Here is a 113,302-nt window from a genome sequence, read left to right on the forward strand (position 1 = left end):
CGACAGCGCCAGCAAGCCGCCCTGGCGCGTGCGGTGCACGGCCAGCAGGCGCACGCCGTCGCGCAGCAGCGCGCCCTGGCCCGGCGCGATCTGCGCCACCGACTCCACCTGGCCCTGGCGCGCCCAGTCGGCATATTGGGCCATGGTATTGGCCTGCTCCAGCACCAGCTCGCCCAGGCCGTGCAGCGGCGTGCGCGCCGGTTCGTACAGGCCGGCCCAGGGATTGGGGCGCTCCATGATCAGGTCCGTCACCAGCATGGCGCCGGCCGTGCAATGCGTCATGCCGTTGCCGGAATCGCCGGTGATGATGAAGACATTCTTGCCGTCCATCGGATTATGGCCCAGATACGGCAGACCGTCGGCCGGCTCCATCACCGTGCCCGACCAGCGCCACACCACTTCGCGCACCATCGGAAAGCGCAGCCGCGCCCAGGCTTCGATGGCGTCGTAGCGCGCTTCGCCGCGCGCGTCCTGGCCCACCTTGTGGTCCTGGCCGCCGACGATCAGCACGTCGTAAGCCGTGTCGGTGGCGTCGCCCGCCAGGCGCACATAGTAGTAAGGGTCGCCGGTATCCCACAGCAGCATGGAGGGCAGCTGCTGGCGCGCCACGCGCAGTCCCAGCACATGGCTGCGGTAGGCGGCCAGCTTGGTATGCATCACCAGCCGGTCGTTGAACGGCGTATTGGTCGCCACCACCACGGCGCGCGCGCCGATCTCGCCCTGTGCCGTGGCCACGCTTTGCCACACGCTGTCGCCGCGGATGTCATGCGCGCGGGTGGCGCCGTGTATGCGCCCGCCCAGGCGCAGGATGGCGTCGGCCAGGCCGTTCAGATAGCGCAGCGGATGGAATTGCGCCTGGGCCGCAAAGCGCAGGCAGGGGCCGGTATCCCACTGGCGCAGGCCGGGCACGCGCGGCAGCAGCTCCACGTCCAGGTCCAGCTGGCGCGCCGCCTGGCATTCGCGCTCGATCAGCGGCAGGTGCGCGGCGGCGGCGGCCACCAGATAGCCATCCAGACGCTGCCAGGCGCAGGCGATCTGTTCTCGCTGCACGATGGCCTCCACCAGGGCGATGGCGTTGCGGTAGCTGTGCGCCACCTGCTGCGCGGCGTGGCCACCGAAACGGCGCTGGATTTCGCAATAGCGCTCGTCGGGCGGAAAGAAATGGGCCGTGGTGCGGCCGGTCTCGCCCGCGCCCACATCCTCGGCGTCGATGACGATGACCTGCTTGCCCTCCCGGAGCAGCAGATAGGCTGCCGTCAGCCCGGCAATGCCGGCGCCAATCACGCAAACGTCGGTCTGGGCCTGGCCCGCCAGCGGCGGAAACGGCGGCGCGGGCGCGGTGGCGGTCCACAGCGAGGTGCTCGATCCTATGCCTTGCATGACAGTCTCCCTTGCGAGTGTAGGGATAGGCAGCCGTCTCCAGCGCAACCTACCATTCGTATATTGCGATAGGTAAGTTAATTCGTTTTCTTCAACCATGGAGGTTTTATGGCTGCACCTGTACTCATTATCGGCGGTTCCGGCGTTGTTGGCGCACGCGCGGCGCGCACCCTGCACCAGTTGCATCCCAAGCTGCCCATCGTGCTCGGCGCCCGCGATCGGGACAAGGCCGGCGCCGTGGCGCGCGGGATCGATCCCGCCACGGTCAGCGCCGCGCGTATCGATTTGAGCCGTCCCGACCTGGGCCTGCCCGCCGACGCGGCCTTCAGCGCCGTCGCCGTCTTCCTCAAGGACGATACCTTGAATTCGCTGAAATACGCGCAAGCCCATGGCCTGCCTTATATGAGCGTCTCCAGCGGCACCTTCGAGCTGGGACCGGAAGTGGCGCACTATATCCACCATCCCCAGGCCAGCGCCATCCTGCTGGGCAGCCAGTGGCTGGCCGGCGCGGCCACCCTGCCCATCCTGCATTTCGTGCGCGAATTCGCGCGCGTCGATGCCATCCGCATCGGCGTGCTGCTCGACGAGCAGGATATGGGCGGTCCCGCCGCCTATGCCGACTACGAGCGCATTATCGGCAAATCGCCGCATACGCTGGTGCTCAGCGGCGGCAAGTACCGCTGGATCGCCAGCGGCGACAACGGCAGCACCCTGGTCAGCGTGGACGGCGTGCCCCTGCCCGCCCAGCCTTACGCGCCCTTCGACGTCATCAGCCTCGGCGCGGCCACCGGCGCGCGCGATGTGCGGCTCGATATCGCGCTGGGCGAATCGGCCAGCCGCCGCCGCGGCGCCGCCTTCTCCACCGAAATCATCGTCGAGCTGAGCGGGCGCGATGCCGACGGCACGGCGCGCCAGGTGCGGCATGAGCTGGTGCACCCCGCGGGCCAGGCGGCGCTGACGGCGCTGGGCGTGGCGCTCGGCATCGAACGGCTGCTGGGACTGGATGGCCGCGCAGCGCCCGGCCCCGGCCTGTACTTCCCCGAGACCCTGATCGCGCCAGGCTATATGCTCGAACGCCTGCGCGAAAGCGGCGCCCTGCTGGAGCGCCTGGAACTGGCGCCAGCCTGAGTCGGCAAGTACTAAGGACCGCTTTTGGCCGGTGCATACCACTTGAAACCAGGCCAAAACTGGTCCGCACAATTTAACAGATTTGTTATTTTCTTATGCGCGAATTACTGCATTGCAGCAGATTTTCTCATAGGGAGGGCGGGAAAAATCCACTTTTCGAATTGCAAAATTAATATTATTAGCATTTCGAAACTGGTATTACAGTGGATGAATTTAATGAAACCACTTGACTACCACTTTGTGCCACCGCATTCTCGTCCCTGCTTTTCCACGCGTAGGGGTTTACTTACAATCAGGAGACAATAATGCGACACGCTATAAGGGCGAACAGCCTGGTCATTGGCATCATCGGCAGCATGCTTGCTGCCTGCGGCGGCGGCGGCGGCGGAACGGACGCCGGCATCTCGGGAAAAACGCAAGCGGCGCCCATGGCGGCGGCCGCCTGCGCGGCATGGAGTTCCAGCCAGGTCTACACCGCAGGCGACTGCGTGACCTACGGCGGCAAAACCTATAAAGCCAAGTGGTGGACCCAGAACAATGTTCCGGGCGCCGACCAGTGGGGTCCATGGCAGTTGCAGACCGACACGCCAACGCCAACTCCAACGCCGACGCCGACTCCCACGCCAACCCCAACGCCGACGCCCACGCCGACACCCACCCCTACTCCAACCCCAACACCCACCCCGACGCCGACGCCAACGCCGCCCGGCCGCGAAATCGGTTCCTACTTTGCACAGTGGGGCGTCTACGGCCGCGCCTACGAGGTGGCCGACATCCACACCACCAAGACCCCGGTCAACGGCGTGCAGACCAGCATCGCCGACCAGCTCACCTTCATCAACTACGCCTTCGGCAACGTCTACGCCAAGAACGGCGGCTATGAATGCGATATGGTCACCAAGACCGAGACCGGCAACCAGTCGCCACCACCGGCCGACGCCGGCACCGGCGGCGATGCCTGGGCCGACTACCAGCGCCAGCCGGCGCGTACCGTCAACGGCCAGACCGTGCCGTGGGACGCCAAGCTGTCGGGCAACTTCCTGCAGCTGAAACTGCTCAAGCAAGCGCACCCGAACCTGAAAGTGTTCATCTCGCTGGGCGGCTGGACCTGGTCGAAATACTTCTCGGCCGCGGCCAAGACCGACGCGCTGCGCAAGCAGCTGGCCAAATCCTGCGTCAAGCAATTCATCGCCGGCGACCTGCCGGTGCAGGATGGACGCGGCGGCCCCGGCACCGGCAAGGGTGTGTTTGACGGCATCGACATCGACTGGGAATACCCGGGCGGCGGCGGCCAGCCGTACAACACGGTGGACGCGGTGAACGACAAGCACAACTTCACGCTGCTGATGCAGGCCTTCCGTGAAGAACTGGACGCGCAAGGCACCAAGGATGGCAAGCGCTACCTGCTGACCGCCGCCGTCGGCGCCGGCGTGGACAAGATCAACAACACCGAACCGGCCCTGTACCAGCAGTACATGGACTGGGTCAACTTGATGACCTACGACTTCCACGGCGCCTGGGAAAACACCACCAACTTCCACTCGCCGCTGTACCACGACCCAGCCGATCCATCGACCGGCAATGTCGCCAAGTACAACACCCACGACGGCATCACCGCCCTGGTGGCCGCCGGCATGCCGAAGAACAAGATCCTGCTCGGCGTACCGTTCTACGGACGCGGCTGGAAGAACGTGCCGGCCGGCCCCAACGGCAACGGCCTGTACCAGACGGCAGGCGGCGGCGCCAACGGCGCCTGGGAAACCGGCATCGAGGATTACAAGGTTCTCGTAGGCAAGGCCGGCACCCGCACCTACCACCCCGTCACCAAGCAACTCTTCCTCTACACCACCACGGGTGAATGGTGGAGCTACGACGACGCCACCGTGATCGGCACGAAGATGCAATACATGCGCGATCAAGGCCTGCGCGGCGCCTTCTCCTGGGAGCTGGACGGCGACGCCAGCGGCGCCCTGACCAGCGAAGTCTGGAAAGGCCGCTAAGCCCACCGCCGAGCCCGTGTCCACCGTGGTGCCAGGCACCATGCGGACACGAGCTCGGCCTTAGCTGCCCTGTCCTAAAGATGAGACCGTGTCCAATGGGTGCCTGGCACCAATCGGACACGAGCTCGACCATTCGAGGAGGGAGTATGAAACGTCGTGCGACGGTGCATCAGTTGCGCAATATCGGAGACGATTGGCGGCGCTGGATCGGGGAGAATCTGATCCTGGGTACGCACCCGGAGGCGCTGGCCGGCATCCTGCAGCAAAACGGCATCTCAGCCATCGAGGCCGCCCATGAGATCGAGGCGGCGCTGCGCAGCCCCTATCTGCAAGGTTCGCAACGCCTGCGCAACCGGCTCGCCAAACGCGATTGGGTGATCGGCATCCAGGCGCAATTGAACCGGCTGGCGCCCATCCATATTCCGCGCCGCGAGAAGCTGTCGCGCGAAGACTTCCTGCAGCAGCACTATGCGCTGAACCGTCCCGTCATCATCACCGGCATGCTGGACGATTGCCCCGCGCGCAGCAAATGGACGCTGGATTTCTTCGCCAGCCAGTTCGGCGAACGCAGCGTCGAAGTGCAGTTCGGCCGCAACGCCGACCAGGACTATGAAATGAACAGCATCGCCCACAAGCGCCAGATTCCATTCGGCGAGTTCGTGGAGCTGGTGCGCAGCAGCGGCCATACCAACGATTTCTACATGACGGCCAATAACGATTCGCGCAACCGCCACGCGCTGCGCGAGCTGTGGGCCGACGTGCCGGCCCTGCCCGAGTACTTGAAGCCGGCCGGCGAGCAGCAGGGCTTTTTCTGGTTCGGCCCGGCCGGCACCATCACCCCCTTCCACCATGACCTGACCAATAACTTCATGGTGCAGATCATGGGCCGTAAGCGCGTGCGCCTGATCGCGCCCTGCGACACGCCGCGCTTGTACAACCAGCGCCACTGCTTTACCCCGGTCGATGGCCGCGCCATCGATGTGCAGCGCTATCCGGACATGGCGGGTGTTCCGGTACTGGACTGCGTTCTGGAACCAGGCGAGATCCTGTTCCTGCCGGTGGGCTGGTGGCATTTCGTCGAGGGTCTGGATATTTCCGTGACCATCGCCGCGACCCACTTCTTGTGGGACAACGATTTCTATAGCAATTACCCGCCTAATCACGATTTCTAAAAAACGGAGACAGAATGAAAACCTACAGCACCTTACTCATGGTCTTGCTGGGCGGCGCCCTGGCGGCATGCGGCGGTGGCGGCGGCGGCGACAATAGCGCCAGCGCGCCCACCGGCACGCGCCTGGCCGCCGCCCCTGCGCCCGCTCCGGCCGCCGCCTGCGCCGAGTGGAGCGCCAGCCAGGTCTACACGGCAGGCGCCTGCGTCACGTATCAAGGCAAGACCTATACCGCCAAATGGTGGACCCAGAACAATGCGCCGGGCGCCGACCAGTGGGGCCCATGGCAGTTGCAAACCACGCCGACGCCAACACCAACGCCAACCCCGACGCCCACACCCACGCCGACTCCAACGCCGACTCCAACCCCGACGCCCACCCCAACTCCCACCCCCACGCCAACACCGACGCCCACGCCTGTGGCCTGCCGTCCCGACGGCCTGGTTTCCGGCGTCACCAATGTGCCATATTGCGGCGTCTACGATGCCGATGGCCGCGAGAAGCTGGCCAATGGCCTGCAGCGCCGCATCGTCGGCTACTTCACCAGCTGGCGCACCGGCAAGAACGGCGCGCCGTCCTACCTGGTGACCGACATCCCGTGGGAAAAGCTGACCCACATCAATTACGCCTTCGCCGGCGTGGACAAGAGCACCTTCAAGGTCAAGCTGGGCAGCGGGCCGGATAACCCCGATACCGGCGTCACCTGGCCCGACATTCCGGCCGCCGCCATGGACCCCAGCTTGCCGTACAAGGGCCACTTCAATCTGTTCAGCCAGTACAAGAAACGCTATCCGGGCGTGAAGCTGATGCTCTCGGTGGGCGGCTGGGCCGACAGCGGCGGCTTCTATCCGGCCACCACCAATGCCGACGGCAGCATCAACACGGCCGGCATCAACACCCTGGCCGATTCGATGGTGGCCTTCCTGCGCCAGTATCCCTTCTTCGACGGCATCGACATCGACTACGAGCACCCGACCACGAACAACGAGGCCGGCAACCCGCTCGACTTCGGCCTGTCGAAACCGCGCCTGGCCGGCTTGATGAAGAGCTATAACCAGCTGCTCAAAGTGGTGCGCGACAAGCTCGACACCGCCGCCGTGGCCGACAACCGCTACTATCTGCTGACCATCGCCGGTTCCGCTTCGGGCTGGGTGCTGCGCGGCGAGGAAAACCTGTCCGGCCTGAAGCACCTGGACTACGCCAGCCTGATGTCGTATGACCTGCATGGCGGCTGGAACCAGTTCGTCGGCCCCAACGCCGCCCTGTTCGACGACGGCAACGACGGCGAACTGCGCGCCGCCAACGCCTACTCCTACGGCGGCATCGGCTACCTGAACGTGGACTGGGCTTACCGCTACTACCGCGGCGCGCTGCAGGCAGGCCGCATCAATATCGGCGTGCCTTACTACACCCGCGGCTGGCGCGACGTGAACGGCGGCAGCAACGGCCTGTGGGGCACCACCGCCCTGGTCAACGACACCGTGGTCTGCGCCGGCACCAAGTCCTGCGGCACGGGCGCCATCGGCATCGACAATGTCTGGCATGACCTCGACACCAACGGCAAGCCCCTGCCTGGCGGCGGCAACCCGCTGTGGCATGCGCTGAACCTGCAGAACGCCATCGTGCCGGACTACCTGGATGCCTACGGCGTCACCGAGAAAACCCTGACCGGCACCTACCAGGCGAACTACAACGCCACCCTGGTGGCGCCGTGGCTGTGGAACGCCACGCGCAAGGTCTTCATCTCGACCGAAACCACGCAGTCCATCGCCACCAAGGCCAAGTACATCGTCGACAACAATATCGGCGGCATCATGATCTGGGAACTGGCGGGCGACTACGATTGGCATCCGTCGAAAAACGGCGGCAAGGGCGAGTACTTCATGGGCTACACCCTGACCACCAATGTGTTCAACGCCTTCAAGGCGGCCGGCCCGTATGGCCACAAGCGCGCCGAAAGCCCGATTCCGGCCACCAGCGCCAAGGTCAGCATTGCGCTGGGCAGCTGGGCCTTGGGCGACAGCAACTACCCGATCAACCCGGTGATGACGGTGACGAACAACAGCGCCACCGCCATCCCCGGCGGCTCGGTGGTGGAGTTCGACTATCCGGTGTCGGCGCCGGCCAATATGAGCGACCAGTCGGGCTATGGACTGAAGGTGATCAAGGCCGGCTACACGGGGCCGAACAATATCGGCGGCTTCAAGGCCAACTTCAACCGCGCCCAGTTCACCATCCCGGCCTGGCAGTCGATCGCGCCGGGCGCCTCGGTGGCGCTGACCTTGAACTACCAGCTGCCGATTTCCGGTCCGCTGTCCTACACCATCACGGTGGGCGGCGTGCGCTATGCGCTGAGCAGCGAGTATCCGGAACTGCCGGTGGCCTTGCCATAAACCGCGTTTGAAAATCCGCGCACCGTGGCCCAGACCACGGGCGCGCCAGGCGGAGCACCGGGGCGATCAGCCCTGGCGCTCCGCTTCTTCCATCAAGGAGACAAACATGAAATCCCCCTTCCCGCTTGCGGCGCTGGGCCGCGCCCATCCTGCCGCTCTCGCCTCCGCCGTGCTGCCGGCCTTGCTGCTGGCCGCCTGCGGCGGCTCTTCCTCCGACAATCCCGCCGGCGCCCAGCAGCACCAGGGCTTGCGCATGGCCGCCGCGTCGGCCGCCGCATCCTGTCCGGCCTGGAACAGCGGCCAGGTCTACACCGCCGGCATGTGCGCCATCTACCAGGGCAAGCAATACGAAGCCAAATGGTGGAACCAGGGCAGCACGCCGAACCAGGCCGATACTTACGGCCCATGGAAATACGTCGCCGACGCGCCCGATCCGGACCCCGGTCCCGGCCCCGGCCCAGGACCGGGCGGCGTGCCGACCAAGGCCCAGGCCGAGGCCAAGGAAGTGGCGCTGACCGACAACGACTTCTTCCGCAAGGTGAAGGCTTCCATCCGCACCCTGGACAATGCCGGTGTGGATGCCGTGACGCCGGGCGCGGCCTCCAATCCGCTCAATGTGAAGCGGGTCGAACGCCTGCTGCCGGAAGCCAAATGGGAGTTCTACTTCTCCATCCGCGAAACCAGCTACACCTACCGCCGCTTCCTGCAGGCCATCGCCAAATTCCCCGCCATCTGCGACGACTACAGCGACGGCCGCAATGCCGACGCCATCTGCCGCCACAGCCTGGCCACCATGTTCGCCCACTTCGCCCAGGAGACCGGCGACCATAACGCCAGCATTCCGCTGCCGCAGTGGCGCCAGGGCCTGAAATATCTGCGCGAACTGGGATGCGAGGAAAACGGCCCGGGCTGCGGCTACAACACCGAATGCGCCGATCCGGTCTTCAACACCGTCTGGACCTGCGGCCGCAATGCCGATGGCAGCTACAAGAAATACTTCGGGCGCGGCGCCAAGCAGCTGTCCTACAACTACAACTACGGCCCCTTCTCGCAAGCGATGTACAAGGGCGACCAGTCGGTACTGCTGAAAGACCCGGACCTGGTGGCGTCGACCTGGCTGAATCTGGCCTCGGCCACCTTCTTCTTCGTCTTCCCGCAGCCGCCCAAACCCTCGATGCTGCATGTGCTGGATGGCACCTGGGTGCCGAACCAAGCCGACCGCACGGCCGGCGCGGGCAATAACTTCGCCACCACCATCATGATTATCAACGCCGAGTGCGGACAAGGCACGGAGAAGCCGGCGGCGCAGAACCGCATCGACTACTACAAGCAGTTCGCGGCGGACCTGGGCTGGAATATCGGCAGCGAACAGCTCTCCTGCGCCAGCATGCAGCGCTTCGGGCCATCGAGTTCGGCGGCCTACAACATCTATTGGGAGAAGAACTGGAGTTCGGGCGGCGATTACCAGTGCCAGCTGGTGAGCTACCAGACGCCGTATAGCGCCCTTATCGCGGGCAACTACGTGAAGTGCGTGGAGAAGAACTGGAATGTCGTGCTGAAGTAAGCCCCTGCGGACAGGCGGGCCATTCCACCCGCCTGTCCGCCCAGCTAAAGGCCGCCCCTGACTAGGGACGCGCACGCCTTCATCGCTGATGGGCGGCCCTATCTGCTTTCGAGCCGCGAGCCACGCACGCTCACGCGGGCATACTGGCCGGCGCGACCAGCGCGCGGCAGCGTCAGCCAGTCGGCGGGAATGCCGCTGTTCAACACGTCTAGCAGCCAGGGCAACCGCTGTTTCATCTGGTCCACCTCGGCGCGAAGGCGGCGGGCGGGCAACAAAGCCAGCCATTCATAACCGAAGTTGCAATCGTAATTGCGGTTTCCACCCTTGCACAGGCTGAAGGCGATATCGCCCTCGACCACATTGGCTTCAAGGCGGGGAATGGCTTCCGGGCCGGCTTCGCCGTAACGGTAGCAAGTCTCGGGCAACATCGCAAAGGTCAAACCCAGTAAAGGCTTGCGCCGCAAAGGGAATTCGATTTCCACCGTGGGCCAGAGCGGGCCGCTGCGCCGCTGCAAGGCAATGGTGGTGGCCGAAACACTACGGCTCAGGTTGGCGGCATAGTCGGCATGACGCCGCAAACCGGCCGCTTCCAGTTCGGGCACCACTTCGTTCAGCACCAATTGGACGAGGTGGGCCAAATGGCCTGTCTGGCGGCCACGCCAACGTTCGAATCGCTCTATCTGGCTGCCCGCCATCTGCTGCCTCCTTTTCCGACTTATCCGTTCGAGTATAGCGCGTCGGCATGCGAAACTATTTTGGATATGCCGCGCCCGCCGGAAATATGCACTCAAATTCTTGAAAGACGATGGGCATATCTGGCTGAGGATCGCGACCAATATTCAGAAGCTCATGATGGTAATAGTCCCATGCGCCTTATGCCACCCGAAAGACCACAATGACGGCGATGTTGTATATATACTTGTCGGCATGATTACCCGACAACTCTTATTTCTCTTTAGTGCACTTGGCGCCATCAATGGCATATTCTTGGCCGTCTACTTTTTCACGCGCCGGCCACGACGCCGGGCGGACATCATGCTTGGCGCCCTGCTGCTCGCGGTCGGTGTCCGTACTGCGAAGTCAACCTTCTTTTATTTCGATCCTTCAATTGCGATCGGTTTTCGGCAGTTTGGCTTATCTGCCTGCCTGCTGATCGGGCCGCTGACTTATCTGTATATAAGCTACCACCTAGCCGACCTCCAGCAGCGTTCGGAGGACGGCCGGTGGCGACTCCATCTGGGCCTGTGGTCCCTGGTGATCGGGATTGGCATCCTGTTCCCCTATGCTGATTATCGCGCCATCTGGGATTACTCCAGTTATGCAATCCACATGGTCTGGTTTGCCTACCTGGCGGCTTCGGCTCAGGCCTTGTGGCACGCGCGTCATCACCTGGCCGAGCCGGCTACACTTATCACGACGCGAACCTTGTTGCCGCTAAGCGTGTTCGCTGGCAGCTTCCTGATTCTCGCCGCCTACGTCAGCACGCCCCTGACCTCCTATATTGTCGGGGCACTGTCATTTACCTTCTTCATGCATATTGCGGTCCTCGTCTTCCTGTTGCGCAAAGAGTCGCCGGTAACGAAGGAAAAGTACCAGAACCGCCGCTTGAGTGAGGAAGACGCGGAAACGATCCTCTCTATGCTCGATAAACAAATGAACGAGCAGTCATTGCATTCGAATCCCAACCTCACGCTGGCCCAACTGGCGAAACGTACCGGAAATGTGCCAGCCGAAGTGTCCCAGGTTCTGAACGACAAGTTGAAGAAAAGCTTCAACTTGTACGTCAACGAGTTCCGTATCGCCAACGCGAAAACGCTGCTGCTTGCAGAACCCCAGCTGAACCTGGAAACCATCGCGGAGCGCTGCGGCTTCAATTCCAGTTCTACTTTCTTTGCCGTCTTCAAGAAGATCGCCGGGCAGACGCCGGCCAGCTATCGCACTTCAACCTTGCACTCGACCTGACAATATCGGTCCAGATCCCTCCGGAATCGCGTTTCCGGAGTCCGAATTCGCAGTATGCCAGTGTTTTTCTCCCTGCCATGATGGACGATGTGGTCGTACCGATCAATTTCTGTATCTGTCGAAGGTATCAATGCTGTAGACAACATAGGAGTAGCCGAATGCAAGTGGAAAGCCGAGTCACAATCTCTGCGCCGCCCGAGAAAATATTCGAGATTTACGCGGACGTCCCTAACTGGAAAACGTGGGACCCAGATACCAAAGAGTCGTCGATAGACGGGCCATTCCAGACGGGGAGCAAAGGCAGGATCACTCCACCGAAAGGAATCACTGTCCCAATGAATTTCATATCGGTGGTTCCCAACAAGTCGTTCACTGTCGAGTCGCAGATTCCACTCTTCCGTATGGTGTTTGAGCACGAACTCAACGCCACTGCCTCAGGAACCGAAGTCGTCCATAGAGTTACCTTTTCCGGTGCATTGTCCTTTCTGCTGGGGCGTATCGTCGGCAATCCCTTACGGACGGGGCTTCCAATCACCTTGGCATCGCTCAAGCGACTGGCGGAGAGTGGCAGGGTTGCTTGTCGCGCGCCGCTATCGTAAAGATATTTCCCCCGCGGCCACATGCACAGATACGCTACTTTAACCATCCAGGGAGGACCCAAGTGAAAAAATTCTTATTGCTGATTGGTTTGTTGTACTCACACGCGCTTTTCGCTCAGGAGGCGCCCAATGCTTCCACCTTCCATCGCCTGCTTTTCTTGAACGAAAAAACGAACTGATGGTCGTCAAGGTCAAGAACTCGAATCGCTGGGTAACTCCGGGCTGGTATCAGGACGATCGTTTGAGTATCACCGAGGGACTTGACGAACTGGCTGCCAGCTATGGCGTGAAAATCACCACGCCGACGCTTCGGGGAGTCTTTACGCTGAAGGGCGGCCAGATATCGACCAGACTCATCTACACTACAAGAATCAAGAGCGGTGAGTTGAAAGCTCCCGACATCATAGAAGAGATCAAGTGGCTGCCCATACCGAAAGCGGTAGAAACCATTACCTTTCCCCATATCCGGGTCCAGATTACCCAGCTCACCAATTACCCGGACGTCGTCTGGGGCGGCGCGCAGACCATGTATCTGGAGAACGGCGTGTACGGTTCCAAGATCGTGGAGGATTTTTATCCCTTGTCCGGCGCCCGGAAATGATTTCGCCATCCGTTTGAAGGTTCCAGTCCGCCGAAAAACAGCTTACTAGGCAAGCTGCAAGGGAAAACCGCCCTCGCCCATCCTTTGCAGCGCCTCTTTCACTTCCGTCGTCCAGCCAGCGGCTTCAATTGCAATCAACACCGAGCCATCGACGCTCAAGAACTTCCTACCCCTCTCATTGAGCCGGATGCAAAGCTCTCCGCCATCCCAGGCCAAGGACGCAATGCCGCCATAGCCTGAACGGGATTGGTCCTCGATCTCGATATGGGCCGTGTCCATGCCCAGCTCTTCGTCCTGCTCGTCCGGCTCCAGGGTTTTCTGCAGCAGCACATACCTGTGCGGCCCCGTGCCATCATCCAGGAAGCCGATGGTCAGGCTGTATTCGTCTTCCTCGATACTGATTTTTTGGCGGCGATCTTGTAATCCATCTGTGCTTTCCTTTCCACTTAGGACTTGAACGCCCGGTTCATGCCAAACACCACGCCGGACAGGCAGGCGGCCAGAATCGCCAGCACGGTCCAGGCGAAGGCGCCGGAGCCGGCGCGGTCGAGCAGGACGCCGCCCACCACGCCGCCAATGGCGACGGCGGTGTTCCAGCCGGTGGTGTACATGGATTGGGCCACGTCGATGCCGTCGCCGGCGAAGCGCGCCAGCGCCGTCTGCGTGATGGTCGCGAAGCCGCCCACCGCCACGCCCCAAATAGCCGCGGCCAGATACACCACCCAAGGCGTCGCGGCCCACAAGCCAAGCAGCAGCGTGGCCAGCGCAAATATCGCGATATTGATCACGCCCAGCCGGCGTACATGGCGGTCGACCAGCAGGCCGACGCACCACAGACCGGCGATGGAACCCAGGCCGAAGACGAACAGCACCAGGTCGACCTTGGCCGACAGGCCCGCCGGCTGCAACAGCGGTTCGATATAGATATAGAAAATATTGTGCGCGACCACAAAGCTGAAGACCACGAACAGCACCGCGCGGATGCCGCGCTTGAGGAAAACGCTGCCCAGCGTCTGGCGCCGTTCGCGGCTCTGGCCCGGGTAATCGGGCACGATGGCCAGCACCCAGGCCGCCAGCAGCAGCGCCAGTCCGCTCATCAGACCGAAGGCGCCCTGCCAGCCGATCAGGCGGCCCAGGACGGCGCCCAGCGGCACGCCCAGCACCAGGGCGATGGTGCCGCCGGCGCCGGTCAGCGCGATGGCTCGTCCGGCCATGTGCGAGGGCGAGATGCGCACCGCGTACCCCGCCAGCAACGACCAGACGATGCCACCGAAGACGCCGGCGCAGAAGCGGGCCACCAGCGACACGGTGTAGTTGTCCGACAGCGCGGTCACGAGATTGACCGCCGCAAAGCCGCAGATGGCGCTCAGCAGCAGCGGACGGCGGCGCAGGCCCTGGGTCAGCAGGGTCATCGGAATGGCGGCGGCAAAGGCGCCCACGGCATAGGCGGTGATGAATTGTCCGGCCAGGCTTTCGGACACCTTCAGGCCCGTCGCAATGGAAGAAAGCAGGCCGGCGGGGAGAATTTCGGTCAGCAGCGTGATGAAGGCGGCCATGGCCAGGGCCAGCAAGCCGCTGACAGGCAGGCGATCGGCATCCTGCCGCAGGATGGTGGTAGTTGCGTGATTCATAAAACAATATCCTTAGTACAACGATTGCCGCGCCATCAGAGGTGCGGGTGCGCCATAGTAACAGCTCCCGCACAAGTGAATAATCCGCTACAGTGAATAACACTTATGACTCTGGCGTCATCGGCCGGCTCTTCTGTTCATACGATATGGCTGGTGGGCTGCGCGTCCTTTGGTATGACGGTGATGGTGAACTGGGAGTTTGCCGCCAATGCGGCTCACTCAAACACCGCGGGGGTATAGCGCACATAGCCCTGTTCGTAGATGAACTGCCAATCCGCGTAGTGCGCGCGGCCGGCGAAGCGTTCGTGGCGGTCGGCGAAGCGGGCCTGCTTGAGGGGGCGCTGCGGTGAGCGGCTGTACACGCCCATGATGGCGCCGGACGGCGTGCGCACCAGCCCCCAGTCAGGCTTGCCGCTCAGCGGGTCCGCGTACAGGCGGCGCAGATGGCGCTGGGGCACGGCATGGCGGCTGTCCCACAGTAGTTGCTCCAGGCTGGCGGGAAACTGCTTCAGCTCACCCGGCGTGCTTTCGTAGTAGCGGCCGATGGCGGCGCGCAGCTGGTCGCCGGCGAACAGCAGCTCCTGCTCTTTCTCGCGCCGGCTCTCCAGCGTCCACATCGCCGCGCCCGCACCCATGGCGATGCTGACCATGGCCACCGTGAACAGGATGGCGAGGTAGGTAAAACCCTGCTGGCGCACTCGCATCACCAATCCCGGTAAGCGCTGCCGTCGCTGCTGCGCGCCGACGAGCCGCTGCGCACGTCCGCCACCACGCCCTGCTCGCGGCTGGCGGCCGGCACGATGCTCCAGCTGCTACCGCTGCCGGTCAACGGGTCGTCGGGGATCTTGCGCAGATAACGCCGGTCGACTAGTTCCTGCAGGGTTTCAGGATAGACGCCCATATCGGAGTAGTAGCGGTCCAGCGTGGTGCGGATCACATTCAGGTTCTCGCGCAGCACCGATTCCTTGGTCTTTTCCATGCTGCGGAAATAGCGCGGCGCGGCCAGCGACAGCAGGGTGCCGATGATGGCCATGACCACCAGCAGTTCCAGAATGGTGAAGCCGCGCGCGCGCCGCATCTCACCACTCCCGGTACGGCTGGCCATTGATGCCCTTGCCCGGCGCCAGCGAATAGATATCGAAGACATCCTTGCCGGGCTGGGGATTCTGCTGGCTCGACGCATAGCTGCGCAAGCCCCAGCTGCGCAAAGGCGGCAGATCGGGCCGCAGCGGATCGCGCGGAATGCGGCGCAGGAAGCGGATCATGCCGCCCTTGGGGTCTTTGACATCGCGCGCGCCCAGCAAATCTTCCAGCGTGGGCGGATAGCCGGACTCCCCCACCGAGCGCGCGATATGGCCGCTGTCGCTGGCCTGCTTGTAGTCGTCGATGGCCGCGCGCAAGGTGCGCAGGGTTTCGCGCAGTTCGCGCTCGCGCGACTTCTGCACCAGCAGCTCGGCCGTTGGAATCGCCACCGTCGCCAGCACGCTGACCATGGCCACCGTCACCAGCAGCTCGATGATGGTGAAGCCGCTGGTGCGCCTCACTGCGCCACCCGCACGGTATAAGGCGTAGCCGGCTGGCTGCCGCCGGCATTGACGATCTTCAGCTCCGTGCCGCTGTTCGCGGCCAGCGCCTTCATGCGCAGGGTCAGCACATTGCCATCCAGGCTGGCGCCGGGCAGTTTGCGCTTGCTCAGATCGATCTTGACGCGCTTGCTACCGTTATCGAACACCACACCGGCGTCCGCGCCGCCCTCCCCCGCCGCCAGCTCGCCCTGCTGCACCTCGCTCACCTCCAGCACGGCCGGGTCATACAGAATCTGCATCGGCTGCACCTGGGCATTTTCCGGCGCCCGCATGCGCAGCGAAAGTTGGAATTCCTGCCCCACATTGACCTGGTTCGGGCCGCCCCAGACCAGTTGCAATGGCTGTTCCGGCACGCCGGCCGGCGGCGCAAGTTCGGCGTTCTGCAGCGGCTTGGCATCCTTGCCTTGCTTGTCGCTGGAAAGGCGCAAAGGCCGCGTGTTCAAGCCATTTTCCGTGCCGGACCAAAATTCCAGCGGCTGCGATTCCGGCCGCTGCGCGCCGCGCACGATGCGCGGCGTGATCGACAACACAATCTCGGTCTTGGTATGACTGTCCTGCGGTGCGGAGAACAGGCGCCCCAGTAAAGGCAGCTGGCTCAGTCCCGGCACGCCGGTAGCGGACTTGCGGTCCTGATCGCTGATGAGGCCAGCCAACACCTGGGTTTCGCCATCCTTCAGGCGCAGAAAGGTATTCGCGTTGCGCGTACCAACCTGGTAGGCCGTAGTGCCGTTCGGCGTTTCCACCCGGCCCGAGACCGAACTGACTTCCAGGTTCAGGCGCAGCGACACCTCGCCCGAAGCGTGGATCAGCGGTTCCACGCCCACTTTCAGTCCCACGTCCAGATACTGCACATTCTCGGCCACGAAGCCGGTGGCGGTGGAGGTGGTGGTGACAATCGGCAGTTTGTCGCCGATCATCACTGATGCCTTTTCGCGGTTATGCACGCGGATGCGGGGATTGGCCAGCAGATTGCTCGATCCCGTGTCCTGGCGCGCGGACAGCGATGGGTTGCTGAAATTGACGCCGACACGGCGCGAATCCATGGTGCGCAGGTCGTGCAAGGTCAGATTCGCGCCGCTGGGAATCGGCACCACCGTCAGCTGGTTGGGCCATTGGATGCCGAGTTTGAGCAGGTCGTCGCGCTGCACGTCGATCACCTCGATTTCCAGCATCACCTCCGGTTCGGCCAGGTCATGCAGGGCCACCAGCTTTTCCGCCAACCGCACGGCCTCTGGCGTGTCGCGCACGGTCAGCAGGTTGAGGCGCTCGTCGATCACAATATCCTTCATGCGCAGCAGGGTTTTCAGCACAGTCTGCATCTGCGTCGCGGTGGCGTCCTGCAGGTAGAAGGCGCGCACCACCAGCTCCTGGTAATCGCGCCGCTTCTCCGGCGTGTCGGGATAGACCTGCACGGTGGTGCTGTTCAGGATCTTGCGCCGCAACTGGCTGTTGCGCAGGATCAGGTCGACCGCTTCGTCGATGCCGGCATTGCGCAGAAAGACCGTGGTGCGCAGATCGGCCGGCACATCCTTGTCGAAGATGAAGTTGATGCCGCTGGTGCGCGACAAGGCTTCCAGCGCCATGCGCACGCTGGCGTCGCGAAATTCCAGGTTGATCGGTTTGGCGTAGCCTTCGCGCAGACTGGCTTCCTGCAATTGCTCGCGCAGCAGCGGCGTCTCGATCTCGCGCTTCAAATTGCGCGCGCCGGCATGGCTACTGTCTTCGGCCAGGATCGCATTCAGCAGCGGCAAGGCGCGTTCGCCTTCGCCGGCGCTGGCGGCGCGGCGCGCGGCCGTCAGCAGTTCCTCATGCTGGCGTTCGCGGCGCAAGCGCGCCAGGCCTTCGCCCGCCTGGGTATTGGCCGGATCGATGGCCAGTACCTTGCGAAAGCCTTCCTCGGCGGCTTCCGCATTGCCTTGCGCCGCCTGGGCGCGGGCCGCCAGCAGCAGCTGATTGACGGCCGCCATCTGCTGTACCAGAAAATCCTTGCGATAGCTGGCATGACCGGGATCGGCCTGCGCCGCCTTGTTCAGCTGGGCCAAACCCTCCTCGGTCCGGCCCTGGGCCAGCGCCGCCATGCCGTCCTGGTGCAAGGCGCGGGCGCCGCAACCGGCCAGGCCCGCCACCGCCGCACATATTGTCCACATCCACAATCGCTTCATCGGCTTCCCGTGATTATCAGAGTTTGTTTGCTGGACAGCGGCAGGTAGCTGATGTGCAGCGCATCCTCGCCGACCTGGTCCAGCCGGTACTGCGCATCGATGCTGTCGCCGGCGCGCACCGAAAACATTTCGCTACCCCGGCGCAGATGAATCAGCATCGCGCCCGCCTCGCCCACCACCTCGGTGCGCCCCAGATATTCAAAAGGCAGGGCCGGCGCTTGCGGCGGCGCGGCGGCCTGCATTACCGGCGGCGGCGGTGGCGGCGCCACAGGCGCATCCCAATCGGCGGCGGCAAACAAATTGAAAATGGGAGCAAGGGCATCCGCCGGCCCGGCCTGGGAATTGACGCTTTCCGGCAGCTCCCCTTCCTCGCGCTTGGGCAAGGCGGCGCGCGGCGCCAACCTGGCTTCGGCAAGTTCAGGAACGTCGTCCTGCCGCCGCTGCAGATGGGTCCAGGCGGAAGCGGCCAGCACGAGCGCCAGCGCGCCATACAGCAACAGGCTGCGCAAGGGCGGGCGCTTCATTCCGGCTTCCTGAAGTAGGCGGCGAATTCCAGCTGGGCTTCGACCTGCGCCTCTTCCTTGCTATTGCGGGTGAAACTGACGCGTTCCAGCACGAGATTCGGTGCTTCCCCCAGCACCTGGCGGATGAAAGCGCGCAAGGCTGGGTAAGCGCCTTTCACGGGCAAGCTGATACTGTAGCGCTGCACGCCCTGCCCGCCGCCGGCCTGCAACTGATAGCTGCCCTTGTTGAGCTGCAGGCCGCCCGCTTCCGACGCCGCCTGCATCCGTTCCAGCGTCCCGTTCACGCTGGCCGACGACACCAAGGGCAGGCTCGCGCGCAGCCGTGCCGCCATCAGCGGCTCCGCGCGCGGCCCAGCCGCTGCCTGCTCCGCGCGCAAGGCAGCCACGCTTTGCGTCCGGGCCAGGCTGGCGGCGCGTTCCGTTTCAAGCCGCTGCACTCCCGGCCGAGTGAGACCGAAATGCAGCAAGCCAGCCAGCAGCAAGCCCAGCACGCCAGCGGCAGCGGCCGGGTTCAGGCCGATCAGCCAGTAGTGCACGCGCCATTTCAGTCCTGTCATGGCGCGCCTCCAGCTGCCTGCGGCTGCCGCGCCAGATTGCGCCAGCTGGCGCCGATGGAGAAGCGCAGCGAATGGCGTGGATTCTGGGCATTCACCTCGTGCGAAGCCAGGTAGGCGCCCGCCAGTCCATCGGCCTCTCCCATGCGGCGCGCATAGCCATGCATGGCCGCCGCGTCCAGTGCCTCACCCGATAGAACCAGCTCCCGGCTCTCGCCATCCAGCGACAGGTTGAGCAAGGCCACCTGCGGCGCCGGCACGCTTTCCAGCACGCCGAACAAGGCCTCCCACGGTGCTTCAAGACTCGCCTGGAGGCGCGCCGCTTCCTTCTGGCGCGCCTTGGCATTCTCGTCCACCGAAGCTGCCTGGCGTGGCTGGCCAAGCTGGCGTTCGGCCAATTCCAGCTGCTCTTGTTCCCACTCGGCCTGCCCGCTGCTGTAGGCGGCATAGGCCAGGCCTGCGGCCAGCAAGGCAGCCGCTCCCAGTCCGGCCAGCAAATAGGCGGGTACGTTGCGCCGCATGGGCTGATGCGCAAAATCGATGCCGATTCTTTTCATGCGCCGCTCCCTGCCAGCGCCATGGCCTGGCTCAGGCACGCGCCGCTCGCCGCCAGCCCCCCGTCCGGGCGCATCGGCATCAATGCCTGTCCCAGTTGCGCCAGATCGGGCCGGTGAATTGCGGCGTGCAGCCATACCGGCAAATCGGGAGCTAATCCATGCTGGATTTTTTCACGGTGGATCGCGTCGGCCAGCGTCTGCGGCGTCGGTTCGCACAGGCTGGCGCGTATGCTGCGCCAGCCCTGGCGGCCGAAACCGGCCAGCACCAGCTCTTCGCCCGCCTGCACCGCCAGCACGCCCTCCTGACCATCGACGCGGCCGCGCCAGCGGTTCCAGCAAGCGATGAAGTAGGGCTGCAGCGAGAGCAGACGGCAACCGTTTTGCGCGCACAGCGCGCGCGCGCCCTGCGCAAGCGCAGCCGGCATGGCGCAGGCAAGACGCGATTGGCCGTGGCGTTGCGCTTCGGCCTGCATCTGCCATTCCGCCATTTCGCCATACAGCTCGCCAAAGCGGGCTCCCAACAGAGCGGCATCTTCGGCGGCGCGCAAGGGAATGGCGCTGGGCGGCAGCAAGGCATAGCGCGCATGGCTGTCGGCCAGAATCAGGCGGATGCGCCGGCCGCGCACATCATTCGCACACAGCCAGCGCTCCAGCAATTCCAGCGCGGCAGTGAAGGTAGCCGCGGTGTCGGCATCGCCATGCAAGGTCTCCAGCAGTTGAGGCGCGCCACGCCGCAGCCGCAGGCCGCCGACCTGGGCCCGTCCCAGCACGACGGTCAAGGACTCACTCGGAAAACGTAACACGGTTCACCTCTTCCAGTGTGGTCATGCCGGCGCGCGCCGCATCGAGCGCGGCATCGCGTAGAAAGCGCGTTCCGCCTTTCAGCGCGACCTCCTTGATGGCGCGGATCGGCGCGCGCGCAATGATCAGCTCGCGCAGTTCGTCGTTCATGCGCAGGAATTCGCCAATGGCCTTGCGTCCCTTGTAACCGGTGCCGCGGCAGTGGGCGCAGCCACGGCCGCGCGCCAGCGTGGCGCCGGCTTCCAGCTTGCCCGCCAGACCGCACTCTTCCAGCTCCTGCCGCGAAGGCTCATACGGCGCGCTGCATGCTAGGCAGACCATGCGCATCAGGCGTTGCGCCAGCACGCCATTCAGCGCCGATACGAAACTGTAAATATCCACGCCCATATGCAGGAAACGGCCCAGCACATCGAAGACATTATTGGCGTGCACGCTGGTGAAAACCTGGTGCCCGGTCAAGGCTGACTGGATGGCGATGCGCGCCGTTTCGGGGTCGCGGATTTCGCCGACCAGTATCTTGTCCGGATCGTGGCGCAAAATGGAGCGCAGGCCAAGCGCGAAGCTCAAGCCCTTCTTCTCGTTGACGGGAATTTGCAGGATGCCCGGCAGTTGGTACTCGACCGGATCTTCGATGGTCACGATCTTGTCCTGCCCGCTGTTGATCTCGGTCAGCGCGGCATACAAGGTGGTGGTCTTGCCGCTGCCGGTCGGCCCCGTCACCAGGGTCATGCCATACGGTTCGCGCGCCAGCTGGCGCACCCGCGCCAGGATCGGCGCATCGAAACCCAGGTGGTCGAGGCGCAGGCCCACCATCTGGTCGGCCAGCGCCTCCTTGTCCAGGATGCGCACCACCACGTCCTCGCCGAACAGGCTGGGCATGATGGAGACGCGAAAATCGATCTGCTTGCCCTTGACCTGCAGCTTGAAGCGCCCATCCTGCGGGATGCGGCGCTCGGAGATATCCAGCTCGGACATCACTTTCAGGCGCGACACCACCTGATCGGCCATTTCCAGCCCCGCCACGAACAAGACCTGCGACAGCACGCCGTCGATGCGGTACTTCAGCGCCAGCCCCTTTGCCCCGACCTCGAAGTGCATATCGCTGGCGCCCAGCTTGAGCGCATCGAAGACCGATGAATTGACCAGCTTGACCACCGGGCTGGCGTCCTGCGAAATCGAGGCCAGTGAGAGGTCGCCGCCCGCGCTGGCTACCTGCAGCTCGCCACCGAAGGAAAAACTGCCGTCGATGGCGCGCAGCTTTTCCTCGGCCATGGTGAAGAAAGCGCCCAGATCGCCGGGGTGGGCCAGACACCAGTGCACCGCCCGCCGCACCCTGGCTTCAACCCAGGTCTGCAAGGCGCTGTCGAAAGGATCGGCCGTCACGCACAACAGGCGTTCGCCATCCCAGCCCGCCAGGCATTTGCGCTGCACCGCATCGGCATACGGCAACAGCGCAAAATCAGTGCGCAAGGCGCGCAAGCCGTCCAGGTCCAGGGTTCGCATGCGGAAGGCCGCCCCCAGCTCGGCCAGGCTTTGCGCCGGCGCCAGCCCAAGGCGCTCTTCCAGCAAGGTCCACAGCGTTTGTCCGCTGTCCTGGCGCTCGCGATGCAATTCCGCCAGCATGGCGGGCGTCAGTATGTCGCTTGGGCGGCTCAGGCTAGTCATTGGATGCTGTTCGCCAGTTCGAAGATGGGCAGATACATCAGGATCACGATGCCGCCGATCAGCAGGCCGATAAAGGTCATCAGCGCCGGCTCGAACAGGCGCGAAAACCAGTCCACTTCACGCGCGATTTCCTCGTCGTAAAAGGCGGCGATTCTCTCCATGGTCCCGCCCAGATCGCCGCCGCGCTCGCCCACGATCAGCAGGCGCAGCCCCACCTCGGTCGCCAGTCCATGGCGGCCAAACGCATCGGACAGCCCGCCTCCCTCGCGGATCGCCTGGCGCGCCGCATCCAGGCCGGCACGCAAGGCCGGCTGCTGCAGCAGTTCGCCCGTCATATCGAGCGCCGTCACCAGCGGCACGCCCCCCTTGACCAGCATGGCGACGGTACGCGTAAAGCGCGCCAGCTGATAGGTGCGTATCTGTTCGCCCAAGCGGGGCAAACGCCATAGGGTTCTTTGCGCCGCAGCCGTCACGGCCGGCCGCGTGCAGACATAGACCAGCAGCGCCAGCGTAGCTACCGCTCCCGCCAGCAAGGCCGAACCATGTTCCGTCACCAGCTGGCCCCAGCGCATCAGAAGACGCGACAGGGCCGGCACCTTGTCCTCGCCCAGGTCGGCGTAGACGCGGCCAAAACGCGGCACCACATACGAAAGCAGGAACACGATCACCAGCCCGCCCACAGCAAGCAGCAAGGCGGGATAAATCGAAGCCGAAACGATCTTGTCGCGCACGGCGTTAAGCTGGCGGTAATAAGCCAGGTAGCGGCGCAGCGCCTCCGGCAGCTCGCCGGTCTGCTCGCTGGCGCGCACGGTGGCGACAAACAGCGTGGAAAAGGCATGCGGCATGCTCGCCAAGGCAGCGGAAAACGTCTGCCCCTCGCCCAGCAGCAGCAGGATGCGCTGCAGGCTTTGGCGGCTGTCCGCATCGCGCGCGCGCCTGGCCAGCACCGACAAGGCTTCGATCAGGCCCATGCCCGCATCGAGCAAAGCGAGCAACTCCTGGCCGAACAGCTGGATGCGCAGGCGGCCCCGCGGCGGACGCCGCAGACTCAAGCCGGGACGGCGCAGCGACAGCACCGCATAGCCCTGCTCTCCGGCTTGGCGGCGGGCCTCGGCTTCATCCGGCGCGGCGTACTGCAGATGGCGCACGCCTTCGCGCGGATGGTAGACCTTCAGCTCGAACTGCATGGGCGTGGCACCGTCAATTCAGGATGTCGGCGGCGTCGCCGCTGCCGCCCGGTTTGCCGTCGCGGCCATAGGATTGCAGATCGTAGTCGCTGCGCTGACCCGGGTGGCGGTATACATAGGCATGCCCCCAGGGATCGGGCGGCGCCGGTTTTGAAAGATACGGGCCACTCCAGTTGGCCGCTCCGGACGGTTTGGCCGACAGCGCCGCCAGTCCCTGTTCGGTGCTCGGGTACTCGCCCACGTCCAGGCGATAGGCAATCAGGGCTTTTTGCAGGGAGTCGAGTTGGGCCTTGGCCGCCTTGCTCTCCGACTTGCCGACCGCACTGAAATAATTCGGCGCCACATAACCGACCAGCAGGCCGATGATGACCATGACCACCAGCAGCTCCAGCAAGGTGAAGCCACGCTGGAGCCGCACTGCTCTCACATGAAATCGCTCACGCATCGGAATTGCTTTTTAGACAAAGATAATCCGAGTCTGGAGCAAGGCTGTTTTTTTGCCAACTATCAGTTTTAGCAGTAGCGCAGGGCGGCTTTTATGGGCGAATCAGAATAGGCCAGCCGTCCGAATTCAGGGCTTGGCGTGCGGCTTGGGGTCCTGGTCCACTTTGCGCAGAAAGTCGAAAACGGTTCTGGTGAAAACGGCGGCCGGCGCGAATTCCACCTTATCCCAGGTATCCGTCGTCTTGTGGTAGTCGGGAATGCCCTCGGCCTTGCCGAAGACGCGGTTATTGATGCCGATCTTGCCGAAAGGGCCGGCATCGTAGGAGAAACTGCCTTCGTTCTCCGGCGGGTACTCGTGCGAATACTCGTCGTCATCGTCGTTGACGCCGTTGTAGACCTGCTTGAACCAGGTCTCGGCATAGCGGTCGCGCTGGGCCTGGGAATAGCTGCTCCAGCGCTCGAAACCCCGGCCGATCATATCGATGGAAATCATCAGCACGATATTCTTGTTGGGGAAACCAGGCAGAGGATGGGCGACGTGGTGCATGGAGCCCATCTCCCCCTGCTCTTCCGCGCCATAGGCGACGAACATCAGCGTGCGTTTGTTGCTCCCCTTATCGTGGGCAAACATGCGCGCCAGTTCCAGGGTCGCCGCCAGGCCGGACAGGTCGTCATTGGCGCCCGGGTAGTGGGCGCCGCCCGGCGTGCGGCCCAGATGGTCGCGGTGGGCGCTGACGATGATGATTTCGCGCCCCAGCAGCGGATCGTTGCCGGGAAGGATGCCGATCACATTGCTGGTCGCCATGCGCTTGCCCAGCAGCGGATTGGCCGGATTGCCGTGGCTTTCGCCATCCGGCTGGGAGATGGTGGTGTAAAAACGCTGCAGATAGCCGTCGCTGCCGACCGGCTGCAATCCTATTTCCTGGAACTCCTTGACGAGGATATCGCGCGAGCGGCTATCGCCCGCCGTGCCGGGCAGGCGGCCCTCGTATTCCTCATCGGCCAGCTCTTCGACCAGGTCGCTCATTCTTCGCACGTCCACGGCGGGCGGCGGCTCGTCACGGCGCCTGTCGGCAGCGCTCACATTCAAGGCCAATCCGGAAAGCAGGCCAGCCGCCAGCAGGCCTAGCGCCCCTTGTGGTATCGAAAATTTCATAGAACCCTTTCGTCTTTCACATATGCTGAAAATTATCCAATTGACATCCGAAGACGAACGGTGGGAGGATGAAGGCGGCGCGCCTGCGGAGCGCATCCGCTGCTTCATCCACTGCTTCATCCACATTCTGATCGCCAACCGCGCCAAGATCCTGCGGCACGGCTGCCCGCTAGGCACGTTGAGCGGCGACCTAGCCAAGCTGGACCACTTGTCGCTAGCGGAACTGCAGGCGCGTGTCGCCGACGCCCCCTTTGTGGCATTCAAGGTGGTGGAGGCGGAGATCCTGGAAATATCGCCATCCAGAGCCGACGAGCGCCTTGCCTTCCTGCTGGCCTGAGCCAGCCTCGGCGCCGGGCGCCGCTAGGCGCTCTGGTACAGCCGCCACAGATACGCCAGCAGCAGCACCGCGCCCAAGGCGGCCAGACGCACGATCCAGCCCTGGCGCTGCACGCGGCGCACCTGCTGGCGGCTTTCCACGCGCGCCGCTTCGATCAGCGGCAGATCGTCGGGATGGGCATAGGTCAGGTCGGGCGTGCGGTAGGTTTCCAGTTCGTCGCCGCGCACGCGCGCTTCCAGTTTGTTGGCCAACTCCAGCATCAGCGCCAGAAAGGCCTTGCCCGGATTCTTGGCCCACAACTCGCCGTCCTGCAGGATCATGATTTCGCTGGCACGGCCTTGCAGCGGCCGGTACAGCCGCAGCTCGCCGCCTTCCTGGTGTTCCGCCGCCAGCTTGCCGTCCATGCCCGCCACGGCGGCGTGGATCTCCTCGCGTGAGAGCGGATGCAGTTGTCCATCAATGGTGCGCAGTATGGTGACGTGGTAGCCCATTTTGATTCGCTGTGAAACGATTGAACGATGTCGGCGATTGTAATCAGATTAATATCAGGCTGCAAACGTTCATTACTGTATTACCAATATTCATCTTGCTGCGCTACCAGCCACCGATTGGAGCAAGATCAGATGGGATTGATCAGCTTCAAGTCCATGGCGCGGCTGATCGCATGGCGCGTGCCATACACCTTGAATTTGGACGCCACCTTCTTCAGGTGGAAGTAGACCGTGTGCTGCGAAATGCCGAGGATCTGGCCGATTTCCTGGCTGGTCTTGCCGCTTGCGCTCCACTGCAGGCATTGCCGCTCGCGCGCGGTCAGGCGCGGCACTTCGGCCGGCCAGCTGGCGCGCCAGACGCGGCAAGCCGCCTCGTGCAGGTAGGAGCCCAGCAGGAACAGGTCGGCGGTGGCGCCCTTGTCGGCATCCTGGTGGAAATAGAAGTCGATGCGGCTCCAGCCCAGGTCGCTGCGCGCCGCCATGCTCAGGCCGGATACGATGCCGGCGCCTCGCAGCGACTGGTATACCGGCGCGCCATCCCCGCCGGCGCACAGCGTGGCGGTATCCCATTCCAGCGGAATGCCGGAGGCACCGATGTGGCGGCTGACGGGATCGGCCTCGTCACCGAATTCGGCCATGATATGCGGCGGCAACGAGCCGATCGCTTGGCGCTGGCCAGCCACACTCATCCTGAGCATGAAGCTGCTGGCCGGGAAATGCTGCAATAAGTCCTGCGCAGCGGTCGCCAGGTCGGGCCATTGCTGCGCCCGTAAAAGCAAGGCCAGTTGCGAGCGCGAAGGCCGCAGGTGCATGTCGGTGCCCAGGATAGCTCCCCTTTCTGTATGCAGGTGTCGGAAAACTTCGATTAATTGTAAACATGACAATGCTGTATCACCAAACATTATTTCCACATTGCAAACAACTAGTCACTCTCTATAGCACGATCGTGCGGACATTGCACTGCACCAAAATTATCTTTTCGGTAATTTTGCACCGAAGAGCTTGCTGCATGCCAGTGTTTTTACCCTACGAATTCTGATAGTTCTTTCGGCCTAAATCTTTGTGTCTAAGAAAGAAAAATTGCTGAATTCGTAAATAAATGTTGCGATCGCAAATGCGAATCAGTATCATTTACTTTTTATTCAAAGTAGAAAACGGGTAGAAACTGATGTTTAATAAGAAAATTCTGGCAGTCGCTCTGGCAAGTATTGGCATGCAATCGGCATACGCGGCCGATGCGGCCGGCGTCAACGATATCGACACCGTGCTGGTCACCGCCTCGCTGCAAAAGCACACGGTCGCCTCCGCGCCCGCCTTCGCCACGGTACTGACCACCGAAGACATTGAGAAATCCCCGGTCAACAGCCTGGCCGATCTGCTGCGCGAAACCGTGGGCGTGGCCAATGTCACCGACGACAGCGGCCGCGACCAGATCTCCATCCGCGGCCTGGATGGCAAATACACGCTGATGCTGGTCAACGGCAAGCGCGTCTCCTCCACCGGCGCCCTGTGGCGCGGCAGCGATTTCGACTTCAACGCCATCCCGCTGAGCAGCATCAAGCGCGTGGAAATCGTGCGCGGCCCGATGGCCGCCCTGTACGGTTCCGACGCCATCGGCGGCGTGGTCAACATCATCACCAAAACCCCGACCAAGGATTGGAAAGGCAGCGTCACCGGCGAATACCGCCAGATCGCTTCCGGCGAAAAAGGCAATCAGCACAAACTGAGCGCGAACGTCTCGGGCGCCATCAACGACGCGCTGAGCCTGTCGCTGAACGGCGAGATCTACGACCGCGACCCATGGTTCGCGCCAGGCGCCAACCCGTCGCTCCAGTCGCCCGCGCTGGAAGAAAAGAAATCGCATAACTTCGTCGGCAGCGCCACCTGGAAACTGGCGGAGAACCAGAGCCTGGACTTCGACCTGGCCTATGCCAACGACAAGCGTCCTTACGGCGTCTATTACTACTACTTCGACCCGGCCAGCAAATACGAGGCGCGCGATCTGCGCGCGCAGGAAGCCAAGCGCACCACCTTCGGCGTGACCCATAAGGGCAGCTGGGACTGGGGCAGCACGCACGCTTACCTGAGCCGCGAAACCACCAAGATCGAGGACTTCAACACCCGCTACAACGCGCCCCAACAGCGCAACCTGAAGGAAGAGAACACCTACGCCAAGTTCTACGCCAACGTCAGCCTGGGCATCAATGCGCTGGCCGCCGGCGTCGACCTGCGCCGCCAGGAAATCAAGGATGCGGTCAGCTTCGTCAAGACCGGCAAGGCCAAGATCGACAGCTCGGCCCTGTTCTTGGAAGATGAAATCACCCTGAGCGACAGCCTGCGCCTGACCCTGTCCGGCCGCGCCGACCATAACGACAGCTTCGGCAACCACTTCTCGCCGAAGGGCTACCTGACCTACGCGCTGGACAAGGACATCACCATCAAGGGTGGCGTGAGCAAGGCCTTCAAGGCACCGGAAGCCTACCAGACCAATGCCGAATACGGCATCATCAGCTGCGGCGGCAACTGCATGTTGTACGGTAATCCAGCGCTGGAACCGGAAACCAGCACTAACTATGAAGGCGGCATCGAGATCCGCAAGAAAACCTGGGGCGCCAGCGCCGTGGTGTTCAAGAACGATGTCGACGACATGATCCTGGCCGCCTACGATCCGGTCGTCAAAATGCGCCGTTGGACCAATATCAACAAAGCCAAGACCAGCGGCCTGGAACTGCAAGGCGATGTGCAGCTGCATCCGCAATTCTCGGTCAGCGCCAACTACACCCACCTGAACGCCGACGCGGTCGACAACACGGGCAAGAAAACCCAGATCGACAGCCGCCCGAAAAACACGGCCCACGTCAGCTTCGATTGGAAACCGCTGCCTTGGCTGACCAGCTCCCTGTCCAGCAACTACATCGGCAAACAGTTCTATGAGCAGCACGAGCTGCCGAGCTACACCCGCACCGACCTGGCGCTGTCGGCCAAGGTGGACAAGGTGGTGCTGCGCTTTGGCGTGAAAAACCTGGGCAATGTGAACCTGGACAAGAAGGATAAAAACTTCCAAAGCAATGAACTGGGCCGCAACTACTACGCCAGCGCGACTTATAACTTCTAAGTCCCGCAGCTAGCGGTTTTTCGACCGATGCGCTCATGCCCTCTTGCGGGGCATGGGCGCTTACCGTTTCTACTATGGCTATCCTCTTTTACGTATTGACGCTGCTGGGCTGCGCCCTGCTCTATCTGAGCCACCGCCACCAGGCCTGGCTGCGCGCGCCGCTGCGCGCCCTGCCGGCCCGCCTGGGCGGCGCGGCCCTGCTCTTGCTGGCCCTGCCCTGCGGCCTGCATTTCCTCGGTGCCGCCACCACGGTCTTCGTCTGGCTGGTGCTGCAGATGCTGGCCTTCGGCCTGTTCCCGTTTATCGCCCTGCTGCTGAGGAGGACCGAAGCATGAGCGGCAAAAGCAAAAACCCGATCCGCGCCGACTGGTGGAGCAAGACGCTGGCCGGCTGCATCCTCGGTTGGACCCTGGCGCTGGCCGTGGCGGGCATCTTCGCCTGGGCCGGTCCCGGCGGTGCCGATGCGCCGAATAAGACCCAGTTCGTGATGTGGATGATCGCGCCCGTGTGGATGCTGGTCTTCAGTCTGAGCTATCTGTTCCGCAGCGGCGCGCGCGCCCTGCTCTGGCTGGGCGCGGCCAATGCGCTGGCCTATGCCCTTCTTTTCTCTCTGCGTGGAGTACCGGCCTTCTCATGAAAATCCGCAGCGATATCCTCCGTATTTATCAAAGCCTGCATACCTGGGCCGGCCTCGGCGCCGGCATGCTGCTGTTCATCGGCTTCTTCGCCGGCGCGCTCACCATGTTCAAGGAACCGCTGGACCGCTGGGCCAGCAGTCCCCCCACAGTACACAGCAGCCAGTCCGCCGCCACCGACGAAGCCAGCCTGGATAAGCTGGTGGCCCAGGTGCTGGACCAGTATCCCGCCGCGCGCAGCGAATTCACCCTGCATCTGGAACGCAACGAATACGCCAGCTCGCCCATCAGTTGGAGCGCCGGCGAAGGCGGGCGCGAACTCGATCTGTCGGCGCGGCGCTGGGACGCGGCGCTCGACGCGTCCGGCCAGATGCAGGTGCGGCAAGCCTTGCCGACGCAACTGGCGCAGCTGATCGACATGCTGCACCGGACCGGTGGCATTCCCGGCTCGGTGGGCGGCGAATACCTCGGCATTTATCTGATGGGCGTGGCCGCCGTGCTGTACTTCCTGGCCCTGGTGTCCGGCCTGATCCTGCTCTTGCCCACGCTGGTCAAGGACTTCTTCGCCCTGCGCGCGGGCAAGAACCGCAAGCGCTTCTGGCTCGACGCCCACAATATCGTCGGCATCACCAGCCTGCCCTTCCATATCGTGATCAGCGTGACGGTGATCGTGTTCGCCTTCCACGACCAGTTCTACGACAGCCTGGCGCATGTGGTGTACGAAGGCCGCCCGATGTTCGGCGCGGCGCCCGGCAAAAAACCCGTGGTGCGCCCGCTGACTGAGATGCTGCCGCCCACCACGCTGCTGCGCAAGGTGCGCGACACGGCGCCCGACGCCGAGGTGACGGAAGTCCTGTTCATGGGCCTGGACAGTCCGCGTCCCATGGTGCGCGCGGCGGTGGCCGACGCCCGCCATCTGGTGGCAGGTCCGACAACCGGCTTCGTGATGATCGATCCCTACACCGGCAAGACCGATACCGATATGCTGCCCGGTAAAGAAGATTTTTGGAGCAGCCTGGTCACGCCCTTCTTTGCCCTCCACTTCGGCAACTACGGCGGCAATCTGACGCGCTGGATCTACTTCGCGCTCGGCCTGGGCGGCGCCTTCCTCTTCTATACCGGCAATCTGCTGTGGGTGGAAAAACGGCGCAAGAATCAGTTGCGCGGCGGCGCCCTGCCGCAGCAAACGCGCGCCACCGCGCTGATGGCCAGCGCCACCCTCGGCGTCTGCCTCGGCAGCGTGGCCGGCAGCGCCTTCGCCATTGCCGCCGCCAAGTGGCTGCATGCCTGGGTGGCCAACGCGAACTCGGCTTGCGTGACGGTGTATTACACGGTCTTCCTGGCCAGCGTGGCCTGGGCCTTCTGGCGCGGTGCGGCGCTCGCTGCGCCGCAGTTGCTGCTTGTGTGCGCGCTGGCCGCTTTCGCCATTCCGCTCGCCACGCTGGCGGGCTGGCTGCTGCCGCAGGCCGGCCTGTGGACGCATGCCAGCGGCGCCGCGCTCGGCGTCGACCTGAGCGGCCTGGCGCTGGGCCTGGTGCTGCTGTATGGCGCCAGGCTGAGCGCGCGCCGCCTGCGCCATGGTCCGGCCGACAGCGTCTGGTCGGCGCCGCCGCACGCACACGCGGAGGAATTGCACAAGCTGGCACGACAAGAGTAGGATTTGACCTGGATCAAAGTTATTGTCGGCCCATCGGATCAGACTGATGCTCATCAGGAACTTACTTTGTCATCAAGGAGGGTTTTATGAGCATCAATCAAGGACTGGTCGACCGCTGCGTGCATATTCTGATGATTGCGGGACTGCTGATAGCGACCGGCATGGTGTATTTCGGCATCGCCGGCTGGATTGTGCTGATTCCGGCGCTGGCGGGCCTGACCGGCCTAGGCCGCGCGCTGCTGCCGTCCGCCGCACAGGCCCGGCGCTACGGCTGAACCCCGCGCCAAACAGGAGGAAGATCATGTTCAAGACTATCGTATTGCATGTAGACGCCTCGCCCCACTTCAATGCGCGCATGGCCCTGGCCGCGCGCATGGCGCAGGACTTCGAGGCCCACCTGGTCGGCTGCGCCGTCACCGGCCTGTCGCTGCGCGATTTCGTATTCCTGGCCTGCTCCAACCGCAGTGCCGTGCCCAGCGGCGAGTATGAACAAATGCGCGAAGCGCCGCGCATCCATCTGCAGCAATTCACCCAGCAAGCTGAAAGCCTGGGCGTCGATTCCTACGAATCGCGCATGGTCGACGAGGACGCGGTGCAAGCCTTGCAGCTGCAGGCGCGCTACGCCGACCTGCTGGTGGTGGGACGAGGCGATCCCGATTCGCGCGGCCTGCGCGGCACGGCCAGGCTGCCCGAGGAGCTGGCCCTGCACAGCACCCGCCCGGTGCTGGTGGTGCCGGACGGTTACCACCGCGAAGGCGGCATCGGCAAGATCACCATCGGCTGGAACGCCAGCATGGAAGCCACGCGCGCCGTGCAGACCGCCTTGCCGCTGCTGCGCCGCGCATCCAAGGTGCAAGTGGCCGTCATCAATCCCGACGAAATGCCGGACCGCCATGGCGAACAGCCGGGCGCGGACCTGGCCCTGTATCTGGCGCGGCATGGCGTGCAGATCGACGTGGTGCAGATCGAAACCGCGCAGACCACGGCCGGCGCCCTGCTCGACCTGGCGCGCAGCAGCGGTTCCGACCTGCTGGTGGCCGGCGCACGCGGCCATAGCCGCTACCGCGAATGGGCTTTGGGCGGCGTCACCCGCGACCTGCTCGACCAGGCCACACTACCGCTGCTGCTGGCCCACTGAGGCCGTCATGACGCGGCGCTCGCTCTCGGCCAGTTTCAGCCTGCAGCGCCAGGGCAGCGGCTGGCAGGGAGGGCGGCAGCACAGCTATCCGGAAAGCGGCAACGACAACGCCGCCGCAGCCGACCTGCTGCTGAATGCCGCGCTGGCGCGCTGGACCGCCTCGGTATCGCCTGCCGCCATGGCCGTGGCCTATGCCGACTGGCTATGCCATCTGGCGCTGTCGCCGTCCAAACAGCAGCACTTGCTGCTGCAGGCGGCCGACAGCGGCCAGCGCTGGCTGCATTATGTGGAGCAGGCGCTGCGCCCCGGCCTGCCAGGCGAGCCGCAACCGGCCATCGAACCCCTGGCCCAGGATCGGCGCTTCGAGGAGGCGGCCTGGCAGCGCTGGCCTTTCAACGCCATCTCGCAAGGCTTTCTGTTGCAGCAGCAATGGTGGCACCGCGCCACCAGCGGCGTGCGCGGCGTGTCGCGCCACCATGGCGAGGTGGTGACGTTCACCGTGCGCCAGATGCTGGACTGGCTGGCGCCCTCCAACTTCATCGCCACCAATCCCGTGGTGCTGGACGCCGTGCTGCAAAGCGGCGGCGCCTGCCTGCTGAACGGCGCGCAAAAAGCCGCGGCCGATATCTGGCGCGGCATTGTCGGCACCAACGCCGGCGCCAATGCGGATGCGCCGCCGGCTTATGCGCCGGGCCGCAATCTGGCGCTCACGCCGGGAACGGTGGTGCTGCGCAACCATCTGATCGAGTTGATACGCTATGCGCCCGCCACACCCAAGGTTCACGCGGCGCCGCTGCTGATCGTGCCGGCCTGGATCATGAAGTACTACATCCTCGACCTGTCGCCGCACAACTCGCTGGTGCGCTACCTGGTCGAGCAGGGACATACGGTTTATATCATTTCATGGCGCAATCCCGATGCCGAGGACCGCGAGCTGTCGATGGAGGATTATCGCCAGCAGGGCGTGATGGCGGCGCTGGATGCGATCACGGCGCAAAGCGGCGCGCGCCGCATCAACGCCGCCGGCTACTGCCTGGGCGGCACGCTGCTGGCGATTGCCGCGGCGGCCATGGCGCGCGACGGCGACACCCGCTTGGCCAGCGTGACCCTGCTGGCGGCCCAGGTGGACTTTACCGAGCCGGGCGAGCTGTCGCTGTTCGTCGACGAGAGCGAAGTCAGCTTCCTGGAAGCGGGCATGTGGGAGCGCGGCTACCTGGACACGCGCCAGATGGCGGGCGCCTTCCAGCTGCTGCGCTCCAACGATTTGATCTGGTCGCGCCGTCTGCGCGAGTACCTGCTCAACCTGCCCACCATCGACAGCGATCTGATGGCCTGGAACGCCGACGCCACGCGCATGCCCTACCGCATGCACAGCGAATACCTGCGCAACCTCTTCCTGCGCAACGACCTGGCCAATGGCCGCTACCAGGCCGGCGGCCGGGCCGTGGCACTGACCGATATCGAAACGCCCTTCTTCGCCGTCGGCACCTTGAGCGACCATGTAGCACCGTGGCGTTCGGTGTACAAGCTGCTGTTGCTGGCCGATGCCGACGTCACCTTCCTGCTCACCTCGGGCGGCCATAACGCGGGCGTGGTGTCGCCGCCCGGCGAAACGGGACGGGTCTACCAGATCGCCACCCACTACGAGGACACGGCGTATATCGATCCGGACAGCTGGCATGCCTGCGTCGAGCAGCACGATGGCTCGTGGTGGCCCGCCTGGGCCGAATGGCTGGCGCGCCAGGCCGGCCCGCTGGGCGATCCGCCGCCGCCCGGACCGATGCTGGGCGAAGCGCCCGGTACTTATATCTTCCAGCGTTAGCACCGGGGACAGACCCCATTTTCTCAAAATGGGGTCTGTCCCCGGTTTTCAGGCATCCTCCACCGTCACCAGCGCGCTTTGCGTCTCGGCGTAGTCGAGCGCGTAGCGCAGTTCTCCCGGCGTTTCGGCATACAGCGTGAGCAAAGGCTGTCCCGGCGTCAGCACGGTTCCCAGTGGCGCGTGGAAGCGCAGTCCCGCAGCGGCCGCGCGCGGCGCGCCCGCCAGCTTGGCCAGCGTGGACAGCTTGCGGTTGTCGATGGCCACCACCCGGCCGCCGTGGCGCGCCGTCAGCACCTGCGAGCAGCACGCTTGCGGCAGCTCGCGCATGCCGCCCTGCGCCGCGCAGATGCCCTGGAACTTACGCCAGGCCGCCCCGCTCTCCAGCGTTTGCAGCGCCAGGGCTTCACCCTGGCCTTGCGCCGCCTTGCCGCCCAGTTCCAGCAGCAGGCCCGCCAGGGTCAAGGCGCGCTGGCGCAGATCCTGCGGCGCATCGTCCTGCCCGCGCAGCACGGCCAGCACGTCGAGCGCCTCCTGCGCCGGGCCGATGCCGCTGCCGACCGGCTGGCTGCCGTCGCTCAGCACGCAGCGCACATGCAGGCCAAGCGCCTGGCCGCAGGCTTCCAGCCGGTTTGCCAGTTGGCGCGCCGCCTGTTCCGAGCGCACCTTGGCCGTGCGGCCCCAGGGAATATCGATCAGCACATGGGTGGCGCCTGCCGCCACCTTCTTCGACAGTACGGAAGCAACCAGCAGGCCATCGCTGTCCAGCTCCAGCGCGCGTTCGACGCGAATCAGGATATCGTCGGCCGGACTCAAGGCCACGCCGCCGCCCCAGGCGATGCAGCCGCCTTCGCGCCGCACCACCTGGCGCATCTGCTCCACTTCCAGGCTGACGGGCGCCAGCACTTCCATCGTATCGGCCGTGCCGGCCGGCGAGGTGATGGCGCGCGAGGACGTCTTGGGCATGATCAGACCGCAGGCGGCCACGATGGGCACCACCAGCAGCGTGGTGCGGTTGCCCGGCAGGCCGCCGACGCAATGCTTGTCCACCACCACCTCGGCCGGCCATTGCATGCGCTGGCCCACTGCCACCATGGCGCGCGTCAGGGCGATGGTTTCGGCCAGGTCGAGGTGGCTGCCGGAGCAGGCGGTGATCAGGGTGGCGAGGTGGATGTCGGAATAGCGGCCGGCCACGATATCCTGCGCCACGGCCAGCAAGGCCGCATCGTCGAAGGGTCGGCCTTGCAGCTTGGCGCGCACGGCGGCGAACGATTGCAGCGGCGCGGCATGGCGCAACTGCACCGGTGTGCCGTCGCGCACGCCGAGCGCCCGCCAGCTGGCGTCCGACAGGCCCGCCTCGTCGAGTTCCAGCAACTCGCTGTCGGCCACATTCAGCGTGGCCGTCACCGTCAGCGCGCCGCATATCAGTTCGATGCGCGACTGCGCCTCGAATCCTTCGGCGCGGCACACCGGACTATCGCGCCGCAGATACACCACCAGATGCTGGTAGGTGTCGATGCCGAGGCGGCGCGCGCGCAGCACGGAGCCGGCGGCATGGACGGCGTTGGCGGCAGGCGGCTGGTGAATACTCAATTGACTCTCCTATGGTGCTGATAATCCGCAAAGCCTACGCAGGCAGTGTGAACATGAAATTGATTCACGTCAAAATAAATGACATATTTCTTTTGGAACACGGCTGTGTATAATTGCCAAATCAGCAATCACTAGAAGAGAGATGTCCTTGAGCCAACCATGCGGCGCACTGTGCGCCATTCTGCTTGCCGCCTTTTGCTTCAACGCCCATGCCGCGCCGGCCGCCGCCGCCAACCCGGCCGGCATCGTCGCCAGCGCCACCGCCGTGGCCCGCATCGACAGCTACCTGACGCAGAATTTCGCGGCCGACCAGCCAGGCATCACGGTCATCGCCGTCAAAAACGGTCTGCCCGTGCTGCACAAGGCTTATGGGCTGGCCAATCTGGAGCAGAAAACGCCGCTGGCGCCTGCCATGAGCTTGCGCGTCGGCTCCGTCACCAAGCAATTCACGGCGGCGGCCATCATGCTGTTGGCGGAACAGGGCAAGCTCAAAGTCGGCGACAGTATCACCTCCCACCTGCAAGACTATCCGGAGCAGGGCAAAACCATCACCATCGAGCATCTGCTGACCCACACTTCCGGCATTCCAAACTATACGGCCTTGCCGGGCTTTGGCGAGATCGTGCAAAAGACGATGAGCGTCAATGAGATGATCGCCTTCTTCAAGGACAAGCCGCTACAGTTCGCGCCGGGCGAACGCTTCAGCTACAGCAATTCCGGCTACTTCCTGCTGGGCGCCATCATCGAAAAAGTGTCCGGCCAAAAGTACGCCGATTACATGCGCCAGCACATCTTCGCGCCGCTTCAGCTCAACAGCACTTTTTACGACAGCGACGAATGCCGCGCCCAGCCCTGCGTGGCGGGCTATTCGAAGCGCAGCTGGGGTGGTTTTGAAGGAACACAGGTCATCAGCATGACGCTGCCCTATGCGGCGGGCGCCCTGCGCTCAAGCGTGGACGACCTGGCGCGCTGGAACGCCGCCATCGTGGAAGGCAAGCTGCTGAAACCGGAAACCTGGCGCCGCATGCGCACCGCCTACACGCTGAACAACGGCAAGGCGGCCAACTATGGCTACGGCTGGTTTGTCGGAACATTCAAGGACCAGCCTATGTACGAACATGGCGGCGACATTCCCGGCTTCTCGGCCAGAACGCAATATCTGCCGGAGAGCGGCATCTATGTGGCCGTCATTACCAACCGCGACGGCGGCCAGCCGGATATGAAAACCGTCACCCAAAAAATCAGCACCCTGCTGCTGGATTGACGATGGTACAGGCGCTCAGCTTCCGCGAATACGAACCAAGGGGCATGCTGCGGCCGGCCTTCGGCCTCGGCCTGGTTCTGCTCATTCATATGGGTTTGCTGGCCGTGCTGAAAGAGCCCGGCCGGCCGCAAGACACGGTTGACGAAGACCGCCCGCCGCCGATGCTCTGGCTGGCGCCCATCAAGCCGCCCAAGCCAGCGCCGCGCACCGCGCCGGAAAAGAAAGCGCCGGAGTATGCTCCGCCGCCGCGCGCAAGCCGGCCGTCCGCAAAGCCGATACCGGTGCCGCCCGTCCCCACCGCGATCGCGCAGCCGGAAGCGATTACGCCGCCCGCCCCCGTCGAGGCAAGCCGCGATGCGCCTACATTCGATGTGAACGCTGCCCTAAAATCGGCGCGCGTCATCGCCACCAAACGGGCCGGCAAGGATGATATTCCGCTCGATCAGTTCAAGGACCGGCCAGTCAATGAGATCAGCACGGAAAGCAGGCTGGGTAAGGAAATCGCCAAATCGGCGCGCCCCGGCTGTGTGGATATGATCCGTGGCGCCGGTACTTTGGCGCCGCTGGTCGCTGCCTACGTCACCCTCACCGATAAGAAGGACTCCGGCTGCAAATGGTAGGCGGCTTCAGTTCAGCCGCTTGACCATCACGCAGCGCTGAGCCGGGTCGTGGCCGCAGGTGGCCTCGTAGGCGACCTTGGCGACATAGCTCTCGCCCAGTTCCGCTGGCGCCACCTCGGCATAGCCCAGGCGCGCATAGTAAGGCGCATTCCACGCCAGATGACGGTAGGTGGTCAGGGTCAGTGCATCGACGCCCAACTGGCGCGCATAGGCTTCCACCGCAGCCATCAGGCGCGTGCCGATGCCGTGACGCTGGCTTGGCCGCGCCACCGACAGTTCCACGATAAAGAGGTGGCTGTCCATCACCTGCGCGGCAAGAAAGCCGCTCACCCCGCGCTCGCCGTCCGCCACCCACAAGCGCCCTTGCGCCAGGCAGCCCTGCAGGAAGCTGGCGGGCGTCGGTTCGCTATCGGCGATCCATTCCAATCCCGGCGCGGCAAGAAAAGCGCCTGCGGCGCTGCGCTCCACATCGGCCAGCAAAGGAATATCGGCGGCCAGCGCCGGACGGATCAGAATGGACATGCGACAACCCCGCAAATGAAAGTGCGCCGAGTGTAGCACGCCCTATTTTTGCTTGCAGGGCGCCCGCCATCCATTCAGGCGATGCGCTTGAACAGCTGCGGATAGTCGGTGACGAAACCGTCGGCATCGACCTTGAGCATGGCCTCAAAATGACTGGACACGCCTTCGTAGCGGTAGCGGTCAGGCGCGCCGGCCATGGTGTAGGCCTGTTCCGCCTTTTCAACGCTCATGCCGGGAATGCGGATAAACGCGACATCGATCAGTTGGCGTTGGCGCAGACCTTCGCCCAGGCGGCGGATGGGAATGGTGTTGGTGAAGCAGCTGGCCGAGATATCGACGTCAATGCAGCCGTCCAGCGCCGGCAAAGGCTGGCCATCCACATCGAACCAGCGGCCCGCGCCGTCGGCGCTCAGCAGCAGACGCGCGCCATCCGGGCTGGCCAGGCGCACCTGGCGCACCGTCCAGTCGCGCGCCAGTTCGATTTCGTAGAACAGGCCATAACTCGATGCGTAGCGGCTGCCGATCACCATGCCGGCCGCCAGCATGCCCTGCTCCGTTTCGCGCAATTCCAGATGTTCCAGGCCCACGCCCTGCTCGGGAACCCAGCGGCAAACCTTGTTCATGACATCCCTCCAAAGACTGGGATTGTAGCCGCGTCCGCGTTTTCCCGCAGGACGCGGCTACGCGATCAAGGCGCGGCAAGCAACTGGCGGATCGCCTGCTCGGTTTCCTCATAATTGCCTTCGCCGACGTGCTTCATGCGGATGCGGCCCTGGCGGTCGATCAGGTAGACGCTGGGCCAATACTGCGTGCCGTAGGCGCGCCAGGTGGCGTAGCGGTTGTCCTGCGCCACCGGATAGCGCAGCTTGAAGCGTTGGATCGCCGCCGCCACATTGCGCGGCTCGCGTTCGAAGGCGAATTCCGGAGTGTGCACACCGACCACCACCAGTCCCTGGTCCTTATAGCGCTCATACCATTTGCTCACATGCGGCAGCGTGCGGATGCAGTTGATGCAGTCATGGGTCCAGAAATCGACCAGCACCACCTTGCCGCGCAGGGAAGCCATGCTCAGCGCGGGTCCGTTGTGCCATTGCTGGATTTGGCTGAACTCCGGCGCGGGGCCGTAATCGGAGAGCGCCGCCATATCCGTTGCGGCAAAGGCTCCACGCGAAGGGAACCACAGGAACAGAAACAAGAGCAGGAAAACGCCGGTCAGCGCGGCCATCAAACGGGTCAGAAAACGTGTCATGGCGTTCTCCTTATTGCGCGGCCAGGCCGCGGCGGCGCCAGACCTGAATCACGCCCTTGGCGGGATCGTCTTCATAAATCCTGACCTGAAGCCGGCCCTGGCCTTGCGCCACAAGCTGGCTGTTATAGGTCTTGTTGCTGCTGCGGTTATAGATGCGGCCTTGCCAGCCGCCGCTGGTCATCGGCAGCAGATCGAAGAGGATTTTCTTGCCGACCGGCGAAGGCGCGTTCGGGTCCACCGGCACCTTTTCGCCGCCAAGACCAATCATCGCGTTGTTCGCCAATACCTGGGTGACGATGCCGCAATAGCTTTCACCGCAGGCGGCGATTTCCACTTCCAGGTTGCCGTTTTCCGTCACCCAGCGGCCGGTTTCCGGCGCTTCATCGCCTGCGGCGTGGGCATAGGCGCCACTCGCCAGCAGAACGGTGACGGCAAGGCTCAGTTTCAGCGTCTGTTTCATCTGGTACTCCTTCTTGGGATGGATCGCAGCGGGGCGCTGCGGTTCCTCCATTACAAAGGAGCGATGTATCCGGCATATATCCGCGATGCTGCGTATTGTCGGCCTTGCGTATCGGATGCCGCGCCATACACACTGCGATACAAAATCCTGTCTAGGCGGCCGGCAGCAGAACGCGCGCAGCCAGCCCGCCGCCCTCGCGCTGCACCAGGCTTAAACTGCCGCCCAGCGCCAGCGTCAGTTGCTGGACGATGGCCAGTCCAAGGCCGGTGCCGCCGGTATCTCGGTTGCGTGAACTCTCGACGCGGTAAAACGGCTGTAGCACGGCCTCGCGTTCTCCGGCGGGAATGCCGGGGCCACGGTCCAGCACCGAGATCGAATAGCGTCCGTCCGCTTCGTGCGCCAAAACGATTTCCACCTCCTTGCCGAATTTGAGGGCGTTGTCGGCCAGATTGGTGACGATGCGACGCAGCGCATGCGGCCGCGTGAGCAGCACCAACTTCAATTCCCCGCTCAGGCGCACCGCCTGGCCAGCATCGATGTAGTCGTATACCAGGCTGCCCAGCAAGGCATCGAGATCGGTACGGCAGGGAGTCTCATTCAAGCCATGGGCATTGCGCGCGTAGGCGATGCCCTCCGCCACCAGCATCTGCATCGCCTGCAGGTCGCTCAGCATCTTGTCGCGCTGGGTGGCGTCATCCAGCAGCTCGGCGCGCAGGCGCATGCGCGTGATCGGGGTCTGCAGATCGTGCGATACCGCCGCCAGAATCTGCATGCGCTCGGACAGAAAGCCATCGATGCGCGCACGCATGGCGTTGAAGGCCTTGGCGGCCCGTGCCACCTCCAGCGGACCATCCTCCGGCAGCACCTGGGCGGCTCCTTGCGGTTCGGTGAGGTCGGCGGCCTGCGCCAACTGGGCCAGCGGCCGGGTCGCCAGCCGCACCGCCAGCCACAGGAAGGCGATCAGCACTGCCAGCTGGATCGCGATTACCGGCAGCAGCCAGTCCGGCAGCGGCATGAAGGATGGCGTGAGGATGACGGTCAGCGGCGTGCCGTCGGACAGCTTCAGATGCAGGTCCAGGCGCTTGCCACCTTCCGGCGCGGCCGTAATGACGACGGGATAGCTGGCTGCCAAGGCGCCGCGCAGCGACTGCCTCACCTCGTCCACCAGCGGTATCTCCAGTGGCGCGCCCATGGCCACATCCCCCAGCTGATAGCGGTAATTGCGCCGCTCCAGATTTTTCAGCCAGCCGGCGCGCTCGTCCACCGGCAGGCGCTCCAGGATGGCAACGGTGCTGGCGACATCCTTACCCAGCGAATACAGCATCATGCTTTTACCGGATTGCATGCGCTGCAGCAGGAAGACGCCGAAGGATAGCGCCTGCGCCAGCATCAGGCCAAGCACCAGGATCAGCATCAGGCGGCCGAACATGGAGCGCGGCCAGCGCGGGGCGCGCGCCTTGCTCACGCCGTGTCCCCGTCCGACAATCGCACGGGAACGCTGAACACATAACCCTCGCTGCGCACGGTCTTGATATAGCGCGGCTCACGCGCATCCTCCATCAGCCGCTGGCGCAAACGGCTTACCAGCAGGTCGATGGAGCGGTCGAAGATATCGGCCTCGCGGCCCTGCGTCAGGTTCAGCAGCTGGTCACGCGTCAGCACACGCTGTGGGTGGTCCAGGAAGACGCGCAGCAGACGGTATTCGGCGCCGCTCAGCGCGACCATGGTGCCGCTGGCGTCGAGCAGATGCCGCGCGGCAGTGTCGAGCAGCCAGTCGCCGAAAGCGATCTGATTATTGTTTTCTTCCCTCTGCATATTCGGCGGCAGCATGCGCGTGCGGCGCAGCACGGCGCGGATGCGCGCCATCAGCTCGCGCGTGGCGAAGGGCTTGGTCAGATAATCGTCGGCGCCCATTTCCAGGCCCACCACACGGTCGGTTTCATCGGCCAGCGCGGTCAGCATCAGGATCGGCACGGCCTTGTGGCGGCTGGCGCGCAGTTCCCGGCATAGGGTCAGGCCGTCTTCGCCCGGCAGCATCAGGTCGAGCACGATCAGGTCGAAGGCCGCCACTTCCAGCGCGGCGCGCATTTGCTTGCCGTTGGCCGCCACGCCGACCTGGAAGCCGTTCTTGCGCAGGTATTCGGCCAGCAGCTCGCGGATCTCGCGGTCGTCATCGACGATAAGGATGTTGTCATTTTGTTCCATACCCGCTTTATAGCCGATATTTGTAGGCTTGGCAGCGGCTTTTGTATCCCAGTGTATCCGGGGCGGCTTTTGATACAGAAGATTGCACGCGCGGAGGGCGGCAACATATGGCCGATACACGGCAAGGTTGAAATCATGGCTCAGGCAAATTCAAGAAAGGAGCCATCCAATGAAAGATCTCGTCCAATTCTCCCAACCGAAAAGCGGGGTGGCGCCATGAGCGAAATCCTGCTTGCCCTGGCGGCCGGGGTGCTGACCATCGCCGCGCCCTGCATCCTGCCCATGCTGCCGTTCCTGCTGGGCAGTTCGATCGGCGCCACCGGCCGCGCTAGACCAGTGTTCATCGTGCTGGGCTTCGTGCTGGCCTTTTCCTCCTGCGCCCTGCTGTTTGGGCTGTTCGCAGAGTCGCTGGCCCTGTCGCAGCAAAGCTTGCGCGACGCGGCGATTGTCCTGCTGCTGATATTCGGCCTGCTGATGCTGTGGAAACGGCCTTTCGAGTGGCTGGGACAAAAGCTGTCCAGCGTCGTCAACCTCGCCAACGATATCGGCAACCGCGCGCAGGCCGGCAATCTGGGTGGCCTGGTGCTGGGCGTGACGCTGGGCGTGGTCTGGACGCCTTGCGCCGGGCCGGTGCTCGGCTCCATCCTGACACTGCTCGCCACCGCGCATGACCTGGGCCGCGCCGCCCTGCTGCTGCTCTGCTATTCCCTGGGCGCCGGTCTGCCCATGCTGGCCATCGCCTACGGCGGCCAGCAGCTCAGCACCAAGGTACGCCAGGTGGCGCGCTACTCGGCGCGCATGCAGCAGGCCTTCGGCGTGCTGACCATGCTGACCGCCGTGGCCATGTACTATCAATACGATACGCTGATTACCGTGTGGCTGACGGCGTAAGCTGAATATCCGGCGGGAATCGCATGCGCTCCCGCCGGATACTTCACTGCGCCACGCGCACCACGGCCTTGCCGAAGTTCTTCCCCTCCAGCAGGCCAATCAAGCCGGCCGGCGCGGCTTCCAGGCCATCCACCACGTCCTCGCGCAGCTTGACCTTGCCCTCGGCCACCCAGCCACCCATCTCGCGCAGGAATTGCGCATAGCCTTCCGCATAGTGATCGAGGATGATGAAGCCCTGCACGCGGATGCGCTTGTACAGCAGCGCCGCCATCAAGGCCGGCAAACGATCGGGACCGGATGCCGCCGCCTTGTCGTTGTAGTGCGAGATGAAGCCGCATACCGGCACGCGCGCGTTCTCGTTCAGCAGCGGCAGCACCGCATCGAACACCGCTCCGCCCACGCTCTCGAAATAGACGTCGATGCCGTCCGGGCAAGCAATGGCCAGCTTCGCGGCGAACTGCGGATCGTAGCGGTCGATGCAGGCGTCGAAGCCCAGTTCCTCCACCACATAGCGGCACTTGTCGGCGCCGCCGGCAATGCCCACCACACGCGCGCCTTTCAGCCTGGCGATCTGCCCTACCACCGCACCCACCGCGCCGCTGGCCGCCCCCACCATTACCGTCTCCCCCGGTTTGGGCTGGCCGATATTCAGCAGGCCATGCCAGGCAGTGAAGCCCGGCATGCCCATCACGCCCAGCGCATGCGAGGGCTGCGCCAGTTCGCCCAGCACCATCAATCCCTCGCCGTCCGACAGCGAGTATTCCTGCCAACCGGAAGCGCCCAGCACCAGTTCACCTTCACGAAAATCGGGATGACGGGAAGCTGCCACCCGGCTCACCGTGCCGCCCACCATCACCTCGCCCAGCGCCAGCGGTTCGGCATAAGTGGAGCCCTCGTTCATGCGGCCGCGCATATAAGGGTCGAGCGAGAGATACAGGGTGCGCAGCAATACCTGGCCTTCGGCCGGCGCGGGCATGGCCTGCTCTTCCAGACGGAAGTCCTGGGGCACAGGCGCTCCTTGCGGACGAGCGGCGAGGACGATGCGGCGGTTGCTGCTGGCATGGCGGGACATGGCGGTTCTCCTGGCAAGATTGATGGATGAAAAATTAGACCAGTCGTCTAGATCAACAGAACTTTATCACCCAATTAGACCAGTCGTCTAGAATATTTACGTTCTCCATTCGGCGGCGTGACAATCCACGCATTTTCTTGAACGCTTTTTAATTAAGCTTATACGCACGTCCACTTGAAAGTAAGCGCAGCTGCTTTTCCTGGTTTTCCCTACAACCACCGTAGCGAATTGAAGGAGCTAGCATGAGCGACACCAGCAAAAACTGCACGATCACCAACAACACCTCGGTTGGCGCCCTGATCGTCGATGCCTATAACACCTCATCCACCAATCCCAAGCAAGTCTACGCGCAAACGCTGAGGGTGCTGCCGCTGGCCGCCGGCGGCGATATCCTGGCGGGACTGGCCAGCGGCACCGTGGTGCTGAACGACTATACCCAGGCCGGCGGCGAAACGGTCTACAACACCCTGTATGAGCTGATCATCGCGCGGGCCACCGACCTGTTCCCGCTCATGAATACCTCGGTCATGCAAAACTTCGCCACGCCGCCCGCCTATCCGCCGGTGAGCGTACCGGCCACGGGTCTGACAAACATGCAGTCGGCGCAGTCGTTTTACAAGACCATCATGGCCTTCCCAACATCCACGCTGTCGCAACAATTCCAGCAGGCGATGACGGCGGCGCTGAAAAGCTCGACGTCCACCGGTAGCATCGACAGCCAGATGAATGCCTTCTTCGCCAGCACCAAAGAGTACCAGTCGGTGACTTTCAATATGTATATGGCCGTCAGCACCTATATGGCCACCTTCGCCAATGCCTGGGCCAACTACAGCGATAGCTATACCTACTACATTTATAGCAGCGGCACGGCCGCCAGCGGCTCGGACACGGCCAACCCGGTCTATCAGGGCAGCCTGGTCTTCACCCGCAAGCCGAATGTGACGGAAGCCAGCCCCACCGACAATAACGGCGGCTACACCATCAACTTCGTGGACACCAATAACAAATCCACGGCCATGTTCTTCAACCAGGGACAGTTCGTCTCCAGCCTGAGCCTCGACGTGCCGCCCATCTGCCTGCAAGGCACTTTTGTGCTGAAAAGCCAGCTCAGTAACAAGGCCAGCGACAATCAGCTGATCCCCATCCTCTCCGGCACCATCAACGGCGCCAAGGTCATGGGCACGGACACCAAACAGGACACCTCGGACGGTCCCGGCAGCCTGTATGCCTTCTTCCATCCCAAAACCTTCAGCGGCTGGGTCACACTGTTCCTCAGCGTGTTCGGCGCGCTGATGGCGCTGGAATGGATCGGCACCAAGTTGTCCGCCATGGGCAAGGGCTTGCTCAAACTCTTCCAGCGCAACGAAGGCCAGCCGCCGCAGCAAAGCGAACTTGATGAGCTGCGCGGCCAGATCGACGACTTGCAAAGCCAGATCGCCGCCAACCAGCAGGAACTGCTCGATCGCTTTGGTCAACAGCTGGACCTGCCGCCATCGGTGGAGGATGCGCTGAGCGGTCTGAAGGCCGATTTCACCAACACCCTGAATTTGCAGAGCGCCGACGTGCAGCTGGACATCCTGGAACAGCAGGTCTCCCAGCTGGAACAGTTGGCCGAATATGGCGTGACGCCGGAAATGCAAGGCATTGCCAACGACATTCGCAGCAATATCAATGCCTTGCATGACGCGGACACGCCGGCCGATCTGCAAACCGCGCTGGATCAGGTCAAGCAAAGCATCCCTGATGTGAATACGCGCCTGGGCAATGTGGTGCAGGATCTAGGCACGGAAATCAGCCAGGAAACCCGCGCCGCCATCGACGAATCGAACCAGGCCATCCAGGACGCCCAGGAGCTCAGCGACAAGATCGACGACGCCATCGACGATATCAACGACGGCGAAATTCCCGATATCGACTTCTGAACCACAGCGCCAGACCGCCGGCGTTACCGCGCCGGCGGCGGACCGCGCCCTAACCCGGCGCGGCATCCCTGTTTTTCCCTATTTTCCAGCGAGAGCCGATCATGAGCGCTGCCGATTCCGGTAACACCGTCGCCATCACCAACCAGCTGAACCTGACGCTAACGGTATACAACACCACCTCGGCCAGCCCGCCCACCGATCCGCCATCCACCGAACAAAGCGCTTACTATCCCGTCTATACCAAGATCGCCACCATCGCCGCCAACGCCACGCAAAACGTGGACGTGCCGGATGCGCTGGCGCGGCTGGTGATCTGCCGCGGCGACAACGATTTTCCCATCACCGTCTATGTGCCGCCCATCATGGGCGGCGGCGCGCTGACCGTCGCCGGCGGCGACCTGACGGCCTGCCAGACGGCATGGAAGTTCTACCAGACCTATGTCAGCCAGCCCTATGCGCCGCTGGCCCTGCAGTTCACCGAGCTGCTGCTGGACGACGGCAATCTGCTGACGCTGAATGAGCAGATCGGCAGCTTCCTCAGCCAGAACGGCTATGCCGGCTGCGACTACTTCCATTTCTCCATCGTGGCCTACTGGGCCACCAACTCGCTGTGGGCCTGGCCCGGCAGCTACTACTGCTACCAACCGGACAACAATCCTTCGGAATTCGTGCTGCCGACCATACCGGTGGGCCAGCTGGTGATCGCCAACGGCGCCGCCAGCTATACCCCGACGGGCGGCGCGGCCGTCCCGCTGGCCTTCGCCAACAGCGTGCTCAGTTCCGGCGGCGCCACCAGCGGCAGCGGCATCCTGCTCACGGCCGTGCTGCGCAACCTGACCTGGGAAGGCAAGCCATCCGAGAACGCGATGTGCTTCACCGGCAAGAATGCGGGCGCCAGCTTCATCGCCCAGCCCTACGCCGATCCGCCCATACCCTGGTGGGCCGTGGCGTATGACATGGCGTATACCGGCTTCCTCGGCGTGCAGATCGCGATGACGGTCGATATGGCCGCGCATGTGCTGTCCGGAATCAAGAACGGCATCCAGTACCTGGCGGGCAAGGCCAGCGACTTTATCTCTTCGGTGCGCAGCAAATTCGAGGGCATGGGCGAGGACGCCGATCCCGTCGCCAGCCTTGGCGATCCGGTGGAAGCGATCAATGTGGACGTCGATGTGGATGTCGATGTGGATATCGACACCGATACGGATACCGACGAAGACACCGACGTGGACGTGGATATCGACGTGGACATCGATGTGGACGACGACGTCTTCGCCATCATCGATGTGGACGTGGATGTGGACGTGGACATCGACGTCGACAATGTGGTTGACACGGTGGACGTGACCGATGTCGATACCGACGTCGATATCGACACCGACGTCAACGTGGAACCGGGAACCATCACCAGCCTGTTGCAAAAAATGGGCAACTGGATCATGACCAAGGGCTTGCCGGCGCTGGTGGAGAACCTGACCATCATGGCGGCCTTCCAGGGCGCGCAAACCCTGCTCAATGTGTGGAAGAACGCGGCCCAGAAAGACTTGGCCAATCTCTCGCCGCAGCAAAGCACCGGCCTGGGCCTGCTGATCAATTACCTGTTGAACGAAAAGAACAGCGTGTCCACGCGCTGGACCACCGTAGCCGACTACGTGCAGCAGGCCGCACCCAGCGCCATCAACCAGCAAACCCTGCTGACTTCCGTGCTGATGACGAAAAATGCCGACGCCGATAATGCGCTGGCGGCCTGGCGCTGGTCCAGCAGCGACGAGTCGGACGCGGTGCGCGCCATGGGCAAGTACACGGCGGCCGACCAGCAATACCAGGCCTATCAGGCGTTGGCGGCTTATACCTACAAGGGCCAGGTGCTGCCGGTGAAGGTGGCTTGCGGCGTGGCGATGAAATACACCGCCCTGCTCTCCTGATATCGCCCACCATCACCACGGAAAGGAAAACGCCATGCCGGATTCCGTCAACAAGCAAGACCCAGCGCCGCGCCAGCAGGCCGAAGCGTCCTGGCAGGAGCTGGCGCGCGCCATCGCCGCAGCCGACAATGTCAGCGAAAAAGGACCGGACCATCCCCTGCCGCCGGAACAAGTAGGCGAACTGACCATCATCGGCTCCGGCATCGAAACGGTCGGCTTCTCGCTTGGCGACCAGGAGCTGATACGCGGCGCCGATCATGTTTTCTACTGCGTGGCCGATCCCGCCACCGTGGTCTGGATCAGGGACTTGCGGCCCGACGCGCATGACCTGTACGTGCTGTACGACGACAACAAGGTGCGCTATGTGACCTATATGCAGATGGCGGAGGCCATGCTCCACCACGTGCGCCAGGCGAAGAAGGTGGTGGCGATCTATTACGGGCATCCGGGTGTCTTCGTGCTCTCCACCCACCGCGCCATCCTGATCGCCCGCCGCGAAGGACACCGCGCCACCATGCGCGCCGGCGTCAGCGCGCTGGATTGCCTGTGCGCCGACCTGGGCGTCGACCCCAGCCATCCCGGCCTGCAGACCCACGAGGCCTCGGACATGCTGATCCGCCTGCGCAAGCCGGACACCAGCCTGCACCTGGTGCTGTGGCAGGTCGGCCTGATCGGCGAAATGGGCTTCCGCCGCAAGGGCTATGTGAACAGCAATTTCGCGATACTCATCGACTATCTGCAAGCGGTGTACGGCAAGGACTATCCCGTCACCCATTATGTGGCTTCGCGCTATCCAACCATCCCGCCGCTGATCGAAACCTATCCCCTCTCCCGCCTGCGCGAGCCGGACATCCAGCTGCGCGTGACCGGCATCTCCACTTTCTATCTGGCGCCGCGCGACGCGGTGGAGGCCGACCACGATATGCTGCAGCGCCTTGGCCTGCTGCAGCCGGGCGAAACGGTCAAGCCGGCGGGCAGTCCGCTGCGCGATATCGGCCGCTACGGACCGCGCGAAATGAAGGCGTTCAAGGCCTTCAAGAACTTCCGCATCCCGCGCGACTACCGCTGGCAGGAGGACACCGGCGCCAGCCGCTTCCTGCTGCGGCTCAAGCAGGATCTCGACTTCCAGGACTTGTACCGCCGGGCGCCCGGCCAGGCCGTCGCCGCCGAAGCCTTCTCCGGCCTGAGCGAGCGCGAACAGTATCTGCTGGCGACGCGCGACCCGGGCGGCATCCAGATCGCGGCCAAGGGCGCCGCCTTGCGCTCGGACGCCAACCAGGGCTTCCTGCATGCGCTGCTGAACCAGCGTCCACTGGCGCGCCAGGTATTGCAGCTGGCGCAGTCCAAAACCCAGGGCGCCCGCGACAAGCTGGTGCAACTGGCCGGCAAGCACGGTCTGCCGCCGGATATGGAGAATATGCGCAGCGATATCGACCTGCTGCTGCGCGAACATCTGGGCGCATGGACCGGCGTGTATTGCGGCGACGCGGGCCAGTTGATCGTCCTGATCGGCAACGCGGGCGGACCGCGTCACAGCGGCTTGTTCGTCAACGGCGTGCAGATACGGCCCTTCAAATTTCAGCGCGGCGTGCTGCAATGGCAGGCGCAGCGCGGCAACCGTAGCAACGGCCTGCTGCGCTTCGACGTGGACCAGAACGGCAAGCGGCGTCTGATCGGCTGCAATATCTGGCCCGCCGGGCAGGATATGCCGAAGAATGCCGCTTTCTGCGCGCGCGAACCCGAGCTGCAAAGACCGCACCCCAGCCAGCGCGTGGGCCGCTACCGGCAGGCCAGCAGCGGCGGCACGCTGGAACTGGCCGTCGCCAGCGATCCGCAGCGCGGACGCTATCTGGCGGCACGTCTCAACGGCCAAGTGCTGCCCGGCGCGCTCAAGGCCGACGGCAACAGCCTGACGGTGGGTGACAGCCGCTTCGAATTCGGCGCACCCGGCAGCGGCGCGGACGGCCTGTGGCTGCCGCAAGCCGGCCAGCTCGACCTGTTCGGCGGCCGCTATACGGTGCGCGTGGCCGGCAAGGGACAGACCGTGTCCCACACCCTGCTCCTGGGCCGGGGCGAGGCATCCCTCGACGGCGCCGTCCTCACACCAGCAGTGACGGGGCTGACAGCCTTCACCTGGTCGGATGGCCCGGAGCAAGCGCGCAGCGGCAGCCTGCAGGTACAGATCGATCCTGTGACCTTGCTTTCCCTGCTCTTCGGCACCCTGCAAACGGCGGCCGGCGAGCAGCAGCAATGTTATGGCATGGTGGCGGCCGGCCCCAACGCTGTCGCCGAGCGGCCCGAAACCGATTTCGGCCTGCCCTTGCCCGCCTGGCAATCGCTGGTGGCCCTGTGCGCCAACGCCAGCCGCACGGGCGGCCTGCTGCTTTGGCACAAATGGGAGAAGGCGCAGTTCGCTGCCAAGGTCATGAATGTGGCCCTACGGCGGCTGCTGCCCTAGGCCGGCCGCATGCTGCTGCTCGACTACGATGTCCGGCGCTACGCCTTCGCCAAGGTGGTGGCGCGCCAGGTCTACCGCGTGCCGGCGCTGGAGCGGCTGCACGTGTACTGGCTGGCGCAGAAGACCCGGCGCGGCGCGGAACCCTGTCTGACGCATGCGGACAATCTGCTGCTGCGCCAACGCATGCAGGGTTTGCCGGACGACGACCTGTTCTACGTGATCTATAACGCTTTCGTCAAAGAGGTGATCGGCGCCGCCTTCCAACGCCGTCTGTCGTATTCGATGCATCCGAAGATGCGCGTGCACCTGGCCGGCACGCCATCGGTCAGCAGTTGGCACCGCGACGCCGATGTGACCGGACGCGTGGACCAGATCAATGTCTGGCTGCCGTTCACCGACACCTTCGACAGCAACACGCTCTGGGTGGAAAGCGATTACGGCAAGGGCGACTACCGGCCCATCCCGGTGCGCTACGGCCAGGCTCTGGTTTTCGACGGCGGCTACCTGTCCCACGGCACCGTCGCCAACGACACGCGGCAGACCCGCGTGAGTATCGACTTCCGCTTCGCCCCGCGCGGAGACAGCCTGCCGCCCAAGGCAAAAGCCATCCTGGGACGGCGCCCGGCTGATTTGAACAGAGGGCAAACAATGGAGACCTCAGGATATGAGCACTGATATCAAAACCATGGCAATTGCCGGCGCCAAGACTTTCGCCGGCGTCTGGAACTTCAGCGACTTCTGGAAACGCTCGAACACCTTCCACAGTTATCTGCGCTTTGTCGATGCCGCCGAAAAGCGCTGGGGCAGGACCGATCCGGCCCTGCGGCCGATGCAGGATCTGCGAACGGTGCTGATCGGCGAGAACGCCCGCTTCTTCCAACCCTATATCGGCGGCGACCAGGTATGGGCCGACGACTACGGCTGGTGTGGCCTGGCCAGCGTGGAAGCCAGCATTTATCTGCAATCCATCGGCGACGGAGCGGGCGCGCAAGTATATGCCGACATCGCCCGCGCATGCTGGGATCAGATGATGGAAACCGGCTACGACAACAGCAATGACGCAACGCCGGTCCCGCATGGTTGCGGCAACATCTCGCCGGACCGCAAGCGCAACGGCGGCGGTTACGGCACGCGCAATACCGTCACCAATGTCAATCTGCTGCTCCTGTCCTATCGCCTGCACAAGCTCCATGGTCCCGGGCGCTACCTCGACTTCGCGCTAAGCCAGGCCGCCTGGTTTGGCCAATGGTTCACGCTCGATTATCCATCGCTCGACAACGGCCCCTATCTGCGCACGCTGCCGGCAATGCAAAGCCTGATCCACGAACGGCCCATGGCCGAGCAAACCTATGTGCGCACCGAGTATCCGAATTGGGAACGGGGCTGGGTCTGGACCGGCGACCAGGGACTGCTGCTGATGGGCCTTGCGACCATCCTTCAGGAGGGTACCCCGCCGCCCGGCTTCAGCCTGCGGCTATACCAGGACAGCTTCGTCAAACTGGCAGCTGGCGTGGAAAGCCTGCTGTTCGGCGGATCGGACAAGGTGCTGCGCGAGCCGCCCTTCAATTCCAGCTTCGGCTTCTCCTATGCCGGCGACTATATCGGCGGGCGCGGCGTCCTGCTGCGCTATGCTTCCGAGCCGCTGGTATCGCAAACGCTTGGCCGCGCCCTGTCCCCGCAAGGCATCAAGGCCACGGCGAAGGCTGTCTGGGACAGCCGCGACGCGCGCGACGTATTCGGCAGCCTATGGAACCCGGCCGGCGACCAGGCCTTCAACGCGGGCTTTGTCAAGGCATGGGGCAATGGCGAACCGTCCATCACGGGCTGGCAAGGCACGGCTTTCGACGGCGTCCTGCAGGCCTGCGGCCTGGATGCGCTGACGGCCGCAATCCGCCTGGATACCAAAGCCTAGAAGCTATTTGGGTGGTTTAAGCAGTTGCCGCGTCCCCGTCATGGCGCTTTCCAGCGGGGCGCGGCTGCGCGTGACCTTGGCCAGCAGGCTGGCGCCCAGCCACAGCTGGTACAGGGTGTTGGCCAGTTGCGCGGCATCCTTCACATGGGCCAGCGAACCGTCGGCGCGGCCCTCGGCGATACAGTGGGTCAAGCGCTGGATCACGCCTTGCGTCCCCTGCTCCAGCGTCATGCGCATGCTCTCCGACAGATCGCTGACTTCGGCGCTCAGCTTGACCGCCAGGCATTTCGCCGCCGGGTCTTCACCGCCCTGCGCATCGAGCCAGTACTGCCAGAAGCCCATCAGCCTTTGCTGCGCCTTACCCGGCCGCGCCAGCAAGTCGTCGAGAAAAGCCAGATAGCCGCCGAAGTACCAATCGAGCAGGGCCTGTCCAAAGCCTTCCTTGGAATCGAAGTAATGGTAGAAAGAGCCTTTGGGAATCCCGGCCGTCGCCAGCAGCTCGGTCAGGCCCACCGCCGTATAGCCCTTGTTCAGCAGCAATGGCTTGGCGACTGAAAGGATATGCTGACGGAGATCGGTAATTTGCGTGCTCATGCCCGCATCTTAGAACAAACTAGACCAGTCGTCTACTTTCCTCGTCCGCCCTGAATCGCATGGCAACAACGCGCCCGGCTTTTGCGCTAGCATGATGACCTATGCAGCCTGCTTGCGCGGGCCGAATTTTTGCCAAGTCATGCTTCTCTGGAGGAAAGATGATTGTCGAGTATATCCGCTACAAGCTGCATCACACGGAAACGGCTTCCGCCGAGGAAGCGGCGGAAGCCTTCGAGGCGGCCTATCGCAGCGCCTGCACCTCGCTGGATATTTCGCCGCACTGCCTGTCTTACGAGCTGTCGCGCTGCGTTGAGGAAGCCGACCATTATGTGCTGCGGATTGAATGGGATTCCGCCGAGGGGCACCTGAGCGGATTTCGCCGCGCGCCGGAATTCGCTCCGTTTCTTACGGCGATCCGTCCCTATATCAATCAGATCGAAGAGATGCGCCACTATGCGCCGGTACGCATCGGCAGCGGCGCGCACACGAAAGATGGGACGCCGGCATAATTACAGTATAAATCATTTACATGGAGATCCGGATGCGTACGAGTGAGGATGTTTGCCTGCGCGGCAGCTGCCTTTGCGGCGGCATTGCCTATCGGGCAGAAAAGCCGGTGCAGCATGCGAGCCATTGCTACTGCATCATGTGCCAGAAGCAGCATGGCGCGGCGGCCGGTTCGTATGCGAACGTGGCCAGCGCGGGCTTCACCTACGAGCGCGGCGCGGAGCTGGTAACGGAATATGCTTCGTCCGAGCATGGCCGGCGCGGTTTCTGCCGCGTCTGCGGTTCGACTTTGTTCTGGCGCAGCACCCAGTCGCCAGACCGCATCGCCGTCACGCTGGGGACGCTGGATCAGGAATTTGACGGGCCGGTGAATCGCGAGCTGCATACGGATACCAAACCGGGCTGGCTACCACTCCGCCTGCCGGAATAAATATGGGGCTATGCGCCCTCCTCAACTCATGGCGCGGATCAAGCGGCTGCCCCCGATATCCAGAGCACGGCCGCAGCATCATCCGCCGCCTTGACCATTAAGCCCCCCTTGGCGGCGCTGGCCGCTTCGGTGGCGCGCAGTTCGGACAGCATGGCATCGAGGCCACGCGTGGTGCAGGCTTCGACCAGTTGTGCGGGCGAATACAGCTCATAAGGGTCGGACAGACGATAGAAGCCATCGGTCATGCTCAACAATGCGGTTCCAGTCTCTACCCGCAGCACGGATTTGCGCGCGGCGAATGGGCCTTGGGGCTGCAGGCACAGGATGGATGGTTCCAGCGCGATGTTCTGTTCTTCGCGGCGGCGCCTCAGCAAGGGCGTCAGCAATGCGCGGCGTTCAGCGGGGTCGCTCACGCCCTTTGCCAGCATGGCGCCGATTTCGCGCTGCAGCACGCCTTCCTGGGGATTGATCCAGGGGTCGAGGTCGCGTACCTGCCCGTCCGCGCCACGCAGCAGCGTTTTGCAGTCGCCCAAACAGTAGAGGTGCAACTCATCCAAGCCGGCGTGGTGGAAAACACGGGTCCAGCTCAGGGCAGCGATTGGGTGGGCGTAGCGCGGTATCTCGGTATTTTCGGTATGGGCCAGCCAAGCGGCGCGGGTAGCGTCCATGGCCCGCCTTACGAGCGTGTCTTGCGTGGCGTCTGGACCAAGGACTTTATGCAGCTCGGCTGCGAACCGGCGCGCGAACCAGGCGACGTCGCCTTCCTCGGTGTCGATGTAATCGCGTTCGGCGAGCGAGGTGGCGCCGTCGATGACCAGGATGTCGGTGACGCTGTCATGCTCGTGGACTGCGATCAGATCTTCGTTGCGGTGTTTTCCTGCACCTTCACATATTGCGGTCCACGGCATTGGCTTTCCCGGCTATTGAAATGGGATGATGATAATCGCTTCCCTAGGTTTGCGGTTTATTTGCTTTCTCCTTGGCGCAGCGCGCGGCCAGGACGGAGCGGGCAGTCACGTCGGGAATGGATTTGATTGCGTCTTCGCTGCAGTTGGTGGTGCTGACTTCGATTTGGTCGGGCGGCGTGCCCGTTTTAAAGCGAACAATGACCAGGACGACGCTGATGGCGCAGAGGAGGAGGAAGGGTTTGGATTTCATTTTTAGTTCTTTTATCTTATGTGCAGCGGCTCCGGCTTGATCTGGCACATCGCGTCAGCCGGCCGGTGACCGCCCAAGTTCCTGGGCAAGGCCAATGAGAATGCCTTCGGGACCGCGAATATAGCAGAGCCGGTATGCATCCTGGTACTGGGCCACGCTGCCGACGAGCGTTGCGCCGCGTTTGCTGAGCCGGGCCAGCGTATCGTCGATGTCTTCCACGGTGAACATCACGCGTAGGTATCCGAGGGCGTTGACCGGTGCGTTGCGGTGGTCGGCAGCCACGGGCGGCGCGAGGAAGCGGGATAATTCGAGGCGGCTGTGGCCGTCCGGTGTCCGCATCATGGCAATCTCGACACGCATGCCGTGCAGGCCGGTAACGCCGTCTGCCCAGTCGCCTTCGATGGGCGCGCGGCCTTCGAGCGTCAGGCCGAGTTCACTGAAAAATTCGATGGCGGCGTCGAGGTCTTCTACCACGATGCCAACGTTGTCCATGCGTTTGAGTGTCATGATGCCTCCTTGGTGGCGACGTTCGCTTCGGGCCATTTTATGCTGTTCTTTTTTCGTCCGCTTGGGCAAGGAGGTTCCTGGCAATCCATATTTCGTCACAGAGCGAATTGTTCTCGCACTTGGCGGGCTAGCATGCGGGTTTTCCGATCGGAGTCCACATGAACAAATTCATTCCTGCAGTGGTGTTGGCTATGGCAAGCGCGGTGTCGGCGCATGCCGAGGTGCTGACGACCGGCAGCCACGTGCCAGGGCTGCAACTGCGCCTGCGCCATACGACAGCCGGCGCTACGCGCGGGCTGCCGGTGCTCTTCCTGCACGGCTCATCCTTCCCATCAGCGCTGGCCTTCGATTTCCCAATGGACGGCGTGTCGTGGATGGACTCTCTTGCCGCGCGTGGACACAATGTGTATGCCTTGGACTTCCTGGGTTACGGGCTGTCCGACCGCTATCCGCCCGCACAACAGCCGCAAGGCCGGGCGCTTGATGTGGTGCAGGATGTCGACCGTGCGGTAGAGCTGGTGCTGGCACGCTCCGGTGCGCGGCAGGTAGCGCTCGTTGCGCATTCGTGGGGCGGTTCGGTGGGCGCCTTGTATGCGGAGCGGCATCCTGAGAAGGTCGGCAAGCTGGTGCTGTTCGCGGCAATCACGGCGCGCAATCAATCCACGCCGCGCGCGCAAGTGGCGCCTTATCAGGAACTGACGCCGGCGCAGCGCATTGCCGGCATGGATGGACTGCGGCCCGCAGGCGAGGCATCGCAATTGCATGCGGATGTGCATAAACGTTGGGGGGCCGATTGGCTGGCGTCCGATCGTCGGGCGGATAATGCTGCCGTGGTCCGCTTCCCATCCGGTCCATCAGCCGACGCCGATGATCTGAGCCACGGGCGGCCCTATTACGATCCTGCCCGCATCAAGGCGCCAACCCTGCTCGTGCGCGGCGAATGGGATACCTGGCCGAGCGATGCCGACTACAAGCTGCTGCGCGGCCGGATGACGGGGGCGGCGGAGCGCGAATATGCCGTCATTCCGCGCGGTACGCATGTGATGCATCTGGAACTGGCGCATGGTGCGCTGTGGCAGGCGGTGGAACGCTTTCTGGAGCGGTGATGGCGAGCCGGCGTGACTTGGCGGCGTCTTTTTTATATGGTGGGTACGGCGCGCGCCCTCGGCGCGCGGGGCTGGCGCGTTGCGCCAGCAAACGGACGATTCGAATAGCCTCGCCCCCTTTAGGGGGCTCCGTCTTCGAATCCCACCGCCTCCGTCCGGACAAAACGAAAAAGCCTCCCGCAGGGGAGGCTTTTTCGTTTTGTTCCTGGCGGAGACGGTGGGATTCGAACCCACGATACAGGTTTTGCCCGTATGCTTCCTTAGCAGGGAAGTGCCTTCGGCCACTCGGCCACGTCTCCTAGCTGATTTCTCAACTATCATCCTTTGCTTCACATTTCTGCGTCACATCAGACGAGCGCTATAGTAAAGATCCGGATCACTTTGGTCAAGGCTATCAGCGCTTTTTTTTCAGAAATATTTATTCTTTATCCAGTTCGAACGCTTTGTGCAGCGCGCGCACGGCCAATTCCATGTATTTCTCGTCGATCAGGACGGAAATCTTGATCTCGGAAGTGGAGATCATCATGATGTTGATGCCTTCTTCGGACAGGGTGCGGAACATCTGCGAGGCCACGCCAACGTGGCTGCGCATGCCGACACCGACCACGGAGATCTTCGAGACCTTGGCGTCGCCCAGGATGCTGGCGTAGCCGATCTCGGCCTGCTGGCCAGCCAGCACGTCGAGCGCCTTCTGGTAGTCGTTGCGCGAGACGGTGAAGGTGAAGTCGGTTTTACCGTCCACGGACTGATTCTGTATGATCATGTCCACTTCGATATTGGCGTCAGCCACCGGGCCCAGGATGTGGAAGGCGACGCCTGGACGGTCCGGCACGCCCAGCACGGTGATTTTGGCTTCGTCGCGGTTGAAGGCGATGCCGGAGATGACTGCTTGTTCCATGTGTGTGTCTTCCTCAAACGAGATCAGGGTGCCGGAATTGGCTTCGGTGTCGAGATCCATCATCGGATCGGTCAGCGACGACAGCACGCGCGTCGGCACGCGGTAGTTGCCGGCAAATTCGACGGAGCGCGTCTGCAGCACTTTGGAACCGAGCGAGGCCAGTTCCAGCATTTCTTCGAAGGTGATCGCTTTCAGGCGGCGCGCTTCGGACACGACGCGCGGGTCGGTGGTGTAGACGCCATCGACGTCGGTGTAGATCAGGCATTCGTCGGCTTTGAGCGCGGCGGCGATCGCCACGGCCGAGGTGTCGGAGCCGCCACGGCCCAGGGTGGCGATATTGTCGTTCTCGTCCACGCCCTGGAAGCCGGTGATGACGACGATGCGGCCCTGCTCCAGGTCTTTGCGCACGCGCTCGTCGTCGATCGACTGGATGCGGGCTTTGGTGAAGGCGGAATCGGTCTTAATCGCTACTTGCCAGCCGGCGTAGGACACCGCGTCCTTGCCCAGCGCGTGCAGCGCAATGGACAGCAGACCTACCGATACCTGTTCGCCGGTGGACGCAATCATGTCCAGTTCGCGCGGATCGGGCGGGTTGTGAATTTCCTTGGCCAGGGCGATCAGTCGGTTGGTTTCGCCGGACATGGCCGACGGCACCACCACGATCTGGTGTCCCGCATCGTGCCATTTGGCGACCCGACGCGCGACGTTCTTGATGCGGTCCGTCGAGCCCATCGACGTACCGCCGTACTTGTGAACGATTAATGCCATAACTTGTGTTTTCCGCTTAGATGAAGTAAAGGGAGCCCCTTACTGTACATGCTGCAGTGCGAAAGAACAAGTCAAAAAAGTAATGATCTCATACAGTCTTGGCATAAGATCATTCCAAAAAGCATTAGTCTGAAATTTTATTCGGCCATCCAGCGGAAGACGACTCTTTTGTTGGCTCCACCCCCTATCTTGTGGCAATCCATGCCGATTCCCGCAGCAAACAAGAGTTGGCCAGGGATGTAGACAACTGGCAGCCTTGTACGCTCCCATGCCGGGATACTTAGTGATTGATAGTGATGTTTGAGGTCGCGCGTAGGCCGGTTCGGGGCAGGTTTCAGCCGCTCGCCGCCGCGACGGAACTCAATGGTGAGCAACTGCTTTTGCAGCCATTCCGCGTCCAGGCCCTCTTCCGCCTCGTCGAAGTGCAGCACTCCGCCGTAGGCCGGGAAAGCCAGCGCGGCTTCGCCAATCCAGCGGAAGTGCTGGCCGGGCTTGTCGTCGAACCGGTCTTCGCGCGTGCCTTCCAGCTCGCGCAGCTTGGGCACCAAATACAATCGGTCGCGGTGGCGCCGCACATGGCAATCGGGATGGGTGACGAGCAATTGGGCATCTTCGCGCGCTTCCAGCAGCTGCGCCAGCATTTCCGCCAGCCAGGCGGTCGACGGCATGCCCAGCTTACGCACGCGGAACCACTGGCGCAGCATATTGCCGGCGCGGTCGGCGCTCAGCGCGCGCAGGCGGGCCAGGTCAATGCTGTCGGCGTCGAGGCAGGCTTGCAGATCCTGCTCGGCCAGTTCGCTCAGCATGCGCTGGGCCGATTGCGCGTGCTGGGCGCTGCGCGACAGGCGGGCCTGGAAGCCGGAGAAAGTTGTCGCCAGCGCGGGCATGACCTGATGGCGCAGCGCATTGCGGGCGTAGCGCGGGTCATCGTTGGATTCGTCGTTGACGTAGGCGATGCCCTGCCCTGCCACATAGACTTCGAGCTGGCTGCGCGCGGTCTGCAGCAGCGGGCGCGCCAGCAGTAGCTCCGCATTACCCAGCAGATCGGGCGCGTGGTTGCAGGCGTCCATGCCGGACAGGCCTGCCGGGCCGGAGCCGCGCAGCAATTGCAGCAACACGGTTTCGGCCTGGTCGTCGAGGTGGTGGGCGGTCAGCAGCAGGCGCACATCGTGTTCGCGGCACAAGGCGCCCAGGGCGGCGTAGCGGCTCTTGCGCGCCGCCGCTTCGGTGCCGGATTTGGCCACGTCCTGCAATTGCACGCGGCGCGCGGCGAAGCTTACGCCCAGCGCGGCACAGGCCTGCTCGCAATGGGCCAGCCAAGCGTCGGCGTTCGGACTCAGGCCGTGGTGGACGTGGAAGGCGTGCAGTGCCACGCCCCGCTGGCGCGCCCAGTCCTGCGCCAGATGCAGCAGCGCCGACGAATCGAGGCCGCCGCTCAGGGCGATGGCGACGCCCTGCCCCGCCGTGTCCGCCGGCAGCGCGGCCATGGCCTGCGCAAACATATCGGGCAAGGCGCCGCTGTGCTGCTTCTTCAATCTGAACTCCTGAAATGCAAAAAACCGGGGGCGGGCCCCGGTTTGAAAGGATGGATGCCGCCGCCAGCTTATTCGGCAGCAGGGGTTTGCTTGAATTTGCCGTAGCTCATCAGCTTTTCGTGACGGGAAGCCAGCAGATCCTTGGTCTTCACGCCTTGGAACTGGCGCAGCGAATCGGCCAGGGCGCGCTTGAGCAGAATTGCCATCTGTTTTGGGTCACGGTGCGCGCCGCCCAGCGGCTCGTTGACGATCTTGTCGATCAGGCCCATGGCTTTCAGGCGGTGGGCGGTCAGGCCTAGCGCTTCGGCCGCGTCGGAGGCGCGCTCGGAAGTCTTCCACAGGATCGAGGCGCAGCCTTCCGGCGAGATCACCGAATAGGTCGAGTATTGCAGCATCAGCACCGCGTCGCCCACGGCAATCGCCAGCGCGCCGCCGGAGCCGCCTTCGCCGATGATGGTGGCGATCAGCGGCACTTTCAGCTCGGCCATCACGTACAGATTGTGGCCGATGGCTTCGGACTGGCCGCGCTCTTCGGCGTCGATGCCGGGGAAGGCGCCCGGGGTGTCAACGAAGGTGAAGATGGGCAGGTTGAATTTTTCGGCCAGCTTCATCAGGCGCATGGCCTTGCGGTAGCCTTCCGGACGCGGCATGCCGAAGTTACGCAAGGCGCGCTCTTTGGTGTCGCGGCCTTTCTGGTGGCCGATCACCATGCAGGGCTGGCCGTTGAAACGGGCCAGGCCGCCGATGATGGACTGGTCGTCCGCATAGGTGCGGTCGCCGTGCAGTTCGTGGAAGTCGGTGAAGATTTCGTTCACATAGTCCATCGTGTATGGACGCTGCGGGTGGCGCGCGATCTGGGACACTTGCCACGGCGTGAGCTTGGCGTACACGTCTTTGGTCAGCTGCTGGCTCTTCTTGGCCAGACGTTCGATCTCTTCGGAGATGTCGACGGCGGAGTCGTCTTGCACGAAACGCAGCTCTTCAATCTTGGAATCCAGTTCCGCAATCGGTTGCTCAAAATTGAGGAAAGTCGTTTTAATCATTGTACCTCCGAGAGTATTACTGGCCGCTTGCTGGTTTCGACGCGGCACGAATTGGACTATTTTACCGGAACCGGGTCGAGACTACGCCATAAATACCAAGTGGCGACGGTGCGATACGGTTCCCAGTTGGCCGAGACTTCGCGCGCGTCGCTGCGCGAAACGGGCTCGCCCGAGAAATAATTCTGGCTGATACCTTGGATCAGACCGGGATCGTCCAAGGGCAACACATTGGGCCGGAGCAGGTTAAATATCAAAAACATCTCCGCTGTCCAGCGCGTAATGCCGCGGATTTGAACCAGCTCGGCAATCACAGCTTCGTCGTCCATTTCATGCCATTGGCTGGCGTGGACTTTTTTGGCCTTGAAATTATCGGCCAGGTCGAGGATGTATTCGGTCTTGCGCTTGGACAGGCCGCACTCGCCCAGTTGCTCGGCGCCGGCTTTCAATACCTGGGCCGGGGTGCATTTGGGACACAGGGCCAGCAGCTTTTTCCAGGCCACGTCGGCCGCTTTGGCCGTGACCTGCTGTTTGACGATGGAACGGGCCAAGGTGATGAACGGGTCGTCGTGGCCGACCAGATGCAGGTCGCCAAACTGTGGAATGAGCTTTTTCATGATGCGGTCCCGCTTCATGAGCTCGATCTTCGCCTCTTCCCAGTACGGCGGCAAAGCCACCTGCCGGGATGCGGCGCCCGTTGTCTCCTTGGCCTGAACCATTATGCGCGGCGCCAGTTGGTGCTGCCGTCAGGTTTGTCTTCGAGGATGATGCCGGCCGCCAGCAGGTCGGCGCGGATCTTGTCCGACAGCGCGAAATCGCGCACCTTCTTGGCGGCGGCGCGCTGCGCGATGGCGGCGGCGATGGCGTCTTCGCCCATCGCCTCGCCCACCGCCGCTTGCAGGAATTCCTGCGGCGCGCGTTCCAGCAGGCCGATCACGCCGGCCAGACCTTTGAGCTGGCGCGCCACGACAGGCGATTTGGTCTTGTTCAATTCCGTCACCAGGTCGAACAGCACGGCGACAGCGATCGGGGTGTTGAAGTCGTCGTCCATGGCTTCGGCGAAGCGCTGGGCGTGGGCTTCCTTCCAGTCCAGCGGCTGGCCGTCGCCGTCCACGCCGTCCAGCGCCGTGTAAAGGCGGGTCAGCGCGCCGCGCGCGTCGTCCAGATGCACATCCGAGTAATTCAGCGGGCTGCGGTAGTGGGCGCGCAGGATGAAGAAGCGCACCACTTCGGCGTCATAGGACTTCAGCACATCGCGGATGGTGAAGAAATTGCCCAGGGATTTGGACATCTTCTCGCCGTCGACGCGCACGAAGCCGTTGTGCAGCCAGTAGTTGGCCAGGGCGTGGCCACTGGCGCCTTCCGACTGGGCGATCTCGTTTTCATGGTGCGGGAACTGCAGGTCGGCGCCGCCGCCATGGATGTCGAACTGTTCGCCCAGCAGGGAGCAGGACATGGCCGAGCACTCGATATGCCAACCCGGGCGGCCGCTGCCCCATTTCGAATCCCACTTCACTTCCGCCGGTTCGGATTCCTTGGAAGCCTTCCACAGCACGAAGTCGAGCGGGTCGCGCTTGCCGGTGTTGACGTCCACACGCTCGCCGGCGCGCAGATCGTCCAGCGACTTGCCCGACAGGCGGCCGTAGCCGGGGAAATTGCGCACGGCGTAATTGACGTCGCCGTCTTCGGCTTTATACGCCAAGCCTTTTTCTTCCAGGCGCTCGATCAGGGCCAGCATCTGCGGCACGTATTCGGTGGCGCGCGGAACGAGGGTCGGCTCCAGGATGCCCAGGGCACCGGTGTCGTCGTCCATGAACTTGGTGAAGCGCGCCGTCAGCTGGCCGATGGTCTCGCCGTTTTCCACGGCGCGCTTGATGATCTTGTCGTCGATGTCCGTGATATTGCGGACATACGTCACGTCATAGCCCGATGCCTTCAGCCAGCGATACACCACGTCGAACGCCATCATCATGCGCGCATGGCCGATGTGGCAGTAATCGTAGATCGTCATGCCGCAAACGTACATGCGGACCTTGCCCGCTTCCATTGGTTTAAACGTTTGCTTTTCGCGCGCCAGCGTGTTGTAAATCTTTAAATTGCTCATCGGACCCTGCGTGATATCGGGCGCAGCTCAGGCAATACGAAAACCGGGCGCCGGCACATACTGCACCGCACCTGGTTTCATCGTTATTACCTTGGAAACTGACAGACCCTCGGTATAGTTCTTCTTTGTTAGAATGGTACGTCAACGCCAAGTATAGCATTGATAAAAACCCCGGAGCTGTTTTACCAGAACTTCAAAAGGAAGCCAAGAATGCAATTGACAAATGCGCGCAGCCTGCCGATTTTTACCAAGAGCCTGGTCCTGAGCGCCGCTCTTGGCCTGGGCGGGACCGCGCTGGCCGCCGAACCGGCCGCCATGCCGCAAGTGTCGCTGCGCACCAATGTGGGCGAAATCGTGCTGGAGCTGGACAAGGCAAAGGCGCCGAAAACGGTGGCCAATTTCCTCGCCTATGTAAAGAGCGGCCACTATAAAGGCACCATCTTCCATCGCGTGATCGACGGCTTCATGATCCAGGGCGGCGGCTATACGGCCGACCTGAAAAGCAAACCGACCAAGCCGCCCGTCAAGAGCGAGTCGAACAATGGCTTGAAAAACGATGCCTACACCGTCGCCATGGCCCGTACCGGCGACCCGAATTCGGCCACCGCACAGTTTTTCATCAATGTCGTCAATAACGATGGCCTGAATTACCCGGCGCCGGACGGCGTCGGCTATACCGTCTTCGGCAAGGTCGTCGCCGGCCAGGAGGTGGTGGACAAGATCAAGGGCGTGCTGGTGGACGACAAGCCGAACTTCCAGAATATCCCCGTGATTCCGGTGGTCGTGACCGCCGCCACGATACTGAAAACGCCAATCCAGCCGAAACAGTAAAATAGCGCTTTACCATGGCTTGCTGTATGATCGCGGCCCTCAGAGAACACTCATCACAACGTCAGGACTAACATGACTACCATCACCATCACCACCAATAAAGGCGTTATCGTCGCCGAGCTGGACGCTGAAAAAGCGCCGAAAACCGTTGCCAACTTCCTGCACTACGTCGGCACCGGCCACTTCAGCAACACCATCTTCCACCGCGTGATCGACGGTTTCATGATCCAGGGCGGCGGCTTCGAGCCAGGCATGAAGCAAAAGCCAACCGAGCAGACCGTTGAGAACGAAGCCAACAACGGCCTGAAAAACGAGCCATACACCCTGGCCATGGCCCGCACCTCGGCGCCGCACTCCGCATCGGCCCAGTTCTTCATCAACGTGAAGAACAACTCCTTCCTGGACTACCCAGGCCAGGACGGCTGGGGCTACGCCGTATTCGGCAAAGTCACCCAAGGCACCGAAGTGGTGGACGAGATCCGCAAAGCAAAAACCACCCGCAGCGGCATGTTCGCCGACGTGCCGGCGGAAGACATCATCATCGAGAAAATCGAAGCCGCGTAATTTCTTCGTGATTCTCCTCATCTCCGATCTGCACCTGCAGCCGGCCCAACCCGCGATCACGGAAGCGTTTCACCGCTTCCTGCGGGACCAGGCGCCGGCCGCCAGACAGCTCTACCTGCTCGGCGACCTGTTCGAGTACTGGGCCGGCGACGACGACTTGCAAGAGCCGTTTCACCAGCAGATCGTAGATGCCCTGCGCCGCGTCAGCGACGCGGGCACAGAAGTGTTCTGGATCGCGGGCAACCGCGATTTCCTCGTCGGCAGCGCCTTTGCCGCAGCGGCTGGCCTGACCCTGCTGCCCGAGACCTGGGTCATCGACACCGCCGGCCAGCGCATCGTGCTGGTACATGGCGACGCCCAGTGCACCGACGACATCAAATACATGGAATTCCGCGCCCAGGTGCGCCAGCCCGCTTGGCAGCAGCAATTCCTGGCCATGCCGCTGGCCCAGCGCAAAGCCATCATCGCCGGCCTGCGCGAGAACAGCCGCAAGGAACAGGGCGCCAAAACCTACGAAATCATGGATGTGACGCCGCAGGCGATCCGCGAGGTGTTCGAACAGACCGGCGCCAGCGTGATGATCCACGGCCACACCCACCGCCCTGCCCTGCACCAACTTGAAGGCGGCTTGCGCCGCTACGTGCTGCCCGATTGGGAACCGGCTTCCAACCCGCCGCGCGGCGGCTGGATCGCCATCGCCGACGACGGCGCCATCACGCGCCATGCGCTGGACGGCTCAATCCTGCATTAAGCTCAGGCGCCCAGATAGGGACCGCAAGAATCGGCCAGCGGCCGGGATGTTTGCATTGCCTGCCTGACCGCGCGTTCCTCCCTGCCGCCAAGCCGGCGCCTGCCAATCCGACAAAAGGCGCCGCCAGGATCGCTATGCGCGCAGAAGAGGCCAAACAGCTGGCCACCCACCTCTTCAACGATCAACTGCATATAGGCCTCGGCAGCCGTGCTTGCGGCGATATACGTGAGTCCATCCACCGTCGCCATGCCGCACCAGATCACTTCTTCCAGGGTCAGAAAAACATGCGGCGGATCGGTTTGCGTATCCAGAACCGTCGGCAATTGCCAACTCGCCTCATCTTCGCGCAGCGCTTTCAGCACCGGGAAAAGCGCCTCGCAGGAGACGATTTCCACGTCATGCCGACAATCGGCCTCATCGCGCACTACACGCAGCACCTTGGCGGAAACCAAAAAAGTCTGCCGCAGTTCGGAAGGCCGCTCGCTCCAGCCGTTTTCCGCGGAAAACGGCGGCTGCCATAGAAGGCGCAGCACGTCGCCGGTCTGGCCACCATCCGCCAGGGCGAAAGCGAGCGATAGCTGCTGCCCAGGCGCCGGCAAAATCGCTTTGAGGCTGACCGTCTCCGCCGCGTAATCAACCCCGTCAACCCGGGGCCAAGTTTCAAGATAGTGAATTTTCATTGGCGATGGCTGGCTGCTAGAATCGGCGTCTCGTCATCTGCTGGAGGATTACCATGAATCTGACTGCTGCTGAAATCAAGGCCTTCGTGCCAACGCGTGATCTTGACCTGTCCGTGCGCTTTTACGAGGCGCTGGGCTTCGAAGCCGCCTCCCGGATGGAAGATCTGGCCTATATGCGCCACGGCGAAACCAGCTTCCTGCTGCAGCTGTTCGACGACGCCCGCTTCTCCAGCAATTTCATGATGCATTTCCTGGTGGAGAACGTGGACGACTGGCACGCCTTTGTGCAGGGCGAAGGGATCGCGGAACATTTTGACGTGCAGGTCGGGCCGCTGGTCGATCAGCCCTGGCGCATGCGCGACTTCAAGCTGCTCGACCCGTTCGGCGTGCTCTGGATCATCGCGCAGAACACCTAGGCGCCGGCCAGCTTAGCGTTTCAGCTTGTCGTAGGCGGCGTTCATGCGGCGGATCAGTGGCATATTCATATCGCGGGTGTGGCGGTTCCAATGATCCATGATGTGCTGCAGCTCGGCTTGCAGACGGTTGGCCAGCGCGGTCTCGCCTTCGTTGGCGGCCCAGATCGCGTATTCGGCGCGCGCGTCAAAACTACCGAAGCGGGTGACGGCGGCATCGAACTCGGCGCGCGCCTCGTCCTTGCGGCCGCTTTCGGACAAGGCCTGCGCCAGCGTCAGGCTCACTTGCTCGGCACGGAAGTGGACGTCGCTGCGGCGAATCTGCTCCAGATGACTGATGGCTTGCGCCGCATGGCCGCTGGCCAGATTGGCGCGCGCCGCGCCGAGACGGATATCGAGGTCGCTCGAAAAGGCGCCTTGCAGGCAGGTCTCATACACGCTGGCCGCTTCTTGCGCCTGCCCTGCTTCCAGCAAGGCCGAGGCCAGGCGCATCTGGTTCTGCGCCGTTGGCGTGAAATCAAAGGCGGCGCGCGCCTCGCGCAGTTCGCGCGTCGGATCGAGCGACCTGGCGGCCGCCGTCACCATCTTGCGCGCGCCATGCTCCAGGCGCGAGTTCGGCATATAGATGCCAAAGAAATAGACGATGCTGCCCAGCAGAGGGAAGGAAAACAGGATCAGCAGCCAGTACATCTGCTGACGCGTGCGGATCGCGTGCACCGCAAAGAACAGCGCCACTAGCACATGCAAACCTAAACCGAGTATCGGCATTTCATTACTCCAGCAATTTTCAATAGCTGCATTATAAGCAATGCTTGCTTAGGCTGTGCTGAGCTGCCCGCAGGTCCTGGCAGTGCCGTTATTTCACGGGCTCGACACGCACCACCAGCGCCGTCGGCGTGGTGCGTATGGTGGTCGGCGTGAACTGCACGCCCGCATAGCGCAATTCGTCCGGCCGCAGGCTGTAGATCGGCACATCGCGCAGCAGTTTATCGACCAGCACATTCGCCGCCGCTGCGATCTGGCGCTGCTGGCCCTCCCCCACGCCATCGATGGCAAAGCGGTCCACCTGCGCGTCACTGAGGAAAACGGCATTGCGCTGGCGGTCCACCACCAGCCGGCCCGACAAGGCCAGTTTGCCGCTCCAGCTCTGGCGCGTGAGGATCGGCGCCACATTCAGATCGGTGGAAAGCGCGATGCGGTCGTTATCGAGCAATGTATTCAGCTGCGGATTACTGAGCTGGATCTCGAATACGCCAAGCGCGCGGTGCTGCAAGGGGAAGCGCTTGTCCAGACTCTTTTGCAGCTTCTCAATTGGCAGCTCCACATCGCGCGGGCCAACCATATTGGCGCAGGAAGTCAGCATGGCAGCGGCAAACAGCGGCAAGGCCAGCACCTTGCCAAGACGCGCCAACATGGCGCGGCGGGGATTCGTCATCGGGCTTCCTGATCGGTTTAAGCGGGCGACAGATTCGGCCTGCATGCCCTAAAGTGTACCGGTACTTGAGGAGAGAAGCCATGGGCGCAACGCGCATAGGCTGTGCCTCCTGGTCCATTCCACGCCAGGAGGCGGACGCATTTCCAGCCGCAGGAAGTCATCTGGAACGCTATGCGCGGGTATTCAACTGCGTGGAGATCAATTCGTCCTTCTACCGTCCGCATCAACGCAAGACGTATGAACGCTGGGCCGCCACGGTAGCGGACGATTTTCTCTTTTCCGTCAAACTGCCGCGCACCATCACGCATGAAGCCAGACTCGCCGGCTGCGACGAACTGCTGGCGCGCTTCGCCGATGAAGTCGACGGCCTCGGAACGAAGCTGGGTTGCCTGCTGGTGCAGATGGCGCCCAGCCACGCCTTCGACCATGCCATCGCCAGCGCCTTTTTTCACGCGCTGCGCGCCCGCTTTTCCTGTCTGCTCGCTTGCGAAGGCCGCCATCCAAGCTGGTTCGAGGCCAGTGCCGGCGATCTGCTGCGCGAACAAAACATCATCCGCGTGATCGCCGATCCGCCCGCCGGCAGCACCGGGCCATACAAGCCGACCACGGAGGCCAGCTACATCCGCCTGCATGGCAGCCCCCGGATCTACTACTCCGCATACTCGGAAGAGCGCCTAAGCAAAATCGCCGCGTTCATCCGTGAGCACGGTCAATCCTGGTGCATCTTCGACAACACCGCGGCCGGCGCGGCCGTTCCCAATGCCCTGGCTCTCCAGCACGCATTCGCCAATCGCCGCTAGGGTTGGCTTGCAGGGTCCACGTGCTCAATGGCACGCAGCTCATGGCGGTAGGTCAATGCCGGCGCTCCCGCATTCTCTTCGTCGGAAAACCAGCTCGCCTTCAAAATCACCGCATTGATGCGCCGGTTGTGCTTTCCGGACAACTCTTGCTGCAGCTTCGCGGCAAGCGCCTCCAGATCCTGCTGCGCTCGCTGATAGCCCGTTGGACATGGCACGCGAATCCAGATCACTCCCGGCCCCGATGGTGGTCTGCAGGGACTGCCTGAAAGTCGCCGCATCCAGATCCAGCGGACGCGTTGCCGATATATTCATTTTTATTTCCATTGAGAAAATTTACAACACTCTAGCCCTTCCTTTATGCGGGCGGTGCGAAAAGCGCTTGCGTCGTTTAAATTTAGTGTTATAGTCCACTACAACACCAGTCAATTAACACACTACAGGAGGAGCCAATGTATGTGGAATGACAATACGCCGATATACCGCCAGCTCAAGGAGCGGGTGGTCGGCATGATGCTGGACGGCCTGCTCAAGCCGGGCGACGCCCTGCCTTCGGTACGGCAGATCGCCGCCGACTATCAACTCAACCCGATTACCGTCTCGCGCGCGTATCAGGAGCTGGTCGATGAAACCTTGGTAGAAAAACGGAGGGGATTAGGTATGTATGTGAGCGATGGCGCTATCGACAAACTGCTGGCTTCCGAGCGCGAACGTTTTCTGCGCGAAGAATGGCCGGCCATGATGGAACGCATCCGCCGGTTGGGCCTCAACCTGGAGCAGCTGCTGACGGCGGCCAAGACGGGAGGCGCGGCATGAATACCGTGATTCAGGCCAAGAGCCTTAAAAAATTCTATGGCAAGCAGGCGGCCTTGAAGGAAGCCAGCTTCGAGGTCAAGTCCGGCCGCATCGTGGGCCTGATCGGTCCCAATGGTTCGGGCAAGACCACCACGCTGAAAGCCTTGCTGGGCCTGACCCAGTTCGAGGGTGAGCTGTCGGTATTGGGCATGGACCCGCGCACCCAGCGCGATGAGCTGATGCGCGATGTCTGCTTCATCGCCGACGTGGCGATCCTGCCGCGCTGGCTGAAGGTGCGCGACGCCATCGACTTCGTGGCCGGCGTGCATCCCCGCTTCAACCGCGAAAAGGCGGAACGCTATCTGGCGCACACCAAGCTGTCGCCCGATATGAAGGTGAAGGCCATGTCCAAGGGCATGATCGTACAACTGCACCTGGCCCTGGTGATGGCGATCGACGCCCGCCTGCTGGTGCTGGACGAGCCGACCCTGGGCCTGGATATCCTCTACCGCAAGCAGTTCTACCAGAACCTGCTGGAGGACTATTTCGACGAGAACCGCACCATCATCATCACCACCCACCAGATCGAAGAAGTTGAGCATATCCTGACCGACCTGTTGTTCATCCGCGAAGGCCAGATCACGCTGTCGGCCTCGATGGACGAGATCACCGACCGCTATACGGAGGTGATGGTGGAGCCGCAGCATATGGTGGCCGCCAACGCGCTGCAGCCGATGACGCAGCGCACCGTGTTCGGCAAGGCCGTGATGCTCTTCGACGGCGTCTCGCGCAAGCAACTGGAACTGTTTGGCGAACTGCGTACCCCCAGCGTGGCGGACCTGTTCGTGGCCAGCATGAAAGGAACCTACGAATGAATACCATGAAATGGCTGATCCGCCGCGAATACTGGGAAAACAAGGGCATGCTCTTATGGTTTCCGCTGGGCGTGGCTGGCAGCATTCTATTGCTCGCGCTGGCGGCCCTGGCCAAGGGACACCACGCCAATCTGCATCTGGACGGACAGGCCGTCTTCGATGGCTCGCTAACCTCCCTGGCGGCGGATGAGCGGATCACCCTGGTGCAGGCCACGTCCACGCTGTATCCGGCCATCGCCTTGCCGCTGTTTATCCTGACCGCATTCCTGGCGCTGTTCTATTGCCTGCATAGCCTGCACGACGAGCGCCGCGACCGCAGCATCCTGTTCTGGAAGTCGCTGCCCATATCGGATGAAATGACGGTGCTGTCCAAGGCTGCCTTGGCCCTGGTGGTGCTGCCCTTCACCATCCTGGTGATGGCGCTGGCCACTTCACTGCTGATTTTACTGCTGCTGTACACCGCGCTCGCGTTGGATGGCGTGAACCTGTTCGGCAACCTGCTCTCCACGCCGGACTTTTACCTGACGCCCCTGCGCCTGCTGTCGCTGCTGCCGGTGTACACGCTGTGGGCCTTGCCTGCGGTGGGCTGGCTGCTGCTGGTATCGAGCTGGGCGCGCACCAAGGTCTTCCTGTGGGGTGTGATCGCACCGCTGCTGACGGCTGGGGTGCTGGGCTGGGTCAGCAAGATTTTCAGCCTAGGCGTCGATATGCGCTGGATCTTCGAGCACCTGATCGCCCGCATGCTGGTCAGCATCCTGCCTGGATCGTGGTTCCTGTTCGACCGCTCGGCCCATGGCTCGATGGAAGGCGTTGGTCCGGCAACGGCGGCGCAAACCCTGTACGCCACCTCCTGGTCGTCGCTGGCCCAGCCGACCGTATGGATCGGCGCGGTGGCCGGCGTGCTGATGATCGTGGCGGCGATACGCATCCGCCGCTGGCGCGAAGAAGGTTAAGCCCGTCCTCACACGCCCAGCATGGCGCGGTACTGGCTGGGCGTGACGCCGACCGTGGCGCGGAACTGGCGGGTGAAAGCACTGTGGTCGGCATAGCCGCAAGCCTGGGCGATGTCGGCCACGCTGGTTTTACCAGCCAGCAGGCGCGAAGCGGCGTCGAGCCGGGTCTTGATGATGAACTGGCGCGGCGTCAGGTGGAAGATGCGCAGGAAGTAGCGCTCGATCTGGGCCACCGACATATTCGCCGTCTGCGCCAGGTCGGCCAGGCTCAACGGCTGGTCATAGCGCTCATGGATCAGGCGCACCGCGGCCGCCACCTTGTGATAGGCCGGATTTTTCTTGTCCTCCATCGCCAGATCGCGCGAAATGCCGGCCAGGCCCACAATCTCCCCCGACTTGCTGCGCAGCGCCGTTTTGCGCGTCAGGCACCAGCCGGGATCGCGGTTGGGATAGAGATGCAGCTCCAGCTGGTCGTCGATTTCGCTGCGGCCTGCCAGCACATCCAGATCCTGGGCCAGATAGCGCTGGCCAAAAGGCTGGGAAAACACTTCGGCCGGCGTGCGGCCAATCAGCGCGGCCTTGTCCTTCAAGCCGCAGCGCCGCACCAGCGTGTCGTTGACCACCACATAGCGGCCCACGCTGTCCTTGACGAAGAACACCACGTCGGACAAGGCGTCGAACAGGGTTTCTGCAAAAAATACATCGCCTATCACCCCGCTCAGCGCCATGCGCGCATCGTTCTTTTGCGCCGTTTCTCCTGCCGACTTCATCCGCTTCTCCATTTTCCCTTTGCCGGATTCTCGCACAGCTTGTCCCGATTGTGCCGATTTCGTCATTAAAGCCACGCAGCGCGGGCAAGACGGCGGCCCCAAACAGGCATAAGATGGCGAGCATGAAAACCATCTCGATTATCGACACCCACACCGGCGGCGAGCCGACCCGCCTGGTGACCGAGGGTGGCCCCGATCTGGGCCAAGGCCCGCTGAGCGAGCGGCTTGCGCTGCTGCGGCGCGAGCATGACAGCTTCCGCTCCGCCGTGGTCTGCGAGCCGCGCGGATCGGACGTGCTGGTGGGCGCCCTGCTGTGCCAGCCGCACGCGCCCAATTGTGCCGTAGGCGTCATCTTCTTCAACAATGTCGGCTACCTCGGCATGTGCGGCCACGGCACCATCGGCCTGATCGCGTCGCTGGCGTATATGGGCCGCATCGGCACGGGACGGCACCGCATCGATACGCCGGTGGGCGTGGTCGAGGCCGAACTGCATGCCGATGGCAGCGTGACGGTGGAAAATGTGCCGGCTTACCGCCTGCACCGCCAGGTATCGGTGCAGGTTCCCGGCCACGGCACGGTCACGGGCGACGTGGCGTGGGGCGGCAACTGGTTCTTCCTGGTGGAGGAACATGGCATGGAGCTGCATGTGGCGAATGCCCAGGCGCTCAGCTTCTTCACCGCAAATATTCGCGCGGCACTGGAAAAGGCGGGCATCACCGGCGCCGACGGCGCGCTGATCGACCATATCGAACTGTTCGCGCCTTCGCGCAGCGGCAAGGGCGACAGCCAGAATTTCGTGCTTTGCCCCGGCAATGCCTACGACCGCTCGCCTTGCGGCACCGGCACCTGCGCCAAGCTGGCCTGCCTGGCGGCCGAGGGCAAGCTGGCCGAGGGCGAGGAATGGCGGCAGGAGAGCATCGTCGGCAGCGTGTTCACCGGCTCCTATAGCTACAGCGGGGGCCAGCTGATTCCCCGCGTTCGCGGCCAGGCCTGGGTCAATGCGCTGGCAACCCTGATTCTCGATCCGTCCGATCCGCTGGCATGGGGCATTCGTTGAACGCAATGAGCCAAAGCGCGGACGTGATCGTGATCGGCGCCGGCATTATCGGCGGCGCCTGCGCCGATGCGCTGGCGGCGCGCGGCCTGCAAGTCACGGTCATCGAACAGGATGCCATCGGCAGCGGCGCGACAGCGGCCGGCATGGGGCATCTCGTGGCAATGGACGACAACGCGGAAGAACTGGCGCTGTCATCGTGGTCCATCCGCCTCTGGAACGAGTTCGTGGACGAACATCCGCACAGCCATGAATACAGCCGCTGCGGCACCATCTGGGTCGCCAGCGATGAGGAAGAGCTGGCGGCGGCCCAGGCCAAGGGCAGCAATATGCGGGCGCATGGCCTGCAATGCGAGCTGCTCGACGCGCGGGCGCTGTACGAACGGGAACCGGCGCTACGGCCCGGCCTTGCCGGCGGCCTGCTGGTGGGTGGCGACGGACTCGTATATCCACCCAAGAGCGCGCGCATCCTGCTCGACCGCGCGCGCAGCCGGGGCGCGCAGCTGGTGGCTGGCGCGGTGGCGGCAATCGAGGACCGGGCCGTGCTGCTGCGCGACGGCAGCCGCCTGCATGCGGACAGCATCGTGCTGGCGGCCGGCGCGCGCTGCACCGAACTCTTGCCCGCCCTGCCACTGCAGGCGAAGAAAGGCCATCTGGCCATCACCGACCGCTATCCCGGCTTTATCCGCCACCAATTGGTGGAGCTGGGCTATATCAAGAGCGCCCATGCGGCCAGCGGCGACTCGGTCGCCTTCAATCTGCAGCCCCGGCCCACGGGACAGATACTGATCGGCTCCTCGCGCCAGTTCAACGCCAGCCTGGATGCCGAACCGGCCATGCTCTCGCGCATGCTGCGCCATGCCGCCAGCTTTGTGCCGCAATTGGCCGGGCTGAATGTGCTGCGTTGCTGGACCGGCCTGCGCGCCGCCAGTCCCGACGGCCTGCCCCTGATCGGTCCCTGGCCGGCGCGACGCGGCCTATGGCTGGCGACCGGCCACGAAGGGCTGGGCATCACCACCTCGCTCGCCACCGCGCAACTGCTGGCGGCACAAATGACGGACGGCAGCGTGCCGATTCCCTTGCAGCCATATCTGCCGCAGCGTTTTATGCTCGCGCCATCGAACCATGTCTGAACACCTGAATATTCTGATCGACGGCGAACGCCTCGTCGTCGTTGCCGGCAGCAGCGTGGCGGCAGCCGTGGCGCTGGCAAACGGCGGCATTACGCGCCGGTCGGTGAGCGGCATGCCGCGCGCGCCTTTGTGCGGTATGGGAATCTGCCACGAATGCCGCGTCAGCATCGATGGCCGCGACCATCAGCTGGCATGCCAGACCCTGTGCACTGAAGGCATGCGGATTCGCACAGGCTGGGTGGGGAACGAAGCATGAAGCGGGACTTCGATGTGATCGTGATCGGCGCCGGCCCTGCCGGTCTGGCAGCCGCCAGTACGGCAGCGGCGTATGGTGCCAGCGTCGCCATCGTGGATGACAATCCTTACTCCGGCGGCCAGATCTGGCGTGGTGGCGCGGCGGCGCAGCAGGACGAGCGGGCGCGCCATCTCTGGACTGAGCTGCAGGCAAGGCAGGTGACCGTGCTGCAGCAGGCCCGCGTGCTGTATGCGCCTGAAGCGGGCAAGCTGCTGCTGCAAACGCCGCGACAAGCACAGGTTGTTAGCTATTGCCGCCTGGTCCTGGCCACCGGAGCGCGCGAACTGCTCCTGCCCTTCCCCGGCTGGACACTGCCCGGCGTCAGCGGCGCGGGCGGCTTGCAGGCACTGTCCAAAGGCGGCTATCCGGTGCAGGGCAAGCGCGTGGTGGTGGCGGGATCGGGACCGCTATTGCTGGCCGTTGCCGCGACCTTGCAGGACAAGGGCGCGACCGTCAGCGCCATCGTCGAGCAGGCCGGCAGCATGCAGCTGGCGCGTTTCGCCCTGGGCCTCTTCGCCACGCCAGAAAAATTGAAACAAGCCATGCAGTTGGGCCGCAAGCTCAGTAACGTGCCCTACTACCGCAACAGCTATATCAGTGCCGCCCACGGCGCCGGGACGCTGGAATCGGTCAGTGTGCGCCACGGTGGCAGCGATGAGCGCTGGCCCTGCGAGCTGCTGGCCTGCGGCTACGGCTTGCTGCCGAATACCGAACTGGCCGCATCCCTCGGCTGCACTCTGCGCGGCCAGGCCGTGCAAGTCGACGAATGGCAGCAAACCTCGCAGCCGAACATCTTCTGCGCAGGCGAAAGCACCGGCATCGGCGGTGTCGATCTGGCGCTGGTAGAAGGCCGCATTGCCGGCTTGGCTGCCGTCGAACGGCAGGACGAAGCCAGCCTCCACTTCGCCGATCGCGCGCGCTGGCAGCGTTTCGCGATGCGGCTGGAACGCGGCTTCGCGCTGCGCCCGGAGCTGCACGCGCTGGCCGACGACGGCACCATCGTCTGCCGCTGCGAGGATGTCTGCCACGGCGAGTTGAAAGAACACCGGAGTTGGCGCAGCGCCAAGCTGCATACCCGCTGCGGCATGGGGCCGTGCCAGGGACGTATTTGCGGCGGCGCCACCGGCCTGTTGTACGGCTGGCGTCCCGATTCCGTTCGCGTGCCGGTCGTGCCGGCGCGCATAGACAGCATCATCACTTCATAACCAAGGAGACAAGCATGAGCAGCACTAGCAACGCAAAATGGCAAGGCGTATTCCCGGCAGTGACCACCAAGTTCAAGCCGAACGAGGATCTGGACCACGCCGAAATGGCGAAGCACTTCGAGTTCATGATCGCCAATGGCGTGCATGGCCTGGTCACATGCGGCTCGCTGGGCGAAGCCAGCACCCTGTCGCTGGAAGAAAAGCTTGAAGTGACCAAGGTCGCGATTGAAGTCGCGAACGGCCGCGTGCCGGTGCTGGCGAATGTGAGCGAAACCCGCACCACCAATGCCTGCCGTTTCGTGGAACAGGCTGCGGCCATGGGCGTGCAAGGCTTTATGGTGATGCCGTCCGTGCTGTATGCCGCCGATGCGCGCGAAGCCAAGGATAATCTACGCACTATCGCCAAGGCCGCCCAGCTGCCCATCATGGTGTACAACAATCCAGTGTCCTACAAAGTCGATCTGACGCCGGAAGACTTCAAGGATCTAGCCGACTGCGAACAGATCGTCGCCATCAAGGAATCGACCGATAATATCCGCCGCATCACCGACCTGCGCAACGCCGTGGGCGAACGCTACCAGCTCTTCATGGGCGTGGACGACCTCTCCTTCGAGGCGCTGGCGGTGGGCGCGGACGGCCTGCTGGCTGGCCTGGTGGTGGCCTTCCCGGCCGAAACCGTGGCGCTGTACAAGCTGGCCAAGGCCAAGCGCTGGGACGAGGCGCTCAAGCTGTATCAATGGTTCATGCCCCTGCTGCATCTGGACGTATCGGCCAAGCTGGTACAGAACCTGAAGCTGGTGGAAAGCATGGCCGGAGTCGGCAACGAATATGTGCGCCGCCCACGCCAGCCGCTGCAAGGCGCAGAGCGCGAGAAGGTGGTGAGTATCGTCAAGCAGGCGCTCATCACCCGTCCCGACGTGAGCACGCTGTTCTAAGCGGATAAACTTCCGGGCCGCCTGCTGGCAGCCCGGAAAGCGGGTTTAGGCTATCAAACCAGCCACAGACCCTGGCCAGCCTGCTGAGCCTGAACCACGGCATCCTGCGCGATCCAGCTGCCCACCAGCTCGGCGCGGGTGTGATTACCCAGATACGTCACCCACGATGCTTCGCCACCGGCATCGGTCACCTTCAAGCCGCTGTTGGCGTACAGCGCATGCACGAAGGCCGCGTTATCGAGCTTGCCGTACAGCTTCTGGAACTCGTCCGACGCGGCGAAGTTGTTGACCATCTGCTTGGCATCAGCCTGGGTCGACAGCCACCAGTTGATGCCACCCACATCGGCGGCGCGGTCGAACACCGCCTGGTACAGCAGACCCGCCGTTTTCAGGCGGCCCGCATCGGCTTGCGTGAAGGCCAGGCTGATGGTGCCGTCGCTGAACTCGGCCTGCTCGATGCTGTTCAGGGTGTCGAGGTCGGCATTGGCCTTATCGGCGACCTTGATCTGGCCATCGGCGCCTAGCAGGATCTTGTAGTCGGCCTGCTTGCCGGCGTAGACGGCCGTATCCTTGCCGTCGCCGCCGACCAGCACATCGCTGCCCGCGCCGCCTTCCAGACGATCATCACCGCTGCCATTAATCCAGCCGGATTCCTTGTCCAGCGTGACCTTGGCGAAGATGCCGTCCTTGGCCTGCAGCTTGCGGTGCTCGTCGCTCAGGGCGAAGGATTGCAGCACGTCGGCGCGGCTGACCTTCACACCGTAGCCGCCACTCAACGCCTTGCTCCAGAACTCGAAGCCGCCCTTGTCCGCCGCGCGGCCCATGACTTGCTCATAGAGCTTGTTCAGGAAAGCCTCGTCGCTGATGGTGTCCATCTTGGCCGCTTTCCACTCGGCCGAGTCGGTGAAGGCACGGGCCACGCTCTCCACAGAAGCTTTGACGCCGGTATAGAAGTTCAGGCCACCGATATCGGCCGCGCGGCCGAAGGCGGCGTGGTACAGCAGGCCCAGATCGGCCAGCTTGTCCTTGCCCGCGTTGAGGAAGGCCAGTTCCGGCAGCTTGTTCAGCTCCGCCACTTGCACGGTTTCGTTCTGGCCTGGAGCGAACATGGCCTGATCGTGGGTCAGCACGATCTCGCCTTTCGCGTTCACGCCAAAGCTCCACGCACCCTTGTCGCTGCGGCCGCCCTGCAACACGTCGTTGCCGCTGCCGCCGATCAGAGTGTCGTTGCCGATGCCGCCAGCCAGGAAGTCGTTATCGGCGCCGCCATCGAGGATGTCGTTGCCGCCCGCGCTGCCCAGGATATCGTTGCCGCCGCCGCCTTTCAGCACATCGTCGTCTGCGCCGAGGAAGATGTTCTGGCTGGCGTTATCGCCCACCACATAATTGCGGCCATCGCCGCCGCGCAGCGTCGCTTCGCCTACCACTGCGGCGAAATCGACGTTATTCAGTTGCAGCACCGCGCCCTTGGCCAGCTGGCTGGTGTCGATCACCAGGCCGATGGCGGTGCTGTTCGCGCCACCGCCGGTTGGCGTGGTCGAGCTGCCGCTGATCAGGATCGGCTGCTTGATATCGCTGCCGGAAACCAGGGTCGGTGTGATGGTTTTGCTCAGCACCGTCACGTCCTTGCCCAGGCCATCGAGGAAGGAAGTCCCCTGGCCCTTCATGTCCTTTTGCGCGCTGGAAGCTGCATCGGTTTTCTGCTCAATGCGGCGCACCAGGTCCAGCAAGGCCTGGTCCTTGTTCAGCAGGGCGGTCGAACCTTCGGCACCCAGGCCGGCGCCCACCGGCAGGCTGACGGTCAGCTTGGCTTCGCGGCCGCCGCTGGCAACGTCCAGCGCGATGTCGGCCAGGCCTTTGTTCGGCGTCTTGCCGTCATCCTGGCGGCCGGCCGTTACCGTTGGCACGGTCACGGTCGAAGTGGTGGTGCCGGTCACCGGATCGGCCTTGGTGGTCTTGGTGACAGGTACGCCGTCTTCCATCACTGGTGGCGTCACGGGGGTTGGCGGCACCGGTGTTGGCGCGGCCTTGGTGGTATCGATGGCATACACCGCCGATTCCGCCACGCCTGCGCCAGCCTTTCCGCCCACGTCCTTCACGGTATCGAGCTTCAGAACGATCTTGCCATCCTTGGCCTGCGTATCGGCATCGGGGGTAAAGGTCGCTTCCCAGGTCTTGCCATCAGCGCTGCCCTTCAGATCGGACAGTTTGCCTTTGACGGCGCTCAGATTTTCCAGCTTCAGCCCCTCCACCTTTTCCGAGAAGGTGATCTTGACTGTAGCCTTTTCGCCTTTGTTCAAGGTGGTGTCGCTCAGCGTAATAATGGCAGTCGGCGCAACAGCCTTGGTGCTTACATGCGTAGCCTTGTTGGCGCCAAGTTCAACGCCGTTGAGCGAAGGGACCAGTTCAAATTCGGTTTCGATACTGTCCGTATTGCCCGCCTGGTTTTCCTGCGGCGTGAAGACGAGTTTGCGCAATGTGGCCTGGATGCTGGCCAGGGTATCGCCTTCCACCGAATACACGCCCTTCTCGCCCGTCAAACCGCTGCCGCTCAGGGTACCGTTGCCGGCCTTGAACTTGATGTCCAGCTTGAATTTGCCTACGTCGTCGCTGCTCAACGTCACATTACTGAATGGCGTGGCGGTTTGGGTATCCTTGACCTCGACCTTGTCGCTGAGGCCATCCAGCGTTATCCGGCTCAAGGTGAAGGCTTCAACCCTTGGCCCCTCGTCCACGGTATTGCCTACGCCGTCGCTCAAGATGCCGCCCTTCCGGAACACGACGTATTCGCCATCGTCGGCCTGGCCCCACTTGCCATTTGGCGCATGGAATTTGAGGATGGCTTCCACGCTCTTGCCTGGTTTGAGTTCCGGCAGATCAGTGGTAACCGGCAGCAGCTCTTTACCCAGGCTGTTTTTCAGCCCCAACAGCTTGTAGATCTGGGATGGATCGCTGATGCCTGCACCGCTGTCGCTCATTTTCACGCGCAGAGCGATATATTCATCGCCAAAGGCGGGCTTTTTCTCCAGCTTGATGGATTCTATGGATGGCGCAAACTTGTCGACGGCGAAAGTGCCCTTGGGGAGTTCACCTTTGTTGCCTGCGATGTCCACCACGCGGACCTGATACTCGCCGCCTTTATCGGGCACATTGATATCTTTGATCGCCCACTGGCCGGCTTTAACACGTTCGCCCTTGGTCCAGGTCGCACCATTGTCCAGCGAGATTTCGCAATACTCGCCCTCGGCGCTGTCTTTCTCCAGATCGATAATGAAGTCGGCTTTTTTGCCAAGGAAGGTCGTGCCGTCGCTCACCACACCATTTTTGAAAGTGCCGATGCCTTTCCAGAGCGGAGCTTCGGTGATGATTTCGTATTTCTGAACGGTTTCCTTGCCCTGCTCGCCGTCGACGTCGACGCGGAACTTCAGTTCGCCCTTGCCTTTTAACTCAATATCCAAGCTCAGCTTCGTACCGCTGACCTTGTCGGTGACGTCTTTCCACTGGCCATCTGCCAAGATGAGCACCTTGGCGTTTTTGGGCAGTTCTTCGCTGAGTGTTGCGGTTAGCGTTTGCTTTTCCACATTGGTGATGAAGTCGTTATCTTTGCTACCGCTATCGTTGGAAAACCGGACACCCGTAATGGCGGGTTTACTGGTAAGAGTGAGGTTCAGCACATCACTGAGTTGGCTTTGCGCTTGCCCATTTCCCGTTCTGGACTGCGCATAGACTTTGTAACTGCCTTTTTCCAGCGTGCTGACATCCAAATTCTGGATCGTCCAGGCGCCATTGCTCATTTGAGCTTCTTTTACGACCTCTTTCGAATCGAGCTTGCCGTTGCCGTTGGCATCTATAAATACCCGTACGAAGCTGGTGGAGTCATCGGCATAACCTTTCCCGGTAAAAGTCAGGAGCGTCGCGGAGGTTACATTGTCATCGTTCTTTTCGCCGGTATCGCTGGAATCCACCAAGTCTAAATCCGTAGGCTTTCTGGGACGCACTTGGAGACTGAAGGTCTTTCTATGGGCAACGTCGCCGTCCGTCACATCGATCTTAAATACATCACTACCGCTGAAGCCCGCATTAGGCTTGTATTCCGCGATACCATTTTTATTGGGGGCGTATTTGTAAGCAAATGCTTTGCCATCTGGGTCAGTTATTACCGCAACATCGGTGAGAGTGACAACACCATTTTTTGGCTGGTTGAATACCGTCCACTCTATCTTATCCCCACTTTCGGTATCCTTCACGTTAAGCAAGGAATGCAGGTCGATTGTGTCACCCTGTTCAAAGATAGGGGTAATATATGACTCTTCAAACATTGGCGTACCAGGGTGCGCCACGAAGTCGATATCGTCCACATTCATTATTTTAACAATGCTTCCTGATTCATTCCTGGCAACAATACTCAGCGTTGAATCAAACAACACATCCGATACGTCAACTATCTTTTCGTTCGCATTAACATCAAAGACTTTTTTTACCCCGGAAAGCGTTCCAACTTCCAATGTCTTTATTTTTTCAGGAGAGGAAATGGAAATTCTCTTAATTTCCGCGAGGGCGCTGTGATCACCTTGTTCCTGCCGGTATTTCCACGAAATATTAAGCCAGCCATTACGGACCTCAAGATACTTTCCGTTAATAACGCCTGCACCGGTTTCATCTTCCTTAACTTCAAATACACCGCTACCACCGGCCTTAATACTTAACTCCCCCAAAGGCGTATTAGTAGGCAGTCTCAGCATATTCGCTGTCGACACGTATCCCGCCTCATTGAAATTAATTCCAAACATCGCCTTATCCATAAACAAAACCTTTCATTTAATTTTTGCAAACAACAATTCGCTGGGAGGTGGTGCCGGTGTTCTAAACACTAGCGAGAGGTATGACGCAAAAGGGGGGCTTGAGGGGGAAGTTCGCTGTGGCGAAACTGCTTGGGAGAAAACTTTGGTCCAGCACTGTGCAGCAGCAACCACTCATTACCGATTCCTAAAATTTAGATTTCAGCAATTATCGTGGTTTTAAGGCAATATTACTAGTGTTTAGGACAGATATCATCAAACTGTAACAATGCCAGGACTGCCCGCCCCTCTGGCGTTCGCGGCAGCGCATCCCATAGCCCTGCCGGGTAGAGGCGGTTTTCAGTTCGTCATGAAGCGTCAGATGCCGTGCGTGTTTCGGTAAACGGGCATATGGAAGACTTCCGGGCGGCCTGCTGGCAGCCCAAGAAGCATATATGTCTAAGACAAATTTCATCCACCTGTCACAAAATCGTGACGCCTTGGCCGGCCTTCAGCGGCCCCGCGTCCAGTAACCTGGCTCGGCGTAAACGGCCTTCAGTGCGTCGATGAAGAAGCGGATCTTGGCCGGCAGATGGCGCTGCTGGAGGTAGACGGCCATAATGTCGTAATCGGGCAGCGCGTAATCGTCCAGGACGGTGATTAGACTGCCCTCTGCCAACTGGGCCTGGATTTCCCAAGTCGAGCGCCAGGCCAAACCTAATCCCTCGCACGCCCAGCGGTGCAATAGCTCGCCGTCGTTGCAGTCCAGATTCCCCTGCGCCTTCACCGTGACGGCCTTGCCGTTCTGCTGGAAGTACCAGCCACGCTGCTGCCCACCCTGCAGATTGAAGGCCAGACAGTTGTGCGATGCCAGGTCGTCCAGCGTGCGCGGTATGCCGTGGCGCTCGAAATATTCCGGCGTGCCGCATACCACGCGGCGGTTGCTAGCCAGCTTGACCGCGACGAAGCTCGGGTCGATCACGCCGCCGATACGGATGCCCAGGTCGTAGCCCTCGCGTACCAAGTCGATCACCTGGTCGGTAAGATTGAACGATAGCTGCACCTCGGGATTGGCACGCAAAAAAGCCGGCGCATGCGGCGCCACATGCTGCCGTCCGAAAGAAGCGGGAGCGGACACGATCAGGTGGCCGGTGGCCTTGTGCCGCCCTTCCGAGATATTCCGCTCCGCCACGTCGAAGTCCGACAGCAGCTTGCGGCAGTCTTCGAGGAAGACCGAACCTTGCTCGGTCAAGGTCAGATGGCGCGTGGTGCGGTGCATCAGCTTCACGCCAAGGCGGCGTTCCAGCGCGTCGATGCGGCGGCCCAGCATCACCGGCGTGATGTTCTGCACCAGCGCGGCGCGCGCCAGGCTGCCCTTCTCCACCACGGCCACGAAGGCCTCGATCTGTTTGAGCTTGTCCATGAATTCATTATTCCATACCTGGAGTATCGAATAAAACGATTTTTTGTCGTCTTATCACGGCTGGGCAACGCCGATAGCATACAAATCATCAAGAACCGTAATTCATTACAAACAGGAGATCGATATGGCAAAGATGACGGCGGCCGAAGCGGCTGTCCACGTTCTGGAAAAGGAAGGCGTGAGCGCGGCCTTCGGCGTGCCTGGCGCGGCCATCAATCCGCTGTACGCCGCGCTGAAAAAACGCAATAGCGTGCGCCATGTGCTGGCGCGCCATGTGGAGGGCGCTTCGCATATGGCCGAAGGCTATACCCGCGCCAAGGCGGGCAATATCGGCGTCTGCATCGGCACTTCCGGCCCGGCGGGCACGGATATGATCACCGGCCTGTATTCGGCCCAGGCGGATTCGATCCCCATCCTCTGCATTACCGGCCAGGCGCCGCGCGCTCGCATGTTCAAGGAGGACTTCCAGGCAGTCGATATCGAGTCCATCGCCAAGCCAGTGACCAAGTGGGCCGTGACCGTGCGCGAACCGGCCCAGGTGCCGCGCGTGTTCCAGCAGGCCTTCCACCTGATGCGTTCCGGCCGTCCCGGCCCCGTGCTGATCGACCTGCCCTTCGACGTGCAGGTGGCGCAGATCGAGTTCGACCCGGACACCTACGAGCCGCTGCCGGTCTACAAGCCCGCCGCCAGCCGCGCCCAGATCGAAAAGGCGCTGTCCATGCTGAACGAGGCCGAGCATCCGCTCATCACAGCGGGCGGCGGCATCATCAACGCCGATGCATCGCAATTGCTGGTGGAGTTTGCGGAGATCGTCAACGTGCCGGTAATCCCAACGCTGATGGGATGGGGCAGCATTCCGGACGACCATCCGCTGATGGCGGGCATGGCGGGCCTGCAGACCAGTCACCGCTACGGCAACGCCACGGTGCTGGCTTCGGACTTCATGCTGGGCATCGGCAACCGCTGGGCCAACCGTCATACCGGTTCGATCGAGGTCTTCACCCAGGACCGCACCTTCGTCCACGTGGATATCGAACCGACCCAGATCGGGCGCGTGTTCGGGCCGGACTACGGCATCGTGTCGGATGCGGGCATCGCTCTGGCGCTGTTCGTGGAGGTGGCGCGCGAGTGGAAGGCGCAAGGCAAGCTGCGCGACCGCAGCGGCTGGGTGCATCAATGCCAGGAACGCAAGCGCACCATGCTGCGCCGTACCGACTACGAGAACGTGCCGGTCAAGCCGCTGCGCGTGTACGAGGAAATGAACAAGTTCTTTGGCCGCGACACGCGCTATGTTTCCAGCATCGGCCTGTCGCAGATCGCAGCGGCGCAGTTCCTGCATGTGTACCACCCGCGCCACTGGATCAACTGCGGCCAGGCCGGCCCGCTGGGCTGGACGATTCCTGCGGCGCTGGGCGTGCGCTCCTCCGACCCGCATGGGGACATCGTGGCTGTGTCGGGCGACTACGATTTCCAGTTCCTGATCGAAGAGCTGGCCGTGGGCGCGCAATTCAAGCTGCCCTATATCCATGTGCTGGTGAATAACTCCTACCTGGGCCTGATCCGCCAGGCGCAACGCAATTTCGATATCGACTACTGCGTGCAGCTCGCCTTCGAGAACGTGAACGCGCCGGAACTGAACGGCTATGGCGTCGATCACGTCGCCGTGGTGGAAGGATTGGGCTGCAAGGCGATCCGCGTCTTCAAGCCGGACGAGATCATTCCCGCCTTCGAGAAAGCGCGAGAACTGATCAAGCAATACAGCGTGCCCGTGGTGGTGGAAGTGATCCTGGAGCGCGTGACCAATATCGCCATGGGCACCGAGATTAACGCCATCAACGAATTCAACGACGTGCTGGACGTGGCCTGAGCGCTCGCCATCCAAGGAGACATGATATGCCCACATTCGCCGCCAATCTGACCATGCTGTTCAACGAGCTGCAATTCCTCGACCGTTTCGGCGCCGCCGCCAAGGCTGGCTTCACGGGCGTGGAATTCCTCTTCCCCTACGACTTCGAGCCGGAGCGGATTGCCGCCCAACTGGACAAGCACCAGCTGCAAATGGTGCTGCACAATCTGCCGGCCGGGAACTGGGCGGCGGGAGAGCGCGGCATCGCCTGCCATCCGGGCCGGGTGCAGGAGTTCCGCGACGGCGTGGAGCAGGCCATCCGCTATGCGAAGGTGCTGGGCACGCAGCGCATCAACTGCCTGGTCGGCATCCTGCCGCAGGGTGTGGAGCGCGCCGCCGCGCAGCAAGTCTTGGTGCAGAACCTGAAATTCGCGGCCGAGCGTCTGAAGGAAGAAGGCTTGCCGCTGCTGGTCGAACCGATCAACACCTTCGACATTCCCGGCTTCTTCCTGTCCGGTACGCGCCAGGCGCTGGAGCTGATCGACGCTGTAGCTTCGGACAACCTCTTCCTGCAATACGACATCTACCACATGCAGCGCATGGAGGGCGAGCTGGCGGCCACGATCAAGGCCAATCTGCACCTGATCCGGCATATCCAGCTGGCCGACAATCCGGGCCGTTTCGAACCCGGCACCGGCGAAATCAATTACCGCTACCTGCTCGCCCTGCTGGATGAGATCAAGTACCAGGGCTGGGTGGGCTGCGAATACAAGCCGCGCAACGGCACGGTCGATGGCCTGGGCTGGCGCGGCGCCCTCGCCGCCTGAAGCAATCCAATAACACTCAAGGAGATCAACATGGCAAAAGTAGGTTTTATCGGTCTTGGCATCATGGGCGGCCCGATGGCGGGCCATCTGCAGGCGGGCGGGCATAAGCTGTATTTGCACGACCTGAAAAATCCGCCGGCGAATTTGGTGGAGCACCACGCCACGGTCTGCACCTCCGCCGCCGAAGTGGCCAAGCGCGCCGACATCATCTTCATCATGGTGCCGGATACGCCCCACGTCGAATCCGCCCTGTTCGGCAAAGACGGCGTGGCCGCTGGCCTGAGCGCGGGCAAAATCGTGGTCGATATGAGTTCCATCTCGCCCATCGCCACCAAGGAATTCGCCAAGAAGATCAACAAGAAGAGCTGCGCCTATCTGGATGCGCCGGTATCGGGCGGCGAAGTGGGCGCGAAAGCGGCATCGCTGACCATCATGGTGGGCGGCCCGCAGGAAGCCTTCGATACCGTCAAGCCCCTGTTTGAGCTGATGGGCAAGAACATCACCCTGGTGGGCGGCAATGGCGATGGCCAGACCACCAAGGTCGCCAACCAGATCATCGTCGCCCTGAATATCCAGGCGGTGGCGGAGGCGCTGCTGTTCGCCTCCAAGGCGGGCGCCGATCCGGCCAAGGTACGCGAGGCGCTGATGGGCGGTTTCGCTTCCTCGCGCATCCTGGAAGTGCATGGCGAGCGCATGGTGAAGCGCACCTTCAATCCAGGCTTCCGCATCGAGCTGCATCAGAAGGATCTGAATCTGGCGCTGCAAGGCGCGAAGACGCTGGGCGTGTCGCTGCCGAATACGTCCACGGCGCAGGAGCTGATGAATGCCTGCGCGGCCAATGGCTTGAGCGGATTGGATCACTCGGCGCTGTGCCAGGCCATCGAGTTGATGTCCAACCACAAGATCGCGCAAGCCTGATCCTTTTATTCACGCAGAGAGGACAAAACCATGGCCGTCAACCATCCCCGCCAGTTCCTGCGGGAGCTGTACCAATCCGCCCTTGCCGCCGTCAGCGCCAGCGGGCGCCTGCCTCCCTTCCTGCCCGCCCCGCCGGACAAGGGGCGCACCCTGGTGATCGGCGCCGGCAAAGGCGCGGCGGCCATGGCGCAGGCGGTGGAGCGCAACTGGCAAGGCCCGCTTTTCGGCCTGGTGGTGACGCGCTACGGCCATGGTGCGCCCTGCGAGCGCATCGAGGTGGTCGAAGCGGCGCATCCAGTGCCCGACGAAGCGGGCCACCGCGCGGCCCAGCGCATGCTGGACATGGTGCAGGGGCTGGGCAAGGACGATCTGGTGCTCTGCCTGATTTCGGGCGGTGGCTCGGCCCTGCTCGCGCTGCCCGCCGAGGGCATCAGCCTGCAGCAGAAGCAGGCGCTGAACAAGGCTTTGCTGCACAGCGGTGCCACCATCGCCGAGATGAATTGCGTGCGCAAGCATCTTTCCGCCATCAAGGGCGGCCGCCTGGCGCTGGCCTGCGGCAAGGCCCGCGTGGTGACGCTGCTGATTTCCGATGTGCCGGGCGACGATCCGCGCATCATCGCCAGCGGCCCTACCCTGGTCGACGCCAGCACCAGCGCCGAAGCGCTGGCCATCCTGCATAAATACTGCATCGAGATTCCGGCCAATGTCTACCGCCACCTCTCTTCCGCCGTCAGCGAAACGCCCAAGCCCGGCGATGCGCGCTTCGAAGGGCATAGCCATCATGTGATCGCCAAGGCGCAGGATGCGCTGGAAGCGGCGGCCGCCACGGCGCGCACGGCCGGCATCACGCCCTACATCCTGTCCGACGGGATCGAGGGAGAGGCGCGCGACATCGGCTTGATGCACGCCGCGCTGGCGCGCCAGATCGTGGCGCGCAACCAGCCTTTCGCGCGGCCCTGCGTGCTGCTGTCGGGCGGCGAAACCACGGTCACAGTGCGCGGCAACGGCCGTGGCGGACGCAATGTGGAATTCCTGCTCAGCCTCGCCATTGCGCTGGAAGGCGCGCCCGGCGTGTATGCCCTGGCCTGCGATACCGATGGCATCGACGGTTCGGAAGACAACGCCGGCGCGCTCTACCAGCCTGACACGCTGGCGCGGGCCGAAGCGCGCGAGCTGCGGCCGCGCGCCCTGCTCGACAACAACGATGGCTATGGTTTCTTCAGCGCGCTGGACGATCTGATCGTCAGCGGGCCGACCCGCACCAATGTCAACGACTTCCGCGCCATCCTTATCCTGTGAACGAAGGAACCGCCATGCGCCGCGAACGCAAAGCCAAAATCGTCGCCACCCTCGGCCCGGCCAGCTCGGACCGGGCCACCATCCAAGCCCTGTGCGAAGCCGGAGCCGATGTCTTCCGCTTCAACTTCAGCCATGGCTCCCATGCCGACCACCAGCACCGCTACGACAGCGTGCGAGAGATCGAGACGGCTCTGGGCCGTCCCATTGCCATCCTGGCCGACCTGCAAGGACCAAAGCTGCGCGTAGGCCAGATCGCGGGCGGCGCGGCGCAGCTGATCGCAGGCTCTGAATTCGTACTGGACCAGAATCCGGCGCCCGGCAACGCAACGCGCGTCTGCCTGCCGCACCCCGAGCTGTTCGCCGCCGTGCGGGCCGGCCAGTCCCTGCTGCTGGACGACGGCAAGCTGCGCCTGGAAGTGCTGGCCCGCGATGCGGCCGGCATCCGCACCCGCGTAGTCAACGGCGGCCTGCTGTCCGACCGCAAAGGCGTGAACGTGCCGGACGCCGTGCTGCCGATTCCCGCCCTCACCGCCAAGGACCGCGCCGATCTGGACTTCGCCCTGTCGCTGGGCGTGGACTGGGTGGCGCTTTCCTTCGTCCAGCGCCCCGAGGATCTGCAGGAAGCGCATGCGCTGATCCAGGGCCGCGCCGGCCTGCTGGCCAAGCTGGAAAAGCCGGCCGCGCTGGAAAAGCTGGAGGAAATCGTCGCCCTGTCGGATGCCTTGATGGTGGCGCGCGGCGACCTGGGCGTGGAGCTGCCGCCGGAGCGTGTGCCGGGCGTGCAGAAGCGCATCGTGCGCGTGTGCCGCAAGCATGGCAAGCCGGTGGTGATCGCCACGCAGATGCTGGAATCGATGATCTCAGCCCCGGTGCCGACGCGGGCCGAAGCATCCGACGTGGCCAACGCCGTGTATGAAGGAGCGGACGCCGTAATGCTGTCGGCCGAATCGGCCAGCGGCGCCTACCCTGTGCAGGCGGTCGCCATCATGAACCGCATCCTGGCCGAAGTGGAACGCGATCCGCTCTACCCCAAGCTGATCGACGCCCAGCACGAAGCGCCCTTGCCCACGCGCGGCGACGCCATCTGTTCGGCCCTGCGCAATGCCGGCGCGGTACTCGGCGTGGCCGCCACCGTTACTTACACCACCTCCGGCCACACCAGCCTGCGCGCCGCGCGCGAACGGGCCATGGCGCCTATTCTCAGCATCACGCCGCGACGCGAAACGGCACGCCGCCTGGCGCTGGCCTGGGGCGTGCACAGCACCATCAGCCCGGACGTCAGCAATGTGGACGAGATGGTGGCGGCGGCCTGCCGCACCGCCTTGCGCGAAGGCTTCGTTCAACCCGGCGACCAGATCGCCATCGCCGCCGGTTTCCCTTTCGGCCAACCAGGCAGCACCAACCTGCTGCGCCTGGCCGAAATCTGGCCGCAGGGATAAGGGATTGGGTGCGGCCGGTGTGGTCAATCCGATACAGTGCAAGCGCCACGCCAGCTCCCGGCTCTTCAACTGCATCAAGAACATGCGCACTTAACTTGCCCATTCCGTCTCTGTCCCGTCTAATCATAATCGAAACGGCAACACCCCACATACACCATAAATCAGGAGACAAGAGCATGCAGAACCCAATGGCTATCCTCGCCGCCAGCGCTTTTTCCATGCTGGCCCTGTGCGGCCCGCAACAAGCCATGGCGGCCGACTGGAGCGACACATCGATAGGCTACCGCTACGGCACGCGCTATGCCGAGCCTTACAACAGCGCAGACATCAAGAAAAGCATCCTCAACGTAACCCACGCCAGCGGCTACAAATACGGCACGAACTTCATGAACCTGGACTTCCTGATGTCGGACGGGAAGGACGCCAATGCCAACGAAGCCTATCTGCTTTACCGCCACACGCTCGATATCGGCAAGGTCAGTGGACGCGAATTCAAATTCGGCCCGGTGCGCGGCCTGGGCTTCACCGCCGGCCTGGACCTGAACACCAAGAACGATCCCGGCTACGGCTCGAAAAAGCGCATGTTCGTGGCTGGTCCCACGCTGATGCTGGACGTGCCGGGCTTCCTGAACGTGAGCCTGGTCGCGCTATGGGAGAGCAACAAGCCGGTGGGCGTGGCGGAGCGCTACAGCTACGACACGCACGCCATGCTGAACGCGGTGTGGGGCATTCCGGTCGGCTCCCTGCCGCTCAGCTTCGAGGGCTACCTGAACTACATCGCGGCCAAGGGCAAGAATGAGTACGGCGGCCCGACTTCGGCCGAAACCAATCTGGAAATGATGCTGATGTATGACGCCAGCGGCGCCTTGAGCCTGCCGAAGAACAGCTTCCGCCTTGGCCTGCAATACCAGTACTGGCGCAATAAATTCGGCAATCCGCACAATGTTCCGGGCAGCCTGGCGAAAACGCCGATGGTGCGCGCGGAGTACCACTTCTAAAGAAGCTAAACGGCCGGCGCAACGCAGCGCTCGATCATCGCCAGCAGCACGGCAATGTCGATCGGCTTGGCGAGCCAAGCGCTGGCCCCGGCCTGCATGCACAGCTGCTCGTCCTTCACCCGCGCGTCGCCGCTCATGGCGATAATGGGCAGTTGGCGCAAACTGGGCGTGGCGCGGATGCTGCGCATGGCCTCATAGCCGTCCATCACCGGCATCGACACATCCATCAGCACCAGCGCCGTATCGGGATGATCGGCCAGCCGCTCCAGCGCGGCGCGGCCGTGCTCCGCTTCCACCACCTGCATGCCGCGCCCGGACAGCAGCGTGCCAAGTGAAAAAACATTGCGCATATCGTCATCCACCAGCAGCACCTTCTTGCCATCCAGCGTGGGATACGCGCCATACGGCGGCAACGGCGCCGCGCGCTGCGGCGATGGTTTGTAGGCCGGTGCGGCTTCCAGCGGCAGATACAGGATGAAAGTGCTGCCCGGCCCCTCGTTCGGTTGCAGGCGCAGCGCGCCGCCCATCTGGCAGGCCAGCTGGCGCGAAATAGACAGGCCCAGGCCCGCGCCGCCGTAACTGCGGCCGATGCTGCCATCGGCCTGGCGGAAAGCCTCGAAAATCAGCTCGCGCTTGGAAGGCGGCACGCCGATGCCGCTGTCGCGCACGGCGATGCTGAGCGCGGGCACGGTCAATACGCCTTCGGCCAGATCCATCCGTATCATCACGGCGCCGCGCGCGGTGAACTTGAAGGCATTCGACAGCAGGTTTTTCAGCACCTGGCGCGTGCGGTCCAGATCAATGCATACCAGTTGCGGCAAGGCGCCGGCATACTCGACGCGGAATTCCAGGCCTTTGGCTTCGGCCTCGGGCCTGAAGGCCGGCAGCAGCGTCTCGCATATCTGACGGCTGGCCACCTGCTCCAGGCTCAGCGCAACCCGGCCGCTGCCCGAGCGCGAGAGGTCGAGAATGTCGTTGATCAGGGCCAGCAAATCCTTGCCGGCCTGTTGGATGATGCCGGCGTATTCGGTCTGTTTGGCCGTCAGGTTGCCCTCGCGGTTTTCACGCAGCACGGCAGCCAGCACCAGCATGCTGTTCAAGGGCGTGCGCAATTCGTGCGAGACATTCGCCAGGAATTCGGAGCGGAAGGTGTTCACCCGCTCCAGCTCCGCATTATTCTGCCGCAGGGCTTCCTGCTGCAGGCGCAGCTCCTCGGCCTGTTGCTGGGTCTTTTCCAGGAGCACTTCGGTGCGGTGGCGCGACATGCTGACGCCGATGCTGGCGGCGATGCTGTCGCGCGCCCGCTCCAGGAATTCTCGCTCGGTGCCGCTGAAGGGCCGCAAGCAGGCCAGTTCCAAAGCACCCACCACGCTGCCCGCATGCAGCAGGGGCAGCGCCGCCAGCGCCGTGGCGTCACAGGAACCGAGGGCTGAGGCGATGCCCAGATAGCCAGGCGGCACCTGGCTCAGAAAGATGGCGCGCCGGTCGCGCGCAGCCTGGCCCAGCACGCCCTCGCCTTGCAACAGGCGACCGGGCCGGGCCAACTGGCCATTCAGCGCATAGCCCACGCTCAGGCAGAGCTGCCCGCCCCCCTCCTGCAAAAGATAGATCGCGCCAGCCCCCGCGTCCAGACGCCGCGCCAGATAGCCCAAGGCCGCCTCCGCCCCGGTCTCGGCGGAAAACTCCCCCCGCATCAAATCACCCAACTCATTGAGGCCTGTCTTCAGCCAGTCACGCGCGTTTTCATCGGCGCGATGCTGGCGCAGTGCCTGCATCATCTGGACGAAGGCGCCATCCAGGGCAGCTTGCATGCGGCCCATGCTGCGCAAGGCGCCCACCAGCCGTCCTGCTTCATTGCGGCCTACCGCCATGCCGTCCAGCGGTGGCGGCGAAGCAGGCTTCAAGGCCTGGTCCATATCGCCGCTGGCGATGGCCTCAACCGTATGCAGGCGCGCCTCGGTATCTTCGGTCATGGTCTGCGCCGCATGCATGGTCTGGGCCATGGGCACCGTGACTGACCGCACCACGCGCACGCCGAAACCCACCATCAGCACGGCCAGCGCGCCCAACGCCAAGGACAAATTGCGCCGGGTGCTTTCCAGCCCGTCCACTCTTCCGGCCAGCACCGTTTCCAACGCCGCCAGCGTATTGCCGCTCAAACGCTGCTGCGCGTCGAGCGCCCCGCTCAGGCGCACAAAATACTCCCATGGCGCCGCATCCAGGCGGTTGGGATGCACCACCGCTTGCGCCGCTTCCGCCAAGGCTGAGGCGCCGTCATCCAGGCTGGCCCGGACCAAAGGGCTTAAACTCTTTGCCAGTTCGGGGTCGGCGTCGGCGGCGTAATCCAGCAAGGCGCGGATGGCGTTCAGGTGATAGCCGGCCCGGTCGATCAACCCGTGCAAGACCAGGCGCTCTTCCTGCCCTGCCTGATGCCGCGACAGCGCCGCCGCGCCGCCGCCGCGCAGGCGGCTCATGGTGTCGGCCAGCTGAGGGGCTTCCACCAGGGCCGCATTCATCAGAAAATAGGAGCTGGCCGCAGGGTCGAGACGCAGGCCGAAATGGTCGATCAGCTTTTCATGCAGTTTGAGCAGGCGCGTCACCAGCTGGTTGTGCGCGTCGAAGCTGCCGTTGGCGGACAGCGTGCGTACGCCGCGCCGCGTCAGCAAGGCTTGCCACTGGTCGCGCACCTGCTGGAAATCGGCCAGCAAGGCCGTATCGCCAAGCGCCAGCAGCAAGGTCTCCGTGGCAAAGAAACCCTTGTCCACCGCCTGCCGGCTGGCAGCCAATCCCGCTTCGGCCTCGTTAAAGCCCAGGTCGGCCATGGTGGACAAGCCACGGTGCTGCTGCAAGCCGCGCAACAAGGCGAGCAGCGCCCGGGTCGGCGCGATGCCGCGTGCTTCCTGGCGCGCCACTTCGATGGCCTTGTTCGACTCGTGCAGGAACAGGCCGAAAGGCAAGGCGACCAGCACCGTTCCCATTGCGGCAAGCAAGAGGAAAGTTTGCCATAACAGCAAGCGGCTGAGCAGGGTTTTCATGGCGCGGCGAAAAAGACGAGCCATTTCATTCTATGGCAGCTTCGGTCACTTGCAAACTTGAATTATCGGCTTGGCTCGCTTGCATTGTTGCCGGATTCGCCAGTGCCATGGACGGCGCCGCCGCGCATGCGTATATTGCAGGAATCGCCTTTAGCTAAAGCCTTGCTATGCCAATTCTCGATCCGCGCATCGACGCCTATATCGCCAAATCGGCCGAATTCGCCCAACCCATCCTCACCCATCTGCGCGCGCTGGTGCACGCCAGCTGTCCGGAGGTGGAGGAAACCGTGAAGTGGGGCATGCCGCACTTTATGTACAAGGGCATGTTGTGCAATATGGCCGCCTTCAAGCAGCACTGCAGCTTCGGCTTCTGGAAAGCGGAGATGCTGTTGTCCCAGGCCGACACCAAGACCGAGGAAGCCATGGGCCAGTTCGGCCGCATCGCATCGCTCAAGGATCTGCCGCCGAAAAAGACCCTGGCCGGCTATATCAAGAAGGCCATGCAGCTCAATGAGGATGGTGCGAAGGCGCCAGCCAAAGCCAAAACGGCCAAGCCCGAGCTGCAAGTGCAGGACTACTTCCTCGCCGCGCTGGAAGCGCAGCCGGCCGCCCTCACGCATTTCGACGCCTTCAGCACCAGCAAAAAGCGCGACTACGTGGAGTGGCTGGACGAAGCCAAGACCGAGGCCACGCGTCTGCGCCGCCTGGAGCAGGCGGTGGAGTGGATCGCGGAAGGAAAATCGCGCAACTGGAAATACGAGAAGTGCTGAGCTAGCACGCCGTGGTGCCGCCGTCCATCAGATAAAAAGCGCCGGTGGTAAAGGAAGACTGGGGCGACAGCAGAAACGCCACGGTTTCGGCAACCTCCTCCGGCGTGCCCAGTCGCTGCATGGGCTGCGATGCGGCGAATCCATCCCGCACCTCCTGCGGCAAATCCAGCATGGAGGCGGTGGCGATATAGCCTGGGCCGATGGCGTTGATGCGTATGCCGCGATCAGCATAGTCGAGCGCCGCGGCGCGGGTCAGGCCGACAATGCCATGTTTGGAAGCGGTATAGGCGGCGCTGCCCGCCACGCCTACCGCGCCGGCTCCCGAGGACATATTCACGATGGCGCCGCCCCCGGCAGACAGCAGGGCCGGAATCTGGTACTTCATGCCGTAGAAAATACCCGATAGATTGATGCGCAGCAGCCGGTCCCACTCTTCCACCTCCACGTCCGCCAGCGCTACGCCGTGGCGGCCGATGATGCCCGCGTTGTTGACGGCAAAATGCAGCGCACCGAAACGATGCAGCGCCTGCCGCACCGCAGCCTGCGCGGCGGCAGGGTCGGCAACGTCGCAGTTCAGCGCCAGCGTCCGTTCGCCGCGATGGTCCAGCGCCTGCGCAAGCTGCTGCGCACCTTCCTGATCGGTGTCGCACAGCACCAGCCGCGCGCCGCGCTTGAACAGACACTGCGCGATGGCTTTTCCCAGGCCGTTGGCGGCCCCCGTCACAATGGCGGTCTTTTGTTCGAACATAGCGTCCTCACTGCAACGGAAACATCTGTCCGACTATATGCCGGATAAAGTATGGGAGGCGCAGCATTGAAAAAACTGTCCGCCACGCCTTTGCTTCACCACGCGCGACGGACAGCGAAACAGGCATGGACTTACTCAGTTTTCGGCAAACTTGCCGATGGCGCGCACCACGGCTTGGCGCACGGAGCCGCTGGCAACGAAGGAATACGCCGTCTGGATATCGTTGTGGAACCAGCGGTCGCCATCCAGGCTGGCTGGGATCTGGCGGCGGATTTCGTCATACGCCGCCTGCGTTCCCTGGCCGAGAGCGAAACCGGGCAGCAGATTTTCGGTCATGGTCAGCGCCTGGGCCGCCAGCAGCATTTCCACGCCGACGATATAGCGCGTGTTCTCCACCACCGTGGCGGCCTTGCGCGCGCACCAGGTGGAATTGGACACATGGTCCTCGCTATTGCCCTTGGACGGGATGCTATCCACGCTGCCCGGCATGCACAGGGTACGGTTTTCCATCACCAGTGAGCTGAGCGAGCATTGCACCACGGGATAGCCGGTATTCACGCCGCGCACGCCGCTCATCAGATTGCGCGGCAAGCCCCAGGACAAGCTTGGGTCGATCAGGCGCGCCACGCGGCGTTCGCAGATGCTGCCCAGGTCCGTTACCGCCATCGCCAACAAGTCCATGGCCTGCGCCAGATACTGGCCGTGGAAATTGCCGCCCGAAATGATCTCGAAGCCGCCGCCATCCTTGCCGAAGATGAGCGGGTTGTCGGTGGCGGAGTTGATTTCCTTGTCCACGATATTGTCGATATAGTCCAGCGCATCGAACACCGGGCCGTAGACCTGGGGCGCGCAGCGCAGCGAATACACGTCCTGGATGCGCGCGGTGTAGGGAATGTCGTTGCGGCGCAATTCATCGGGCAGTTGCACCGAGCGCGCCTCGTGCGTGGTGCGGGTCGAGCCTTTCAGCAGCGTGCGCACGATGGCGGCGGTCTTGATCTGGCCCGCATGCGGGCGGGCTTTCTGGATACGCGGATCGAATGCCGCCATCTCGGCGCGCATCGCCTCCAGCGTCAGACCTAGCGACAGACAAGCGTCGCTGAGCAGGGTGCGCGCGTCGTGGGCTGCCAGCACGGCCACGGCCAACGAAGCGGTGCAGCCATTGATCAGGGCCGAGGCATCCTTGGCCTTCAGGTCGAACTTGACGGGACCGATACCGGCTTTCGCGATGGCTTCCGGCGCGGACATGCGGCGGCCGTCATACATCACTTCCGCCTCGTCGAAACCGGCAATGGCGGCGGCCAGATAGGACAGCGGCGCCAGGTCGCCCGACGCGCCCACCGAACCTTTCTGCGGCATGATGGGGTGGATGCGCGCATTGATGAAAGCCAGCAAACGGTCCACCACCTCCACGCGCGGCGCGGAATAATTGCTGGCGAAGGCATTCGCGCGCAGCAGCATGGTGGCGCGGCTCACCTCTTCCGAAAACGGTTCGCCCATGCCGGCGCTGTGCGCCTTGATCAGCTGCGTTTGAAACAGCTCGATATGCTCGACCTTGACGCGCGTATCCTTCAGCAGGCCGACGCCGGTATTGAAGCTGTACATCATGGGCGCTTCGTCGTGCATCCAGGTCGATTCGATATAGTCGCGGCTTTCCTCCAGCGCGGCGCGCGAGGATACTGCCAGTTCCACCCGCGCATGCGGCGCGCGGACCACGGCCAGCACCTGCCCGGCGCTCAGATTGAAGCCGTCGATGATCACTTTTTCCATTTTTTCTTCCTGTTCTCAGTTGGCGCCGGACTCGAACCAGTCGCCAATCAGTTTGCGTTCGCCATCGGTCATCTGCGTCAGATTCGCCAGCGGCATGTCCTTGCTCTGCACCACGCGCTGATACACCTTGGCGGCGTGCTGGCGCGTCAACTCCGGCGTCTGCAGCATCAAGCCGCTCGGCGGCGAAGCGAAACCGGCCTGCGTCGGCTGGGCCGAGTGGCAGGAAGCGCAGCGCTGCTGGATCACTTCCTGCACCTTGGCGAAGTCGGAATGGCCGGCCGCTGCGGGGTGAACATCGGCTGCGGCAGCCGCCGCCGGCTTGCGCGGCGCGGGAGCAATCGCAATCGCCACCGCCATCAACAGAACCACACCCGCGATCGGATACGCCACCGACACCTTGCCCGCATGGCGCAGATTGAAGAAGTGGCGAATCAACACGCCGGCGGCCATGATGGCGGCCAGAATCAGCCAGCTATACGCATGGCCGTAGGTCATCGCATAGTGGTTGCTGATCATGATGAGCAGCACCGGCAGCGTGAAGTAGTTGTTATGCACGCTGCGCTGCTTGGCCTTCTTGCCATAGATCGGATCAGGCGATTTCCCTTCCTTCATGGCTTCCACCAGCTTGCGCTGGCCGGGAATGATCACGAACAGCACATTCCCCACCATCATGGTGCCGATCATCGCGCCCACATGGATATAGGCCGCGCGCCCGCTCAGCAGCTTGGTCAGGACAAAGCCCGCCGCTACGATCAGCAGGAACATCACCACGCCCAGCAAACCTTCGCGCTGGCCCAGCGGCGATTTGCACAGCAGGTCGTACACCAGCCAGCCCAGGGCCAGCGTGCCAAGGCCCACGCCCACCGCCTGCGCCGGACTCAGATCGGCCACACTGCGGTCGATCATCATGGCCGAAGCATTGAAGTAGTAGACGATGAAGAGCATGGCGAAGCCGCTCAGCCAGGTGGCATAGGCTTCCCACTTGAACCAGTGCAGCTCGGCCGGCAGCTCGGCCGGCGCCACCAGGTATTTCTGCGGGTTGTAGAAGCCGCCGCCGTGCACGGCCCACAGCTCGCCCATCACGCCTTTCCTGGCGAGCGCACTGCCCGCCTGCGGCGGCCGGATCGAGTTGTCCAGCCAGACGAAGTAAAAGGAGGCGCCGATCCAGGCAATGCCGGTGATCAGGTGCAGCCAGCGCACCAAGAGGTTCAGCCACTCCACTCCATAGGGTCCGAATAGTGCTTCCATGTCTCTTCCATTTTGTTGTCCCATCTGCCTCTGCGGGCAATTCAGATGGCTGAGGACTGCGCCTCCAACCGGTCGTTCCTCCGTCGCCGCTACGACCGTCATGACCGGCATGGCGCCGGGGTGAGTGAAAAGATAAGGGTTGAAGGCGCGCCTCGTCCTGCATGTTTTTTTATAACTGCCATATGCGCGGACATATACATGCAAGGCCCGGAAATATGCGACTCTCTTTCCGATACTTATAAAAGCGCCATCGAGCGCATAAAGAGGAGACAAACCATGTCGCGGTTGCCGGAGCATCTGGATCTGCATCTGATCCGCATTCTGTATTTGCTGTTGTGTGAAAAGAACGTCTCGCGCGTGGCGCTGAAGCTGAACCAGCCGCAGCCCTCGATCTCGGCCTCGCTGCGCCGCCTGCGCGAGCTGACCGGCGATCCCCTGCTGGTACGCGGCGGGCGCGGCATGGTGCCGACCCAGCACGGCGAAAGCCTGCTGAAGCCCGCCAAGCGCATCCTCGACGAAACCGAAAACCTGTTCATGCCGAAAACGGCCTTCGTGCCGCTTGAGGAAGCGCGCACCTTCCACATCGCCGCGCCGGACTATATGAACACGCAGTTTTTCACCGAGGTGATCGCCCGCCTGCGCCGCGAATCGCCGCGCAGCCGCATGGTGATCCATGCGCTGGGGCCGGAGTCCGATTATGTGCGCCTGCTGTCGGACGGCGAGCTGGATCTGGTGGTCGCCAACTGGGACGAGCCGCCCGCCCATCTGCATATCTCCAAGCTGTTCGACGATCCCATCGTCTGCCTGATGCGCGCGAACACGGCCTATGCGCGCCGCACCAACAAGGACGGCATGACGGTCGAAGACTATCTCTCGCTGCCCCATGCCGCGCCGACCCAGATCCTGCCCGGCTACCACGGCAACATCGACGCCTTCCTCGAACAGCAGAATATGGAGCGCAATGTGGTGGTCGAATCGGCCCACTTCCGCATGCTGCCGTATATGGTGGCGCAAACCGATCTGGTGCTGACGGCGGGCCAGCAGTTCGCCAGCTACTACGAGAACACGCTAGGCCTCAAATCCTACAAGGTGCCCATCAAATTCCCGCCGCTGCGCTTTTACCAGCTGTGGCACGAGCGCTCGCACCAGGCCACCGAGCACAAATGGCTGCGCGCCCAGGTCACGGCCGCGGCCAAGCTGCTGTCGAAATAATTGTATAGCGGCCAGCCGATACCCGGTATTCAGCTGGCGATACGAGCAAACCTGTTATTTGCACGACATTAGATAGGCTGCGGCCCTTTCCGCACAACGCCAGTTTTTCGACCGGCGCAGACCGGCGAGTTTTCCGGCGTCAAAAAACCATAAACAGAGACACGAGACATGAACTTCCTTGAAAACTTCTTCAAGCTGAGTGCTAACGGCACCACCGTGCGCACCGAGCTTCTGGCTGGCCTCACCACCTTCCTGACGATGGCCTACATCATCTTCGTCAATCCCTCGATCCTGGGCGATGCCGGCATGCCCAAGGACGCGGTCTTCGTCGCCACCTGCGTGGCGGCGGCGGTGGGCACGCTCATCATGGGCTTGTACGCGAACTATCCGATCGGCCTGGCGCCGAGCATGGGCCTGAACGCCTACTTCGCCTACGGCGTGGTGAAAGGCATGGGCTTCAGCTGGGAAGCGGCGCTGGGCGCGGTGTTCATCTCCGGCTGCCTGTTCCTCGTCGTCAGCCTGTTCAAGATTCGTGAACTCATCATCAACAGCATTCCGGCTTCGCTGCGCATCGCCATCCCGGCCGGCATCGGCCTGTTCCTGGCGCTGATCTCGCTGAAGAACGCGGGCATCGTGGTGGCCAATCCCGCCACCTTCGTCACCATGGGCGACCTGCATTCGCCGGCGCCGGTGCTGGCGATCCTCGGCTTCCTCATCATCGTGGCGCTGGATAGGCTGCGCGTGCCGGGTGCCCTGCTGATCGGCATCCTGTCGGTCACGGTGCTGAGCTTCTTCTTCGGCGGCAATCACTTCAACGGCATTGTTTCCGCCCCGCCCTCGCTGGCGCCGACCGTGATGAAGCTGGACTTGATGGGTGCCATCGCCCATGGCCTGATCAATGTGGTCCTGGTCTTCTTCCTGGTTGAGCTGTTCGACGCCACCGGCACCCTGATCGGCGTGGCGCAACGCGCCGGCCTGCTCAAGAACGGCAAGATGGACCGCATGAACCGCGCCCTGCTGGCCGACAGCGGCGCCATCGTCGTCGGCTCGGTGCTCGGCACCTCCAGCACCACCGCCTATATCGAAAGCGCGGCCGGCGTGCAGGAAGGCGGCCGCACCGGTCTGACCGCCGTCGCCATCGCCGTGCTGTTCCTGCTCTGCCTTTTCATCGCGCCGCTGGCCGGCGTGGTTCCCGCCTACGCCACCGCACCGGCCCTGTTCTTCGTGGCCTGCCTGATGCTGCGCGAACTGGCCGAGATCAACTGGCACGAAACCACCGAATGCGTGCCCGCCGTGGTCACGGCCCTGGTCATGCCCTTCACCTATTCGATTGCCAACGGCCTGGCACTGGGCTTCATCAGCTACGCCGTGCTCAAGCTGCTGACCGGCCAGCACCGCCAGGTCAGCACCGTGATCTGGGGGATCGCCGGCGTCTTCCTGTTCAAAACCATTTACCTGCCCGGCTGATTCTGGAGAAGTACGATGTCCGAACCGATTCGTTTCTACTACCAGGGCAAGGTGCGCGAAGCCGGCGCCCTGTCGCCCACGCGCACGGTCCTGCAGCATCTGCGCGAAGACCTGCACTGCACCGGCACCAAGGAAGGCTGCGCCGAAGGCGACTGCGGCGCCTGCACCGTGGTGATCGGCACGCTGAAGGATGGCGGTCTTGAACTGAAGAGCGTGAACTCCTGCATACAGTTCCTGCCCACGCTGGACGGTAAAGCCCTGTTCACCGTGGAAGACCTGAAGCAGGACAACGGCCGCCTGCATCCGGTGCAGCAAGCCCTGGTGGAATACCACGGATCGCAATGCGGCTTCTGTACGCCGGGCTTCGCCATGTCGCTATGGAGCTTGTACCTAAAGCAGGAAGGCGCCGCGCAACCGCCCTGCCGCAAGCAGATCGATGAAACCCTATCCGGCAACCTATGCCGCTGCACGGGCTACCGCCCCATCATCGACGCGGCCCAGCGCATGGGCGAGCTGCCGCATGCGGCCTTCGACCGCGCCGCCGTACAGGCCGCGCTGGAAAGCCTGCAAAGAGAGCGCATGTTCAGCTATACCCACGACAGCCAAACCTTCCACGCGCCACGTACCCTGGACGAGCTGGCGGCCCTGCGCGCCGCCAAGCCCGCAGCCACCATCCTGTCCGGCTCCACCGATGTTGGCCTATGGGTGACCAAACAGATGCGCGATCTGGGCGATGTGATCTATGTGCGCCAGGTTCCCGAACTGCTGCGCATGCGGACGTATGGCGGCATCCTCGAAATCGGCGCCGCCGTCTCGCTGGACGACGCCTACCGCGCCATTTGCGAGCACTATCCGCAGGAATTGACGGAGCTGTGGCAACGCTTCGCCTCCCAGCCCATCCGCAACACCGGCACCCTGGGCGGCAGCGTCGCCAACGGTTCGCCCATCGGAGATTCCGCGCCGTGGATGATCGCGCTCGGCGCGCGCATCGTGCTGCGCAGCGCCGAAGGCCAGCGCACCATGCCGCTGCAGGACTTCTACCTCGACTATATGAAGAAAAACTGGCAGCCCGGCGAGTTCGTGGAAGCCGTGCGCATCCCCCTGCCTCACACCGGCCTGCAATTCCGCACCTACAAACTGGCCAAGCGCTACGACCAGGATATTTCCGCCGTCTGCGCCGCCTTCGCCATGACGCTGGACAAGGCCGGCGTCGCGCGCAATGTGCATATCGCTTTCGGCGGCATGGCCGCCACTTCGCGCCGCGCACCGCTGGCCGAAGCCGCACTCGAAGGCCAGCCCTGGAACGAGGCCGCCCTAAACGCCGCCATGGCCGCGCTGGCCCAGGACTACACGCCCCTCAGCGATATGCGCGCCAGCGCGCTCTACCGCATGCGCACGGCGCAAAACCTGCTGCGCCGCTTCTGGCTTGAGACGCGCCCGGAACAGCCTTTGCCGGCCGCCGCAATCAACGCCTTCGCCTACTCAGATAACTACGCACTCGCATGAACAGCAAAACCGAAGCATTCCTGACGCCGGAGTCGGTCAAGGCATGGGCCGAAGTCGGCCTCTCGCATCCGCACGAATCGGCCATCCTGCACGTCCTGGGAGAGGCCACGTACACCGACGACATTCCCGAAGCCCAGGGCACGTTGCATGCGGCGCTGGGCCTGTCCGCCAAAGCCCACGCGCGCATCACCGCGCTGAACCTGGCGCCGGTACTGGCCGCGCCAGGCGTGGTGGCGGCCTACACCTGGCGCGACATCCCCGGCACCAATGACTGCGGCCCCATCATCCACGACGATCCGATCCTGGCCGAGGAAAAGGTCGAATATGTAGGCCAGCCCATCTTCATCGTGGTGGCGGATTCGCACGACAACGCCCGCCGCGCGGCGCGCAAGGCCGAGGTGCAATACGAGGAGCTGCCCGCCATCCTGACGCCGGAAGCGGCGCGCGACGCCCAGTCTTTCGTGGTGCCGCCCATGCGCCTGGCGCGCGGCGATGCGCAACAGGCACTGGAAGCCTCGCCGCATCGCGTAAAAGGCAAGCTGCATGTGGGCGGTCAGGAACAGTTCTACCTTGAAGGCCAGATTTCCTACGCCATTCCCAAGGAAGGCGACGGCATGCTGGTGCTGTGTTCCACCCAGCACCCCACCGAAATGCAGCATGTGGTGGCACACGCCCTGCATCGCCCATCGCACGCCATCGTGGTCGAATGCCGGCGCATGGGCGGCGGCTTTGGCGGCAAGGAATCGCAATCGGCGCTGTGGGCCGCCTGCGCCGCCATCAGCGCGGCGAAGCTGAAGCGCCCCGTCAAGCTGCGTGCCGACCGCGACGACGATATGATGGTGACGGGCAAGCGCCATTGCTTCTACTACGAATACGAGATCGGCCACGATGCGGATGGCCGCATCACCGCCGCCAAGGTCGAGATGGTGTCGCGCGCCGGTTTCTCGGCCGACCTTTCGGCGCCGGTCGCCACCCGCGCCATCTGCCACTTCGACAATACCTACTACCTGAGCGACGTCGATATCCGCGCCATGGCGGGCAAGACCAACACGCAGTCGAATACGGCCTTTCGTGGCTTCGGCGGCCCGCAAGGCGCCATCGCCATCGAATACATCGTCGATGAAATCGCGCGCAATCTGGGCAAGGACGCGCTGGACGTGCGCAAGATCAACTTCTACGGCCGCAACGATGAGGAAGGCCGCAATGTCACGCAATACGGCCAGAAGGTGGTCGACAACGTCATCCACGAACTGGTGGCCCAGCTGGAGCACGACAGCGCCTACCGCACCCGCCGCGCCGCCATCGATGAATTCAATGCGCGCAGCGCGGTGCTGAAGAAAGGCCTGGCACTGACGCCAGTGAAGTTCGGCATCGCCTTCAATGTCACCCACTTCAACCAGGCCGGCGCGCTGGTCCACATCTATACGGATGGCTCGGTGCTGGTCAATCACGGCGGTACCGAAATGGGCCAGGGCATCAACACCAAGGTCTGCCAGGTGGTGGCGCATGAACTGGGCATCCCGCTGCACCGCGTGCGCATCAGCGCCACCGATACCAGCAAGGTCGCCAACACATCGGCCACCGCCGCCTCCACCGGCGCGGACCTGAACGGCAAGGCGGCGCAGGACGCGGCCCACACCCTGCGCCAGCGCCTCGCCAACTTCGCCGCCGCGCAATTCGGCTGCGAGCTGGCCGAGGTGCAGTTCGCCGACGGCGTGGTGTATGGCGGGCCAGGCGCGGTCATGTCCTTCGCGGGTCTGGTGCAGAAGGCCTACCTGGCGCGCATCCAGCTCTGGTCGGACGGCTTCTACGCCACGCCGGGCCTGAGCTGGGACCCGAAAACCATGAGCGGCAATCCCTTCGGCTATTTCGCCTATGGCGCTTCGGTGTCGGAAGTGATCGTCGATACGCTGACGGGGGAATGGAAGCTGCTGGAAGCGAATGCGCTGTACGACGCGGGCAATTCACTGAATCCGGCCATCGATATCGGCCAGGTGGAAGGCGCCTTCATCCAGGGCATGGGTTGGCTGACGACCGAGGAGCTGTGGTGGAATGCGGGCGGCAAGCTGATGACGCACGCGCCGTCGACTTACAAGATTCCGGCAATATCGGACTGCCCGCGCAATCTGGAGGTGAAGCTGTTCAAGAACCGCAACAGCTTCGACAGCATCCACCGCTCCAAGGCGGTGGGCGAGCCGCCGCTGCTGCTGCCCTTCTCGGTATTCCTGGCGATCCGCGACGCGGTATCGGCGGTGGGCGGCCACCGCCACAATCCGCCGCTGCGCGCCCCGGCCACCTGCGAATCCATTCTCGACGCCATCGACGCCGTGCGCGCTGCCGCGGATTAAGCTTATTCGAACTGTTTTTTGAACTGTTCGAACTGCGCGGCGAGATCGGCGAAATCGGCGCGCAGTTGCTGGACTTCCTGCTCCAGCTGGGCCACGCGGTCGTTGCGCGAGCCGCTGCTGACGCTGGCGGCGTAACCGGCGGCGGTTTCCTCGCGCGCCAGCACTTCTTCGCCGCCCAGCAGTTGGCCGTAGCGCGGCTCCTTGGTGCCCGGCGCCAGCGCCAGCTTGGCCACCAGCGGCGGATATTTATCGATCAGGAATTGCAGCGCGGTTTCCACCTCGGCTACGCTCTTGAAATCGTGCATGCGGCCGGTGCGGGTGCGGATCTCGCCCGCCGTCTGCAGGCCGCGCAGCATCAGCACGGTGAGCACGGCAACCTTGTCCTGCTCCAGCGACCACTTGATGCGCATGCGGTGCTCGTACTTGCTGACGCGGGCGCCGGCCTGGCTGATCTGGTTCACCAGGCGGCGTTCGATCAGGCGCTGCAGCACATCGGACACCGTGTCTTCCGACAGCTGCATCACCGGATCGCGGCTGGAAAGCTGGTTGCAGCCATTGGTGATGGCGTTCAGCGACATCGGGTAGTTATCCGGCGTCAGCGCTTCCTTTTCGGCCAGCACCGCCAGCACACGGATTTCAAACGGGTCCAGGGTATCGGCGTTATCCGCCGCGGCTTCCATGCTCATGCTTTTCCTTTATTCGACAAGCTTGTTCAATTGCGCCGGGTCGAAGTTATCGCACTCGGCAATCTTGGGGCAATCCAGCCCCGCCGCTTTCAACACCGCCATGATGCGCTCGATCTGCTGTTCCTGGGCGTCGGCGTGGCTAATCAAGCCACGCAGGGCTTTGGACAGGGGATCGTCCCCGTTCGGCGTCACGCCATAAGCCGAGAACAGGCGCGAGGTCGCGGAGCCATGGCCCTGCTGCTCCTTCTGCACGATATGGGCCGGATTGCCGACCGCCGTCGCGCCGGCGGGCACGTTCTTCAGCAGCACGGCGTTCGAGCCGACCTTGGCATATTCGCCGATGGTAAAGCCGCCCAGCACCTTGGCGCCCGCGCCGATGATGACGCCGCGCTCCAGCGTGGGATGGCGCTTGGCCCCCGCGTGCAGCGAAGTGCCGCCCAGCGTCACGCCCTGGTAGATGGTGCAATCGTCCCCCACCTCGGCCGTTTCGCCGATCACCACGCCGAAACCGTGGTCGATGAAGACACGGTTGCCGATCTTCGCGCCGGGATGGATCTCGATGCCGGTGACGATGCGCGCCAGGTAGGAGATGAAACGCCCCAGCCATTTCAGGCCGTGCGTCCAGCACCAGTGCGCCGAGCGGTGCATGGCAATCGCCTGCAGGCCGGGATAACAGGTCAGCACCTCCCAGCCGTTGCGGGCTGCGGGATCGCGTTCGATGATGCTGCTGATGTCCTGGCGTAGTTGGCGAAACATGAAAGGGAAACAGAAAATACGCGGTGAATGCGGATACGCTCATGGTAGCGCATCCGCCGGGGGAGTGCTGGAGGGGAAACTCGACTACAACCGCGCTCAGCCCTCTTTGGCGATGCGCTGGCGGCGCGCTTCGTACAGGCAGACGCCGGAAGCGACCGACACGTTCAGGCTTTCCACCGAGCCGAACATCGGGATGCTGACCAGCATATCGCAAGTTTCGCGCGTCAGGCGGCGCATGCCCTCGCCTTCGGAACCCATCACCAGCGCGGTCGGGCCGGTGAAATCGGCTTCGTACAGGCCTTTCTCGCCGTCGTCGGAAGTGCCGATCAGCCAGATATCGCGCTCTTTCAGCTCGCGCAGGGTGCGCGCCAGATTGGTCACGGTGATGTAAGGCACGGTCTCGGCGGCGCCGCTGGCGACCTTGGCGGCGGTGGCGTTCAGGCCCACGGCGCGGTCCTTCGGCACGATCACGGCATGCGCGCCGACGCCGTCGGCCACGCGCAGGCAGGCGCCCAGATTGTGCGGATCGGTGATGCCATCCAGGACCAGCAGCAGCGGCGGGCCGTCGATGGCGTCCAGCAGCTCATCGAGGTTGCGCGCCAGCGCCAGCTGGGAGGCGAAGGCGATCACGCCCTGGTGGCGGCGGGTGCCGACGATCTTGTCGAGGCGGGCCGAATCGACCGGCATCACGCGCACGCCAAGGCCTTTGGCGGTGCCGATCAAGTCCTGCATGCGGCGATCGCTGCGGCTGGCGTCGACGAAAATCTCTTCCACCGAAGAGGCTTCGTGGCGCAGGCGGGAGGTCACGGCGTGGAAGCCGAAAATCATTTTATTCTTGGACATTTACTTCTCTTTTACTAAAGGGAATGGCCCGAGGCATTCACCGCGGGCCATCAAATCAATACAGCTTGCTATCTCTGCTTGCTATCTCTATATCAGCGCTTTTTCTTTTTCGCTGCGGCCTTGCGCGAGGTTGTGGTCTTGGCGCGCTTGGCCGGTTTCGGCGCGGCCTTCGCTTGCGGCTTGCTCTTGCTGGCCGGCGCGCTGCCAGCGCCGGCACCTGCGCTAGCCTTGGACGGATAGCGCGGCGTGATGCTTGGGCCGGGTTTCACATTGGTGCGCGCGTCAGGCTTGCGCGAGCGGCCCGCCGGTGCCTCATCGGCATCGTCGAAATCGTCGTAAGCGGCTTTGCCACGACCTTTCTTTGGCGCCGGCATACCCACCATTTCGCTGTCGGCCAGGCGCAGGTCGATCTTGCGCGACTCCAGGTCCACGCGCACCACCTGCACGTTGACGCGGTCGGTCAGCTGGTAGCGCTTGCCGGTGCGTTCGCCGCGCAGCTCATGGCGCGCATCGTCGTACTGGAAGAAGTCGGCGCCCAGGTCGGTGACGTGCACCAGGCCTTCCACGAACAGCTGGTCCAGCTGGACGAAGATGCCGAAGGTGGTCACGCCGGTGATGATGCCGCTGAACTCTTCGCCCAGCTTGTCCTGCATAAAGTAGCACTTGAGCCAGGCTTCCACGTCGCGCGACGCTTCGTCGGCGCGGCGCTCGTTGGCCGAGCAGTGGATGCCCAGCGCGTCCCAGATGGTCGGATCGGCTTTCTTCTGCTTGCCTTCCTGCTTGTCCTTCAACTGCTGCTTGCGCGTGGCGTTGGAGACATTGGTGTTCAGCACACTGGTGTCGCCCACTTTCGGCTCGTACTTCTTGCCGGCCAGGATAGCCTTGATGGCGCGGTGCGTCAGCAGGTCGGGATAGCGGCGGATCGGGCTGGTGAAGTGGGCATACGCCTCATACGCCAGGCCGAAGTGGCCGATATTGTCCGGGCTGTAGACCGCCTGCTGCATGGAGCGCAGCAGCATGGTTTGCAGCAAGGACGCGTCGGGACGCTCCTTGACCTTCTTCATCAGCTCCGCGTAATCGGCGGCCGCCGGCGTGTCGCCGCCGCCCAGATGCAGGCCGACCTGTTTCAGGAAGCTGCGCACCTGCGTCAGCTTCTCCTTGGTCGGGCCGGCGTGGATGCGGTAAGTGCCGGGATGCTTATGGCGCAGCAGCAGATCGGCCGCGCACACGTTGGCGGCCAGCATGCACTCTTCGATCAGCTTGTGCGCATCGTTGCGGGTGCGCGGAATGATCTTCTCGATCTTGCCGGCCGGGTTGCAGACGATATAGGTTTCGGTGGTTTCGAAGTCGATCGCGCCGCGTTCCAGGCGCGCTTTCAGCAGCGCGTGATAAACGTCGTACAGATTCTGCAGGTGCGGCACGATGGCCGGGCGGCGCGCCGCTTCCGGACCCTTGGTATTGCCAAGAATGGCCGCCACTTCGGTATAAGTCAGGCGCGCGGCCGAGTGGATCACGGCCGGGTAGAACTGGTAAGCCTTGATGTCGCCGGCGGCGGTGATCACCGCGTCGCACACCAGGGTCAGACGGTCCACCGCCGGATTCAGCGAGCACAGGCCGTTGGACAGCTTCTCCGGCAGCATGGGGATCACGCGGCGCGGGAAGTAGACCGAGGTGCTGCGCTCCAGCGCATCGCCGTCGAGGGAATCGTTCGGCTTCACATAGTGGCTGACGTCGGCGATGGCCACGATCAGGCGGAAGGCGTTGCTGCGGCCGATTTTCACCGGTTCGCAATACACGGCGTCATCGAAGTCGCGCGCGTCTTCGCCGTCGATGGTTACCAGCGGCACGTCGCGCAGGTCGACGCGCTCGCCCCAATCGGCTTCGTGCACCACGTCGGGCAGCTTGGCGGCCTGCTTCAGCGCGGCCGGCGAGAAGATATGCGGCACGCCGAATTTGCGCACGGCGATTTCGATCTCCATGCCGGGATCGTCCATATCACCCAGCACTTCAACGATCTTGCCGACCGGCTGTTTGAAGCGGCCCGGTTGTTCGGTCAGCTCCAGGCTGACGATCTGGCCGGACTTGGCCTTGCCGGGCGAACCCTCGAGCAGGATGTCCTGGCCGATGCGCTTGTCTTCGGGTGCGACGATCCAGACGCCGTTGTCTTTCAACAGGCGGCCGATGATATGGGTATTGCCGCGCTGGACTACTTCGACAATGGTGCCTTCTGCGCGGCCGCGGCGGTCATGGCCGGTGATGCGCGCCATGACGCGGTCGCCATGCAGCACTTTCTGCATTTCGCGCTCGGACAGGAAGAGGTCTTCGCCCGGTTCATCCGGGATCACGAAGCCGAAGCCGTCGCGGTGGCTGCTGACGCGGCCGGAAATGAATTCGGAATGGTCGGCCAATACATAGAAGCCGGAGGCGTCGGACTGAATCTGGCCGTCGCGCTCCATGGCATTCAGCCGGCGCGTTAATACAGCCTGGGAATCGGGTTTCACTTTCAGCGCCAGCGCAAGAGTACGCAGGTCGAGGGGCGCCTTGGCGCTGCGGAAAATGCCGAGAATATCCTCGCGGCTGGGAATGGTGTGGGTAGACTGGTTCAAAAGTATTTCTATGGTGTTTTTATTGATGAATAAAGCCGCATACTGCCCCCACCCGCCGCTAGACGAGGTAGTAAGCGTAGTGTACCGGAGCGCAGGCTATTTGCCTAATATGTGCGCATCGCGCGTGGGCAGCAGCGGCCTGAAAAAAAGTTTTGGCAAACACTTTGACATCCAGGAAGTTTCCTCTATAATTCTGGCTCTCGCAGCGATGCGGGGTTGCAGTAAAGAGTGGATGTGCAGTGTGGAATGAAAGTTCATCTGGCGCAAAACTCCCCAAGGCAATATAATAGCAGAAGTTGTTAAGCAGTATCAGTGCCCACGTGGCGGAATTGGTAGACGCGCATGGTTCAGGTCCATGTGCCGCAAGGTGTGGGGGTTCGAGTCCCTCCGTGGGCACCACTCTACAGAATACGCAAAAAACGCCGCAAACTTTCGAGTTTGCGGCGTTTTTTCTTTTGCGTCGCCGTTTTTGACATCGGCTGTGGCGGCCTCGCTTGTTTGCCCTTGGCGGCACGGCAGCGCATGCTTCTTGCGTCCTCAGGCTTACCTCTACTCGGGAGTCTGTCATGAACATCCTGCCCACCTCCACTCTGCTGGTCGCGCTATGCGGCGCGGCCAGCTGTTCCGCCGCGCCCCACTTCAATCTGAATTTCCTGCCCGGCACGTCCATCCAGGCGCAGCAAGGCTTTATCGAAGCCAGCCAGCGCTGGTCATCCCTGCTGCGCGACGATGTGAACATCAACCTGACGCTGGGCTTCAATCCACTCGATCCCGGCATTCTCGGCCAAGCGAGGTCGGCCGAAGATTTTTACAGCTACCACGATTACCGCGCCGCCATGCTCGGCGATATCAGCTCGGCCAGCGACCGGCTCGCCGTCAGCCATTTGCCGCTCAACAGCTTTGGCCTGCTGATCAACCGCACCGCCAACAACCCCAATGGCTACGGCAGCCCCACGCCCTATGTCGACAATAACGGCAGCGACAATAACCGCACCCTCTTCCTGACGCAGGCCCAGGCTAAGGCGCTCAAGCTGCCGGTGGCGCCGCAAACGCTGACGGGCTGCATCGGCAACTGCGACGGCTTCATCCAGTTCAGCAGCAATTTCAAATTCGACTTCAATCCGCGCAACGGCATCGATGCCGACGCCTTCGATTTTGTCGGCGTCGCCTCGCACGAGATCGGACACACGCTGGGCTTCATCAGCGGCGTCGACATCCTCGACAACAACGCGCCGCCGCACAACGGCCCCTTCGACGACAACGAATTCACCTATGTCAGCGGACTGGACATGTTCCGCTACTCCAGCCAGAGCCGCGCCGCCGGCGTGATCGACTGGACGGCCGACGCGCGCGACAAATATTTTTCGCTCGATGGCGGCGCCACGCCAGGCCCGCTCTTCTCCAACGGCGTCAACTTCGGCGACGGCCGCCAGGCCAGCCACTGGAAGGACAACCTCTACATCGGCCTGATGGACCCAACCGCCGGACGCGGCGAACTGCTGCGCATCAGCGACAACGACCGGCTGGCGATGGACGTGAACGGCTGGGACTTGCTCAACCCCGTGCCCGAACCCTCGCAAATCCTGCTGATTGGCGCCGGTTTGCCCATTCTTGCAGCAGCCCGCAATAAAAAACGAAAAATCTTTCGCAAAAGCACAAATTGCCATTGACGGAAGCCGATTCGACCTTTAAGATGCGTGCCTTCTGTTGCTGAACAACGCAACGAAGTTAAAGAAAACAAGGCCCACGTGGCGGAATTGGTAGACGCGCATGGTTCAGGTCCATGTGCCGCGAGGTGTGGGGGTTCGAGTCCCTCCGTGGGCACCAAGTCTTGTTTTCGATAACGATTGAGCAGTACCAGTGCCCACGTGGCGGAATTGGTAGACGCGCATGGTTCAGGTCCATGTGCCGCAAGGTGTGGGGGTTCGAGTCCCTCCGTGGGCACCACTCTACCGGATACGCTAAAAACGCCGCAAGCCCTCAACAGCTTGCGGCGTTTTTTCTTTTCCCCCTCCCCTTTTGATCTCCCTCAACAAATGTCCACCCTGGTGTCAGGCACTGGAGTCGGACATTCTTTGATCTAAATCAGCAAATGTCCAACCCTAGTGCCTGACACCAGGGTTGGACATTGTTTGATTTGGCGCAAAGGTTTAGGCGGTCAGGGCGGCTTTGACGGCGTCGGACAGGGTTTGGGTGGGACGGCCAATCAGCTGGCTCAGACTGCGGCTGCGGTCGTCGAGGCCGCCTTGAGAGGCGCCAATATCCGAATCGGCGATCAGCGAGGCCAGGCCTTCGGGCAAGCCCCAGCCCAGCAGCGCGGCTTTGTACTCGGCTTGCGGCAAATTCTGGTACGCGACGGGCTGGCCGGATTGACGGGCGATCTCAGCGGCTAGTTCGGCCATCGTGAAGGGGTGGTCGCCGCCCAGTTCATATATGGCTTGCGGTGGCTCCTCGGCGGTGAGGACGGCGACGGCGGCGTCGGCATAGTCGGCGCGGGCGGCGGCGGCAATGCGGCCTTCGCCGGCGCTGCCGAGCACGACGCCGTGGGCGGGGCCGCCGACGATGCTGTTGTGGTAGTTCTCGAAGTACCAGCCATTACGCAGGATGGTGTAATTCAGGCCGCTGGCGCGGATCAGCTCTTCCGTCGCTTTGTGTTCGCCGGCCAGGCCCAGCGGCGAGGTGTCGGCATGTAATACGCTGGTATAGGCCAGCAGCTTGGGCTGGGCGCGCTTGGCGGCTTCGACAGCGTTGCGGTGCTGCGGCAGGCGCTGGCCCACTTCACTGGAGGAGATCAGCAAGATCTTGTCGGCGCCCTGGAAGGCGGCGTCGAGCGAGGCGGGGTCGTTGTAGTCGGCCTGGCGCAGTTGCACGCCTTGGGCGCTGAGCGCGCCGGCCTTGGCCGGGTCGCGCACCACGGCCGCGATGCCGCTGGCGGGCAGTGTTTTGAGCAGGCTGGAAATCACGAGTTGGCCGAGCTGGCCGCTGGCGCCGGTAATGACGATCATGGCAAATCCTTTCGTTTCAGAGATTCAAAGAATGCGGTGAGGCATCACCGCGATGAACGTATAATAGCGACGGCACTAACGAATTGTAAGTACGCACTTTTTGGTAAGCACCCATGAAAACCAGCAAATCCCTGCGCGCCGCCCTGGCGGCGCAAACCGAGGCGCGGCGCGGCAAGCTGCTGGCCGCCGACTGTCCTTCGCGCGCCGTACTGAGCCACGTAACCAGCCGCTGGGGCGTGCTGGTGCTGGTGGTGCTGCTGGGCGGCACGCACCGCTTCAGCCAGTTGCGCCGCGAAGTCGGCGGCGTCAGCGAGAAGATGCTGGCCCAGACCCTGGACGGCCTGGTCGGCGACGGCTTTGTCGCGCGCCATGCGCTGCCGGTGATTCCGCCCCATGTCGAATACAGCCTGACGCCGATGGGCGAGGAAGTGGCGGCGCGCCTGGAAGTGCTGGTCGACTGGATCGAGGATAATTTCCCGCGCATCACCGCCGCTCGCGCCGAACTGGAGGCGCAGGCAGAGGCGGCTGGCAAGGCCGAAGCGAGGGTGCGCAAGGCGGCCTGAAGCAAAAAAGCCGCGCCCGCGCCGCCCGCGCTGGAAATGTTTTGTTGCCGCATCAGATGTTGTACTACACTGGCTCACACCCGGCGCCCTTGGGAAGGACTCATGAACCAGTCACATCCACCAGTGAAGCGGCAAACCATCCTGATCGTCAGTGGTTCGGAGAACGGACTGGTGGCGCTGGAACTGGCTTTGGCCGAACACGGGCTGGGCCTGGCCTATGTCAACCGCGGCGATGCCGCGCTATCGCTGGCCGAGGAGGGCCATGTGGCCCTGGTGCTGCTCGATGCGGCCCTGGCCGGCAGCGCCAGCCTGGAATTGTGCGAACGCCTGGCGCGGCGCAATGGCTTGCCGGTACTGATCATGTCCTCGGCACCCAGCGAGGAGGAGCGCGAACGGGCGCGCCAGGCCGGCGCCTCCGGCTATGTGCGCCTGCCCTTTGCCACCGCCGACGCCGTCAACAATATCCTGGTCGAACTGGGCGCGCGCGGCCTCTGGTCCGATGGCGCGCCGGCCAGCCTCGATCCGGCCAATCTGGAAATCAATTACCACACCCTGCTGGCCGGTTCGCCCGACAGCATCCTGCTGCTCAATGTGGCCGACCGCAAGCCGATCGACGCCAACGCCCAGGCCGAAACCCTGTTCGGGCGCAGCGTTGCCGAACTGCGCTACAAGGAGCTGGCCCAGCTCTGCCCGCCCCTGCAGCAGGATGGCCGCCTCTCGGCCGACGTGGTG

The 113,302-nt window shown here is 63.1% G+C and carries 106 protein-coding genes, 4 tRNA genes and 1 pseudogene (2 of these 111 running past the window's edge); 58 read left to right on the plus strand and 53 right to left on the minus strand.

Translation table 11 applies throughout. The features are described from left to right. On the minus strand, window positions 1-1,380 hold the 5' portion of the coding sequence (locus FHS03_RS06225) for an FAD-dependent oxidoreductase (RefSeq protein ID WP_183440167.1). 159 nt of this gene lie to the left of the window's left edge; 1,380 of the gene's 1,539 nt are visible here — the first part of the coding sequence; the start codon lies at window positions 1,378-1,380; its stop codon lies off the left edge, out of view. A 108-nt stretch (window positions 1,381-1,488) separates the two neighbouring features. Here FHS03_RS06225 and FHS03_RS06230 point away from each other — a divergent pair, with 108 nt between their 5' ends. The 5 genes from FHS03_RS06230 to FHS03_RS06250 all read left to right on the plus strand — a co-directional run bounded on the left by FHS03_RS06230 (window position 1,489) and on the right by FHS03_RS06250 (window position 9,634). Next, window positions 1,489-2,508 carry a Rossmann-fold NAD(P)-binding domain-containing protein gene (locus tag FHS03_RS06230; RefSeq protein WP_183440168.1) on the plus strand — a complete coding sequence of 340 codons (1,020 nt, stop codon included), beginning with the start codon at window positions 1,489-1,491 and terminating at the stop codon, window positions 2,506-2,508. 305 nt (window positions 2,509-2,813) lie between these two features. After that, window positions 2,814-4,508 carry a glycosyl hydrolase family 18 protein gene (locus FHS03_RS06235; protein WP_183440169.1) on the plus strand — a complete coding sequence of 565 codons (1,695 nt, stop codon included), beginning with the start codon at window positions 2,814-2,816 and terminating at the stop codon, window positions 4,506-4,508. 146 nt (window positions 4,509-4,654) lie between these two features. Then, on the plus strand, window positions 4,655-5,680 hold the full coding sequence (locus FHS03_RS06240; protein ID WP_183440170.1) for a cupin-like domain-containing protein: 1,026 nt from the start codon (window positions 4,655-4,657) through the stop codon (window positions 5,678-5,680). Window positions 5,681-5,694: 14 nt separating this feature from the next. After that, complete coding sequence (locus FHS03_RS06245) at window positions 5,695-8,070, plus strand: chitinase C-terminal domain-containing protein (RefSeq protein ID WP_183440171.1); 2,376 nt, start codon at window positions 5,695-5,697, stop codon at window positions 8,068-8,070. A gap of 106 nt (window positions 8,071-8,176) precedes the next feature. Beyond that, complete coding sequence (locus FHS03_RS06250) at window positions 8,177-9,634, plus strand: glycoside hydrolase family 19 protein (protein WP_229426093.1); 1,458 nt, start codon at window positions 8,177-8,179, stop codon at window positions 9,632-9,634. A 98-nt stretch (window positions 9,635-9,732) separates the two neighbouring features. On the opposite strand, the gene FHS03_RS06255 is transcribed toward FHS03_RS06250, so the two are convergent. After that, window positions 9,733-10,329, minus strand: coding sequence for a hypothetical protein (locus FHS03_RS06255; protein ID WP_183440172.1), 597 nt, complete (start codon window positions 10,327-10,329; stop codon window positions 9,733-9,735). A 100-nt stretch (window positions 10,330-10,429) separates the two neighbouring features. Between FHS03_RS06255 and FHS03_RS06260 the strand changes: the two genes are divergently transcribed. The 3 genes from FHS03_RS06260 (at window position 10,430) to FHS03_RS06270 (ending at window position 12,796) form a co-directional block, all read left to right on the plus strand. Further along, on the plus strand, window positions 10,430-11,596 hold the full coding sequence (locus tag FHS03_RS06260; RefSeq protein ID WP_183440173.1) for a helix-turn-helix transcriptional regulator: 1,167 nt from the start codon (window positions 10,430-10,432) through the stop codon (window positions 11,594-11,596). A 158-nt stretch (window positions 11,597-11,754) separates the two neighbouring features. Beyond that, window positions 11,755-12,195: an SRPBCC family protein gene (locus tag FHS03_RS06265; protein ID WP_183440174.1), complete on the plus strand. Its 441-nt coding sequence runs from the start codon at window positions 11,755-11,757 to the stop codon at window positions 12,193-12,195. A 178-nt stretch (window positions 12,196-12,373) separates the two neighbouring features. Next, the gene (locus FHS03_RS06270) at window positions 12,374-12,796 is read left to right on the plus strand and encodes an NUDIX hydrolase (RefSeq protein WP_183440175.1); all 423 of its coding nucleotides are present in this window, start codon (window positions 12,374-12,376) and stop codon (window positions 12,794-12,796) included. Window positions 12,797-12,841: 45 nt separating this feature from the next. Here FHS03_RS06270 and FHS03_RS28070 read toward each other — a convergent pair whose 3' ends face one another. The 14 genes from FHS03_RS28070 to FHS03_RS06340 all read right to left on the minus strand — a co-directional run bounded on the left by FHS03_RS28070 (window position 12,842) and on the right by FHS03_RS06340 (window position 25,063). Next, on the minus strand, window positions 12,842-13,318 hold the full coding sequence (locus FHS03_RS28070; RefSeq protein ID WP_229426108.1) for an Imm10 family immunity protein: 477 nt from the start codon (window positions 13,316-13,318) through the stop codon (window positions 12,842-12,844). Then, complete coding sequence (locus tag FHS03_RS06280; RefSeq protein WP_221208059.1) at window positions 13,243-14,427, minus strand: MFS transporter; 1,185 nt, start codon at window positions 14,425-14,427, stop codon at window positions 13,243-13,245. The genes FHS03_RS28070 and FHS03_RS06280 overlap by 76 nt, the downstream gene beginning before the upstream one ends. A gap of 215 nt (window positions 14,428-14,642) precedes the next feature. Continuing rightward, on the minus strand, window positions 14,643-15,131 hold the full coding sequence (locus FHS03_RS06285) for a type II secretion system protein (protein ID WP_183440176.1): 489 nt from the start codon (window positions 15,129-15,131) through the stop codon (window positions 14,643-14,645). After that, entirely contained in the window at window positions 15,131-15,532 is a 402-nt protein-coding gene (locus FHS03_RS06290; protein WP_221208060.1) for a type II secretion system protein, read from the minus strand. Before FHS03_RS06290 ends, FHS03_RS06285 begins: the two co-directional genes overlap by 1 nt. Continuing rightward, window positions 15,507-15,971 (minus strand): type II secretion system protein, encoded by a 465-nt coding sequence (locus FHS03_RS06295; RefSeq protein WP_183440177.1) that lies wholly within the window; start codon window positions 15,969-15,971, stop codon window positions 15,507-15,509. Before FHS03_RS06295 ends, FHS03_RS06290 begins: the two co-directional genes overlap by 26 nt. Further along, complete coding sequence (locus tag FHS03_RS06300) at window positions 15,968-18,160, minus strand: secretin GspD/PilQ domain-containing protein (RefSeq protein WP_183440178.1); 2,193 nt, start codon at window positions 18,158-18,160, stop codon at window positions 15,968-15,970. The genes FHS03_RS06295 and FHS03_RS06300 overlap by 4 nt, the downstream gene beginning before the upstream one ends. An 11-nt stretch (window positions 18,161-18,171) precedes the next feature. Then, window positions 18,172-18,699, minus strand: a complete 528-nt coding sequence (locus tag FHS03_RS06305) for a hypothetical protein (RefSeq protein WP_183440179.1) — start codon at window positions 18,697-18,699, stop codon at window positions 18,172-18,174. After that, on the minus strand, window positions 18,696-19,256 hold the full coding sequence (locus FHS03_RS06310) for a hypothetical protein (RefSeq protein ID WP_183440180.1): 561 nt from the start codon (window positions 19,254-19,256) through the stop codon (window positions 18,696-18,698). The genes FHS03_RS06305 and FHS03_RS06310 overlap by 4 nt, the downstream gene beginning before the upstream one ends. Next, window positions 19,253-19,810 carry a hypothetical protein gene (locus FHS03_RS06315; RefSeq protein WP_183440181.1) on the minus strand — a complete coding sequence of 186 codons (558 nt, stop codon included), beginning with the start codon at window positions 19,808-19,810 and terminating at the stop codon, window positions 19,253-19,255. Before FHS03_RS06315 ends, FHS03_RS06310 begins: the two co-directional genes overlap by 4 nt. Then, on the minus strand, window positions 19,807-20,613 hold the full coding sequence (locus tag FHS03_RS06320; RefSeq protein WP_183440182.1) for a hypothetical protein: 807 nt from the start codon (window positions 20,611-20,613) through the stop codon (window positions 19,807-19,809). The genes FHS03_RS06315 and FHS03_RS06320 overlap by 4 nt, the downstream gene beginning before the upstream one ends. Then, window positions 20,594-22,276 (minus strand): GspE/PulE family protein, encoded by a 1,683-nt coding sequence (locus tag FHS03_RS06325; RefSeq protein WP_183440183.1) that lies wholly within the window; start codon window positions 22,274-22,276, stop codon window positions 20,594-20,596. The genes FHS03_RS06320 and FHS03_RS06325 overlap by 20 nt, the downstream gene beginning before the upstream one ends. Beyond that, entirely contained in the window at window positions 22,273-23,463 is a 1,191-nt protein-coding gene (locus FHS03_RS06330; protein WP_183440184.1) for a type II secretion system F family protein, read from the minus strand. The genes FHS03_RS06325 and FHS03_RS06330 overlap by 4 nt, the downstream gene beginning before the upstream one ends. Before the next feature lie 13 nt (window positions 23,464-23,476). Continuing rightward, window positions 23,477-23,908, minus strand: coding sequence for a type II secretion system major pseudopilin GspG (gene gspG, locus FHS03_RS06335; RefSeq protein ID WP_183440185.1), 432 nt, complete (start codon window positions 23,906-23,908; stop codon window positions 23,477-23,479). A 126-nt stretch (window positions 23,909-24,034) separates the two neighbouring features. Then, window positions 24,035-25,063, minus strand: a complete 1,029-nt coding sequence (locus FHS03_RS06340; RefSeq protein WP_183440186.1) for a M28 family metallopeptidase — start codon at window positions 25,061-25,063, stop codon at window positions 24,035-24,037. Between the two features lie 22 nt (window positions 25,064-25,085). On the opposite strand from FHS03_RS06340, the gene FHS03_RS27910 reads away from it, so the two are divergent. Next, window positions 25,086-25,400 carry a hypothetical protein gene (locus FHS03_RS27910; protein ID WP_221208061.1) on the plus strand — a complete coding sequence of 105 codons (315 nt, stop codon included), beginning with the start codon at window positions 25,086-25,088 and terminating at the stop codon, window positions 25,398-25,400. Between the two features lie 23 nt (window positions 25,401-25,423). Here the strand turns inward: FHS03_RS27910 and FHS03_RS06350 are convergent, their stop codons facing one another. Together FHS03_RS06350 and FHS03_RS28510 are read right to left on the minus strand one after the other, a co-directional pair. Continuing rightward, window positions 25,424-25,891 carry a hypothetical protein gene (locus FHS03_RS06350; RefSeq protein ID WP_183440187.1) on the minus strand — a complete coding sequence of 156 codons (468 nt, stop codon included), beginning with the start codon at window positions 25,889-25,891 and terminating at the stop codon, window positions 25,424-25,426. A 128-nt stretch (window positions 25,892-26,019) separates the two neighbouring features. Beyond that, a complete protein-coding gene (locus FHS03_RS28510) occupies window positions 26,020-26,703 on the minus strand; it encodes a helix-turn-helix transcriptional regulator (protein WP_183440188.1) in 684 nt (227 codons plus the stop codon). Between the two features lie 401 nt (window positions 26,704-27,104). Here FHS03_RS28510 and FHS03_RS06360 point away from each other — a divergent pair, with 401 nt between their 5' ends. The 7 genes from FHS03_RS06360 (at window position 27,105) to FHS03_RS06390 (ending at window position 34,258) form a co-directional block, all read left to right on the plus strand. Further along, on the plus strand, window positions 27,105-29,006 hold the full coding sequence (locus FHS03_RS06360; protein WP_183440189.1) for a TonB-dependent receptor domain-containing protein: 1,902 nt from the start codon (window positions 27,105-27,107) through the stop codon (window positions 29,004-29,006). Between the two features lie 74 nt (window positions 29,007-29,080). Next, the gene (locus FHS03_RS06365) at window positions 29,081-29,341 is read left to right on the plus strand and encodes a hypothetical protein (protein WP_183440190.1); all 261 of its coding nucleotides are present in this window, start codon (window positions 29,081-29,083) and stop codon (window positions 29,339-29,341) included. Beyond that, window positions 29,338-29,643: a hypothetical protein gene (locus FHS03_RS06370; protein ID WP_183440191.1), complete on the plus strand. Its 306-nt coding sequence runs from the start codon at window positions 29,338-29,340 to the stop codon at window positions 29,641-29,643. The genes FHS03_RS06365 and FHS03_RS06370 overlap by 4 nt, the downstream gene beginning before the upstream one ends. Next, the gene (locus FHS03_RS06375) at window positions 29,640-31,298 is read left to right on the plus strand and encodes a PepSY-associated TM helix domain-containing protein (protein WP_183440192.1); all 1,659 of its coding nucleotides are present in this window, start codon (window positions 29,640-29,642) and stop codon (window positions 31,296-31,298) included. The genes FHS03_RS06370 and FHS03_RS06375 overlap by 4 nt, the downstream gene beginning before the upstream one ends. Window positions 31,299-31,384: 86 nt before the next feature. Then, window positions 31,385-31,573 carry a hypothetical protein gene (locus tag FHS03_RS06380; RefSeq protein WP_050408363.1) on the plus strand — a complete coding sequence of 63 codons (189 nt, stop codon included), beginning with the start codon at window positions 31,385-31,387 and terminating at the stop codon, window positions 31,571-31,573. 26 nt (window positions 31,574-31,599) lie between these two features. Continuing rightward, complete coding sequence (locus FHS03_RS06385) at window positions 31,600-32,436, plus strand: universal stress protein (protein ID WP_183440193.1); 837 nt, start codon at window positions 31,600-31,602, stop codon at window positions 32,434-32,436. A gap of 7 nt (window positions 32,437-32,443) precedes the next feature. After that, complete coding sequence (locus tag FHS03_RS06390; protein ID WP_183440194.1) at window positions 32,444-34,258, plus strand: PHA/PHB synthase family protein; 1,815 nt, start codon at window positions 32,444-32,446, stop codon at window positions 34,256-34,258. Window positions 34,259-34,306: 48 nt separating this feature from the next. On the opposite strand, the gene FHS03_RS06395 is transcribed toward FHS03_RS06390, so the two are convergent. After that, window positions 34,307-35,848, minus strand: a complete 1,542-nt coding sequence (locus FHS03_RS06395; RefSeq protein ID WP_221208062.1) for a thymidine phosphorylase family protein — start codon at window positions 35,846-35,848, stop codon at window positions 34,307-34,309. 148 nt (window positions 35,849-35,996) lie between these two features. Here FHS03_RS06395 and FHS03_RS06400 point away from each other — a divergent pair, with 148 nt between their 5' ends. Then, a complete protein-coding gene (locus tag FHS03_RS06400; RefSeq protein ID WP_183440195.1) occupies window positions 35,997-37,112 on the plus strand; it encodes a serine hydrolase domain-containing protein in 1,116 nt (371 codons plus the stop codon). Between the two features lie 2 nt (window positions 37,113-37,114). Then, the gene (locus tag FHS03_RS06405; protein ID WP_183440196.1) at window positions 37,115-37,732 is read left to right on the plus strand and encodes a hypothetical protein; all 618 of its coding nucleotides are present in this window, start codon (window positions 37,115-37,117) and stop codon (window positions 37,730-37,732) included. 6 nt (window positions 37,733-37,738) lie between these two features. On the opposite strand, the gene FHS03_RS06410 is transcribed toward FHS03_RS06405, so the two are convergent. The 6 genes from FHS03_RS06410 to FHS03_RS06435 all read right to left on the minus strand — a co-directional run bounded on the left by FHS03_RS06410 (window position 37,739) and on the right by FHS03_RS06435 (window position 42,168). After that, complete coding sequence (locus FHS03_RS06410) at window positions 37,739-38,254, minus strand: GNAT family N-acetyltransferase (RefSeq protein WP_183440197.1); 516 nt, start codon at window positions 38,252-38,254, stop codon at window positions 37,739-37,741. Between the two features lie 74 nt (window positions 38,255-38,328). Beyond that, window positions 38,329-38,877 carry a putative glycolipid-binding domain-containing protein gene (locus FHS03_RS06415; RefSeq protein WP_183440198.1) on the minus strand — a complete coding sequence of 183 codons (549 nt, stop codon included), beginning with the start codon at window positions 38,875-38,877 and terminating at the stop codon, window positions 38,329-38,331. A gap of 65 nt (window positions 38,878-38,942) precedes the next feature. Next, window positions 38,943-39,503: a thioredoxin family protein gene (locus tag FHS03_RS06420; RefSeq protein ID WP_371871608.1), complete on the minus strand. Its 561-nt coding sequence runs from the start codon at window positions 39,501-39,503 to the stop codon at window positions 38,943-38,945. A 10-nt stretch (window positions 39,504-39,513) separates the two neighbouring features. Then, entirely contained in the window at window positions 39,514-39,963 is a 450-nt protein-coding gene (locus FHS03_RS06425; protein WP_183440199.1) for a DUF2147 domain-containing protein, read from the minus strand. A gap of 151 nt (window positions 39,964-40,114) precedes the next feature. After that, complete coding sequence (locus FHS03_RS06430) at window positions 40,115-41,428, minus strand: ATP-binding protein (RefSeq protein WP_371871609.1); 1,314 nt, start codon at window positions 41,426-41,428, stop codon at window positions 40,115-40,117. Next, window positions 41,425-42,168 carry a response regulator gene (locus FHS03_RS06435; protein WP_183440200.1) on the minus strand — a complete coding sequence of 248 codons (744 nt, stop codon included), beginning with the start codon at window positions 42,166-42,168 and terminating at the stop codon, window positions 41,425-41,427. Before FHS03_RS06435 ends, FHS03_RS06430 begins: the two co-directional genes overlap by 4 nt. 216 nt (window positions 42,169-42,384) lie before the next feature. On the opposite strand from FHS03_RS06435, the gene FHS03_RS06440 reads away from it, so the two are divergent. Beyond that, window positions 42,385-43,059 (plus strand): cytochrome c biogenesis CcdA family protein, encoded by a 675-nt coding sequence (locus FHS03_RS06440; protein WP_183440201.1) that lies wholly within the window; start codon window positions 42,385-42,387, stop codon window positions 43,057-43,059. Window positions 43,060-43,102: 43 nt separating this feature from the next. Here the strand turns inward: FHS03_RS06440 and curA are convergent, their stop codons facing one another. Then, a complete protein-coding gene (curA, locus tag FHS03_RS06445; RefSeq protein ID WP_183440202.1) occupies window positions 43,103-44,131 on the minus strand; it encodes an NADPH-dependent curcumin/dihydrocurcumin reductase in 1,029 nt (342 codons plus the stop codon). A 242-nt stretch (window positions 44,132-44,373) separates the two neighbouring features. On the opposite strand from curA, the gene FHS03_RS06450 reads away from it, so the two are divergent. The 5 genes from FHS03_RS06450 (at window position 44,374) to FHS03_RS06470 (ending at window position 52,348) form a co-directional block, all read left to right on the plus strand. Further along, window positions 44,374-46,053: a hypothetical protein gene (locus tag FHS03_RS06450; RefSeq protein WP_183440203.1), complete on the plus strand. Its 1,680-nt coding sequence runs from the start codon at window positions 44,374-44,376 to the stop codon at window positions 46,051-46,053. Between the two features lie 101 nt (window positions 46,054-46,154). After that, window positions 46,155-47,978: a hypothetical protein gene (locus tag FHS03_RS06455; RefSeq protein WP_183440204.1), complete on the plus strand. Its 1,824-nt coding sequence runs from the start codon at window positions 46,155-46,157 to the stop codon at window positions 47,976-47,978. 34 nt (window positions 47,979-48,012) lie between these two features. Beyond that, a complete protein-coding gene (locus tag FHS03_RS06460; protein ID WP_183440205.1) occupies window positions 48,013-50,436 on the plus strand; it encodes an SAM-dependent methyltransferase in 2,424 nt (807 codons plus the stop codon). A gap of 9 nt (window positions 50,437-50,445) precedes the next feature. Beyond that, window positions 50,446-51,111: a streptomycin biosynthesis enzyme StrG gene (locus tag FHS03_RS06465; RefSeq protein ID WP_183440206.1), complete on the plus strand. Its 666-nt coding sequence runs from the start codon at window positions 50,446-50,448 to the stop codon at window positions 51,109-51,111. Beyond that, the gene (locus FHS03_RS06470) at window positions 51,101-52,348 is read left to right on the plus strand and encodes a hypothetical protein (protein ID WP_183440207.1); all 1,248 of its coding nucleotides are present in this window, start codon (window positions 51,101-51,103) and stop codon (window positions 52,346-52,348) included. The genes FHS03_RS06465 and FHS03_RS06470 overlap by 11 nt, the downstream gene beginning before the upstream one ends. Window positions 52,349-52,351: 3 nt before the next feature. Here FHS03_RS06470 and FHS03_RS06475 read toward each other — a convergent pair whose 3' ends face one another. After that, complete coding sequence (locus tag FHS03_RS06475) at window positions 52,352-52,942, minus strand: TetR/AcrR family transcriptional regulator (RefSeq protein WP_183440208.1); 591 nt, start codon at window positions 52,940-52,942, stop codon at window positions 52,352-52,354. A gap of 158 nt (window positions 52,943-53,100) precedes the next feature. On the opposite strand from FHS03_RS06475, the gene FHS03_RS06480 reads away from it, so the two are divergent. Then, window positions 53,101-53,451 (plus strand): putative quinol monooxygenase, encoded by a 351-nt coding sequence (locus FHS03_RS06480; protein ID WP_183440209.1) that lies wholly within the window; start codon window positions 53,101-53,103, stop codon window positions 53,449-53,451. Window positions 53,452-53,483: 32 nt separating this feature from the next. After that, window positions 53,484-53,879, plus strand: coding sequence for a GFA family protein (locus FHS03_RS06485; RefSeq protein WP_183440210.1), 396 nt, complete (start codon window positions 53,484-53,486; stop codon window positions 53,877-53,879). A gap of 38 nt (window positions 53,880-53,917) precedes the next feature. Here the strand turns inward: FHS03_RS06485 and FHS03_RS06490 are convergent, their stop codons facing one another. Genes FHS03_RS06490 through FHS03_RS06500 form a run of 3 tightly spaced genes read right to left on the minus strand, consistent with a single transcriptional unit; the run spans window position 53,918 to window position 55,544 of the window. Beyond that, window positions 53,918-54,787, minus strand: coding sequence for a protein phosphatase 2C domain-containing protein (locus FHS03_RS06490; protein WP_183440211.1), 870 nt, complete (start codon window positions 54,785-54,787; stop codon window positions 53,918-53,920). A 43-nt stretch (window positions 54,788-54,830) separates the two neighbouring features. Continuing rightward, window positions 54,831-55,037 carry a hypothetical protein gene (locus tag FHS03_RS06495; protein ID WP_183440212.1) on the minus strand — a complete coding sequence of 69 codons (207 nt, stop codon included), beginning with the start codon at window positions 55,035-55,037 and terminating at the stop codon, window positions 54,831-54,833. 54 nt (window positions 55,038-55,091) lie between these two features. Then, entirely contained in the window at window positions 55,092-55,544 is a 453-nt protein-coding gene (locus FHS03_RS06500) for a VOC family protein (protein ID WP_183440213.1), read from the minus strand. A 158-nt stretch (window positions 55,545-55,702) separates the two neighbouring features. Between FHS03_RS06500 and FHS03_RS06505 the strand changes: the two genes are divergently transcribed. Further along, a complete protein-coding gene (locus FHS03_RS06505) occupies window positions 55,703-56,650 on the plus strand; it encodes an alpha/beta fold hydrolase (RefSeq protein WP_183440214.1) in 948 nt (315 codons plus the stop codon). 206 nt (window positions 56,651-56,856) lie between these two features. Here FHS03_RS06505 and FHS03_RS06510 read toward each other — a convergent pair. From FHS03_RS06510 to cysS, 6 genes are all read right to left on the minus strand, one after another. Then, window positions 56,857-56,949 (minus strand) — tRNA-Ser (locus tag FHS03_RS06510). A gap of 119 nt (window positions 56,950-57,068) precedes the next feature. Further along, window positions 57,069-58,316 carry an aspartate kinase gene (locus FHS03_RS06515; protein ID WP_183440215.1) on the minus strand — a complete coding sequence of 416 codons (1,248 nt, stop codon included), beginning with the start codon at window positions 58,314-58,316 and terminating at the stop codon, window positions 57,069-57,071. A gap of 137 nt (window positions 58,317-58,453) precedes the next feature. After that, entirely contained in the window at window positions 58,454-59,851 is a 1,398-nt protein-coding gene (tilS, locus tag FHS03_RS06520; RefSeq protein ID WP_371871611.1) for a tRNA lysidine(34) synthetase TilS, read from the minus strand. 68 nt (window positions 59,852-59,919) lie between these two features. Further along, window positions 59,920-60,894: an acetyl-CoA carboxylase carboxyltransferase subunit alpha gene (locus FHS03_RS06525; RefSeq protein ID WP_183440216.1), complete on the minus strand. Its 975-nt coding sequence runs from the start codon at window positions 60,892-60,894 to the stop codon at window positions 59,920-59,922. Between the two features lie 56 nt (window positions 60,895-60,950). Next, on the minus strand, window positions 60,951-61,610 hold the full coding sequence (locus tag FHS03_RS06530) for a DNA-3-methyladenine glycosylase family protein (protein ID WP_183440217.1): 660 nt from the start codon (window positions 61,608-61,610) through the stop codon (window positions 60,951-60,953). After that, window positions 61,610-62,995: a cysteine--tRNA ligase gene (gene cysS / locus FHS03_RS06535; protein WP_183440218.1), complete on the minus strand. Its 1,386-nt coding sequence runs from the start codon at window positions 62,993-62,995 to the stop codon at window positions 61,610-61,612. Before cysS ends, FHS03_RS06530 begins: the two co-directional genes overlap by 1 nt. 210 nt (window positions 62,996-63,205) lie before the next feature. Here cysS and FHS03_RS06540 point away from each other — a divergent pair, with 210 nt between their 5' ends. From FHS03_RS06540 to FHS03_RS06550, 3 genes are all read left to right on the plus strand, one after another. Beyond that, window positions 63,206-63,826, plus strand: coding sequence for a peptidylprolyl isomerase (locus tag FHS03_RS06540; RefSeq protein WP_183440219.1), 621 nt, complete (start codon window positions 63,206-63,208; stop codon window positions 63,824-63,826). Window positions 63,827-63,898: 72 nt separating this feature from the next. Next, window positions 63,899-64,390: a peptidylprolyl isomerase gene (locus FHS03_RS06545; RefSeq protein WP_183440220.1), complete on the plus strand. Its 492-nt coding sequence runs from the start codon at window positions 63,899-63,901 to the stop codon at window positions 64,388-64,390. A gap of 7 nt (window positions 64,391-64,397) precedes the next feature. Beyond that, on the plus strand, window positions 64,398-65,141 hold the full coding sequence (locus FHS03_RS06550; protein ID WP_183440221.1) for a UDP-2,3-diacylglucosamine diphosphatase: 744 nt from the start codon (window positions 64,398-64,400) through the stop codon (window positions 65,139-65,141). Window positions 65,142-65,143: 2 nt separating this feature from the next. Here the strand turns inward: FHS03_RS06550 and FHS03_RS06555 are convergent, their stop codons facing one another. Beyond that, a complete protein-coding gene (locus FHS03_RS06555) occupies window positions 65,144-65,821 on the minus strand; it encodes a hypothetical protein (RefSeq protein ID WP_183440222.1) in 678 nt (225 codons plus the stop codon). A 53-nt stretch (window positions 65,822-65,874) separates the two neighbouring features. Between FHS03_RS06555 and FHS03_RS06560 the strand changes: the two genes are divergently transcribed. Further along, complete coding sequence (locus tag FHS03_RS06560; protein WP_183440223.1) at window positions 65,875-66,237, plus strand: VOC family protein; 363 nt, start codon at window positions 65,875-65,877, stop codon at window positions 66,235-66,237. Window positions 66,238-66,249: 12 nt separating this feature from the next. On the opposite strand, the gene FHS03_RS06565 is transcribed toward FHS03_RS06560, so the two are convergent. Further along, entirely contained in the window at window positions 66,250-67,002 is a 753-nt protein-coding gene (locus tag FHS03_RS06565; protein ID WP_183440224.1) for a tetratricopeptide repeat protein, read from the minus strand. 88 nt (window positions 67,003-67,090) lie between these two features. After that, window positions 67,091-67,669: a DUF1439 domain-containing protein gene (locus FHS03_RS06570; RefSeq protein WP_229426094.1), complete on the minus strand. Its 579-nt coding sequence runs from the start codon at window positions 67,667-67,669 to the stop codon at window positions 67,091-67,093. 80 nt (window positions 67,670-67,749) lie between these two features. On the opposite strand from FHS03_RS06570, the gene FHS03_RS06575 reads away from it, so the two are divergent. Then, window positions 67,750-68,469, plus strand: a complete 720-nt coding sequence (locus FHS03_RS06575) for a DUF72 domain-containing protein (protein ID WP_183440225.1) — start codon at window positions 67,750-67,752, stop codon at window positions 68,467-68,469. Here the strand turns inward: FHS03_RS06575 and FHS03_RS06580 are convergent. Next, entirely contained in the window at window positions 68,466-68,699 is a 234-nt protein-coding gene (locus tag FHS03_RS06580) for a hypothetical protein (RefSeq protein WP_183440226.1), read from the minus strand. The two genes, FHS03_RS06575 and FHS03_RS06580, sit on opposite strands and share 4 nt — an antisense overlap. 223 nt (window positions 68,700-68,922) lie before the next feature. On the opposite strand from FHS03_RS06580, the gene FHS03_RS06585 reads away from it, so the two are divergent. From FHS03_RS06585 to FHS03_RS06595, 3 genes are read left to right on the plus strand one after another with little or no spacing between them, the layout of a single operon-like run. Next, window positions 68,923-69,282, plus strand: a complete 360-nt coding sequence (locus FHS03_RS06585) for a GntR family transcriptional regulator (protein ID WP_183440227.1) — start codon at window positions 68,923-68,925, stop codon at window positions 69,280-69,282. Beyond that, entirely contained in the window at window positions 69,279-70,136 is an 858-nt protein-coding gene (locus tag FHS03_RS06590; RefSeq protein ID WP_183440228.1) for an ABC transporter ATP-binding protein, read from the plus strand. The genes FHS03_RS06585 and FHS03_RS06590 overlap by 4 nt, the downstream gene beginning before the upstream one ends. Further along, window positions 70,133-71,089 (plus strand): hypothetical protein, encoded by a 957-nt coding sequence (locus tag FHS03_RS06595; RefSeq protein WP_183440229.1) that lies wholly within the window; start codon window positions 70,133-70,135, stop codon window positions 71,087-71,089. Before FHS03_RS06590 ends, FHS03_RS06595 begins: the two co-directional genes overlap by 4 nt. A gap of 8 nt (window positions 71,090-71,097) precedes the next feature. On the opposite strand, the gene FHS03_RS06600 is transcribed toward FHS03_RS06595, so the two are convergent. After that, window positions 71,098-71,859, minus strand: a complete 762-nt coding sequence (locus tag FHS03_RS06600; RefSeq protein ID WP_183440230.1) for an AraC family transcriptional regulator — start codon at window positions 71,857-71,859, stop codon at window positions 71,098-71,100. A 122-nt stretch (window positions 71,860-71,981) separates the two neighbouring features. Here FHS03_RS06600 and FHS03_RS06605 point away from each other — a divergent pair, with 122 nt between their 5' ends. From FHS03_RS06605 to FHS03_RS06625, 5 genes are read left to right on the plus strand one after another with little or no spacing between them, the layout of a single operon-like run. Further along, window positions 71,982-72,917, plus strand: coding sequence for a 4-hydroxyproline epimerase (locus FHS03_RS06605; protein ID WP_183440231.1), 936 nt, complete (start codon window positions 71,982-71,984; stop codon window positions 72,915-72,917). Window positions 72,918-72,922: 5 nt separating this feature from the next. Then, a complete protein-coding gene (locus FHS03_RS06610) occupies window positions 72,923-74,047 on the plus strand; it encodes an NAD(P)/FAD-dependent oxidoreductase (RefSeq protein WP_183440232.1) in 1,125 nt (374 codons plus the stop codon). Continuing rightward, on the plus strand, window positions 74,040-74,303 hold the full coding sequence (locus tag FHS03_RS06615; protein ID WP_183440233.1) for a 2Fe-2S iron-sulfur cluster-binding protein: 264 nt from the start codon (window positions 74,040-74,042) through the stop codon (window positions 74,301-74,303). Before FHS03_RS06610 ends, FHS03_RS06615 begins: the two co-directional genes overlap by 8 nt. Next, entirely contained in the window at window positions 74,300-75,547 is a 1,248-nt protein-coding gene (locus tag FHS03_RS06620) for an NAD(P)/FAD-dependent oxidoreductase (RefSeq protein WP_183440234.1), read from the plus strand. Before FHS03_RS06615 ends, FHS03_RS06620 begins: the two co-directional genes overlap by 4 nt. 14 nt (window positions 75,548-75,561) lie before the next feature. Then, complete coding sequence (locus tag FHS03_RS06625; RefSeq protein WP_183440235.1) at window positions 75,562-76,482, plus strand: dihydrodipicolinate synthase family protein; 921 nt, start codon at window positions 75,562-75,564, stop codon at window positions 76,480-76,482. A gap of 53 nt (window positions 76,483-76,535) precedes the next feature. Here FHS03_RS06625 and FHS03_RS06630 read toward each other — a convergent pair whose 3' ends face one another. Both FHS03_RS06630 and FHS03_RS28615 read right to left on the minus strand, forming a co-directional pair. Continuing rightward, entirely contained in the window at window positions 76,536-79,997 is a 3,462-nt protein-coding gene (locus FHS03_RS06630; protein ID WP_183440236.1) for a DUF4214 domain-containing protein, read from the minus strand. Between the two features lie 231 nt (window positions 79,998-80,228). Further along, window positions 80,229-80,525 (minus strand): annotated as a pseudogene (locus FHS03_RS28615) (Ig-like domain-containing protein); the annotation flags it as partial. On the opposite strand from FHS03_RS28615, the gene FHS03_RS28085 reads away from it, so the two are divergent. Next, complete coding sequence (locus tag FHS03_RS28085) at window positions 80,502-80,789, plus strand: hypothetical protein (protein WP_183440238.1); 288 nt, start codon at window positions 80,502-80,504, stop codon at window positions 80,787-80,789. The pseudogene FHS03_RS28615 and the gene FHS03_RS28085 overlap by 24 nt on opposite strands. 982 nt (window positions 80,790-81,771) lie before the next feature. Here the strand turns inward: FHS03_RS28085 and FHS03_RS06645 are convergent. Next, window positions 81,772-82,683, minus strand: coding sequence for a LysR family transcriptional regulator (locus tag FHS03_RS06645; RefSeq protein ID WP_183440239.1), 912 nt, complete (start codon window positions 82,681-82,683; stop codon window positions 81,772-81,774). A gap of 124 nt (window positions 82,684-82,807) precedes the next feature. Between FHS03_RS06645 and gcl the strand changes: the two genes are divergently transcribed. From gcl to FHS03_RS06675, 6 genes are all read left to right on the plus strand, one after another. After that, window positions 82,808-84,550, plus strand: a complete 1,743-nt coding sequence (gene gcl, locus FHS03_RS06650; protein WP_183440240.1) for a glyoxylate carboligase — start codon at window positions 82,808-82,810, stop codon at window positions 84,548-84,550. Between the two features lie 26 nt (window positions 84,551-84,576). After that, window positions 84,577-85,356, plus strand: a complete 780-nt coding sequence (gene hyi, locus FHS03_RS06655; protein WP_183440241.1) for a hydroxypyruvate isomerase — start codon at window positions 84,577-84,579, stop codon at window positions 85,354-85,356. A gap of 24 nt (window positions 85,357-85,380) precedes the next feature. Further along, window positions 85,381-86,274 (plus strand): 2-hydroxy-3-oxopropionate reductase, encoded by an 894-nt coding sequence (gene glxR / locus FHS03_RS06660; RefSeq protein ID WP_371871629.1) that lies wholly within the window; start codon window positions 85,381-85,383, stop codon window positions 86,272-86,274. Between the two features lie 30 nt (window positions 86,275-86,304). After that, complete coding sequence (locus tag FHS03_RS06665; RefSeq protein WP_183440243.1) at window positions 86,305-87,573, plus strand: glycerate kinase type-2 family protein; 1,269 nt, start codon at window positions 86,305-86,307, stop codon at window positions 87,571-87,573. A gap of 14 nt (window positions 87,574-87,587) precedes the next feature. Then, window positions 87,588-89,012 carry a pyruvate kinase gene (pyk, locus tag FHS03_RS06670; RefSeq protein WP_183440244.1) on the plus strand — a complete coding sequence of 475 codons (1,425 nt, stop codon included), beginning with the start codon at window positions 87,588-87,590 and terminating at the stop codon, window positions 89,010-89,012. Window positions 89,013-89,188: 176 nt separating this feature from the next. Further along, complete coding sequence (locus FHS03_RS06675; protein WP_183440245.1) at window positions 89,189-90,010, plus strand: outer envelope protein; 822 nt, start codon at window positions 89,189-89,191, stop codon at window positions 90,008-90,010. Between the two features lie 5 nt (window positions 90,011-90,015). On the opposite strand, the gene FHS03_RS06680 is transcribed toward FHS03_RS06675, so the two are convergent. After that, on the minus strand, window positions 90,016-93,069 hold the full coding sequence (locus tag FHS03_RS06680; protein ID WP_183440246.1) for an ATP-binding protein: 3,054 nt from the start codon (window positions 93,067-93,069) through the stop codon (window positions 90,016-90,018). Window positions 93,070-93,212: 143 nt separating this feature from the next. Here FHS03_RS06680 and FHS03_RS06685 point away from each other — a divergent pair, with 143 nt between their 5' ends. Next, window positions 93,213-93,815: a YdeI/OmpD-associated family protein gene (locus FHS03_RS06685; protein WP_183440247.1), complete on the plus strand. Its 603-nt coding sequence runs from the start codon at window positions 93,213-93,215 to the stop codon at window positions 93,813-93,815. Window position 93,816: 1 nt separating this feature from the next. Here the strand turns inward: FHS03_RS06685 and FHS03_RS06690 are convergent, their stop codons facing one another. The 3 genes from FHS03_RS06690 to FHS03_RS06700 form a co-directional block, all read right to left on the minus strand. Next, on the minus strand, window positions 93,817-94,563 hold the full coding sequence (locus tag FHS03_RS06690; RefSeq protein WP_183440248.1) for an SDR family NAD(P)-dependent oxidoreductase: 747 nt from the start codon (window positions 94,561-94,563) through the stop codon (window positions 93,817-93,819). Window positions 94,564-94,698: 135 nt separating this feature from the next. Beyond that, a complete protein-coding gene (locus FHS03_RS06695; RefSeq protein ID WP_183440249.1) occupies window positions 94,699-96,330 on the minus strand; it encodes an HAL/PAL/TAL family ammonia-lyase in 1,632 nt (543 codons plus the stop codon). 15 nt (window positions 96,331-96,345) lie between these two features. Continuing rightward, window positions 96,346-97,578: a urate hydroxylase PuuD gene (locus tag FHS03_RS06700; protein WP_183440250.1), complete on the minus strand. Its 1,233-nt coding sequence runs from the start codon at window positions 97,576-97,578 to the stop codon at window positions 96,346-96,348. Window positions 97,579-97,854: 276 nt separating this feature from the next. On the opposite strand from FHS03_RS06700, the gene FHS03_RS06705 reads away from it, so the two are divergent. From FHS03_RS06705 to xdhB, 4 genes are all read left to right on the plus strand, one after another. After that, window positions 97,855-98,790: a LysR family transcriptional regulator gene (locus FHS03_RS06705; protein WP_183440251.1), complete on the plus strand. Its 936-nt coding sequence runs from the start codon at window positions 97,855-97,857 to the stop codon at window positions 98,788-98,790. 168 nt (window positions 98,791-98,958) lie between these two features. Next, window positions 98,959-100,257 (plus strand): NCS2 family permease, encoded by a 1,299-nt coding sequence (locus tag FHS03_RS06710; RefSeq protein WP_183440252.1) that lies wholly within the window; start codon window positions 98,959-98,961, stop codon window positions 100,255-100,257. Between the two features lie 15 nt (window positions 100,258-100,272). Beyond that, on the plus strand, window positions 100,273-101,763 hold the full coding sequence (gene xdhA / locus FHS03_RS06715; protein ID WP_183440253.1) for a xanthine dehydrogenase small subunit: 1,491 nt from the start codon (window positions 100,273-100,275) through the stop codon (window positions 101,761-101,763). Continuing rightward, complete coding sequence (gene xdhB, locus FHS03_RS06720) at window positions 101,760-104,111, plus strand: xanthine dehydrogenase molybdopterin binding subunit (RefSeq protein ID WP_183440254.1); 2,352 nt, start codon at window positions 101,760-101,762, stop codon at window positions 104,109-104,111. The genes xdhA and xdhB overlap by 4 nt, the downstream gene beginning before the upstream one ends. 2 nt (window positions 104,112-104,113) lie before the next feature. On the opposite strand, the gene FHS03_RS06725 is transcribed toward xdhB, so the two are convergent. The 4 genes from FHS03_RS06725 to rnr form a co-directional block, all read right to left on the minus strand. Beyond that, window positions 104,114-104,797, minus strand: a complete 684-nt coding sequence (locus FHS03_RS06725) for a YceH family protein (RefSeq protein WP_371871612.1) — start codon at window positions 104,795-104,797, stop codon at window positions 104,114-104,116. Between the two features lie 9 nt (window positions 104,798-104,806). Continuing rightward, window positions 104,807-105,553, minus strand: a complete 747-nt coding sequence (cysE, locus tag FHS03_RS06730; protein ID WP_183440255.1) for a serine O-acetyltransferase — start codon at window positions 105,551-105,553, stop codon at window positions 104,807-104,809. A gap of 96 nt (window positions 105,554-105,649) precedes the next feature. Next, on the minus strand, window positions 105,650-106,381 hold the full coding sequence (gene rlmB, locus FHS03_RS06735) for a 23S rRNA (guanosine(2251)-2'-O)-methyltransferase RlmB (RefSeq protein ID WP_176348530.1): 732 nt from the start codon (window positions 106,379-106,381) through the stop codon (window positions 105,650-105,652). Window positions 106,382-106,488: 107 nt separating this feature from the next. After that, window positions 106,489-109,002: a ribonuclease R gene (gene rnr, locus FHS03_RS06740; RefSeq protein WP_183440256.1), complete on the minus strand. Its 2,514-nt coding sequence runs from the start codon at window positions 109,000-109,002 to the stop codon at window positions 106,489-106,491. A 314-nt stretch (window positions 109,003-109,316) separates the two neighbouring features. Between rnr and FHS03_RS06745 the strand changes: the two genes are divergently transcribed. The 4 genes from FHS03_RS06745 (at window position 109,317) to FHS03_RS06760 (ending at window position 110,949) form a co-directional block, all read left to right on the plus strand. After that, window positions 109,317-109,401 (plus strand) — tRNA-Leu (locus FHS03_RS06745). Between the two features lie 167 nt (window positions 109,402-109,568). Further along, window positions 109,569-110,672: an NF038122 family metalloprotease gene (locus FHS03_RS06750; RefSeq protein ID WP_183440257.1), complete on the plus strand. Its 1,104-nt coding sequence runs from the start codon at window positions 109,569-109,571 to the stop codon at window positions 110,670-110,672. A 72-nt stretch (window positions 110,673-110,744) separates the two neighbouring features. Next, window positions 110,745-110,829 (plus strand) — tRNA-Leu (locus FHS03_RS06755). A 35-nt stretch (window positions 110,830-110,864) separates the two neighbouring features. Beyond that, window positions 110,865-110,949, plus strand: a tRNA-Leu gene (locus FHS03_RS06760). A 203-nt stretch (window positions 110,950-111,152) separates the two neighbouring features. On the opposite strand, the gene FHS03_RS06765 is transcribed toward FHS03_RS06760, so the two are convergent. Further along, window positions 111,153-112,007 (minus strand): SDR family oxidoreductase, encoded by an 855-nt coding sequence (locus tag FHS03_RS06765; RefSeq protein WP_183440258.1) that lies wholly within the window; start codon window positions 112,005-112,007, stop codon window positions 111,153-111,155. 113 nt (window positions 112,008-112,120) lie between these two features. Between FHS03_RS06765 and FHS03_RS06770 the strand changes: the two genes are divergently transcribed. Further along, window positions 112,121-112,570, plus strand: coding sequence for a winged helix-turn-helix transcriptional regulator (locus tag FHS03_RS06770; RefSeq protein WP_183440259.1), 450 nt, complete (start codon window positions 112,121-112,123; stop codon window positions 112,568-112,570). A 102-nt stretch (window positions 112,571-112,672) separates the two neighbouring features. Beyond that, window positions 112,673-113,302 carry the beginning of an ATP-binding protein gene (locus FHS03_RS06775; RefSeq protein ID WP_183440260.1) on the plus strand. It continues 1,566 nt past the right edge of the window, so only the first 630 of its 2,196 coding nucleotides appear in the window; its start codon is at window positions 112,673-112,675; its stop codon lies off the right edge, out of view.

The organism is Pseudoduganella violacea, from assembly GCF_014191875.1.
Taxonomy (GTDB): Bacteria; Pseudomonadota; Gammaproteobacteria; order Burkholderiales; family Burkholderiaceae_D; genus Rugamonas; species Rugamonas violacea_A.

Bases quoted from the DNA above. Each gene is read 5' to 3' on its own strand.
- FHS03_RS06530 (WP_183440217.1), bottom strand. From the start codon at position 61,610: ATGGTTCAGGCCAAGGAGACAACGGGCGCCGCATCCCGGCAGGTGGCT.
- FHS03_RS06545 (WP_183440220.1), top strand. From the start codon at position 63,899: ATGACTACCATCACCATCACCACCAATAAAGGCGTTATCGTCGCCGAG.
- FHS03_RS06470 (WP_183440207.1), top strand. From the start codon at position 51,101: ATGAGCACTGATATCAAAACCATGGCAATTGCCGGCGCCAAGACTTTC.
- FHS03_RS27910 (WP_221208061.1), top strand. From the start codon at position 25,086: ATGCTGAAAATTATCCAATTGACATCCGAAGACGAACGGTGGGAGGAT.
- FHS03_RS06435 (WP_183440200.1), bottom strand. From the start codon at position 42,168: ATGGAACAAAATGACAACATCCTTATCGTCGATGACGACCGCGAGATC.
- FHS03_RS06680 (WP_183440246.1), bottom strand. From the start codon at position 93,069: ATGGCTCGTCTTTTTCGCCGCGCCATGAAAACCCTGCTCAGCCGCTTG.
- FHS03_RS06420 (WP_371871608.1), bottom strand. From the start codon at position 39,503: ATGACACGTTTTCTGACCCGTTTGATGGCCGCGCTGACCGGCGTTTTC.
- FHS03_RS06270 (WP_183440175.1), top strand. From the start codon at position 12,374: ATGGTCGTCAAGGTCAAGAACTCGAATCGCTGGGTAACTCCGGGCTGG.
- FHS03_RS06310 (WP_183440180.1), bottom strand. From the start codon at position 19,256: ATGACAGGACTGAAATGGCGCGTGCACTACTGGCTGATCGGCCTGAAC.
- FHS03_RS06695 (WP_183440249.1), bottom strand. From the start codon at position 96,330: ATGGAAAAAGTGATCATCGACGGCTTCAATCTGAGCGCCGGGCAGGTG.
- FHS03_RS06330 (WP_183440184.1), bottom strand. From the start codon at position 23,463: ATGCAGTTCGAGCTGAAGGTCTACCATCCGCGCGAAGGCGTGCGCCAT.
- FHS03_RS06455 (WP_183440204.1), top strand. From the start codon at position 46,155: ATGAGCGCTGCCGATTCCGGTAACACCGTCGCCATCACCAACCAGCTG.
- FHS03_RS06230 (WP_183440168.1), top strand. From the start codon at position 1,489: ATGGCTGCACCTGTACTCATTATCGGCGGTTCCGGCGTTGTTGGCGCA.
- FHS03_RS06490 (WP_183440211.1), bottom strand. From the start codon at position 54,787: ATGCCGTGGACCGCAATATGTGAAGGTGCAGGAAAACACCGCAACGAA.
- FHS03_RS06380 (WP_050408363.1), top strand. From the start codon at position 31,385: ATGAGCATCAATCAAGGACTGGTCGACCGCTGCGTGCATATTCTGATG.
- FHS03_RS06595 (WP_183440229.1), top strand. From the start codon at position 70,133: ATGAATACCATGAAATGGCTGATCCGCCGCGAATACTGGGAAAACAAG.
- FHS03_RS06560 (WP_183440223.1), top strand. From the start codon at position 65,875: ATGAATCTGACTGCTGCTGAAATCAAGGCCTTCGTGCCAACGCGTGAT.
- FHS03_RS06725 (WP_371871612.1), bottom strand. From the start codon at position 104,797: ATGAGCATGGAAGCCGCGGCGGATAACGCCGATACCCTGGACCCGTTT.
- FHS03_RS06305 (WP_183440179.1), bottom strand. From the start codon at position 18,699: ATGAAGCGCCCGCCCTTGCGCAGCCTGTTGCTGTATGGCGCGCTGGCG.
- FHS03_RS06350 (WP_183440187.1), bottom strand. From the start codon at position 25,891: ATGGGCTACCACGTCACCATACTGCGCACCATTGATGGACAACTGCAT.
- FHS03_RS06250 (WP_229426093.1), top strand. From the start codon at position 8,177: ATGAAATCCCCCTTCCCGCTTGCGGCGCTGGGCCGCGCCCATCCTGCC.
- FHS03_RS06770 (WP_183440259.1), top strand. From the start codon at position 112,121: ATGAAAACCAGCAAATCCCTGCGCGCCGCCCTGGCGGCGCAAACCGAG.
- FHS03_RS06485 (WP_183440210.1), top strand. From the start codon at position 53,484: ATGCGTACGAGTGAGGATGTTTGCCTGCGCGGCAGCTGCCTTTGCGGC.
- xdhA (WP_183440253.1), top strand. From the start codon at position 100,273: ATGTCCGAACCGATTCGTTTCTACTACCAGGGCAAGGTGCGCGAAGCC.
- FHS03_RS06700 (WP_183440250.1), bottom strand. From the start codon at position 97,578: ATGGAAGCACTATTCGGACCCTATGGAGTGGAGTGGCTGAACCTCTTG.
- FHS03_RS06540 (WP_183440219.1), top strand. From the start codon at position 63,206: ATGCAATTGACAAATGCGCGCAGCCTGCCGATTTTTACCAAGAGCCTG.
- FHS03_RS06495 (WP_183440212.1), bottom strand. From the start codon at position 55,037: ATGAAATCCAAACCCTTCCTCCTCCTCTGCGCCATCAGCGTCGTCCTG.
- FHS03_RS06645 (WP_183440239.1), bottom strand. From the start codon at position 82,683: ATGGACAAGCTCAAACAGATCGAGGCCTTCGTGGCCGTGGTGGAGAAG.
- FHS03_RS06360 (WP_183440189.1), top strand. From the start codon at position 27,105: ATGCAATCGGCATACGCGGCCGATGCGGCCGGCGTCAACGATATCGAC.
- FHS03_RS06265 (WP_183440174.1), top strand. From the start codon at position 11,755: ATGCAAGTGGAAAGCCGAGTCACAATCTCTGCGCCGCCCGAGAAAATA.
- FHS03_RS06285 (WP_183440176.1), bottom strand. From the start codon at position 15,131: ATGCGAGTGCGCCAGCAGGGTTTTACCTACCTCGCCATCCTGTTCACG.
- FHS03_RS06515 (WP_183440215.1), bottom strand. From the start codon at position 58,316: ATGGCATTAATCGTTCACAAGTACGGCGGTACGTCGATGGGCTCGACG.
- FHS03_RS06610 (WP_183440232.1), top strand. From the start codon at position 72,923: ATGAGCCAAAGCGCGGACGTGATCGTGATCGGCGCCGGCATTATCGGC.
- FHS03_RS06235 (WP_183440169.1), top strand. From the start codon at position 2,814: ATGCGACACGCTATAAGGGCGAACAGCCTGGTCATTGGCATCATCGGC.
- FHS03_RS06300 (WP_183440178.1), bottom strand. From the start codon at position 18,160: ATGTGGACAATATGTGCGGCGGTGGCGGGCCTGGCCGGTTGCGGCGCC.
- FHS03_RS06245 (WP_183440171.1), top strand. From the start codon at position 5,695: ATGAAAACCTACAGCACCTTACTCATGGTCTTGCTGGGCGGCGCCCTG.
- FHS03_RS06405 (WP_183440196.1), top strand. From the start codon at position 37,115: ATGGTACAGGCGCTCAGCTTCCGCGAATACGAACCAAGGGGCATGCTG.
- FHS03_RS06415 (WP_183440198.1), bottom strand. From the start codon at position 38,877: ATGAACAAGGTTTGCCGCTGGGTTCCCGAGCAGGGCGTGGGCCTGGAA.
- FHS03_RS06425 (WP_183440199.1), bottom strand. From the start codon at position 39,963: ATGAAACAGACGCTGAAACTGAGCCTTGCCGTCACCGTTCTGCTGGCG.
- FHS03_RS06375 (WP_183440192.1), top strand. From the start codon at position 29,640: ATGAAAATCCGCAGCGATATCCTCCGTATTTATCAAAGCCTGCATACC.
- FHS03_RS06255 (WP_183440172.1), bottom strand. From the start codon at position 10,329: ATGGCGGGCAGCCAGATAGAGCGATTCGAACGTTGGCGTGGCCGCCAG.
- FHS03_RS06460 (WP_183440205.1), top strand. From the start codon at position 48,013: ATGCCGGATTCCGTCAACAAGCAAGACCCAGCGCCGCGCCAGCAGGCC.
- cysS (WP_183440218.1), bottom strand. From the start codon at position 62,995: ATGAGCAATTTAAAGATTTACAACACGCTGGCGCGCGAAAAGCAAACG.
- FHS03_RS28510 (WP_183440188.1), bottom strand. From the start codon at position 26,703: ATGCACCTGCGGCCTTCGCGCTCGCAACTGGCCTTGCTTTTACGGGCG.
- FHS03_RS06675 (WP_183440245.1), top strand. From the start codon at position 89,189: ATGCAGAACCCAATGGCTATCCTCGCCGCCAGCGCTTTTTCCATGCTG.
- FHS03_RS06440 (WP_183440201.1), top strand. From the start codon at position 42,385: ATGAGCGAAATCCTGCTTGCCCTGGCGGCCGGGGTGCTGACCATCGCC.
- FHS03_RS06290 (WP_221208060.1), bottom strand. From the start codon at position 15,532: ATGGCCAGCCGTACCGGGAGTGGTGAGATGCGGCGCGCGCGCGGCTTC.
- FHS03_RS06625 (WP_183440235.1), top strand. From the start codon at position 75,562: ATGAGCAGCACTAGCAACGCAAAATGGCAAGGCGTATTCCCGGCAGTG.
- FHS03_RS06240 (WP_183440170.1), top strand. From the start codon at position 4,655: ATGAAACGTCGTGCGACGGTGCATCAGTTGCGCAATATCGGAGACGAT.
- FHS03_RS06585 (WP_183440227.1), top strand. From the start codon at position 68,923: ATGTGGAATGACAATACGCCGATATACCGCCAGCTCAAGGAGCGGGTG.
- FHS03_RS06500 (WP_183440213.1), bottom strand. From the start codon at position 55,544: ATGACACTCAAACGCATGGACAACGTTGGCATCGTGGTAGAAGACCTC.
- FHS03_RS06325 (WP_183440183.1), bottom strand. From the start codon at position 22,276: ATGACTAGCCTGAGCCGCCCAAGCGACATACTGACGCCCGCCATGCTG.
- FHS03_RS06605 (WP_183440231.1), top strand. From the start codon at position 71,982: ATGAAAACCATCTCGATTATCGACACCCACACCGGCGGCGAGCCGACC.
- FHS03_RS28085 (WP_183440238.1), top strand. From the start codon at position 80,502: ATGGGCAACGTCGCCGTCCGTCACATCGATCTTAAATACATCACTACC.
- pyk (WP_183440244.1), top strand. From the start codon at position 87,588: ATGCGCCGCGAACGCAAAGCCAAAATCGTCGCCACCCTCGGCCCGGCC.
- FHS03_RS06315 (WP_183440181.1), bottom strand. From the start codon at position 19,810: ATGAAAAGAATCGGCATCGATTTTGCGCATCAGCCCATGCGGCGCAAC.
- FHS03_RS06750 (WP_183440257.1), top strand. From the start codon at position 109,569: ATGAACATCCTGCCCACCTCCACTCTGCTGGTCGCGCTATGCGGCGCG.
- FHS03_RS06465 (WP_183440206.1), top strand. From the start codon at position 50,446: ATGCTGCTGCTCGACTACGATGTCCGGCGCTACGCCTTCGCCAAGGTG.
- FHS03_RS06385 (WP_183440193.1), top strand. From the start codon at position 31,600: ATGTTCAAGACTATCGTATTGCATGTAGACGCCTCGCCCCACTTCAAT.
- FHS03_RS06685 (WP_183440247.1), top strand. From the start codon at position 93,213: ATGCCAATTCTCGATCCGCGCATCGACGCCTATATCGCCAAATCGGCC.
- FHS03_RS06475 (WP_183440208.1), bottom strand. From the start codon at position 52,942: ATGAGCACGCAAATTACCGATCTCCGTCAGCATATCCTTTCAGTCGCC.
- FHS03_RS06450 (WP_183440203.1), top strand. From the start codon at position 44,374: ATGAGCGACACCAGCAAAAACTGCACGATCACCAACAACACCTCGGTT.
- FHS03_RS06590 (WP_183440228.1), top strand. From the start codon at position 69,279: ATGAATACCGTGATTCAGGCCAAGAGCCTTAAAAAATTCTATGGCAAG.
- FHS03_RS06505 (WP_183440214.1), top strand. From the start codon at position 55,703: ATGAACAAATTCATTCCTGCAGTGGTGTTGGCTATGGCAAGCGCGGTG.
- FHS03_RS06765 (WP_183440258.1), bottom strand. From the start codon at position 112,007: ATGATCGTCATTACCGGCGCCAGCGGCCAGCTCGGCCAACTCGTGATT.
- FHS03_RS06620 (WP_183440234.1), top strand. From the start codon at position 74,300: ATGAAGCGGGACTTCGATGTGATCGTGATCGGCGCCGGCCCTGCCGGT.
- FHS03_RS06480 (WP_183440209.1), top strand. From the start codon at position 53,101: ATGATTGTCGAGTATATCCGCTACAAGCTGCATCACACGGAAACGGCT.
- rlmB (WP_176348530.1), bottom strand. From the start codon at position 106,381: ATGATTTTCGGCTTCCACGCCGTGACCTCCCGCCTGCGCCACGAAGCC.
- xdhB (WP_183440254.1), top strand. From the start codon at position 101,760: ATGAACAGCAAAACCGAAGCATTCCTGACGCCGGAGTCGGTCAAGGCA.
- curA (WP_183440202.1), bottom strand. From the start codon at position 44,131: ATGTCCCGCCATGCCAGCAGCAACCGCCGCATCGTCCTCGCCGCTCGT.
- hyi (WP_183440241.1), top strand. From the start codon at position 84,577: ATGCCCACATTCGCCGCCAATCTGACCATGCTGTTCAACGAGCTGCAA.
- FHS03_RS06365 (WP_183440190.1), top strand. From the start codon at position 29,081: ATGGCTATCCTCTTTTACGTATTGACGCTGCTGGGCTGCGCCCTGCTC.
- FHS03_RS06410 (WP_183440197.1), bottom strand. From the start codon at position 38,254: ATGTCCATTCTGATCCGTCCGGCGCTGGCCGCCGATATTCCTTTGCTG.
- FHS03_RS06710 (WP_183440252.1), top strand. From the start codon at position 98,959: ATGAACTTCCTTGAAAACTTCTTCAAGCTGAGTGCTAACGGCACCACC.
- FHS03_RS06390 (WP_183440194.1), top strand. From the start codon at position 32,444: ATGACGCGGCGCTCGCTCTCGGCCAGTTTCAGCCTGCAGCGCCAGGGC.
- FHS03_RS06525 (WP_183440216.1), bottom strand. From the start codon at position 60,894: ATGATTAAAACGACTTTCCTCAATTTTGAGCAACCGATTGCGGAACTG.
- gspG (WP_183440185.1), bottom strand. From the start codon at position 23,908: ATGCGTGAGCGATTTCATGTGAGAGCAGTGCGGCTCCAGCGTGGCTTC.
- FHS03_RS06555 (WP_183440222.1), bottom strand. From the start codon at position 65,821: ATGAAAATTCACTATCTTGAAACTTGGCCCCGGGTTGACGGGGTTGAT.
- FHS03_RS06600 (WP_183440230.1), bottom strand. From the start codon at position 71,859: ATGAAGTCGGCAGGAGAAACGGCGCAAAAGAACGATGCGCGCATGGCG.
- FHS03_RS06340 (WP_183440186.1), bottom strand. From the start codon at position 25,063: ATGAAATTTTCGATACCACAAGGGGCGCTAGGCCTGCTGGCGGCTGGC.
- FHS03_RS06665 (WP_183440243.1), top strand. From the start codon at position 86,305: ATGGCCGTCAACCATCCCCGCCAGTTCCTGCGGGAGCTGTACCAATCC.
- FHS03_RS06370 (WP_183440191.1), top strand. From the start codon at position 29,338: ATGAGCGGCAAAAGCAAAAACCCGATCCGCGCCGACTGGTGGAGCAAG.
- FHS03_RS06565 (WP_183440224.1), bottom strand. From the start codon at position 67,002: ATGCCGATACTCGGTTTAGGTTTGCATGTGCTAGTGGCGCTGTTCTTT.
- FHS03_RS06575 (WP_183440225.1), top strand. From the start codon at position 67,750: ATGGGCGCAACGCGCATAGGCTGTGCCTCCTGGTCCATTCCACGCCAG.
- gcl (WP_183440240.1), top strand. From the start codon at position 82,808: ATGGCAAAGATGACGGCGGCCGAAGCGGCTGTCCACGTTCTGGAAAAG.
- FHS03_RS06690 (WP_183440248.1), bottom strand. From the start codon at position 94,563: ATGTTCGAACAAAAGACCGCCATTGTGACGGGGGCCGCCAACGGCCTG.
- FHS03_RS06280 (WP_221208059.1), bottom strand. From the start codon at position 14,427: ATGAATCACGCAACTACCACCATCCTGCGGCAGGATGCCGATCGCCTG.
- FHS03_RS06705 (WP_183440251.1), top strand. From the start codon at position 97,855: ATGTCGCGGTTGCCGGAGCATCTGGATCTGCATCTGATCCGCATTCTG.
- FHS03_RS06615 (WP_183440233.1), top strand. From the start codon at position 74,040: ATGTCTGAACACCTGAATATTCTGATCGACGGCGAACGCCTCGTCGTC.
- FHS03_RS06570 (WP_229426094.1), bottom strand. From the start codon at position 67,669: ATGACGAATCCCCGCCGCGCCATGTTGGCGCGTCTTGGCAAGGTGCTG.
- cysE (WP_183440255.1), bottom strand. From the start codon at position 105,553: ATGTTTCGCCAACTACGCCAGGACATCAGCAGCATCATCGAACGCGAT.